Here is a 115343-nt window from a genome sequence, read left to right on the forward strand (position 1 = left end):
GCAAACATGAAATTAAACGCATTAATAGTTTGGTTCTTCCGCCAGCTTGGGAAAACGTTCGCATAACAGATGTAAAAAATGGACATTTACAAGCAGTAGGAACCGATCTTAAAAATAGAAAACAGTACCGCTATCATCCGAGATGGAATTTGATTCGCAATCAAACCAAGTTTTATAAAATTGCTTCGTTTGGTGAGAAGCTTCCATTAATTAGAAAACAAGTCGATCTTGATTTAGAAAAGAAAGAATGGTCTAGAGAAAAAGTAATTGCTTTGGTGATTCGATTAATGGAAGAAACGCATATTAGAATCGGAAATGAGAAATATGCCAAAGACAACAAATCATACGGACTTTCGACTCTGAGAAAACGCCATATTAATATCAATAAGAATTCGCTTCGATTTGAATTTATTGGCAAAAAAGGAAAACAGCATACCATTACGACACGAAACAAGCAATTGATAAAACTGGTGAGCCGTTGCGAAGAAATTCCAGGTTGGGAAGTTTTTAAATATTACGATAAAAATGGCGAAAAGAAGGTGCTCGACAGCCATATGGTAAATGAGTATTTGCATAATATTTCAGGTGAATATTTCAGTGCAAAAGATTTTAGAACCTGGGCAGCCTCGATTATTTTTTTCGAAAGTTTAATGGAGCTCGGAACTACAGATGACGAAAGAGAAAGCAAACAGAACATTATAACAGCTTTTGATTTAACCGCCGAAGCACTAGGAAATACAAGAAAAGTATGCAAAGATTATTACGTTCATCCGCTTTTGATTTCGACTTATGAAGACGGCTCGATTCAGAAATATTTTGATATGGCGAAGAAAAGTCGAAGCACCCGAAAATATTTTACAAAAACAGAAATAGCATTTTCAGAATTGATTCAGAATTACGAAATCAATTTAGAAACGCCTTGTTCATAAAAGAGTTAGGGCATCTCTCCAAAAGCTTAAAAGTTTGAAATACAAACAAAATCATTATTAACTAAAAACTATTATTATGTTACGTTGGACAGTCACTTTTATTATTCTAGCCATAGTGGCGGGAATATTTGGTTTCGGTGGAATTGCCGCTGGAGCCGCTAGTATAGCTAAAATTTTATTCTTTATATTTTTAGTTCTTTTCGTTATTTCTTTAATAACTGGAAGATCCACAAGAGTATAGAAGAAGTATCATTAATACAAGATAAATCAAAACGACACATTTAAAAATTGAAATGTGTCGTTTGTGGTTTCATTAAAAAAAGCAAATCATGGGAACAAAAAGCGGTGCTTATCAAGACGTTTATATTAAAAGAGAAGATGAAATGGTAAGTTTGAAAAATGACGTCACAGATTTTTGTGAAAAATATATAAAGCCTGTTCATGCAAAAAATTGGGACTGGTCGGTACGTGATTTTGAAAATCCTAAAAACGATCCCACAATTGCCGAAGCAAGAGCTATTGCCAATGTAATTTTTAAGGATTTGAACGATGCAAAACATACAGATGTAGATCTTTCAACCATGAACAATGTGCATGCGATAAAAGCTTATCTAGATCCAAAGAGCAAACACGAAGCTTTTAATATGGAAGAATTTGCTTTTGCATTAAAAGTAGAATTGGAGCATGGAAGAGTAAAAGATGTAAATGTTACCAATAACCATCCGTTTTTAACCGCTATGATTGCGCTTGCACACATGACTGAAAGTCTGACGTATTATAAAAGACTGAAAGTAATGGAGGCGGAGGGTGAGATTTATGAAATTATCAGAAAAATAGAGTCATCGCCAGTCGGTAAAGAAAAATGGTACAAAGAATTAGGAAAAGCTGAACAAGAGCTCAATGAAGCAAGATCAGGATTGATCGAGCGTTTGGCGCGTATGGACGATATTCCAGTATTGGAAATTATTGGAGATTAGTGTTAAATTTTAAACTCGAAAAAACCGTCTCGTTATTTAACGAGACGGTTTTTTATTTTTTTTTAGAATAAGAAATATTAGAATCGGCGAGGATCATTTTCCGGATACCTTTCATCATCTTTATCTTCCTGGACATCATCTTCGATATAATCAGTGTCATCGTCCTCATCGATATCTTCTTCTATGTATTCGTCTTCATCATCTTCATCTTCATCATCATCAAGATCTTCCAAGACATCTTCAGTTTCATTAAAATCATATTCTTCTTCGGTTAAATCTGAAGGATTGTCAAATTCGTCATTTTCGTCGAAATCATCTTCCAATTCGACTTCATAAATATCATCGTTGTTATCTTCCAAATCTCTGTCTTTATGAAAATCGTCATTTAAATCGTCCAAATCATCATCAGCAAAATCTTCCTGATCTGGATTAGGTCGGTTCGGATTGTAACCATTTCTTACCGTATATCCTCGTTCTGCAATTTCACGATTATCGGTGTCAGGTTTTCTAATATCGTTTTTAAGATCTTCTGCTAGATTTCGGTCATCTGAGAAATGTTCTCTAAAATCTTTATTCGTGCCGTTGTTTTTATCTATAGTACTCATGATCGCTGTTTTTTATAGTTATATATACAAAGCTAGCACGAAGCTGACAGAATATATTATAAGATTTTAAAGTGTAATTCTATAATTAACAGATGTTTAGGATGGGATTTTAATTTGAAGTCATATAACCCGTCTGATAGTAAAGGAAGTAATTTTATCATCGTAATTATTACAAAAAAATAACCACAAAGAACAAAAGATAAATTTCTTTGCATTCTTTGTGGTTTAAAAAACTTTCCAGTTAGAAAAAACTACAATTTTAAGCTTCCTTCAATTCCGTCATCCATTGTTTTTCCTGTAATAAACGCAGCTGTCATTTTTGCAATGGCAACCATTTTTCCGTTTTTGTTATTCCAATAATAGCCATCTTCAGGAACAAATTTTATGACACTCAGATTTGGGTCATCTACGCCTCCTGGCATCCAGATTTTTATTGCAGGATCCCATAATTTTTCGATAGTTTCTCTGTCGTATGAAATGCTCGCTGTTCCATGAAGCGTCAAGAATTTGTCATGAGGTTCTGCAAAGAAAATTTCAACCATTGGATTTAAGGTAATTTCTGCATTCTGGCCACTGTTTCTATCTGATAAAAACCAAAGGTTTCCTAAATCATCAATTTTCTGAACAGACATAGGTCGAGATTGTATTCTGTATTCGTTATATGTACAAAACATACACGTTTTAATATGTGCAGCCAGATCTTTTATTTTGTCTACTGCAAATTCATCTGTAAGGTTCTTATGATCGCCCATAACGTTATATTTTAAGTTCTTTTTATATTAATTATTTGATAAACAAATAGTAAAAGTAAAGTTGGTGCTTTTTAGCCTTTTACAGATTATATAATTAAACTTATAAATTGTGATATTTCAATTTAGTTTGTAAGAAATTGATTCCTACTTTCTGCTTGTTACATAAAATTGCATTATATTTGGGAATATTAAAATTCTAAGCCAAAAATACAATGACAGATTTCACCATATTCTATACCGATGACGACGAAGACGATTTATGTATTTTTGCTGATGCCGTAGAATCTATACCCCACAATATCAAACTTCAAACGTATTCTGGGAGTCAGAATTTTTTAAATGCCATTTCTGATTCATCTGTTATTCCATCCGTGATTTTCTTGGATTTAAATATGCCGGGAAAAAATGGATTTGATGTTTTGGAAGAACTTAGAAATTGCGATGATAAAAAAGATATTCCAGTAGTTATTTATTCCACTTCGAGCGAACCAGGCAACATTGAAAAATGTCTTAAACTGGGAGCTAATTGCTTTATTACCAAACCTGTTTTAATGAGTGATATTATAAAAGCAATAGAACATGCAATGAAGATTGATTGGGAAAAGTTTATCCCAACCCAATCTAATTTTGTGTTTAAATACTAATTTCTGATAAATCTAGAATATAAATAGTAAAGACTGAATCTTTTCCTTTGTGTTTGGTGTTTAAACGCTGGAAAGTTTCAGTTTTTTTGCAAGCTTAAGTAGTGTGCAAACTCTGCATCCATAATTCTAATGGATAAACAGCCGTTTTGCTCCAATCTTTAGCACGGTTAAGTTGTCCCATTTCTTCTCTATTTGCCAAAAAAAATAGTTTTTACTCCTTTAAAACCGATTTTTGAATGAGGCAACATTAAAATCAATTGAGTTAATTTTATCTCGTTTCTATGCAGAAATTTGATAAACAGATAAACTGAAAAGATATGAAACGAGAAGATTCAAAACATGAAACCGATAATATCAAAAGGTATCAAGAAGAGGGATACACTGCAAATTATATATTCGAAAATGATCGTTTAGTAGATACAGAAACTAAAGAAATCTATAATCCTGAAGATATATTTATTGTAGCACATCATCGATACGAAGGAATGAGTGATCCTGATGATATGTCGATTTTGTATGTTATCGAAACAAAAGATAAAAGAAAAGGAACACATTTATTAGGATATGGTCCAATGGCCGATTTGGAAGAAGCCGAATTTTTTAAAGATATTCCGAAAGCCAATTATTCTAAAAATGCCGATATAAACGAATTGACTTAAAAAAATAAAAATAGATTGGTATTTTTATTTTGCTGATGAGCAGTTGTTTCAAATTTATTTGAGGCAGCTGCTTTTTTTTTTTTTTTGAGTTGCTAAGATGCTAAGGTTCTAAGGGACTAAGTTTTTTTGTGCTATGAGTCTTAGCATCTTAGCACCTCAGAACCTTAGAAAATAATAATTATGAAATATCTCCCTAAAATTCTATAAGGATTTGACTTACAATATAAACGAAATTTGGATTATAGAAATGATGTAAAAACCAAGGTTAGTTTTTATACGTAAAATAATTACTAGCCACTTTATAACCAAACCGTATTATATTATGAAAAAACTTTACTTAAATACTGGAAGCTTTGATGCTGTTTTTAATAATTTAAAAGAGAATTTTGGCGGGCATTTATTGAGCAACGCTAACGAATATAGATTGACAATTAAGTCAAAATGGGCAACGGGAAGCATTTCTGGAGTACGTTTTGAAAAAGAAATGTCATATCTCAATTTCGATTTGACTTTCAATCAGGATGTTAATTTAAGTATCGAATCTAATTCATTAGCGCCTGTTTTCTTCGCTTATTGCGGAAAAGGAAACGTATTGCATCGTTTTGGAGCAAATGGTGCTCTTAAAGGCCTAAAAGAGCAGCAATCGGGTATTATGAGTAATTCATCTGCAATTAATAGCGTTTTGTATTTTGAAAGCCATAAACAGATCCAGTTTTCATTGATCGCAATACCAACAAATCTGAATGCCATAGAAAATGCTGATTTTGCTTTTCAGGTTAAAAAAAGATTTACCAACGAATCTGGAAATTATTTATACATCGGAGCCGAGAATCCAAAAATAGGAGAGAAGTTTCAGGAACTTAAAGCATTACCAAAGCAGGGAAGAGTTCGTTATTTGCTGATGAGAAACATTTTGCGTGAAATTTTAGAGCTGGAGATAGCGCAGCATAGTTACAATTACCTAACTCCGTTTGGACCTATTCTGAATTTTGCCGCTAAAAAGATGACTGAAGTTAAAAAACTTTCAGAAATCAATTTTGGACATATTGTAGCGCAGTGCTATCTTTTAAAAGAAATTTACAGTCAAGAATTCTAAAAGAAAAATATTTAGAATTAGAACCTTACAACCAAAAATTAGCTAGCTAGTAAGCATTATTATATCCTTCACTTTTCAAAAAAAAAACAGCTTCGATCGAGCTGTTTTTTTTCTTTTTTACTCTTTTTCAAAATATAGAATAAAATAAACCATAGTAAGATTTAAAATCAATGAAATACTGTTTGTGATAATAATAGGCAGATCATTTTTCAAAATGCCATAAACTATCCATACCGCAATTCCGAAAGTAAGCGTACCAAACATTTTAAGCGAAATCTGTTTCACTTTTTTGGTTTTCCAAACCTTCAGAATTTGCGGAATCGTAGATATCGTCACACACGCCCCAGCAAAAAGTCCTATTACATCAATAAAGTTCATTTTTTTATTTTTTTAAGGTTCTGAGCTTCTAAGATGCTAAGGGGTCTAAGGTATTTGTTGTTTATCTCATTAAGTAGATTTCAAAAAGAAAAAACTTAGAACCTTAGCATCTCAGTACTTTAGAAACTTTTTTAACCTACCAATTCACCGCCATTTATATGAATAAACTGCCCAGTAATATAACTGCTGTCCTCACATGCTAGAAATACATACGCAGGCGCAACTTCAGATGGTTGTCCGGCTCGTTCCATAGGATTATCTTTTCCGAAATCAGACAATTTATCAAAACTGGCCACGATCAAAGGCGTCCAGATTGGCCCTGGAGCAACGCCGTTTACACGAATTTTCTTTTGGGCTAACATAGTCGAAAGCGAACGCGTGAAACTTACAATAGCGCCTTTTGTACTCGCATAATCCGCTAAGTGTTCGCTTCCGCGAAAAGCCGTTACAGAAGTGGTATTGATAATAGTGTCGCCCTCTTTTAAGAAAGCTAGAGCAGCTTTTGTGATGTAAAAGAAAGGATAAATATTGGTTTCAAAGGTTTTATGAAGCTGAGTAGCAGTTATTTTTTCTAACTCGCTTTGCGGAAATTGAGTTGCCGCATTATTTACAATGATATTAAGACTTTTAAAAATGGTGTGACACTTTTTAATGGCATTTTTGCAAAACTTTTCATCTTTAAGATCACCGCTTATCAAAAGGCATTGCTGGCCTTCTTTCTCTATCATTGCTTTTGTTTCGAGCGCATCTTTATCTTCTTTCAAATAAACGATTGCAATGTTAGCGCCTTCTCTAGCAAAATGCACCGCAACACTTCGGCCAATACCGCTGTCACCGCCTGTAATAAAAGCTGTTTTTCCTAATAATTTACCGCTGCCAACATAATTTTCTCGTATAATCTCAGGCTCTGGATTCATCATGTGCTCATTGCCGGGAAGATTTTGCTTTTGTTCGGGAAATGTTTGTTTCTTTTTCATGATTTCTCTTTTTAAGCTTTTAATGTCATTTAAAATTAGACGATAACAGCAATTCTGCTTGTCTTAAAAGATATTTTGTTTGCCCCAAAAAAATTAAAAAGAAAGATATTGTATGAAAATACTTCGAATATCAAAAAAGCCAAAATAATAAGAAATTTCTAATAAGTTAGCAATCATACGATAGATATAAAATGAAGGCGAAAGATGGGAATTTTGTAACTATTTTCTATTTAAATAAAAAACCTGCCCGTTAAATTTTTTATACATTTGAGAATTTCCATATAATTTTTAAGAGTTACTTCGGCAATTCTTTAAAAAAATAAGAAAATTTTTAAATTTCACTTTAAATTCAAGAGTTTTGATTTACAACAGATTTAGCTCCCACACGGCATGGTATTAATTGTAGACGATATAAGGGCAAATATTATAGCCTTAAAGAAAACATTAGAGCTGCATAATATCGATGTTGATAGTGCCGAATCTGGAGAAGAAGCTTTAAAAAAAATCCTAAAAATAGATTACTGCCTGATTATTATGGATGTTCAAATGCCGGGACTTGATGGTTTTGAAGTGGTAAAAATCCTTTCAGGCAATCAACGCACAAAAGATATTCCAGTTATTTTTCTTTCAGCTATCAATACAGAAAAAAAATACATCTTTAAAGGATATGAAACTGGGGCTGTTGAATACATTACAAAACCCGTAGATAGCGATTTGCTGATTCTAAAAGTAAAAACCTTTATTAAAATCTACGAACAGCAAAATGAACTTAAAGCAATGAAAGACCTGCTTTCTAAAGAAATCAAAATTCGAAAAGAAGCGCAGGATAATCTGGAAATCAAAATTGCGGAAAGGACAAAAGAACTGGTTCAGAAAAATGAAGAACTGGAACTTAGAAATCATGAATTGCAACAGTTTTCTTGGGTTGTTTCACACGATTTGAATGAACCTATCCGCAAAATCCAAATTTTCATTAAAATAATAAAAGATCTTTACTTAAAAGCAGATGACAAGGCTCTAGATTATGTTGACCGGACAATAAAATCGGCAGAAAGAATGCAGACTTTAATCACCGATCTTTTGGCTTATTCTAGGCTTTCAGCACAGGTTAAACCTGAAAAAACAGATTTAAATGTGGTTTTGCAGGAAGTGCTAGGAGATTTTGATTATCTAATAGAACGTAAAAATGCAATTATAAAAACCAACGAACTTCCAACAGTTGATAGCATTCCCAGTCAGATGCGACAGGTTTTTCAAAATCTGATAGGGAATGCTTTAAAATTTTCTGGAAATGAAGAAAAACCGGTAATCGAAATTACTTCAGAAACCATTTTAGAGAAATCAATTGATAGTCCGACTTCTCCTGAAGGAAAATTTTGCAGAATTACAGTAAAAGACAACGGAATTGGTTTTGATGAAATTTATCTGGATCGAATTTTTATTATTTTCCAAAGCTTAAATGACCGCCAAACCTACGAAGGAACGGGAATTGGTTTGGCAATTGCTAAAAAAATCATAGAAAAACACAATGGATTAATCACGGCAAAAAGCAAATTTGGAGAAGGCGCAAGTTTCATCATTGTGCTTCCCTTAAAATATGAATAAAAATAATTTAGAAATATATGAACGGTAATTTTAAAAGAAACTTATTAATCAGTTCGCTAGTTTCCCTTCTTGTACTTACGGTTAGTTCTGTTGCTTCTTTCATTAGCATCAAAAGTTTATTAGAGAGTAATTTTTGGGTCAATCATACTCAGGATGTAATCTACAACTTAAATGAAGGTTCTGCAATTATTACAGAAGCGCAGACAAGCATGAGAGGCTATCTGCTTACAGGAGACGAACAGTTTGTGGACCGATTTAATGAAGCTGAAGCCAAGTCAAACAGTTATTTCGAAAAATTGGATGAGCTTACAGTTGATAATCCCGCACAGAGAAAATTACTGGAAGAATTACGCGATAAACGTTCAGGTTTCTTTAAATATTTAAACAATCAGATTGTAAAAAAGCGTTTAAGCAAAGAAACGCTGATTTTTGATTTGAATGAAGGCAGAAACATGATGAATGACATGAGAGCAATCATCAGGAAAGTTGAAAATACAGAACAAAAACTTTTAGATGAGCGCAACTTAAATTCAGAACGATACGGAAATTACAGTTTGATTTTAATCGTTATTGCCTTTTTTATTGCTTTTCTTATTTCGATCGTTTTTATGATCAGAATTCTAAAAGATTATAACGAAAGATCGTTGTTGCAGCGCGAGCTGGAGAAAAAAGATAAAGAAACTGCTGAAAGGCTGAAAGTAATAAGCGGTATTGCCACACAAATTTCTAAAGGAAATTATGATGTTCAGATCGATGATAGAAAAGCTGATACCTTAGGGGCTTTAGGAACATCAATTCATAATATGAAAGATTCATTAAAGGATTCTTTCGAATTACTATCTCAAAAAGAATGGCTTCAATCGGGTGTTGCAACTTTGAACGATAAAATGCTTGGGGAAAAAACAATTCAGAAATTATCTAAAGATGTGATCGAATTTTTATGCCAATATACCAACAGCAGCGCCGGAGTTTTGTATGTTGTAGATGGAGAAGAATTGACTGTTACGGGAGGTTACAGCTATATACCGAGTAAAAACAGAGAACGAATTAAGAAAGGCGAGGGGCTGATTGGACAATCTATTGTTTCTGGAAAAATGTTGGAGCTAAAAACACTTTCTCCTGAAGATATTCAGATCAATTATGCATTAGGAGAAATAAAACCAACTCATATCGTGGCATTACCTTTAATGGATTTCAAGATTGAGGGAGCGGTAGAGCTGGCAAGCATATACGGATTTTCGATGTTGCAGCTTGAGTTTTTGAATATTGTAGCCAATAATATCGGAATTGCTTTAAAGGCAACTCAAAACCGTAAAAGGGTAATGGAACTTCTGGAAGAAACGAAATCGCAAGCAGAAGAACTTCAGATTCAGCATAGTGAATTGGAAGCGATAAATGCAGAATTAGAGGCGCAGACCGAAAAATTGCAGGCTTCAGAAGAAGAACTTCGCGTACAGCAAGAAGAATTGGAACAAACCAATGAAGAATTGTCTGAAAGAAGTGTTTTATTGGAAGAAAAAAATACCGAAATCCAGAAAAAATCAGAAGCTTTGGAGTTGACAACTCGTTACAAATCTGAGTTTTTGGCAAATATGTCGCACGAATTGAGAACGCCATTGAACTCGATTTTACTGTTGAGCCGTCTGCTGTCTGAAAATAACAATCAGACAATGAACAATGAAGAAATCGAATTTGCAAAAGTGATTCAGAGTTCAGGAAACAGTTTGTTAGGATTAATTGATGAAATTCTGGATCTGTCTAAGATTGAAGCTGGTAAAATGGAATTGGAATTCTTGGATGTTTCAACTAAAGAAATTACAGATAACCTTCATAATCTGTTTTATATGGTGGCAAAAGAGAAGGGGATTAATTTTGAAATTATTGCCAAAGAAGCGCCAATTGTTATTAAAACAGATAAAATGCGTTTGGAGCAGATTCTAAAAAACCTGATTTCAAATGCCATTAAATTTACTGAAAAAGGAACTGTTTCACTTGAAATTAAAGTCGATACAGACGATGATAAGATAATCTGCTTTATTGTAAAAGATACTGGAATCGGGATTCCGGTAGAGAAACAGCCTTTAATTTTTGAAGCTTTCCAGCAAGCTGACGGTTCTACCAAACGCAAATATGGCGGAACAGGTTTAGGATTGTCAATCAGTCGTGAATTGGCTAAGTTATTGCGAGGAGAAATCATTCTGCATAGTAAAGTAAACGAAGGAAGTACATTTACTTTATGCCTGCCAGTTTTGGGATTTGCAATCAATAAAGTGTCAATCAATAAAATTCCAGAAGCAGAAGAAATCGAAGTTCAATCTGAAAATGAAGAAGAAAAACCAAGATATATCAGCGATATTATTCCAGAAGAAATTGAAGATGACAGGCATTCAATTACAGAAGGCGATAAAGTAATCCTGATTGTAGAAGATGACATTAGCTTTGCTAAATCATTATTGGCTTTTACTAAGAAAAAAGGCTATAAAGGTATCGTTGCTGTTAGAGGAGATTATGCTTTGAATTTTGCTTTAATCTACAAACCAATCGGAATTTTATTGGATATCGAACTTCCAATTAAGAGCGGCTGGGAGGTTTTGGAAGAATTAAAAAATCATTCCCAAACCAAACATATTTCAGTACACATAATGTCTTCGCATAAATTGAAACAGGAAAGTTTGCTAAAAGGAGCTGTAGATTTCTTAGATAAGCCAGTTGCTTTTGACAAGATTCCAGAGGTTTTTATGCGTATTGAGCACATTATAAACAAAGAATCTCAGAAAGTTTTAATTATTGAAGATAACCCAAAACATGCTAAAGCATTGGCTTATTTCTTAGAAACTTATAATATCAATTCTGAAATTAAAAGCGAAGTGTCAGCAGGTTTATCGGCTTTAACCAAAAAAGACATTGATTGTGTAATTTTAGATATGGGAATTCCAGACAAACAGGCTTATGAAATTCTGGATGGAGTAAAGAAAAGCCCAGGATTAGAAAATCTGCCAGTAATTGTCTTTACAGGAAAAAGCTTGTCTATAAAAGAAGAATTGAAGATTAGAAAATATGCTGATTCTATTATTGTAAAAACGGCACATTCTTACCAGAGAATGCTCGATGAGGTTTCGCTTTTCCTTCATTTGGTAGAAGAAAAAAAGAATGGAGACAATAAAAAAGAAAGTCATAAGAAACTGAATTCGCTTAACAACATTTTGTTTGAGAAAAAAGTACTAATCGTAGATGATGATGTACGAAATATATATTCGCTATCAAAAGCTTTAGAAGCATTTAAAATGAATGTCATTACGGCTTTTGATGGAAAAGAGGCGATTAAAATTTTGGATGAAAACCCAGATACAGATGTGGTATTGCTAGACATGATGATGCCCAATATGGACGGCTACGAAACTGCCGAAAAGATAAGAAGTAATCCTAAATTCCTTAACTTAGCTGTAATCGCTGTAACAGCTAAAGCAATGACTGGCGACAGAGAGAAATGTATTAAGGCAGGAGCTTCAGATTATATTACAAAACCTGTAGATGTAGACCAGCTGTTATCGTTGCTGAGAGTTTGGCTGTACGATAAAATCTAATCTTTAAAATGCTGCAAATGGGAAAAAAACGAGTGTTGATTGTAGATGATGATTCTAGAAATATTTTTGCTATGGTAAATACCTTAAAAGCAAAATCTTATGACTGTGTATCTTGTCTAAGTGCCGAAGAAGCTTTAAAAATATTGCGCCAAGACGCATCTATCGATGTAGTTTTACTAGATATGATGATGCCAGAAATGGATGGTTACGACGCAATTCCGCTTATAAAAGCAATTCCGTCTCAGGAATCTACATTAATAATTGCTGTAACGGCACAGGCAATGGCAGGAGATAAAGAAAAATGTTTGCAAGCTGGAGCAGATGCTTACATCTCAAAACCTGTAGATGTTGACAAATTACTTCAGATCTTGGGAGGAAATTAAAGTGAATTATGATTGAAGATATTGAACTAGAAACCCTTATAAATGATGTTTACGAATATTATGGTTTTGATTTTGGAAGTTATTCAAGAGCCTCACTTAAAAGACGAGTAAGCAGGGTATTTGCTCTGGAAGGATTTAAACATTTTCATGATTTTTTGTCTAAAGTCCGCACAGACCCCGAGTATTATAAAAGAATGATTGACGAAATTACGGTTAACGTAACCGAGATGTTTCGCGATCCGTCATTTTATCTTACACTTAGAAAAGAAGTTCTTCCGTTGTTAGGAACAAAACCTTTTATTCGCATTTGGCACGCAGGATGCTCTACAGGAGAAGAAGTCTATTCGATGGCCATTATGCTCAAAGAAGAAGGTTTATTGCACAAATCGATATTGTATGCAACAGACATAAACGCTTCGGTACTAGAAACAGCCAAAAGTGGTATTTTTCCGTTGCGAATGATAAAAGATTATGCTGATAATTATCGCGATGCTGGCGGACAGCAGGATTTTTCAGATTATTACATTGCCAATTACGGATTTGCAAAGTTTAACGAAAATCTTTCTGAAAAAATGGTCTTCTCACAGCATAATTTGGTTTCAGACACCTCATTTAATGAGTTCGATCTCATATTGTGTCGCAATGTTTTAATTTATTTTGATAATAATCTGCAGAAAAGAGTCGTAAACTTATTTGACGACAGTTTGGCTGTGCTAGGCTTCTTAGCACTTGGAACAAAAGAAACGATAAAATATTCTATATCTCAAACCAAATACAAACAATTTGCTAAAGAGAAAATATGGAGGAAAATAAAAGAATAACAAATTGTAGAGTAGTTATAATTGGCGGTTCGGCGGGAAGTTTACAGGCATTATTGCAGATTTTGCCTTTTGTAGAAAATCCGATCTCTTTTGCCATTGTCATCGTTGTTCATAGAAAAAACTCAGACGAACAAACTCTAGAAGACTTAATTGCTTTAAAATCAAAAATAAAAGTAAAAGAAGTAGAAGATAAAGTAAAACTCCAATCGGGATTTATTTACATTGCTCCATCCAATTATCATTTGTTATTTGAGAAAAACGAAACGCTTTCATTAGATACTTCAGAAAAAATAAACTACAGTAGACCAAGCATAGATGTCTCTTTTGAGTCTGCTGCGGAAGTATATAGAGAACATTTGATAGGAATATTACTTTCGGGTTCCAATTCGGATGGAACAGCTGGATTAAGAGCAATACAGGCAGCGGGCGGAATAAGTGTAGTTCAGAATCCGCTTTCTGCAGATATGCCTTTTATGCCCAATAATGCAATTCTGCACACAGTTCCAGATTTTGTTCTAAATATCGAAGAGATTCTTGAGTTTATAAAAGAAATAAATCGGGAATAGGAAGTTGATTGAAATGAAGTGTCGCCCCTCTTAGGCTTCTCGGATACGGATAAAATTATTGCTATAAATATTCAGCTTCTCCGAAGCTTTTTAAAAGCGCAAAGCTTGGAATTCACATATTAAAATGTAAAACAATCAAGAATTAGTCCCAGAGGGACGAAATATTTATAGCAAATAATAATAGACACAGACTGATAAAGAGCTCCAGAGGAGCGAAATATATTTTCGGTGCAAAAAAAAACACCTATTTTTTCTCATCTTCTGGAAGAACCACTTTGTTGAGTTCAGCCTCTTTTTGAGCTCTTTTTTGCGCAGCTTTACCTTTCCCAATTGGCAATCCCGCAGTAACATACAAAGATCTGTTGAATTGATTGTTTGGACCATCTCCTTTCATCACAGTAACGAGTCCCAAGTAATATTGAACTGTAATATTTAAACCATGACCAACATTCATATGATAACCCGTACCAAAGGCAAGCCCAGCATCTATAACATGAATTTGATCTCTAATGTTTTTCTTGTAGACTACATCATCGTTATTGATTTCGTTTTTAAACTCATCAAAAGCTTTGGCTAACAAACCAAATTGCGGACCTGCTTTAAGGTAGATATTATTTTTGAATTGGTATTTAATTAATATCGGAACATTAAAATAACGAATTTCACGATTTACGTGACCGCCCGCAAAAGTATTGTCCAAATTTTCATCATTCAAAGAATATACAGGAATATCTTTGGCTCCCATAGGCGATTTTACAATTACACCAGTATTAATCATCCAAGCTGGATTTTTCTTAGATCTGAAGTCAAAGTAAAAACCAAGATTAAAACCTGGATTTAGGGCAGAAGATCCCATATTTGAAATGGTAGAAAAATTAGCACCACCTTCAAGACCAAATTCTAAAAACTCCGAATTGAGCTTATCTCCAAATATCAAGGAAATTAAGACTTGAGACTGGGCAGAATTAATACAAAAGAAAGTAAAAACGATTAATAAAATCTTTTTCATATAAATGGATAATTACAGTCCAAAACGGTATTGTAAACTTCCTAATACTTGAGTACGACTTCCTAAGAAACCGCATTCTGCGCGAAACATAACGTGTCGGCTGAATTGATACTGTGATCCAATGATGAAGTTCCACATATCTTTAGGTCTTTTTTGAAGCGAGTATTGAACAGAAGAGCTTTCGGCTGTACTCAATGCTCCGTCCAGAGTGGCAAGAATTGTTCCCGCTCTATCTAAAGCTCTATCTGCCGTGTTGTGTTTGGCAATATTGACTGGATTTTTTTGCTCAGCCGGAGTCAAGCCATCCCACCATGTGTCTACTTTTGCTTGATTGTCAGACACCTTTTGAAGACCGCTATCCACTTTAGCCTGTGCATTGGTTAAATCAATAAAATCAGATAGAGGCAAGTCTCCATTAGTATCTCCAGAGATATGAACCCTAAAACCTCCAACCCAAACCGCTATATTTGTGTCTGGTTTGTTGAATTTGAACGTTTTTCCGAATCTCGGACCAAAAATATAAGAAAAAGCAGGTTTGTCAAGTGAGCTGATATCAGTCCAAGCCATGTTCATATCAAGAGCAAACCAGCCTCCGCCAATACCTATTGTTGGAGTCATACCAAGACCAAAAGTAGTGGCATTAAAATTGGCTTTAGTGCTAAAATTGGCTATTTCAGACCAGTTGTTATTGGCATCAGGAACCCAGATACCTGCGTTAATTTTTGTTGACGTATTGGCTTTTCCAAAAATTCCGTAAATATTTAAAAACGGAAGAAGCCAGATATCAGGACGAATTGTTAAAGCACTTGCTTCTACTGTCGATTTATTAAATCGTACAATTTCATCTAGATTATATTGTGGGCCATGATTAAAACCAATTTGCAGATTATTAATTACAATTTCTGATTCCTGCCAGAACCAGTTTACAGATACTCCGGCAGAATAGGGAAGTTTATAGCCTTTTTGAGCTACTTTTTCTCCCCAGATTGGTAGCGCGTACGGGTATTTTTCGACTTTAAGACTATCTTTTAAATCTTCATTTTTTTTACCTACAATTTTATCGGTATAAACCTGTCCAAAAATTTGCATGCTAAATAATAATAAAAAGGCTGATATTAGTGTGTTACATTTCATTGATTAGAGTGTTTTAATGTTAATTAATTAAACTGCGAAAAATAAATATGTACTAATGCTATTGTGGGAATCTTTTTATTGGTATGCTAAAAGGTTTTATTATGAATTAAATATTAAGGCTTAAGAATGTGTTAATTAGTGTTAAAGTTAACGAAATTTTCTTACCGCCAGCAAAAATTAAATGAGAAAATGATAAAAGCTTTAAAAATAATTTTAGGATATTTTTAAGTATTTTTCTTTTAGGAAATATTGCCATCAATTACCAATTAAAAAAATAATTGTATTTTTACAGCTGTGAAATGGATAACAGTCATATTATCAATTTACCTGCTGGCATTGTCTAATATGCCATGCGCAGATATGGAAGTAAACAGTGCAATGCATAAAACAGCTCAGTTTGCTTCAGAAGACAATCATTCTCATGATAAAACAAATGATTTATGTTCTCCGTTTTGTGCCTGCAATTGCTGTGGCGCACAGGTTTTAAGTTACCATTCTGCTGTAAGTTTTGAGTTTCCTAAAACTTACAATCAAATTTCAATTTCTTTACCAAGTTACAATTCTGTTTTTATTTCCAATTTCTACGGAAGTATTTGGCAGCCCCCTCAGATAGCATAATGATTGTGCCTGTTCGATAAAAATCGGAAACGGGCGAGAGAGTTGTGGACTTTCCACACATTTACAGACAATTTAATTGTCTAATTTCTCACGTCATTATATATTCAAATGTTAGATAAAATTATCAAGTTTAGTATACGAAACAAATTCGTAATACTATTATTTACCCTTGCGCTCATTGCTTGGGGAAGCTATTCGCTTAAAAAATTACCGCTCGATGCCTTGCCAGATGTAACCAACAATCAGGTTCAGATTATTACAACTGCACCAACACTGGCAAGTCAGGAAATCGAACAATTAATTACGTATCCCTTAGAAAGAGCTGTAAAAACAGTTCCAAATGTTATAGAACTCCGCAGTATTTCTCGTTTCGGATTATCGGTTGTAACCGTAGTTTTCGAAGATGATGTAGATATTTATTGGGCGCGTGAGCAGATTTTTCAGCGTTTAAAACAAGCAGAAGAAAATATCCCCGATTATGTAGATTCTCCAGAATTAGCGCCAATTTCTACAGGTTTAGGAGAAATTTACCAGTACGATGTTTATGCCAAAAAAGGCTATGAAAACAAATATAGTGCAATTGAACTGAGAACAATTCAGGATTGGATTATTATTCCGCAATTGCAAGGAATTAAAGGAGTTGCCGAAGTAAGCTCTTGGGGAGGAAAACTAAAACAGTTTGAAATTGCCGTAAACCCAAATATGCTGAATAGTTTAGGCGTAACGATTACTGAAATTTTTGATGCTTTAGAAAAAAATAATCAAAATACAGGAGGAGCTTATATTGAAAAAGACCAGTATACTTATTTTATTCGTGGTGTTGGAATGGCAAAAGGCATAAAAGATCTTGAAAATGTGGTAGTAAAAAACCGAAACGGCTCGCCAGTTTTGGTTCGAAATGTCGCACAGGTTCGAGAAGGTATTGCACTACGCTACGGGGCATCAACAAAAGACGGAAAAGGAGAAATTGTTTCTGGAATGGTTTTGATGTTAAAAGGAGAAAACTCAAGTGCAGTTGTTAATCGTGTGCACGAAAAAATGGCTCAGATTAATAAAAGCCTTCCAGAAGGAGTTGTTGCAGAAGCCTTTATTGATAGAGGAAAACTCGTTGACAATTCCATTAAAACTATTACAAAGAATTTATTAGAAGGAGCATTAATCGTAATTTTTGTCTTGATATTATTCTTAGGAAATCTTCGCGCAGGGTTAATTGTCGCTTCTGTGATTCCGTTGGCGATGCTGTTTGCCGTTATTTTAATGAATGCCTTTGGCGTAAGCGGAAACTTAATGAGTTTAGGCGCCATAGATTTCGGAATTATAGTGGATGGTGCCGTAATCATTGTCGAAGCCACAATGCATCATCTCCAGAAATTCAAAAACAAAAAAGAATTGACGCAGGAAGAAATGGACGATGAGGTTTACAATTCGGCTTCAAAAATTAGAAATAGTGCGGCTTTTGGTGAAATTATCATTTTGATCGTATATCTGCCAATTCTAGCTTTGATTGGAACAGAAGGAAAAATGTTTAAGCCAATGGCCATGACAGTTGGTTTTGCCATTATTGGAGCTTTTATCCTTTCGCTAACTTATATTCCGATGATGAGCGCTTTGTTTCTTTCTAAAAAAACAGAGCACAAAGAAAATTTCAGCGACCGCATGATTGCTTGGTTAGAAAACCGTTATATGCCTTTATTAAATAAAGCTTTAGAGTTTAAAAAAGTGGTGCTTTCTGTTGCGATTGGGTTATTCGCATTTGCTTTTATTGTTTTTCAAAATATGGGAGGCGAATTTATTCCGACAATCGAAGAAGGCGATTTAGCAATAAATGCAAGCATTATGACGGGAAGTTCGCTTACGCAGATGGTTGAAACGGCTACGAAGTACGAACAGATTCTGAAAGCAAAATTCCCTGAAATTAAAACCATTGTAACCAAAATCGGAAGCGGTGAAATTCCGACCGATCCAATGCCGATTGAAAGCGGTGATTTGATTATTGTTTTAAAAGACAAAAAAGAGTGGAGAAGCAAGTATAATAATTGGGAAGAATTGGCTAATGCAATGAAAGAAGAAATGGAAATTATTCCAGGAGCGAATATCGAAATTTCGCAGCCAATCCAAATGCGTTTTAACGAATTAATGACAGGAAGCCGATCTGATATTGCCATCAAAATTTTTGGTGACGATTTGGAAATTCTGGATGCCAAAGCGACAGAATTGATTTCGAAAATAAAAGGAATTGAAGGAATCGGAGATTTAAAAGCTGATAAGGTAACAGGATTGCCGCAGATTACCATTAAATATGATTATGATAAAATCGCTCTTTATGGGCTAAATATTTCAGATATCAACCAGATTATCCGCTCGTCTTTTGCTGGTGAAGTTGCAGGAAAGATTTACGATGAAAGCAAAAGGTTTGATGTTGTGGTGAGAATGGACGAAAACAATCGTGGCGATATTACAGATGTGAGCAATTTGTTTATTCCGCTTCCGAACGGACAGCAAGTACCGCTTTCTCAGGTGGCTTCTGTTGAATACGAACAAGGGCCTGTGCAAGTCATCCGCGAAGACGGAAAAAGAAGAATCACCGTTGGATTAAATGTTCGCGGAAGAGATATTAAAAGTGTTGTAGAAGAAATTCAGGCAAAATTGGATAAAAATTTCAAACTTCCTTCAGGCTATTATGTGACTTATGGCGGACAGTTCGAAAATCTGATTGAAGCTTCAAAAAGACTTTCTGTAGCCTTACCAATTGCTTTAGGGCTGATTTTGGTCTTGTTATATTTTACTTTCAAAAGTGCCAAACAAGCACTGCTGATTTTTAGTGCGATTCCGTTGTCGGCCATTGGAGGTGTTTTTGCGCTTTCGCTAAGAGGGATGCCATTTAGCATTTCTGCCGGAATTGGTTTTATTGCCTTATTCGGAATTGCGGTTTTAAACGGAATTGTATTGATTTCGTATTTCAATCAATTAAAAACAGAAGGTATTTCAGATCCGTTTCAGAGAATCCTTATCGGAACCAAAACGCGTTTACGTCCTGTTTTAATGACCGCAGCCGTAGCTTCATTAGGATTTCTGCCAATGGCAATATCGACAAGTGGTGGGGCAGAAGTACAAAAACCTCTTGCAACTGTAGTAATCGGCGGATTAATCTCAGCAACTTTATTGACCTTAATCGTTTTACCGATTTTGTATTTATTGTTGGAACGTGGATTTAAACGCAAGGATAATTCGTAAATGAGAAAATTTGATAATTAGATAATTTACTGCTGAATGTAACAAAGATTTTTCACGCAGATTCTAGCAGATTAAAGCAGATTTAATTTTGATTTTAATTGATAATAATCTGCGTCTATCAGCTTAAATCTTTTTTAAATCTGCGTGAAACAAAAATTATAAAAATGAAAAAATCAATATATAAAATGCAAACCAAAACCTTTGCGAACTTTGCGAAAAAAACCTTGCGAACTCTGCGGTTAAGCACATTTCTATTGGCAAGCACAGCAACATTTGCCCAGCAAACTATCAGTTTAGAAAAAGCAATAGAACTCGCTAAATCAAACAACATCGATTTAAAAATTGCCGATAAAGAAATAGAAAAGCAAACCGTTCTTAAAAAAGCAACTTTTCAGCCAGATCCGCTTCAAGTACAGTATCAGGGTGGCCAGTTCAATAGTGCCGATTACGATCATAACGTTTCTGTACAGCAGTTTTTTCCGTTAGGAAATATTACTAAAGCGAACAGACAATTGCAGGAAGAATTGGCAAAATTGGCCGAAAAGCAAAAAGCCCTGTCTTCGTATGAAATCGAAAAAGCGGTTACATTGGCGTATTATCAATATTTATATGGCGTTTCAATTCAGAAACTCAATTCAGAATTGAATGATATTTATACCAAATTTCTAAAGAACGCCGAATTGCGTTTTAAAACAGGAGAAAGCGGAAACATCGAAGTAATTAGCGCTAAAGCAAAAGTAAAGGAAATTGAAACTCAGAAAGCGCAGTTAGAGTATGATCTGGCAATCTATCAGAAACAATTGCAGTTTTTTATTCAGACAAATGAAAATATTGTTCCTGACCAAAATACGGCTTTGCAATATACTTTTATAGAAAATCAAGAAAACACAAAAGCTGAAGCTTTGATGACCGATTTTTATGAGCAGCAGATTTCGGTTTATCAGAAAGAAGCTGGAACATTTAAAGCTTTACGTACACCAAAAGTAGGTTTAGGATATTTTGCTCAGACGATAAATAAAGAATCGCTGTTTCAAGGTTTTACAGCCGGATTGCAGATTCCGTTGTTTGGAGGAGTTAATACAACCAAAGCAAAAGCAGCAGAAATTAGCATTTCGCAGTCGCAAATGGCTTTGGATAAAAACAAAATGATGCTGAATCTGCAACAAGAAGAATTGAAAAATAACTTCGAAAAGCAGCAGAAAAACTTAGCCTATTTTCAGAATGAAGGTCAGCAATATGCCAATCAGATTATAGAAACTGCCCAGAAAAGTTATGCCAATGGTGATATGAGTTATTGGTCGTATATCAGCTTTCTGAATCAGGCGATCGATATTAAAAAGCAGTTTGCAGAAGCGACGCACAGCTACAATCAAAGCGCTATCGAACTTCAATTTCCAACCATCAAAAACAATTAAAAATGAAAAATATACTTAGAAATTTAACCGCAAAGTTCGCAAAGATTTTCACGCAAAGTTCGCAAAGATGGATTGCTTATAGCTTACTGCTTATTGCCTATAGCGGAATGTTAAATTCTTGCAATGAAAAGAAAACCGAAGAACCTCAGGAAGAAGAAAAGTCAACTACAGAAGTAGCTTTAACGGAATCTCAATACAAAACTGTCGGAATTGAAACTGGTTCTGTAGAAGATAGAAACCTTAACAAGGTTATCAAAGCCAATGGTTACACGACAGTTCCACCGCAAAATTCAGCTGAAGTTTCGACTTTAATTGGCGGAACAGTAAAGGATATTTTTGTTTTGGAAGGAACGTATGTAAACAAAGGAAAAGTTCTAGCAACGATTCAGAATCTTGAAGTTATTGGCATGCAGGAAGATTATCAGTCGGCTGTTGCCAATGTAGAATACCTGCAGTTAGAATATAACCGTCAGAAAACATTAAGCGACGAAAATGTCAATCCGAGAAAAACTTTTCAGGAAGTAAAAGCCAAACTTGCAGCTGAAAGAGCTCGTGCACAAGCAGCAAAAAATAAACTCGATGCTTTACATGTTAATACAAAAGGAACAACATCGGTAGTGCCAATTGTTTCGCCAATAAATGGTTTTGTTGGAAAAATCAATATTGCTAAAGGAGCTTTTGCCAACACAGGAGTTTCGCTTTTTGAAGTGGTTGACAACAGTCAGATGCATTTGGATTTGAATGTATATGAAAAAGATTTAGGTTCAATTTCTATTGGTCAGGTAATTGACTTTGTTTTGACCAATCAGTCGAATAAATCGATAAAAGGAAAGATATTCGGAATCAATAAATCTTTCTCTAACGAAAGTAAAACTGTTGCTGTACATGCCAAAATTGACCCCGCTGATGCCAAAGGACTGATTCCGGGAATGTATGTTTCGGCGAATATTAATATTACGAATGCAACAGTTCCAGCACTTCCAAAAGATGCAGTGGTCAAAAATGCAGACAAGTACTTTGTTTTTATTGAAGAAGAAGGTAATGCAGAAGAAAAACACGAGCACAAAGAAGGTGAAAAGGAAGAAGCTCACGAAAAAGAAATTCATTTTAAAGCCATAGAAGTTATGCCAGGAACAACCGATTTAGGTTTTACTGAAGTGAAGTTCGTAAATGATATTCCAGTTAACGCCAAAATTGTAACGAAAGGCGCATTTTATCTGCTTTCAGCAATGAAGGGCGGAGGAGAGCATACGCACTAGTTTTTTTAAAGATGCTAAGATACAAAGGTGCTGAGATGCTGAGTTTTTCTCATTTTATGTCATTTCGACGAAGGAGAAATCTTCGCGAGAAGCTCGACAAAGATTAGGTTTTCGGTACGGAGTTACTTGTGGAGATTTCTCCTTCGTCGAAATGACAAATTGAACGTTTAATTCTCATTCAGTAAAAAACTTAGCACCTTTGTGGCAATAAACTTTACCACAAAATGCTTAAATTTAGGACATTATTTAAACAGAGTTTCAGAACAGCAAAAACATGAAACCTGAAACATGAAACAAAAAAAATGATACATCAAGATAAAGAAGTAAAAAGTACAAAAAATAAAGCCAAACCTTCCTGCTGCTGTTCTCATGATGAACCTGTGCATTCTGAGAATGATGGGCACGATCACGAAGGTCATGATCATGAACACAATACAGAAGGAAGTTGGTTTAAATTGTTCTTGCCATCTATTATATCTTTTGTTTTACTTATTATTGGAATTGGTTTTGATAACTATTTTCCGCAAGATTGGTTTACAGGATATGTTAGAATTGCGTGGTATGCTATTGCATATCTTCCAGTTGGATTTCCAGTTATAAGAGAAGCTTATGAAAGCATAGTAAAAGGAGATATTTTTTCTGAGTTTTTCCTCATGTGCATTGCCACAATTGGAGCTTTTGCCATTGGAGAATATCCAGAAGGTGTTGCTGTTATGCTGTTTTATACAATTGGAGAAACCTTTCAGGGAATGGCAGTTAACCGCGCAAAATCAAGTATTAAGAGCCTTTTGGATCAGCGCCCCGATGAGGTTCATATATTAGAAAACAATATTGCAGTAAAAGTCAAAGCCAAAGATGTTCAGATAGGAGCTATTATTCAGCTTAAAGCAGGAGAAAAACTAGGATTGGATGGCGAATTATTATCAGATTCCGCTTCATTTAATACTGCAGCTTTAACGGGAGAAAGCAAACCTGATACCAAGAAGAAAGGCGAAACTGTTTTAGCAGGAATGATAAACGGCAACACAATTGTCGAAGTAAAAGTAACAACTGCTTATAGTGATAGTAAACTGTCTAAAATTTTGGAATTGGTGCAGAACGCCACAACCAAAAAAGCGCCTGCGGAATTGTTCATTAGAAAATTTGCTAAAATATATACGCCAATTGTGGTATTTCTTGCAATTGCAATTTGTATAATTCCAATGCTTTTCGTCGATAATTATGTTTTTACAGATTGGCTTTACAGATCACTAGTTTTCCTTGTGATTTCCTGTCCATGTGCTTTGGTTATCAGTATTCCACTAGGTTATTTTGGCGGAATCGGTGCTGCGAGTAGAAACGGAATCCTGTTTAAAGGCAGTAATTTCCTTGACAGTATTTCGACAATCCAGAATGTGGTAGTAGACAAAACGGGAACTATGACCGAAGGTGTTTTTAAAGTTCAAGAAGTCATTATAAAACCCGAATTTGATAAAAACGAAATCTTAAAACTAGTCAATGCTCTTGAAAACAGAAGCACGCATCCTGTAGCCACAGCAATCCATAATCATGTTGGCCCAATTGATTCTTCGGTTGAATTAAAAGATATCGAAGAAATTTCAGGCCACGGACTAAAAGCGACAAACAATGGAAAAGAATTATTTGTTGGAAATTTTAAACTTTTGGACAAATACTCGATTTCGTATGATATTGATCCATCTTCAATCGTTTATACCACAATTGCAATTGCTTACGAAGGTAAATTTGCAGGTTATTTGACTATTGCCGATGAAATTAAGGAAGATGCCAAAGAAACCGTTTCTAAACTAAAATCTTTAGGCGTAAAACTAACCATGCTGAGTGGAGATAAAGCGAATGTGGTTCAGTTTGTAGCTGATAAATTGGGAATAACTAAAGCTTTTGGCGATTTGCTTCCAGAAGATAAAGTGGATAAAGTCAACGAAATTAAATCTAAAAACGAAACAATTGCCTTTGTGGGCGATGGTGTAAATGATGCGCCTGTAATTGCTTTAAGTACCGTTGGAATTGCAATGGGAGGTTTAGGAAGCGATGCAGCTATAGAAACTGCTGATATTGTGATTCAGGATGATAAACCAAGCAAAATTGCAATGGCAATTAATATCGGAAAACAAACCAAAAAGATTGTCTGGCAGAATATTACACTCGCTTTTGCTGTAAAAGCTTTTGTCTTAATTCTAGGCGCTGGCGGACTTGCAACAATGTGGGAAGCTGTTTTTGCTGATGTTGGAGTGGCACTTTTAGCAATTTTGAATGCCGTGAGGATTCAGAGAATGAAGTTTTAGTTTGATGAAATTCTGTCTTATTTTGATATAATTATAGCTAATATAGGTTGTTCTAATTGTTTTATATAGAGATATTTGTCACTAAAAACACATTTAATCAGATATGAATTGGGATAATTATTTGTTAGAAGAAAAAGCTCCTTGTGGATCAATTGCTCATTTAGGTATTCTAGAGGGAACTGTCTCGGGAATCTATGATTTATCTGAAATAAATGATGATGCGAAAGTTTTATACTTATCAACACCAGTTAAAAAATCAAAAAAAAATTACACAAACTTTTCTTCGCTAATAGGGAAGAATAATATTGAGGCGATTAGTATAGATTACCTTGATGAAGAACGCATCTCAGTTTTTTCAACATTACCAAATTTAAAATATCTGCAAGTAAGTTCCAATAAACAAGATGAAATTCCTGATTTAGGTTCTTTAGAATCTGTAGAAATTTTGGTACTTGCAAATATAACAAGAATTCAGAGTATAGATTTTGTAAAAAACATGAATAATCTGAAAACACTTTATATTTATGGAATAAATAATTTATATGATTTAACTCCTATTTCTCAACTAACTAATCTAGAAGAATTAGATATTGAACATGGAAAGATGAGTGGCACAGGAAAATCTATCAAAAGTATTAATCCATTAGAATCATTACGACAATTAAAATATCTACGTTTAGCATTAAGAATAGAAGATGATAGTGTTAATTTAAAATCACTATACAGATTACAAAAATTGCAAAAAATTATTTTACTTCCTCGTTATATGAAAAATAAATTTTGGGAAGGTTTGATTAAGGAATTGCCTCAATTAATTTAGTTTAAAGAAAGTAATTCATTGGTCCAATTGTAAATTTTTGCAAACAGTTCATAAGCTTCAAAGTTTTGAGCGGTAGTGATTCTGTTCAAAAACAAAGCGCTTTAAAACTTCAATTCAATTATGTTTTCATTATTCTCTAAAGTAATTTTCACCGGATTACTTTCAGAAGGAATTTGAGTTGGATACCAATTTCTAGTAGGTTGCACCAGAATCAATAAGCCTTCATGATCGCCAATTGCAGCAAATTTATCGGTATTGGTATTTTGAGAAAAGAAATGAAGTCCGTGTTCTTCTATTAATTGATTTCCTAATTGTAATGGACTTTCCGTAACAATTCCGATTTCGCTAATGCTTAAAATAGAAGCGGAGTTGAATTCGCCAATTTGTTCGTTATTGAGATCATGTCGCGCAATGAATTCAAGTAAATTTCTGTTGTGATCAAAGAAATAAATAGAATGTGCATTCCAATTTTCAAAATTTGTAACTACACTTTTATCTTCAAGAACAATTAAATCCACTTTGTCCTTGCACCACTGAATCGCTTCGTCAAGCTGATTTTCGGGAATATTAAAAGCAAAATGATATATGGAATTAAACTCTTTATCTTCCACAAATTTTAAAATAGAAGTTCCAGCCTGAAACGTTATCGATTTTTGGTCATTTTCAAGAATGAAAAGCCCAAAAATGTTCTGATAAAATGCTTTCGTTTTTTGAATATCGTTTGTTTTAATTTGTATTTGATCTATTCTCATGACAATAATTTTTTATAAAAGAAAAAAGCTTCTTTTGAATGATAAACAAATTTAAAAAATGCCAATGGTATCAAGTATGAAGCGCTATTTTATGCTTCAATGAAAGGATAGTAAATAAGTATTGATTGAAGTTAAATTGCATTTTTAAATGTTTTATTAAAGTTACAAAAAGACAAACTGACATTGTTGTAAGATTATCGAAAAAACTTCCATCTTGCAATCTCTAGATTTAAATAAAAACAGACAGTCTTAAAATAACTTCTCTTTTTTTTGTAAGCTTCAGAGAAGCGAAATATTTATAGCAAAAAACAAATGTTTACAGCATAAAGCTCCGGAGGAGTGACATATTTTTTTATGTAATATAAATAGATGTCACTCCTTCGGAGCTTTTTTTATTTTTCTTGTTGTAATTCTATACATATTTTATCCCGCTGGGATTTTACGGATAAAATATATTTTATAAATATTTGTCCAGCAAAAATGATATCCTTTTGAGATAATCTGTTTTTTGTTTTTAATATGTAGCAGGTTTTCTAACATTTTTCCCCACTTTGTTATTCAAATCATCGCCAAGATCTTCTCTTGCAGTATCGGCAATTTTCTGGATTTCGGCTACTATTTCGGGATATAATTGCTGCACATCACGAACTTCTCCCGGATCATGTGCTAAATCATAAAGCGCCATCGGAAATTCTGCGGAAGCGCCTTCACCACGATAACCGTCTTTTCCTTGTAATTTTTTGTTGTAGGTTGTGCTTTTGTGTGGGAAAACGAGTTTCCAATGTTTGTATCGAATAGCTTCTAAGTTGTTGCTTCCAACTCCGAAATAATAATAAAAAACTTCTCTTGGGCCAGAAGCCGTTTTTCCAGTCAGAACAGGAAGAAAATTCAAACCATCAATTTGGTTTTTGGGTAAAGAAGAACCTGTTATTGAAGCAATTGTAGGCAGTAAATCCATATTGGTCATAAGAGAACTGTTTACAGAGCCGCTTTTTATTTTACCTGGCCAACGTATTAAAAACGGAACTCTCGTACCACCTTCCCAAGTAGTTGATTTCCCTTCTCTAAAACCGCCCGAAGAGCCTGCATTGTCGCCAAAAACAAGCCAAGGACCATTATCACTCGTTATAATTAGTACAGTATTTTGGGCAATTTTTTCAGTGTCTAATGTTTTTATGATTTCTCCAATTGACCAATCCAGTTCCATTATTACATCTCCAAAAAGACCTAAATCGCTTTTTCCTTTAAATTTATCTGAAACCGCTAAAGGCGCGTGTGGCAGAGGATGTGTGAGATATAAAAAGAACGGATCTTTTTTGTTTTTCTTGATAAAACCTATTGCTTTTTCGGTGAAAAGTGTAGTTAGTTTTGAAGCATCTTTGATATTTTCAATCGTATCAATAATGGTTGTATTGCTGATTAATGGAAGCGGAGGGAAGCTCGAACGCATATCTTTAGCATCCGTCACTTTTGAGTAACCGTCATAATCAATTGGCCATACATCGTGTGAATACGGAATCCCGAAAAACTCATCAAAACCGTAATTTGTCGGCCAATATGGAAGTTGATTTCCTAAATGCCATTTTCCGTAATTAGCCGTTTTGTATCCATTTTTCTTTAAAAGTGACGCAATAGTTTCTTCATTCGGATTTAAAGCGTGTTTGGCTCCAGGAAGCAATACGCCCGACATTCCGATTCTGTTTGGATAACAGCCTGTTAATAAAGCCGCCCTGGATGCTGTACAAATGGCTTGTCCTGCATTGAAATTGGTTAAACGCATTCCTTCTTCGGCAACTTGATTAAAATGGGGAGTATTTACTCCTGTCATTCCATACGGTTCAGTGTCGCCATAACCCATATCATCCATATTGATGATAATGATGTTGGGTTTAGAATTTGAGTTTTTACTTTGAGCAATGCCTAAAGAGGTAATTGCAGAGAGAAAGAGCAAGAAGAAACTTCTTTTCATGATTTGCGGTTTTTGAAATAATTAATAATGGCATGGCGTTTAAGTTTGGTTGACCACAAATATATTCAAAAGATGAAATTTAGAAGTAAAAAAAAGCCCATTTTATGGAGAAAAGGGCTTAGAGGATTTTGAGATTTATTACCCTTAATTAAGCCATAAAGAATGCAAAGTTTTCTTGACAAAGCTTTGCGTTCTTTGCGCATTTAAAAAATTACATGAAATGACCTTGCGTCCTTTGCGGTTAAAACATCAAAGATTGCTATACAATAATTGTAGTGTATGAAAATCAGAAGAACCGTCAAAATGTTTGTGAAGCACTTCCTGAAAAATTGGTTCGGTATTTTGAACACTGGCAAACAATGTCATACAAGATTGAAGATTTTCTACATCAATGCTTTCAAAAATATCAGAAACATTTTCTTCCTTTTTAATTAGTTCAGAAGTGATTTCTACAAGATGTTTTCCTAAAATTGGATGTTCTAGAAAAGCAATTGCTTCATCGGCATTTTTGATTTCGTAAAATTTGGAAGTATCACTAGAACCCATTCCTTTTATCTGCGGAAATATAAACCACATCCAAGGAGATTCTTTTTTACCATTCTTGATTTCGTCCAGAGCTGTCAAATACAATTTATTCTGAGCATCTAAGAAACGAAGCAGTCCATTATTGTTGTAGGCCATTACTTACTGATATTTATTTGGGGTATCAGGCCATAAATCTAGTCAAAATATGTTTACTTGTATAACCTCCAATTCATTTTTTAGAGTCATTTTTTAACATTTTAAATCGAATAATTTAGAAATGCGATTATATGTAAAATTTGATAAGCTGATTTTATATTAACAGATAAAATCGTACTAACAAATAGTTTTATTGTTATAAAATGAAGTTTTAGTTGGTGATTCTGTTATGAATTCTCTATTTTTATGAACAGGCGGTTTCTAAAACGGCCTGAATTCTTTAAAATTAGAATTGATATTGACTTCTTAAATATCAATATTTTCAACCGGGCATCTTCGCCCATAAAAAATTAAATGCTTATGAAAATAGGATTAATCGGATTCGGAAAAACTGGAAAATCAGTAGCTTCAATATTATTAGAAAATAAAAAATTCTGCTTAGAATGGGTTTTACGTCAAAGTACGGTTTTAGAACACAGATCGGTTCCAGAATTTTTTGGAGTGCAGTCAAAAGAACCCGGCTTAATCTATTCTAGTTCTAAAACTTCTATTGAAGAATTATTGGAAAAGCATCCTGTTGATGTAATTATCGATTTCTCGTCGCATCAAGGAATTTATACGTATGGAGAAGTGGCGGCAAAGAAGAATATAAAAATCATTTCTGCTATTTCGCATTATAAAGATAAAGAACTGGAGTTTTTAAAGAAACTGGCAAAAAAGACCACAGTATTCTGGTCGCCAAATATTACTTTGGGTGTAAACTATTTGTTGTTTGCAGCAAAATTTTTAAAGAAAATTGCACCGTGGGTTGATATTGAAGTAAATGAAGAACATTTTAAAACCAAACAGGGAACATCTGGAACAGCCGTAAAAATTGCAGAAGCACTAGATGTGGATAAAGAGAATATCAATTCGGTTAGGGCAGGAGGAATCGTTGGAAAACACGAAGTTATTTTTGGTTTTCCTTTTCAAACCGTGCGTTTAATTCATGAATCGATTTCGAGAGAGGCATTCGGAAACGGAGTTATTTTTGTGGCCGAAAATCTAAAAGAGAAAGAAAAAGGATTGTATAATTTTGAAGATATTCTGACGCCTTATTTTACTGTATAAGTTTTTTTAGTCTCACAAAGTCGCGGAGTCGTAAAGTTTTTTTTGAAAAATGGCTAGTGCTGTTTGTCTTCCTGAGCGAAGTCGAAGGATAAGCACAAAGTATTAAAAATATATTTAATCTCGCAAAGACATGAGTCTTTTTGAAAATTAGCTCCAGAGGAGCTAAACATTTATAGAAAATTCTCGTTTATATGATAAGAGCCCCAGCGGGGTGAAATATTAGAATGAGAATAAAATATTACATGTCGCTCCTCTGGAGCTATATAACATGATTGCTGTTATTCTATAAATATTTTGCTCCTCTGGAGCTTGGTTTATTTTGTAAATTATTTTCTCAGCAAAACAGCTTTCATATATTCTAAATTCATTTTAGCAATAGAAAGCACTGAAATTCCCTGCGGACATTCGATTTCGCAAGCTCTTGTATCAGAGCACACTCCAAAACCTTCTTCATCCATTTGTTTTACCATCGAAACCGCACGTGTTTGGGCTTCTAATTTTCCTTGCGGTAAAAGCGCTAAATGCGTTATTTTGGCACCAACAAACAAAGCGGCGCTGGCATTTTTGCATGAAGCCACACAAGCTCCACATCCAATACAGGCAGCAGCATCAAAAGCGGCTTCTGCAGTTTCGTATGAAATCGGAATACTGTTTGCTTCTGGCGCCTGACCCGTAGCCGCGCCAATAAAACCTCCTGATGCAATAATAGAATCGAATGCTTTGCGGTCAATTTTTAAATCTCGTAAAACAGGAAAAGCTTTAGCACGAAAAGGCTCAATATAAATAGTGTCTCCATCTTTAAAACTTCTCATATGAAGCTGACAGGTTGTAGTATTTTTTAAAGGCCCATGAGCGCGTCCGTTTATCATAACACCGCATTGACCGCAGATTCCTTCGCGACAGTCATGGTCAAATTCGATTACGCGTTCTCCATTTTGAATAAGAGATTCGTTCAAAAGATCCAACATTTCCAAAAACGACATATGTTCTGATACTCCATCAATTTCATAATCTGTCATTTCTCCTTTAGTTGAAGAATTAAACTGGCGCCATATTTTAAGATAAAGTTTCATAGATAATTATGAGTTATGAGTTATGAATTTTGAGTTGTTAATTAATAATTTACAATTAACAATTCACCATTATTTATAGCTTCTTACCGCAAGTTCAACCGATTCAAAGGTTAAAGGTTCTTTGTGAAGTTCAGGTTTGTTATTTAAACCTTTCCATTCCCAAGCCGAAACATAACAGAATTCATCGTCGTTGCGAACAGCTTCTCCATCGGCGGTTTGGTATTCTTCCCTAAAATGTGCACCGCAGGATTCTTCGCGTTGTAAAGCATCATAGCACATTAATTCAGCCAATTCGATATAATCGGCAATTCGACCGGCTTTTTCAAGTTCACTGTTTAAAGTATTATCGCCCGTAATTCTGAGATCTTTTTCAAATGAAACTTTTAGTTCGCGGATTTCAATTAGAGCTTCCTCTAGTTTTTGTCTGCTTCGCGAAAGACCGCATTTTTCATATAAAAGACGTCCGATTTTTTTATGAAAATAATCTGCAGAAAGTGTTCCGTTCGTATGTAAAAAGCGATCCAGTTGTCTTCTCACTGTTTTCTCAGCTTCTTCAAATGCAGGATGTGAAATATCAGATTTCGGTAAATTCAATTCGCCTGCCAAATAATTAGGGATCGTATAAGGCGCAATAAAGTAACCGTCAACACAAGCCTGAAGCAGCGAATTGGCACCAAGACGATTAGCACCATGATCGGCAAAATTGGCTTCGCCTAAAGCAAATAAACCTGGAATTGTTGTCATAAGCTCATAATCAACCCAAAGTCCTCCCATAGTAAAATGCGCTGAAGGTGAAATCAGCATGGGTTCTTTATAAGCATTTATGCCTGTAATCTTTTCATACATCGCAAAAAGATTGCTGTATTTGGCTTCGATTTTATCTTTTCCCTGCGCTTTAATGGCATCCGAGAAATCGAGGTAAATAGCATTTTTCATTGGCCCCACGCCATGACCAGCATCAATCCTTTCTTTTGCTGCTCTTGACGAAATATCTCTTGGTGCGAGATTTCCAAAAGATGGATATCGGCGTTCCAAGTAATAATCGCGTTCTTCTTCGGGAATGGCGTTTGCATTTCGATCATCTTCTGCTTTTTTCGGAACCCAAATTCTTCCGTCATTTCGAAGTGATTCCGACATTAAAGTCAGTTTTGACTGATTTTCGCCATGCTGTGGGAGCGAAGTAGGGTGAAACTGAATCCAGCTTACGCCTGCCATATAAGCACCTTTTTTATGTGCTCTCCAAATTGCCGAGCTGTTACAGCCCATAGCAAGTGTAGACAAATAATATACTTTCCCATAACCGCCAGAAGCCAGTACAACGGCATCTGCCGCGTGGCGTTCTAAAATTCCAGTTTCGAGATTTCTTGCAATTATTCCTTTGGCTTTGCCATTAATAACAACGAGTTCAAGCATTTCGTGACGCGTATACAAATCAACTTTTCCTAGAGATGCCTGACGTTCTAAGGCTTGATAAGCACCCAATAAAAGCTGCTGTCCGGTTTGACCTCTCGCATAAAAAGTTCTGGAAACCTGAACACCTCCAAAAGATCTGTTGTTTAAATATCCCGCATATTCCCTAGCAAAAGGAACACCTTGAGCAACCGCGTGGTCTATAAGATGTGCAGAACATTCGGCTAAACGATAAACATTGGCTTCACGGGATCTGAAATCGCCACCTTTTATAGTGTCGTAAAACATTCTATACGTGCTGTCGCCATCATTTTTGTAGTTTTTGGCAGCGTTTACTCCGCCTTGAGCGGCAACAGAATGCGCGCGTCTTGGAGAATCCTGAAAGCAGAAAGACTTTATGTTATAGCCTTGTTCAGCTAGAGAAGCCGCACATGAAGCACCCGCTAAACCCGTTCCGACTATTATTATATTTAGTTTTTTTCGATTTGCGGGATTGACCAATTTGGCTTTAGACTTGTAAAGACTCCATTTATCAGCAAGAGGACCTTCGGGTATTTTTGATTCCATCATTTTTAGTGGTTTAAAATGAATTGATACAAAAGCTTTAATAGAAAACTAAATTTAGTATAAAATATTGATATTTAGTAGTTTTTTGTATGAATTTATTTAAACAAAAATAGACTTTAAGTATATTAATTAGCTGTATGTTAAAGTTAAACCCGACAGGTTTTTAAAACCTGTCGGGTTTAGTTGATAGAGACAAAAAAATCTGTTGAATCTGCTGAATCTGTGAGCAAAAATTACTCCCGCAGATTTAGCAGATTCAGCAGATTTATAAAATTGAATTGAAATGTTTTTGAAAAATTATTTCTCGATTATCATGGTAACTCCTTGCCCGCCAGCAGCACAAATAGAAATCAATCCTTTTCCAGAACCTTTTTCGTTGAGCAGTTTTGCCATTACACCAATAATTCTTCCTCCAGTGGCAGCAAAAGGATGAGCGGCCGCCAAACTGCTTCCCTTTACATTCAGTTTATTTCGATCTATTGCACCTAATGGTTTCTTTAAGCCAATTTCGGCACTTAGTTCAGGACTTTCCCAGATTTTTAAAGTGGCCAAAGTTTGTGCAGCAAAAGCTTCGTGAATTTCATAATAATCAAAATCCTGAAGATTTAATTCGGCTTTTTCCAACATTCTTGAAGCAGCAAATAAAGGGGCTAACAAAAGATTCTGTTGATTTTTAACATACTCAATTGCAGCAATTTCTGCGAAAGTAATGTACGCTAAAATAGGAAGTCCTTGTTCTTTTGCCCATTCTTCACTAGCTAAAAGAATACATGATGCGCCGTCTGTTAATGGCGTTGAATTTCCTGCAGTCAAAGTTCCGTTTACTTTATCAAATGCAGGATTTAGTTTGGCTAATTTTTCAATTGTGCTGTCTCTTCTAAGATTATTATCTTTTTCTAAGCCATTGAAAGGAGTAATCATATCATCAAAAAAGCCTTCATCATAAGCTTTGGCCATATTCAAATGACTTCTTAAAGCAAACTCATCTTGGTCTTCACGCGAAATTTTATAATATTTTGCTGTAATTTCAGTATGTCCGCCCATAGAAAGTCCTGTTTGCGATTCCTCATTTCTAGGCACTAACGGACTAAGATCTTTTGGACGAAGTTTTAGGAATGTTTTAATTTTCTCGCCTAATGATTTTGCTTTTCGTGCATCAAGCAATATTTTTCGAAGTTTTTCGCTAACAGCAATTGGCATATCACTTATCGAATCTACGCCACCAGCAATTCCAGAATCTATTTGTCCGAGAGCAATTTTGTTGGCAATATAAATAGCACTTTCAATTCCGGTATCACACGCTTGCTGCAAGTCACATGCTGGTGTTGCAGGATCTAGGCTTGTTTGCATGACGCATTCGCGAATTAAATTGTTGTCGTAAGTATGTTTGATTACGGCACCTCCAGCAACTTCACCCAATAACTTTCCTTTCAGATTGTATTTGTCAGTAAGACCATTAAGTGATGCGGTCATCATTTCTTTGTTTCCTACATTAGAATAAGCCGTATTGGCTCTCGCAAAAGGAATTCTATTATAGCCCACAATGGCCACTTTTCTTATTGTATTTGATTTCATATCAGGAAGTTATTCGTTTATGTTTTTTGATATTTAGGAATATAAAGATAGAAATAGATTTCGGTTTGATACTTAATCTAGATTAATATTATCAGGAAATAACTTAAAAATGGAAGTGCTAAGAGGTATTCTTACTGATTTAGTATAATTTTCTGTATTTATTTAGAATGAATTAAAATAATTTGGAAAAGTTAAGATTAGCATATACTTTTGTCGCTCAATTTAAAATCAAAACCAAATGAAAATAATTTTTAATGCCAAAGTTTATCTTTTTATGCTGTTTTTGGGCTCATTAAATATGATGGCTCAACAGCTTGGAACTGTAAACGGGAAAGTTTCTTTGAGTGGTAATAAACCAGCAGAAAATATTGCTGTGGCGCTAAAAGGAACGAAATATTCAGATATTACAACTGTTTCAGGACATTACGAAATTAAAAATGTAAAACCAGGAACATATACTATTGTATTAAATGGAGTTGGAATTCAGTCTGTTGAGGATAAAATTGTAGTCAATTCAAAACAAATAATAACTAAGAATTTTTCTCTTTCAGAAAGTCAGGAAGATCTTGAAGAAGTGGTAATTAAAAAGAACAAATACAAGCAAGACAAGCCTTCATTGTCATTACGTCTTCAGACTCCAGTTTTAGAAATTCCTCAAAATATACAAATTGTAAGTAGCCAGACTTTAAAAGATCAGCAGATTACAAGTATGAGCGATGGTGTAATTCGTAACGTGAGTGGTGCTGTACGTTTAGAACATTGGGGAGATTTGTATACGAATATTACAATGCGCGGTTCTCAAATTCAGGCTTTCAGAAATGGTTTTAATGTAGTTTCTTCTTTTTGGGGACCATTAACAGAAGATATGAGTTTTGTAGACCATATCGAATTTGTAAAAGGACCTGCTGGTTTCATGCTTTCAAGCGGTGATCCAAGCGGATTGTATAATGTTGTGACTAAAAAGCCAACAGGTGTAACCAAAGGTGAGGTTAGTGCTTTAGTAGGAAGTTATGATTTTTATAGAGTAAGTCTTGATCTTGACGGAAAATTGGATAAAAAAGGAAAATTACTATACAGATTTAACGGAGCAGCACAAAAAAAAGGTTCATTCCGTCCGTTTGAGCATAACGACCGTTACGTAATTGCTCCTGTGATTTCTTATCAGATAGATGATAAGACAAAAATTACTGCAGAATATAACTTTCAATATGCAAATATGACTGAAGTAGGTTCTTACTATGTTTTTGGACCACAATCAGGAGGTTATGCAACTTTACCTCGCAGTTTTACAATGACACAACCAGGATTGCCAGATACAAACATTCAAGATCATAGTGGTTATCTGCAGTTCGAACATAAGTTTGACGAAAATTGGAAACTTACAGTTCAAACTACTTACTTTAAATACATTCAGCAAGGATACAGTTCTTGGCCAGGTGTTGTTGGCCCTGGACCAGTTGATAGAAATTTTGATGGCGTTCCTGAAGGAAACCTTGCTGCTGGTGAGATTATTAGAAATGTTGGAATTTGGGATGCGGAAAGTAATATGTATTTAGGACAGATTTTCGTAAATGGAAAATTCAATACAGGAAATGTTTCTCATAAAGTATTAGGAGGAATAGATTTAGGAAGTAAAGATTATATGGCAGATTGGGGACAATCACATGATTTAGATACGGTTGATAATCCGTTTAATGTTTATAATCCAAATTACGGAACGCCTTCAAATGGTTTACCGCAATTTGATCATGATACACCTCTAAGCCAAAGAGCAGGCGGACTTTATGGTTCGAAGTATGCAGCGGGTTATGTTCAAGATGAGCTTGGGTTTTTAGAAAATAGATTAAGATTGACTCTTGCTGCAAGATATACTTGGATTAGCCAAACTAGCAGCTATGAGGCAGAACCAATTGAGGATAGTCATATTACACCTCGTGCTGGTTTAAGTTATTCTATTACTGATGATTTTGCGGTTTACGGTCTATATGATCAAGCTTTTACGCCTCAATCGGGTGTAGTGAGAAGTGGTGACGTGAAACCTCTTACAGGAAATAATGTTGAATTTGGACTTAAAAAAGATTGGTTTGACGGTTCTTGGAACACAAGTTTATCTGTTTACAATATCTTAAAGAAGAATGAGTTAACAGCAGATCCTAGTAATCAGCCAAACGAACAGTATAAAATAGTTCTAGGTGAAAAAAGAGCTCGTGGTGTTGAATTTGATGTTAGAGGAAAAATCTTTGACGGTCTAAACCTTATTGCAAATTATGCGTTTACAGAATCAACTGTAACTAAAGTTGATCCAGCTGTTTCTGCAGCTAATGGGATTAATGTAGGAGACGTTGTGCCTGGTTATGCTAAACATACTGCAAATGCATGGTTAAATTACACATTGCAGCATGGAAAATTAAAAGGTTTTGGAGCTTCTGTTGGAGGAACTTTCCTTGACGGACGCCAGACAGATACTTGGAGTCCAGGACTTGTTGGACTTCCAACGTATTTTAAACTAGATGGAGGATTGTCTTATGAAACTGGTAAAGTTAAAGTTACAGCAAACGTATTCAATATTTTAGATAGATACCTTTATAGCGGTTCGTACTACAGCTGGTTAAGTGCTTATTACTGGCAGGCTGAAGCGCCAAGAAATTTTAGAGTTGGTGTTAGTTATAAATTCTAAATCGATTTGTTTTAGTTGAAAAATTACAAATCATACAAAAAAGCATCTGACTTCATTGTTAGATGCTTTTTTTTTTGAGGTTCAAAGGGGCAAAGCTTCAAAGGGACAGAGGTTCTGAAATGTGTAGTTCTTTTGAGTTGCCTCCAGTTTTAACTGGAGGTTTGTAAATTGAAATTTAAAAGGCTTTAGCCAAACTTCATCTAGTTTGGCTAAAGCCTTTTTGATTTTTGCTATATTTTCCATCCAGCTAAAGCTGGACGCTATTCAATTAAAAAAAAATCCTTTTAATCTGTGTAATCTGTGGCAAAAAAACTATCCTTTCTTAATCAACGGAATCAATTTTGTCCCAATCAATTCAATCGCATTCATTAATTGTTTGTGCGTTAATCCAGCATTATCCATTTGGAAAGTAAATCGATCGACGCCACCAAGCGCTTCGCTATGGCGAAGAATTTTCTCTGCAGCTCTTTCCGGACCTCCGACAATTAAAACACCTAAATCATCAATTAAACCATCAAATTTGCCTTTTGTTACGGGTGGCCAGCCTCTTTCGTATCCTAATTTAGTCCATAATTCGGCATAACCAGGATAGTATTCTTCGATTGCTTTTTCTGTTGTTGAGCCAACATATCCAGGCGAATGCAATCCTACTTTTAATTCATTTGGTTTATAACCTGCAGCTTTTCCAGCTTCACGATACAAATCGACTAAAGGTTTAAAGCGATGTGTTTGTCCGCCAATAACAGCAACCATTAACGGAAGTCCTAACGAACCTGCTCTTATAAAAGATTCTGGCGTGCCTCCAACACCGAGCCATATTGGCATTTTTTCTTGTAAAGCTCTTGGATAAACAGGTAAATTATTTAAAGCAGGACGAAATTTTCCTTCCCAAGAAACAAATTCATTATCTCTAACTTGAAGAAGAAGTTCTAGTTTTTCTTTAAAAAGAGCATCATAATCTCTCAAATCATATCCAAAAAGGGGATAAGCTTCAATGGCAGACCCTCTTCCGACAACAATTTCAGTTCTTCCTTTCGAAATTAAATCTAAAGTTGCAAAACTCTGATAAACCCTCACAGGATCTGCAGCGCTTAAAACAGTTACAGCACTTGTCAGTCGGATATTTTTTGTCCTTGCCGCCGCGGCACTCAAAATAACAGCCGTAGCAGAATCTAAAAACTCTTTTTTATGATGTTCTCCAATTCCGAAAACATCAAGACCAGCCTGATCTGCAAATTCAATTCGCTGCAGTAGCTGTTCCATAGCATCAACACTGCTCAGAGTATTGTTATCGCCATACATTGCCGAAGCAAAACTGTCTATTCCTATTTCCATATTTTTTATTTTTTGCTTTAGACGATAAGCTTTAAGCTTTAAGCATTTCAAAGCTTACAGCCTACAGCTTATAGCTTACAGCCAATTAATGTGAGAAACCAAATGAAATACTAATAATGATAATCATGATTACAATCAACGTAATGCCAACATATAAGTAATCTTTTTCCAATAAAAATGAAAATAACGAAAGCAGCACACGTAAAACAGGTGTCATAAACAAGAAAATAATTCCTGTAAATATTAATGATTCTCCGTTTCCTTGAATTGCGCCGTTGTAGACAGCTGCAATTACTTCAAATATATTTCTATCATTTTCTTTAAAAACAGAATAATCTTCGATCTGGTTTCCGTTATGAATCAAATAAACAATCCCTCCGATAAAAGCTACTGATAAAGAAATCCAAACTCCGTAACGAAGCAAGTTTCCTATGATTGTCTGAAAATCTTTTTCTCCAAATTTTTCTTCCTGTACCATATTAGATTTTTCCATTTAGTCCGTTATAAATCATGTTTATTGCCAAAACAAAAATCAAGCAGGCAAAAAATATTCTCAATTTCTTCGGATTTGTTCGCACTAAGATTTTAGCTCCAGCCATCGCGCCAAACAAAACGCCAATTACAACAGGCATACAGATTCCTGGCTCGATATATCCTTTTTGAATATAAATTACAGAACTTGCCATTGCTGTAACTCCCATCATAAAATTACTGGTTGTGGTTGAAACTTTAAAAGGAACACGCATAATATTGTCCATTGCAATTACTTTAAAAGCACCAGAACCAATTCCGAGAAGACCAGACATCATTCCGGCAACTCCCATCATACTGAAACCGCCAAGTACATTTTTAGTTCCATATTTTACGACTTCGCCATCGTGAGTAGGATAAGTTCCGTCTAATTTTAATTTTTTAGCTAGCGGACTAGATTCTAAGACAATATGTTCTTCTTTTTTTCGAAGTGAATTGATAGCAGAGAAAATCAGTGTTAAACCAAACAGAACAGCTATAAAAGAAGTAGGGGCAATAGTAGAAAGCAATGCACCGCAAACCGCTCCAATAGTGGTGGCGATTTCGAGAAAAATTCCCATTCGCATGTTGGTAATTCCTTCTTTTACATAAGCAGCGGCAGAACCTGAAGAAGTGGCGATAACAGAGACTAAGGCAGCTCCAATAGCATAATGAATATCGACACCAAGAATGATTGTAAGAAGCGGAATGATGATAATTCCTCCGCCCAAGCCTGATAATGAACCTATAAATCCAGCCAAAAAGGCTCCTAGAATCATTATAAGCGTAAAGGTAAGTATTGTCATTTAAAATATGTTTTTGTAATTGCTAATTTACGAATACAAATTTGTTAGAAACAGCTTTATGACCTTAAATATACCTTAAAAATTTTTTAGTGTTCAGTGTTCAGTTTTTTAGTTTTCAGTCTTAGTCTCAGTTAGTTTTAGAGTCTAGAAGCTTTAGCAAAGTTTCAAACTTTGGCAAAGCTAACCCTTCTTACCGCAAAGACTGAATACTGCGACTGAATAGTGATCACTAAAAAACTGAACACTGAACACTAAAAAAAAAGGTATATTTGAGATGATAATGATTACTAAAAAAGCAGTCTTGAAGAATAAAATCCTCACTTATTCCTTAACACATCATAAGAGTTTGTTTTCTCATGCAGATCAGAAAGAGTATTTCTATATCCAGACAAGCGAGCATCCTTATATCAGCGAGTCTTATCGCGCGGAAAGTTATGCGATTGAGTTTCTAAGAAAAGGAAGCATAATTATGCAGACCGGACTTGAGAGGAAAGTAGTTCATGCTCCCGCTATTATTACTTTGGGGCCATCTATCATTAGGAGTTTTTCTAAAAGCGATGATGAAATTTTAATTGATATTATATTCTTTAAACCGAATTTCTTTCTCGAAAATCAGGCAAATGTATTTTTTCTTGCGCAATATGATTTCTTTGAAAATAGTCATAGTCATTTATCTCAACTTACAAATACAGATGAAGATAAATTTAAACGTATTTTTAATTTGATTAAAGAAGCATCAGCAGGTAAGTCTAAACATCAAGCTTCTATTTTGAGGAGTTATCTGTATATTTTGATTTACGAGATCGATGCCATTCAGAAAGAAGAAGCCTCTGCAGAAGTGCAGAATACTTTATTTGAAAAATTTAAAGAACTTCTTTTTAAAGATTTCTTGAATTTTAGATCAGTTCAGCATTATGCCGATGAACTGAATGTAAGTCGAAAATATTTGTCTGAAGTCATTAAAAAGTTTAGCGGTAAAACGGCAAGTGACTGGATTAACGAAATGGTAATTTTGGAAGCCAAAGTTTTATTGCAGAATAAAAATATGTCAATCAATCAGATAAGTGATATGCTCCATTTTTCTGATCAATCTGTTTTTGGACGATTTTTTAAAAACTACGAAGGAATTTCGCCTTTAGAATATCGAAAAAAATAAAACGATTAAAATCAACTTTCCGACATTTTGCACAATTTCGAAGCCTTATCGCTCTTTTTTAAGAACTATGATCGGTACAACTTTGCTCTTTTATTAAAAAGGAAAAGAAATGAGTAAAATAGCAAAATTTGTTGTCATAATTAATGATAATGTCTCTTGGATGGAAGACAAAGCTGTTCAGTTTTATATCAATTTGTTTAAGGAAAAAGATTTGGGAAAAAAATATGCAGAACAGCATCTTTCTCAAAAAGAATTGTTTCGGATTCAGAATGATTTTTCGATCGAAATTCTAATGGCATACCTTGGTGAAGCACCACAATCTTATTTAAAACTGGATTCGTCAAGAATATTAAACGAAAATCTAGGAGCATCAAAAGCAATTCATCTAAGTGAGGTTATTTATTTTGATGAAGAAGATTTAATAGCGCTTATTAAACGCGCAGAAGAAATTGCTCATCAGCGAAAACATGATTTAATTTGGGTGAAAGCTTTTGCTGCAGATACTGCTTTAATCGAAATATTACGATCATTAAATTACGAAGAATTTGATTTGGACGAAAGTAAACAAGATCAATTTCCGAAACGAATTTATTTCCGAAAAAAGATTTGAATTGATTTTTTTGGTTGATAATTGATAGTTTTTGGTTGTTAGTGAAAAGTTTTTACGCCATCAACTATCAACCAAAAACCAGCAACCTAAAAAACTATATGCGATTATCAACCGCAAAAGATGTTTTTCCAATATTAGCAAGGAGTAAAGCTGCCGCACAACTTGTCCAAACCGAATAATCAAGAGGCGCTTTTACAGAAACTGAAACTGACATGGCAAAAGCAAAAAAGAACATCAAAACGGTAGTTCCTAAAGCGGCAAGTCTGGTTTTGAAACCAAATAATAGTAGAAGACTCAGTAAAACTTCAAAGAAAGTAGCAATTCCTGCAAGAACTTCTGCTGTGGCTTTGTTGGCAAAAGAATTTAGGGTTTGTGTGTAGATAACAAAGTTTTCCCAATTTCCCCAGGCGACTGCGTTAGATCCCGGTGCGCCCCAAACTCCAAATCGGTCTGCTACGGCCGAAAGCATTGTAATTCCTAAAACTATTCTTAAAATTAAACCTGCTTCTAATATTGTGATGTTTTTCATTCTATAATTAATTTTTGATTTGAAGATGTTCTAGGTTCTTCTTAACCAAAGTTTTGTTTCCAACTACCTTAAAACCAAGTTTTAAATACAGTTTTTTAGCACTCGGATTGTCTTCTTCAACCAGCAGACCTAAAACCTCTTTATTTTTATGAACGTATTTATCAATCAAAAATTGCAATAATTGAGAACCAATTCCTTTTCCCTGATGTTTCGGATTCACACCTAAAGAGTCAATGTAATACTCTCCAGCGCGTGTTTCCAATTCTGGGTCGAATTCTGGATTATGATGTTTTCGAACATATTCGACTATCGGAGTGCGTAATTCTTCAATGTCTGCACCGTTATAAATATTTACTGCGCCAATGATTTCGTTGTTTTCCTCAGCCACAAAACAGTTTTGATAAGAATACTGATTGCTTTCACTTTCAACGAAATACTGCAGAAAGTCTTTCGCGGAAGCGTAATCTTCTTTTGCAATAAACTTGTAGATAATATCTTTCATTGCTAATAATAATATGGGAGCAATATATTTTGAGTCTGATTTTTCGGCTTTTCTGATATTCATAGTGTAGTGTTTTTAGCAAATTTAAGGCTTTATTTAAACACATAGAAACATAGTTTTTCTTTGTGCTGAAAGGCGTTTCACTTGTCTGAATGCACATAGCTTTGTGGATTAGACTTTGATAAAGTTTTAAACCAAGTATTTTTGGGAACTTAAGCATTACATAAAGTAACCACAATCATTGTCATTTCGACGAAGGAGAAATCTCCGTAAGAAACTCGACATAGATTGGCCTTTCTTTACGGAGCTACTTGTGGAGATTTCTCCTTCGTCGAAATGACAAAAATGCCCAAACTAACTTTATAATTTGTCTTTTGTGAATCTGCGTGAAACAAAAAACGCATTGTGCTTAATATGTACAAATATACGCTCAATATATACCAATCAAGAGATTTCAACTCGTCTTATATTTGTAGTATAGTTTTAATTTAAACATTAAAAAGAAATGAAAGCAATAGGATTTAAAACATCATTACCCATAGAAAACCCAGAAAGTTTTATCGAATTTGAAGCTGTAAAGCCAATTCCAGGGCCACACGATTTATTAGTTAAAATTGATGCGATTTCAGTAAATCCAGTCGATTTTAAAATTCGCCAGAATAGTGCGAAAGATACCGTTCTTGAAACTCCAAAAATTATAGGCTGGGATGCTGTCGGAATTGTTCAGGCTGTCGGAAAAGATGTTGCTTTGTTTGAAGTTGGAGATCCAGTTTATTATGCTGGAGATATTACCAAACAAGGAAGCAATGCCGAATATCAGATTATCGACGAAAGGATTGTGGGCAGAAAACCTAAATCATTAAGTGTAGAAGAAGCGGCTGTGATTCCGTTAACGGCTTTGACGGCTTGGGAAATTCTATTTGACAGAATCAGAATTACGGCAGATAAAGACAAAGGAAAATCGATTTTGATTATTGGCGGAGCAGGAGGAGTCGGTTCCATAGCTATTCAACTTGCTAAGAAAATAGCAGGTTTAACGGTTATTGCAACAGCGTCGCGTTCTGAAACAATTGCTTGGTGCAAACAACAGGGAGCAGATTTTGTAGTAGATTATAAAGATTTGATTGCGTCTGTTCGAGAAGCTGGTTTTGAGTATGTTGACTTTATTTTAGATTTCGTAGATACCAATGCTTATTGGGATACAATGGTTGAATTGATTAAACCACAAGGTCATATTGCCTCAATTACAGGAAGCAGCGACCTTGTTGCATTAACCAAACTGAAGAGCAAAAGTGTTTCTTTTTCTTGGGAATTAATGTACACCCGATCTATGTACCAAACAGAAGATATGGTAGAACAGCATAACATCTTGAATATTGTAGCAGATTTATTGGATGACGGTATCTTAAAGACAACTTTGAACACGACACTACACGGACTTACAACTGAAAACCTAAAGAAAGCACATGAACTTTTGGAGTCAGGAAAGACAATTGGAAAGATTGCCATTAAGTTGTAAAGCTTAAAATAGAGTTAGTAATGGTTGAAAAGACTATTTGGAATTGTTTTAAATAATATTGTTTTTAAATAAGAAAATTTTGTATTTTCGTCGGCTTACAAACCCAATTGAATATAAATTTTTAACCTAAACAAAATTATTTATGATTTCAAAAAACACAGACCTTGGATTATTGCTTTTGCGTTTAAGTACTGGTGGATTAATGCTTTTTCACGGTGTTTCTAAACTGATTCACGGAATTTCGTTCCTTGTAGAAAACATGGGCGCATTTGGATATGCAGTTTACATTGGCGAAGTTTTAGCTCCGATTGCCATTTTATTAGGATTCAGAACTAGAATTGCAGCAGTTCTTTTGGCAATAACTTGTGTGGTGGCAGTTGCGACGATGCACAGTCAGGAAATTTTCTCAATTAGTGAGCATGGCGGTTATGCTTTAGAATTATTAATGCTTTATCTTTTTGGTGCTCTTGCATTATTCTTTACAGGTGCTGGTAAATATGCTGTTTCCAAAAACAATCAGTGGGATTAATTTTCTATAAGTAAAAGGTTTACTTTATACAGAAAGCTCTAAATTTTTGATTTAGGGCTTTTTTTATGGATACTCTTTTTATTATGCTATTTTTGCGTCCAAAACACCCAAATTATTACCAAAATAGCAATGAAGTCCTTATTCCCGTTTATCCTTTTTATTTTTTCTCCAGTAATTAATGCACAATCTCTAAATGGCATTGTAAATGATTCTGATGGAAAAGCATCATCAGAAGTCTTAATTCGAAATTTAAATTCAAAATCACACGCACATACCGATGTAAATGGAAAATTTACCTTAGAAGGAGTGCAGATAAATGATAGTCTGGTTATTACCAAAAAAGGGTTTTCAACTCAAAGAGTAAAATTGGCTTCTTTAGATTTTCTTTCCATTCAATTAGAAGAAAAACCGTTTTTACTGGAAGAAGTTAAGATTGGTAATAATCTAAAATATCTGAATACCATTTCTAAAATCGATTTTGAAATTCAGCCTATCTCAAATTCTCAAGATTTATTGCGAAAAGTTCCAGGGCTTTTCATAGGTCAGCACGCTGGTGGAGGAAAAGCAGAACAAATCTTTTTAAGAGGTTTTGACTGCGATCACGGAACCGATATTAATATTACTGTTGATGGAATGCCAGTAAACATGGTATCTCACGCTCACGGGCAAGGTTATTCAGATCTACATTTTGTGATTCCAGAAACGGTAGATAATATTGATTTTGATAAAGGAGCCTATTTTGCGGATAAAGGAGATTTTACAACGGCTGGATATGTTGGTTTTAATACCAAAAATGCTTTGCAGAACAGTTCTATTTCTTTTGAAGGAGGGCAGTTTGACACTTTCCGTACTGTTGCCATGTTTAATTTATTGAATAAAGAAAACCAATCGGCTTATTTTGCTGGAGAATACATGATGACTGATGGCTATTTTGATGCTCCTCAAAACTTTAACCGAATTAATTTGTTTGGAAAGTACAATGCTAAAATGGAAAATGGAGACCGTTTGGCTATTTCGGTTTCACATTTTAAAAGCCAATGGGATGCAAGTGGACAAATTCCAGATCGCGCAGTAAATGACGGAACAATTTCGCATTACGGAGCAATCGATTCAAATGAAGGAGGAAATACTGATAGAACAAATTTCAATCTGCAATACGATGCAAAAATTGACGAAAATACACATGTCAAAAGCAGTGCTTATTTAAGCAAATATGATTTTGAACTGTATTCTAATTTTACTTTTTTCTTAAACGATCCTGTAAACGGCGATCAAATCAAACAGAAAGAGAATAGAACCATTGTTGGTTTTCAGTCTGAATACGATCAGAAATTAAGCGAAAAATGGCGTTTTAACTTGGGCGCTGGACTTCGAAACGATAATAATAAAGATGTAGAATTATCGCATACTTTAAACAGAAAAACAGTTTTAGATTATTTGAGTTTAGGAACTGTAAACCAAACCAATTTATTTACATATTCAAGTCTTGATTTTACATCGGGAAAATGGCTAGTAAATGGAGGTTTGCGTTTAGATTATTTTAAATTTGGTTACGAAGATCAATTGGCATCAACTTACGCCAATCAGACACAGACAAAAGCAATTGTGAGTCCGAAACTGAACTTTTTGTATACTCAAAATGATAAATTAAACTATTTCCTGAAATTAGGAAAAGGATTTCATAGCAATGATACTCGAGTTGTAGTGGCCCAAAAAGGGGAGAAAATCCTTCCTGAAACGTATGGTGCAGATTTAGGAATCAACTGGAAACCATTTCCACGCATGATTATTAATTCGGCAATCTGGTATTTGTATTTGGCACAGGAATTTGTCTATGTTGGAGACGAAGCGGTTGTTGAACCAAGCGGAAAAACAGAAAGAAAAGGTTTTGATTTTGGTTTCAGATATCAATTGACCAACTGGTTATTCTGGAATATCGATTACACATATACGCATGCAAGAGCAATAGATGAGCCTAAAGGAAATGATTATCTGCCATTGGCTCCAAAAAATACTTTAATGAACGGGATCTCGGTAAAAGACTTAAAAGGTTTCTCAGGAAGCATAAGAACTCGTTTTTTGGGAGATAGACCAGCAAATGAAGACAATTCGGTTGTGGCAAAAGGATATTGCATTACCGACTTCTCCGTAAATTATCAAATTAAGAAAGTTTCGATTGGTGTAAACATCGATAATATTTTCAATACAAAATGGAAAGAAACACAATTCTTAACCGAATCAAGATTAGCAAATGAAACTGATTCTGTAGAAGAAATTCATTTTACGGCAGGAACGCCATTTAATGCGCGACTGATATTGAAATATGCTTGGTAATGGGTTTTAACTCAATAAAAAGCGTCTCAGGATTTTCTGAGGCGCTTTTTTATTTAGAGTTAACTTTTAATTTACTGCTAATTTATTCGGTACTATAATGTTTAATGTTTTGCTTTATGTTATTTGTTTTAATTGTTTGATTTTTAGATTTTTATTTATTTTTTAACATGAATATTTTTTGATGCTGTAACAGCTTTAGAACTGCTTTCAGTTCATATAAAAAGTGTTTTTTGATAATGCATTATCCGCCAAAATCCAATCAAAAAAACTTTAAAAGTAGGAGAGAAGTGCTATGTAGTTTTTTTGTGTAAATTTTAGGTTGAAAAGTAAGGGTTGTTGAGTTGAAAATTAAGAATCGAGAAGCATTAAAATAAAGAAAATTTCGATCTCTTTTTTTAGGAAACAGAAAACTGTTTTTTACAATAAAATCGTTGTTTTTTGATGTGATTTCTGTTATAGAGGTTTTCTATAGTAAGATGTTAACTTTTTGATTTTTAGTTTTTAAATTGATTTAATTAAATAAAAAGTTTAATAATTAAAATAAAAAAGTATTTTGTTCTTTTAGGTTTGTTTTTTTGTCTTTATTTGTTGTTTTCAAGAGAAAGAAACCATTAAAAAATAGACTTCAAAAGAGAAGTTAATTTTGTTGGCTGATATGACATTTTTTTTGAAAATGGAGTTTATTACTTGTGAAAGCAACAATTGTAGATTTTCATAGTGAAGAAGGTTTTCGGATACACTTCTTGAGATTTCAGATTTAAAAAAAAAACACTTTACCCTTGAAGAAAGAAGACGCTTAATGGGAGAAAGTTTTTGGACGCCACAGATTGAAATACAACAATAAATTTCACATGATTTATACTGCTGAAGAGAATTACACTCAATGATAATTTACTTGAGCAATTTAAAAACGATTTTAAGGCTTAAATATTTAATTTGGAAGCAATGCTTGATTCTTTCTTTTTTATTGGTCAGGATAAAGAAAAACGCCTTTATCGCATGTGTTTGATTTGTTTTGATATTGGAAAAAATGCCAAATGGTCTAATCATTAACAAAAAAATGCTGTAATCAACGGAGTAGATAACGCAGATTAGTCCATAGTGAGTTAATCCATTTTTTAACATTTTAACCCGTTTTTAACACAGATTCAATTTTAATATTGTCTATTTCAGTTCAGATTCGTACATTGTTAAAAATTACAGATCATGACTAAAAAAATAGAAGATTTAATTCCGCATCGTGCCCCATTCCTTTTTGTGGATGAAATTATTTCTTATACGACAGAAACAATCATTGGTTTAAAGACGTTTACAGAAAAAGATGCTTGGCTTCAGGGCAGTTTTCCCGATTTTAATTTTGTTCCAGGAACTATTTTGATTGAAGCAATGGCGCAGTGTGGCGGTGCAGGTATAAAACTTTTAGGGATTGCAGATGGCGTTTTTGGCTTGGTTAGCTTAGACAAGGTGGAGTTTTTTGGAGGTGTTGAGTTCGATAAACTCGTTAAATTTGTTGTAAAAAACATTCGCACAAGCGAAAAAATCATAAAACAGTCGGGTGAAGCTTTTGATGAAGATAGGCTAATTATGAAAGGTGAGTGGATGTGTGTGAAGCTTCAGTGATATAGTAGAAGCAAGATAATAGAAGCAAGAAGCAAGACGAAAGATTTGATTGAGGCAGGAAGATGGATTTTGAGAGTCAAGAAAAAAGATATGGAGAAAAGAACAGTCTTAAAAAAATAACTCTTTTAGTAAGCTTCAGAGAAGCGAAATATTTATAGCAAAGAATAGCTTTTAGAACATAAAGCTCCGGAGGAGCGACATATTTAAACTTACAGAAAAATATGTCGCTCCTCCGGAGCTTTTTTAATAGGTCTTATTGTAATTCTATAAATATTTCACCCCGCTGGGGGTTTACAGAAGAATAAAATTTAAAAATATTCCATCCAGCAAAAAAGCTGTCCTTTTGAGACAGCTTTTCTTTTTACATTTTTGTAATGATGAATTCGCTTCGGCGATTGACTTGATGCTGTGCTTCGGTACACGGCACTCCGTTGGAGCAATTATTGATTAACTGTGTCTCTCCGTAGCCAATTGCGCTTTCTATTCTTTCGGGAGCAACTCCTTGAGAAATTAAATAATCTCTTGTAGCTTTTGCTCTTCGGTCTGACAGTTCGAGATTGTACTGATCATTGGCTCTTGAATCGGTATGTGACTCAATTTTGATCACAACAGTATTATACTGATGCATTAAGAGAACTACTTTATTTAGTTCTATTGCAGCATCATAGCGAATATCTGATTTATCTAAATCAAAGTAAATAATTCCGATTTTTATTTTTAAAAGACCATTTTCGCGAACGATTAAAGCAGGATCCAAACCAACAAGAGCTTCGGTTTTTCCTGAACTGTTTGCTGTTACAATTGCTTTAGTATTGTTGTTATAACTCTCTTTTGAGACTTCGATAGTATAAGGCGTATTGCAATTTACGTTGTTATTGAAATCGTATTTTCCATCAAGTTGAGAAACGGTTTCAGCTACTTTAATTCCGTTGGCATTTTTTAACGTTACCATAGCTCCAGCAATTCTGTTGTTTGAAATGGCATCAAATACAAAACCGCTTATGGCTTGATTGCATGATCTTTCAAAAGAGTAAATATCATCATCACCTTTTCCAGTTTTTCTATTCGAGCATACAAAACCTTTATTGGTTGCTTCATTAACGATATATCCAAAATCATCTCTATTGCTGTTTAATGGCGCACCGAGATTGGCTGGTGTGTCAAAAGCGCCATCATTTAATCGGCTTTCAAAAACATCCAAACCTCCTAAACCTAAAAATCCGTCAGAAGAAAAATATAGAGCCTGATCGGTGATATACGGAAACATTTCACGGCCAGTTGTATTTATTTTTTCGCCTAAATTTTTAGGTTCAGAGAATTGATTATTGCCTAAAATATCGACTACAAAAATATCTGTAGAACCAATAGTTCCTGGCATATCTGAAACGAAATAGAGCTTTTTGCCGTCTTTGCTTACTGAAGGATGTCCAACGGAATAGTTGTCACTGTTAAAAGGCAGTTCTTTAATATCTTTCCAGGAAACGGTGCCATTGTTGTTTTCTGTTGCTGTAGCAGAAAAGATTTTAAGATTATTAATGCCTTTGGAGTCACGTTTTAGTTTTCCGTTATAATTGTTTCTGGTAAAATAAATCGTTTTTTCATCTGGAGAAAAGGCGATACAGGCTTCGTGATATTTGGTTGTAATATCTTTTCCGAAGCGCTCTTTAAAAGTAACGTTCGATTGTGTTTCGCTTATTTTTCCTAACTGCATATTCAGATAAGGCTGATCGTTCCAACCGTATTTTTCAGTTTTAAAATATGAAGAATCAGCAGTAGTAGAATAAACTAAATTGCCTTTGTAATACATTGGTCCAAAATCTGAATTAGCAGTATTTATGTCTAAATTTTCTAGTAGAAAAGAAGGTTTTATATTTTCAATATCTTCTAAAGTGACATTTTTAAGAGAAAAATTCTTTGCCCTTGGATCTGTCGATTTTTGCTTTTCGGAGAAATTTTTCATCCATTTTTTTGCCAGTTCATAGTTCTGAATCCCTTGCAGAGACTGTGCGTAACGAAATAAATATTCGGCTGAAACTTCATTCGGATATTCAGCAATTAGCTTTCCGTACCATTTTGAAGCACTGGACATTTTTGTATTGAAATAATAAGCGTCTCCAAGTCGCTGAAGCGTTTCTTTGGAAGCATCTCCATTGTTGATGGAAAGTTCATACGATTTTGCGGCTTCAACATAATACATCTTATCAAAAAGAGCATCGGCAGTTTTGTTTTTGGTTTGCGAATAAATTAGCTGTATAACCAATAATGCGAGTATAGTAGTTGTTCTTTTCATAGACTATCCGTATTAAAAGAATCTTGGTGATTTTAGTCCTTTTTTGCGTGAAACCAGTTCAAAACGAAGCATAATTTCGTGCGTACCGCTGTTGTAATTCTGTAAAGCGGTTGTAGTGTAATCGTAAGCGTAACCAGCCATAAGCATTGGCGTAATTTGTATTCCCACAAGACCGCTCACAGAATCCGATGTACGATAAGAAACACCTAGCGTAAGAGCATTGTTGAACATGAAATTGGCAGATATATCGGCAATCATTGGAGCGCCAGCCACATATTTCAGAAAAAGAGCAGGTTTGAATTTGGTATGTGCCGAAAGGTCGAAAACATAACCTCCAATAAGATAAACGTGTATTCTCTGATTGACCAAATCTTCGCTAATATCATCATAAGTATAACGTTCGCGGGTCATAAAATTCGGAATAGAAAGTCCTATATAATCTCTTTCTCCGTGCCAATACAAACCAGCTCCAACAACAGGAAGGAATTTGTTGGTAATGTTTTCACGAAATTGTACATCGGGATCTTTATAGCTTCCTTTGGACCAGTCGATATTGATAACACGTCCACCGCCTTTTACTCCAAAAGAAAGCTTATGATTTTCTCCAGATTTAATGGTATAAGAGAAATTGGCATCTAAATATTGCTCGTCTGTTGGCCCGATTTCTTCGTTTACGATTGAAATTCCAAGCCCTACATTTTTTCCGACTGGTGTATCCAAAGAAAAACTTTGAGTGTCTGGAGCGCCTTCGATACCAACCCACTGCGTTCTTAAAAGACCTGTTACGGTTAAATGTCCAAGAGATCCGGCATAAGCTGAGTTTACGGTCATTGTATTGTACATATATTGCGTGTATTGCGGGTCCTGTTGTGCAAAGGCTCCATATACCGAGAATAGAGTAATTATCGCGAAAACCTTTTTTATATTTTTAATCATAGCCAATTCTATTTTGGTTAATCCTATTCTTAAACTTTTCATTTTCTGGATGGTTTTATTTTAGATAAACCCATCCAGAGGTTTTTTTAGATCCGTCTCCTAAATCAAGAATATAGAAATAGGTGCCTTCAGGAAGCGTTTTAGCAGAACCTTCTGCTTTTCCGTCCCAAGTGTTTTTATAGCCTTTTTGGTAGTAAACCAAATTACCCCAGCGGTTAAAGATTTGCAGCTGATTATTAGGATATCTTTCGATACAGTCAATATAGAAGTAATCGTTTTGGCCGTCATCATTTGGTGAAAACTCATTATAGATTTTTAGACAGTTTGGCGAAACGGTAGCGCTATCCTGATTGTTTGCCGAATTGGTGTCTATTTGATCTAGTTTAACCAAATGAGCATTATTCAAATAATCATTAAAATCAATAACTTTAACCGTTAGCGTTAATGTTTGAATAGTTCCTTTATTAATCGCTGGAATGCTCCAGATTCCTGTTTTCGAATCGTAAGTTCCAGAAGTTACTGCTGAGTTTACTAATGAATATCCTTTAGGCAATGCATCTTGAACTTCTACATTTGTTGCAGTTAAATTGCCTAAATTTTCTGCTGTTATGGTAAACGTTACCTGAGTATCCATAGGAACATCTGTTTTATCGACTTCTTTATTGATGGCTATATCTGTAGAAGGAACATTGATAAATTCAGAATCTTCATCATCTTCGCTTTGGTCTCCGTTATCATTATTTGGAGTTGAATCTGGGTCAAATTGATTACTGGCAGTTACTTGAGCAATATTGACATAATCTACACTTTCCAATCCAAGCGGTTTGGCTACAGTTGCCTCGTATGTTAGCGTTATGCCTCCTACAGGAACGGTTAAATTCACCCATTTAATGATATCCTTGCTGAAGATGCCACCATTATTGATATTCGAAATATTCTTGAATCCAAGCGGTATCAAGTCTTCAACAGCAACCCCGGTAGCGGTGCTTGGCCCATCATTATTAAGCTGAAGTGTGAATGTAACGACTTCGTTTACATTGGCGTTTTTGTTGCTGGCAGTTTTTTCTAAACTTAAATCGGCAACTGCAATTTTGATTTGTAAACTGTCATAATCATCTTCTGTTGTAACTCCGTTATTTGGAGTTGAATCAGGATCGGGCAGGTTACTGGCAATAACCTCGGTTATATTTGTGTATTCGCCTGCTGCGCCCGTTGGCTTATCCACTGTTGTATAAATATCTAGCGATTGATCTGTTCCGGTAGCAATATTTCCGACATTCCAAATACCTGTGATATAGTTGTATAAACCACTTGTAGGGCTACTTGTCTGATAAGTAAATCCAGGTGGCAACAAGTCTTTAACTCTTACGCCAGAAGCATCTGCCGGACCATCATTGGTAACAGTGACTGTGAAAATAACTGTTGAACCAACATCATGAACCGCATCCTGATTAAGTGCTGTTTTTTTAATAGACAAATCTGCCATCACAATTACTGGTGTAACTGAAATACTATCATAATCATCTTCAGTCGTAATTCCATTTCCTGGTGTACTGTCCGGATCATGCTGATCTGCAGTCATGATTTCAGCTATGTTTAAGTACTCGTCAGGAGTACCTGTCGGACTTTTTACAAAAACGTTTAAAATCAAAGTATGGCTATTCCCTGGCAGTATAATTCCAGGAGACCATTCACCAGTTGCAGGGTTATAAGCTCCCGAAGTTGAATTATAGAAAATATAATCATATCCAGAAGGCAATACATCTTTGATAGTTACGCCTGTAGCAATACTTGGCCCCGAATTGGTTACTGTAATCGAGAATGAGATCTGTGATCCCACCGCAGGGGTAAGTATATTATTAATTACTTTTTTCTCAAGAGATAAGTCAGCTACTGCTGGTACAGGAGTTAATAATATTGCCCCCATATCGTCTTCACTACTTACATTATTATTTGGTGTCGAATCTGGATCCAGTTCATTTGAAGCATAGACTTCAGTAATATTTTGGTAATTTCCAGTTGTATTAACTTTTGCTCCAATTAATAAAGATTCTGAAGCTCCGTTTGGAATGGTTCCAATGTCCCAAATTCCTGTAGTGTCGAAATATTGTCCAGCTGTAGAACTGTAAACCACATATTCGTAGCCACTTGGGAGCATGTCAATTACTTTTACTCCAGTAGCATTTTGCGGACCACTATTTGTTACTGTAATTTCAAATGTAATTGTTGCACCAAAAATTGGGCTCAAGTTTCCGCCAACAACAGTTTTAGTAAGAGATAAATCGGCCATAGGAACAACAGGAGCAGTTGCAGCACTTGCATAATCATCCTCGGTTGTGACTCCGTTGTTTGGAGTTGAATTAGGGTCAAGAAGACTACTTGCGGTAACCTCGGCTGTATTTAAATAATTGCCAGAAGCATTTACAATTGCTGTTAACTGAAGGGTTTGCGAATCTCCATTTATCAATGAACCAATAGTCCATTTTCCAGTTGTATTGTTATAAGTTCCTTTTGTTGCTGTAAAACTAGAGAATGTATATCCTGAAGGAAGCAAATCTGTTACTTCAACACCTGTTGTATTTTGCGGTCCTTGATTGGTTATAACTATTTCAAATGTAACTGGAGTTCCAATTAATGGCGTTGCATTATTTACTGTTTTGGTTAAAGATAAATCTGCCGCTTGCCCTAAAGGAGAAGTGGTAGCTGTACCGTAATCATTTTCAGTAGGAACGCCATTGCCTGGAGTTGAATTTGGATCTGGAAGACTGCTAGCTGTTACTTCAGCCACATTTGTATAATTTCCTGTAGCATTTACGCTAGCGGTTATGCGAAGTACTTGTGAATCTCCATTTAAGAATGAACCAATTATCCATTTTCCTGTTGTGGCATCATAAGTTCCTTTTGTAGCGCTGTAATTAGCGAAAGTATAGCCAGAAGGCAATAAATCGGTTACTTCGACTCCAGTAGTATTTTGAGGACCATTGTTTGTTGCAATTATTTCAAAAATAACAAGAGATCCTACTAATGGAGTAGTATTGTTTACTGTCTTGGTTAAAGATAAATCTGCAGCTTGAGCATTTGGAGTGACTGTTGCCGTTGCATAATCGTCTTCTGTAGCAACCCCATTGTTAGGAGTTGAGTCAGGATCTGGAAGCGCACTTGCAGTCACTTCCGCCACATTTACATGGTTTCCTACTGGATTTACTAGAGCTAAAATCTGTAAGGTTTCTGATTTTCCGTTAATCAAATTACCAACTGTCCATAATCCAGTTGTTGGATTATATGTTCCTGTAGAAATGGTAAAGTTAGAATATGTATAACCATTTGGAAGCAAATCTGTAACTGTTACCCCTGATGTGTCTTGAGGTCCATTATTGGTTACAATCACTTCAAAGGTTACTAAAGAGCCAACTAGCGGATTACTATTGCTTACTGTTTTGGTCAATGATAGATCTGCAGATTGTGCTATCGGAACAATAGTTGCTGTAGCATAATCATTTTCAGTAGGAACTCCATTATTTGGGGTAGAATTAGGATCTAGAAGATCGGCTGCAGTTACTTCGGCAATATTAACATAATCGCCAGAAGTATTTACTATGGCTGTAATTTGCAGTGTTTCAGATTCTCCATTAACTAAGTTGCCAACTGACCAAAGACCTGTTGTCGGATTATAGGTTCCTCTAGAAAGGGTGAAACCACTATATGTATATCCTGAAGGCAACAAGTCGGTTATTTGAACTCCTGAATTATCTTGCGGTCCGTTGTTCGTTACAACAATAGTGAACGTAACTGGCGAACCGGCTAGCGGTGTTGTATTGTTTACCGTTTTGGTCAGAGATAAGTCAGAAGATTGTAATACAGGAGTAACAGTTACCGTTGCATAATCGTCTTCTGTTATAACTCCATTGTTTGGCGTAGAGTCTGGATCAGGCTGGCTGCTTGCTGTAACTTCGGCAGTATTTGTATAATTGCCTGTAGGATTCACTATGGCTGTTATTTGTAAAGTGTGAGTTGCAGCAATTGACATACTTCCAACCGTCCACAAACCTGTTACTGGATTGTAACTTCCTGCTGTTGCAGTATATGATACATAAGTGTATCCAGAAGGCAGTAAATCGGTAACCGTTACACCATCTGTGGCTTGCGGACCGGCATTATTTAGCTGTAAGCTGAAAGTTACCTGAGAACCTACAAGTGGAGAAGTGTTATTGATTGTTTTGGTTAATGATAAATCTGCTGATGTTGGAACAGGAGCTGTAGTAGCTTCTGCATAATCATCTTCTGTGGTTACTCCGTTGTTTGGAGTAGAATCAGGATCAGGCTGACTGCTTGCTGTAATTTCTGCACTATTAGTATAATTTCCAGAAGCATTCACTGTAGCTGTTATTTGTAAAGTATAAGAATCTGAAATAGGCATATTTCCAACTGTCCAAAGACCTGTTAACGGATCATAGCTTCCTGTTGTCGCGCTATAGGATACATAAGTGTATCCAGAAGGCAGTAAATCGGTAACAGCAACCCCGTTAGCTTCCTGTGGACCTGAATTAGTCACCTCAATACTGAAAGTTACTTGCGAACCAACAAGTGGAGTAGCATTATTTACGGTTTTAGTTAAAGATAAATCTGCCGATGTAGGAATAGGTGCTGTTGTAACTTCTGCGTAATCATCTTCTGTTGTGATTCCATTGTTTGGAGTGGAGTCAGGATCAGGAAGATTAGCTGCGGTTACTTCGGCTTTATTCAAGTAATCTCCACTTGGATTAACTATTGCTACAATCTGCAGGGTTTCTGAATCACCAGTTACTAAATTGCCAACAGTCCATATTCCTGTGGCAGCATCATAAGTTCCTGTAGAAATGGTAGATCCTGCAAATGTATATCCAGAAGGAAGAACATCTGTCACCTGAATGCCAAAGTTGTCTTGAGGGCCATTATTTGTTACCACAATTTCAAAAGTAGCAAGCGACCCCACTAAAGACGTAGGATTATTTACTGTTTTGGTTAATGATAAATCAGAAGATTGCGGTACAGGACTAGTAGTAGCCGTTCCATAATCATCTTCTGTTGGCACTCCATTATTTGGTGTGGAGTCAGGATCTGGAGTGTCACTATTGGTAACTTCTGCTATATTGGTATAATCTCCTGTTGGATTAACTATAGCATTTATCTGTAATGTTTCAGATTCACTGCTTTCTAATATATCGAGTGTCCAAAGACCAGTTGTACTGTCGTATGTCCCGCTTGTTGCACTAAAAGTAGCAAAAGTATAACCAGAAGGCAGTAAATCAGTTACTTGAACTTGAGCAGCATCTTGTGGGCCACTGTTTGTAGTGATAATAGTAAATGTTACTAGAGAACCAACCAAAGGGGTAGCATTGCTTACTGTTTTTGTTAATGATAAATCTGCTGCTGGAGGTATAGGAGTTAAAACGACATTATCTTCATCATCTTCGCTCTGATCGCCATCATCATTATTTGGCGTACTGTCTGGATCAGGAAGGTTGCTTGCCGAAACTTGCGCTATATTTTTGTAATCTCCTGCTGGCAATACTTTTGCATCCAGAATAAGTGATTCTGTAACACCAACATCGACTGTACCGACATTCCAAATTCCAGTAGTACTGTTGTATGTTCCAGCAGACGAACTATAATTTACGTACTGAAAGCCAGAAGGCAATAAATCAGTTACCTGCACTCCAGTTGCATTATTTGGGCCGTCATTTGTTATTTTAAGTTCAAACGAAACTTGGCTTCCAACGACTGGACTTGTATTGCCTGTAACTACATTTTTGACTAAAGATAAGTCGGCAGAAGGGCCGATAAAAGTGATTTCAGCATCATCTTGATCATCTTCAGAAGCAATATTGTTATTAGGGACACTGTCAGGGTCTGGTAAATCGCTGGTTATAACTTGAGCGACATTCTGATAGCTTCCCAAAGGATTAACAAAAGCATTAAAAGTAAGATCAATATTTGAGTTTGCAGGCAATACTAGATTTCTCCATTCAAGTGTAGCAGTGGCTACTTGATAGGTGCCTCCAGCAGATACTGATCCCGGAATAAGTGTATAACCTACAGGGATAACATCTTTTACGCCGACTCCCGTTGCATTTCCTGGGCCATTGTTAACGACATTAATCGTGAAAGTAACCTGTTCGCCTGCTGCTGCTGAGGTTGGAGTTACAGATTTAGTAAGCTCCAAATCAGCTTGTTTTAAAGAAACAGAAGCTGTTGATATGTCATCTTCGGGCAGGCCATTTCCTGGCGTGCTATCTGGGTCGAACTGATGTGCGGTCTGAATTTCTGCCGTATTAAAATAATCATTCATTGATGTTACGACATTTACTTTAGCGGTAATCTGTAAAGAAAGTGTGTTTCCATTATTCAAATTGCCAACATCCCATATTCCTGTAAGGCTATTGTATTTTCCGGCTCCATTATCACTCACATAAGTGTATCCTGGAGGCAGTTTGTCTGAAACCGTTATTCCGCTCGCATTATTTGGTCCGCTATTCGTTACAGAAATTGTAAAAATAACATTGTCGTTTATACTTACAGTATTAGGAGAAACCGTTTTACGAAGAGATAAATCGGCTACATCTAGAAATACTGTAGCACTATCCTGATCATCTTCTGCTGGATTTTGATTGTTTGGCGTGCTATCAGGATCAAATTGGTCAGATGCGATAACCTCTGCTGTATTGACATAAGATCCTCCTGAGGGTAATATTGTAGCTTTGAATGATAAACTTAAAATGCTTCCGCTTGGAATTGTTATACCGCTCCAAGTAATTGTATTGTCTCCAACATTATAAACTCCTGCAGAAGTAACAGATCCAGCAACAAGCGCAAAACCAAGCGGAATAAAGTCGCGTATGGCAACATTGGTAGCAGTAGAAGATCCTCCCAATGCATTATTATTAAATACATTTATGTTAAAAGTTACCACATCGCCAGCACTACCAGTTGTTGGCGTTACAGTTTTAGTTAATTCAAGATCGGCTACGGCACGTATTGTAAGATTCATTGAATCTGATGAAACGGCACAATTTCCATTTGTTACATTCCACTGAAGTGTATAAATGCCAGGAATTGTTCCAGTTACAGCTGTAGTAGGGCTGGTAGGATCTGTAAAGCCTATTGTACTAGGACCTGCGGTTTGAATCCAGCTTCCGGTTCCAACTGTTGGAGCAACCGCATTCATATTAATAGATGAAAATTGAGGTCTAATTTGATCAGGCCCTGCATTGGCGGTTGAAGGTTGGTCATATATGGTCACCAAGACAGTATCTTCAGATATGCAACTCGTTGAAGCGGCTGTAGTGACTGTCCATTTAAATTCATAAGTACCCGGTATTAGACCAAGCATTAGAGAATTTTCATTGTTTGGGGATCCTATTCCAGCTGTATTTGGACCAGAAACCATAGTCCATTCTCCAACTCCTGATGTCACTGGGGCAGCATTCATGGTAGCAGTATTTACATCACAGAGCTCTTGATCTGGACCTGCATTAGCTACAGATGGTGGAACATCATTGAAAGTTATTTCTACTTGGTCTGAAGTAGGCTGGCATAATGAAGGATTAGTAAATGGTCCGTTGCTAACTGTCCATGTTAAGATGTAAGTGCCTAAAACGTTAATATTTGATAAAGTAGTAACAGGACTATTTGGATTGTCAATTACAGCATTTCCTCCAGGAGGCTGAGAGAAAAATGTCCATGTACCTATACCTACAGTTGGAGGAACCGCAGCAGTTTTATAAGTGGTTTGGCAGGCAACGGTATCGTCAGGGCCTGCATTTGCAGCGCTTGGCGGTGCATTCATTTCTATTCTGACAATATCAGAAAGAGTTCGGCAATTGTTGCTCATAAATACCCATTCCAGAATATAAAGACCAGGAACAGTTAAATTTGAAACGGTTGTTAAAGGCGCTGTGGGAGTGTCAATAACCGCAACGCTTCCTGCTGGCTGATAAACAAATCTCCATTGAAATGTTGTAACATCGGGCGGAGGAATATTTCCGCTCATTGTGGCGACACCGCCAACATCACTAATACATAATGTTTGGTCTGGCCCCGCATCTGGGTCAATACTGGCGCCATTAAAAATAGTAACATTTACAGAATCTGAAGTCCCATTACATGTACCGCCATTTGGAAATGTAGTGCTATTGGTAGTAAATGTAAAAATATAATCATTTCCAGGAACTACCGTTGCGTTAGCAATATAACTATTTGAAGGCGATTGTGTGATTATAACATCATTAGGATTTCCTGTTGTACTGGTTAGTGACCATATTCCTGTTGAATTCTCATTGGCAACAAGCTGCACACTGGTAACGTCACAATAAGTTTGGTCAACTCCTGCGTTTGCGGCAGGATCAACTACAACGACTACATCATCAAAACTGCCTTGGCATAAAAAGATACTTTTTGCAGTTATAGTCCATCTGAAAGTATATGTTCCTGCTATAAGCCCATTAATTGCAGTATTCGGATTTGAAGGGTCTACAATTGTAGGCTGATTAGGCGAACCTGTAAGTACAGACCATTGTCCAAGCTCAAAAAAACTGTCATAGGAGCTTCCTGCCATGGTTACAGTACTGTTGTTGCAAATATTTTGATCTGGCCCTGCATTGGCCTGATGAGGCGGAAGACCGATGGTCAGATTAATATCATCAAATGCCTGGCCGCAGATGCCAGCATCGACTGTCCATCTAAAGATGTAATATCCACTGTATGAAAAGGTAAAAACAGCATTTGGATCATGAATATCACTTATAGTATAATTTCCAACACCTGAAATTCTTGACCATGTACCTATTGATCCACCGCTTTGCGTAGCAGCCATAGTAATTGTAGTGCCACAAATTTCTTGGTCTGGACCAGCTGAGGCAACTGGTGGAGTTTCTGCAACTGTTACGGATACACTGCTTTGGCTAGGAATACAGGTTCTTAGTCTCGAACTAATGGACCATGTAAAAACATAAGTTCCGTTTCCTGGAACGGTTACCATCGTATTGGGATCTTCTACGTCATTAAAGACGACTCCAGCTGAGGGCTGCACTGACCAAATTCCATATTCCCCAAATGCTGGACTATTTCCGCTAAGGTTAAAAGTAGTTGTGCCAGAAGTATAGCAGGCATTTGGACCTGCATCTGATGTTGTAGGTGCTTGATTATTATTTGTACTAATAGTTACCGTGTCAGAAACTGCCGCACCACAGGACGGGCCAGGGTGCGAATAAGAAACTGTCCATTGCAATTCGTAAGAAGCATTCGCTGTCGCAAAACCAGATGCAATGGCATTCGGATCATTCACATCTGAAAATGTAACTGTATCGGGGCCTGAAACTTGACTCCAAGTTCCCATTTCACCATTTGCAGGCGGAACAGCCTCTAGTGGTACCTGAGAACTTGCGCAAACGACTTGATCGTTTCCAGCCTCTACATTACTTATTGTACTGTCTGAAACATAAACAGTAACTGTAGCTACAGAAAATCCACAGGTAGCACCGCCACCTTTTGTGATATATTGGAAAACATAAGTACCCGAAATAAGATTGCTAACTGGCGTATCTACAGCAAAATTGTCAGCAATTGTTGCAGTATTAGGACCGCTAAGCTGACTCCAAAAATGCAGACCGTCATCTGTACTGACACCAGAAAGAACAGTACTGGTATCTCCGCAAGGAAGACTGACATCGGTTCCCGCGTTAGATGGAGTAGGATCTCCAGAAACCAAAATACCAAGAGTGTCAAAGCCATAATCGCATTCAACAGTTAATGCACCAGTCTGTTTTCGAACAAATTCGACCGTATATTCTCCTGGAGCAGTAAGTGTTAAGGTTAATGAATTTCCAACATCAGTCATGGCAGTAGGAAATGGGGCCAAAGGAGAGAGTGGAGGCCCGCTAACAATGCGATATTGGTTAGAACCTGTTCCAGTTACAGCAAGCGGAATTGTAAATACAGTTGCATTACAGCTTCCTACGATATCTTTTCCATCATTTGCTAAAATAGTTCTGGTTGGACCATTATATTGTACGATATAATCTTTAGTAAAAACACAACCCGTATTGTTATTTGTAAGGGTGTAACGGAAACGGTATGGATCTCCTCCCTGAAAAATATTGGTTACCAATGTAGTTGGGTTCGTTGGCGAAACAATTACAGCGCCACTATCGCCAGAGACTTGTGACCAAGCCACAGTTTCGCCTGCATATAGAGGAGTTTGCGCAATCAGAGTAACCTGATTTATAGTATTGTCGCAGAAGAATATGTTTTCGTCTCCGCCAGGAAGCTGTGTTACATCTTGAGTTGCTGGAGGTACAGTAATTACAACGGTATCATTTCCAGAAGCACAAGGCCCCGTTACTGTCCATCGGAATGTGTAGGTTCCCTGAACCAAATTTGAAATTCCCGTATTATTAGCATTTGGATTGCTTATAACGGGTGTATTAGGACCGCTTACAAATGTCCACTGTCCGTTTTGTCCGTTAAGTCCGCAGCCGCCGTAAGTGGCATTTAAATTGGTTGATTGGGTTGTTGTATAACAATTGCTTAAAGTCTGATCTGGACCTGCTGAAACAGGTTTTACTCCTCCATAATTAGTTACCGTTATTTGAGAAGTGGTTCTGCAACGCTGTCCAGGTGCATATTCTGGTCCTTCAATAACCCATTGAAGTGTTGTAACACCACAGCTTGTTTCAGGGAGGCTAATTGTTGAGGTGGCTAAATTTGGAAAATTAATTACAACCCCAGCATTATTTGCGCCTACAATTTCCCAATGTCCTATCTCTCCTGTATTTTGGGGAGTGTTTGCAATAATAGCTAACGTTCCATTATTATTAGGACAGCTTGCAATATTGGCACCAGCATTGGCCATGGTTATAGGTTTAACATTAACCACTTTATCCTGATAAGATATAATACCATCACTGCAGGTTGCGCTATATCTAAAAATATAAGTATTTCCTCCTGTATAACCAGAAACGGTTGTGCTTGGACTTGTTGGTGAATTAATAGTTACTGCTGGACCAGAGATTTGAGTCCATTTGACTGTGCCAATAATCGGACTCGGGTTATTTCCAGTTAAAACCATTGCATCGGTTGCGCAAATAGTTGTATTCAATACTCCGGCGTTTACAGTACAGTTTTGTGCATTTGATTGAAAAGTAGTAAGAAAAATTACCAATGCAGCAAAAACTAGTTTTTTTGATAAAGTGCAAGTTCTCCAAGAAAAATAAAATTGTGCCATAAGCAATCAGGAATGAAAAGGCAGCACAGCAAATTTATAACTACCTTAAATTAATAAATTGATTTTGAGCATTAATCGTAGTTAAGATTTTGAATATTTTTGGGGATACTCAAATTTAAAGAAAGATAAGTTTATATTGTTTTTTTCTATGTTGCAGATTATAAAATGAAACAAAAAAAACAGGTTTTGAAACAACAAAATGCTATATAATACAATCAGAAGGCTTTTGTTGCAACAGAGAATTTAGGCTTATTTTTATAAAAAAGTTATAGTGGAGTAAAATTTTTATAATAAATCTAATTTTAAAAGTAGCAGAAAACGTCCAGATTTTGAAGTGGAATGCAGATGATAAGAAAATAACAAAAGGCTGTCTTTTTTGACAGCCTTTATTATTAAATCTTTTCCTCTAAAAATTAAAAAGCCTCCCCAATTCTAAAATAAACTCCCCAATCTCCTTTACCAACTGCACCGTCTAAACCAACATTAAATTTTGATTTTTTGAATGGATTGTATCGATAGCCAACGCCACCTCCAGGGTACATTTTCCAATCAAAGCTTGGAGTGTCAGAACCGTAAATTGTTGCAATACCAAAAAAGCCTACCAAACCCATTTTTTTTCCAAAGTTATAGCGGTATTCGCCTTGAATATCCATTAATCCGGCACCTCTATATTTTCCTTCAGAATAACCGCGAATATCTGTTCCACCAATAGTACTCTGCTGTTCAAATGCCACATTTCCAAGGCCAAATTTTCCAAAGATTCGAGCTGCAATAACATCTTTATTGTCTCTAGTAGGAATATATCTATTGGCCTGAAAGGATATTCGGTTAGAGGCCAATTCATTATCTAAAAAATCAGGATAGGTAGACCAGTCCAATTTAATTTTGTATCCCTTTGTCGGATAATAAACAGCATCTCTTGTGTCGTAGAGTAAATTTACCACTAGAGCATTACTATGCGATACAGAGGAAGGAGAGATGTTATCTTCATAAACCGTATTATAATGCGCATAGGTATATGACAAACCGCCATAAAATTTTCCAACAATTTTGCGCTGGCCTCCAAAACTCAATACAGTTGTTTTGGTTCCATAATCGTAGAAATCAGGTTGGTCAATATCGTCAACATAAAACTGCGAATTCTGATTTCCGGTAAGAAAGAAGAACTTCACTCGCCATTTATCTTCATTCAAATACCATCTGTTAAAGAGAGCCAAGATATAAGATTTGTTGGTTGTGTATATAGCTGTCATTCCAGACAATGATTTAGGCGAAATAGTATCGGCATGATTCAATTTATACATTGCCATCGGAATTGCGCCAAACATAAAATCAAGGTTTCGATTATAACTCAAATAAGGCATTACTCGCAGTTCAATTTTTTTCTCTTTTTTCGGAATAGAATCGACGTTTTTTTGTCCGAAAGTAGAATGTATAAAGACAGTAAAAAGGAAAAAGAATAGAAAATGCCTCATGGAATAAATTTATTTGGTGAAACTTATATTGGCGCAGAAAAATGTTTTTTGGGTATTTGTAAATTTAAATAAATAATATAAGTAATTGAAATAAAATTAATTAAGGTTAAGTTGTTTTATCAAATATAGAAAGTAATTTTTCTAAAGCATTTTCAGAATGCAGCTGTTCAGCGTTTTTTAAAGTATTTTCTAAGGCTATTTCAGCTCTCACCAACATGCACTTTTCAAAATAAGAAATGGCAGTTTTCATATCAGAAAATTGATTATTTGTTAAACAATTAGCCAATTCAAAAGCATCGAGCAAAGCCAAATTAGCGCCTTTTCCAGCAAAAGGTGGCATTCTATGGGCTGCATCGCCAATCATGGTTAAGTTTTCCAGTGTTTCCCAAGATTGATTAAACGGAAAATAATATTGCGGACGCGGAATAAAGTATAATTCTTTACTCTTAAACAACTCATCCCATTCAGAACCCCAATCTTTATAGACCTGTTTAAACCAATCGAAAATCTGTTTATTGTTTTTAAAATCCAAATGGTTTTCTGCAATCCAATTTTCAGGAATTTTACTGCTGAGTAAAAACATCAGAGAGCCGTCTCCTTTTGTGCCATACATGATGGTTTGTTCTTTTCCAAAAGCAAGAACTTTTCCGCCTTTCGAAAATTCAAACAGATTTGGAGCATTTTCTTTGGCATTATAAATTGTACCTTCAATCATAGTAATTCCAGAGTAAATTGGTTTTTCTGTGCTTATATAAGGGCGTACTTTAGAATTTGCGCCATCTGAAGCAATTACAAAATCTGCATAAACATTCGTTCCGTTCTTAAAATGTATTCGCCAGCCGTTATTTTCTTTTTCCATAGAAGTAAACTGACTGTTCCAGACAATCGAATTTACAGAAAGAGAATTCAATAAAATATTTCGAAGAACCGAACGATCTATTTCTGGACGAGGTTTTGAAATGTCTTGAAGAGAATCCTGATGGTTTTCTGAATTCGTTTTAGAAACACCTTTTTGGATAGCATGTTCATCAAATTTCAGTTCAAAGTTTTGATTAACAATCCGAGCTTTGCTGGCATTTGATCTGACATTTTTATAAAATTCATCTAATAAATCAGCTTGTTTCATAGCTATCAAACCCGAATCTTCATGCAAATCTAATGGAGATCCTTGCACGCGAACTTCTGAGTTGAGGTCTCTTTCATAAACTTTTACATTAATATTTTGTATTTGTAAAAGACGGGCTAGCATCAAACCGCCCATTCCGCCGCCAATAATGGCAACTTGTTTATTTTCTAGTAACATAGTTTTGTATTTAAAATCTATGTTGCAAAATTATTGTGATGAAAGAGCAGATAATAGTATAAATCGGTCGTTTTTGTTTTGAAAAAGTTCTTTCGGAAGTGAACCCGAAATTTTCTTAACCTCTTTAATAAAATGAGTCTGATCAGAAAAATCCTCTTCTGGAAACAATTTTCCTTTTGCAATATGTTCCAATGAAGCACGAAAGCGGAGAATCGAGCAATATTCCTTTAATGAAATTCCGAAATACTGATTAAAATACCTGTTGATTTGGCGGCTGCTCCAATTCGCTTTTTCGGATAGCTCTTTTACGGTCATTGTTCCTTTGGTTTCATAGATAAGGCTGAACAGCTTTTGTTTTCTGTGGTCTACTTCCTTTAATAATAAGGAATGAATTTTTGCTGAAGCTTTTTTGCAGAACAATTCAAAATTTTCTAGATCATTTTCATTAAAATCCCAAAAATCTAAGTTCAGTATTTTTCCAGAATTCAAAAGATCTGCAATGCTTTCATGAAAAATATATTCAGCAGCAAGAAGTTTAAAACTGATAACAAAGGTTAGGCTGTTTGCTGGAATTTTTCCTTTTTCATATTGCTGAGTGCCTAAACCTAAAAGCCTAATTTGAAAAGAAGTTTCAGGAGTTTTTATGAGCGATAAATCAATTCGTCCATCAGGAAGACCGATTGTTTCTAAAGTTTGATCAGATTTGTTCTCCATACACCAAAAACTATCTACAAAATCTGAGAGATTTTTGCTGGGTTTAATGGATTGATATGATAAATCGTGATGCATTTTATCAAATTTTAAAGTGAAATTAAACAAAATGTATCTTATTTCTACGAAAAGAATCACTTATAGAAAGCTTATAAAAGACTTTCGAATTCGATAAAAAGCGTGATAAAAAACTTAACATTGGGTAAGTTGTTGTTTTTTAGTATCTTAGTTATTGTTTTTTCTTGTGATGAAAAACTTAACATTGGGGAATGTCTTTTTCAATCTATCTTTGTTTATTATTTTTTGATGTTAATTTAATGATTTAATAACATTAAAAATTAGTTTAATTCAAAATAAATTTAATCAATTTCTTAAAATTAACAGAATAATGACAAAAGAAGTACTTGCGAATGAAATCGATCAGGAAGTAGAAGTTGTTCCAGTTATCTCAAACGAAGAAAACGAACAGCAAGAGACTACGATTTCAGAAACAGAATCAACTGTTGAAATATCAAAACCAAAACCTAAAAGGGCTCCCAAAAAAACAGCTGAAAAAGAAACGGCAACTGAAGAAATAGCAATAGAAACTGAAGTTGAAGGAACGGTGTCTGAGGCAGAAACATCAGAAGAAAACGGAGACCAGCCAAAATCTAAAAAAAATAAAAAGATGAAAGACAAAGAAAAGGAGAAAAAAGAGAAAAAGAAAAAAGTTGCTGCAAAGAAAAAAGAAAAAGCAAAAGACAAGAAGAAAGAGAAGGCTAAAAAAGCAAAATTAAAAGCTAAAGCGAAAAAGAAAGCCAAAGCGAAAAAAGCCAAAGAAAAAGCAAAAGCTAAAAAGATTGCTAAAAACAAAGCAAAAAGATCTAAAGCAAAGAAGAATAAGAAAAAATAATACTAATTGTGAATGGTGAATGGTTAATTGTGAATTTTCCAAAGCAATCATAATAATAGAATTATAAAGCCACAGATTATAGGATTAACACAGATTTTCAAAAATCATTTTAATCCTATAATCTGTGGCTTTTTTATTTAAGTCTTGCCTTTCACAATTCACAACTCACATTTCACTAATCTTTGCTTTTTTCTTTAGCGCGAGTTTATCAATTTTTTGAAGAAATTCTGGGTCAAATTCAGAATAGGCTCTTAATCTGTATTTTTCGTCCCTGATTTTCATGACCAAGCGAATTTTTTGAACCATAAGCCAGATGGGTTCGTATCTTTTATGTCCTAATAAATATTGAATTTTGAGTATAGATAATTTTCTATGCGAAAGCGTCATTAATTCAATGCAGATCATCCAGTATCGAATAGGAAGATTGGAGTTTTCCATTACTGTTCCTGAGCGGAGACTTATTCGGTTGCCACATTTACGACACTGAAATTTTAAATCATTCTGACGGAAAGAATGCACATTATGTCCGCATTTCCTGCACAAAATTCCGTTTTCTAAACGCTTGTTTTTGAGCTCTTCAATGCAAGTTGTTTCATCAGAATATTTTTCAAAATAGGCGCGTAGCTCCATCTGTACAAATCCATATTTACGTTTCGAAATATAAAATATTTTAAAAGAAACGAATAACAATTTGTATAAAAATCGAAAGTTTTTTTGTGATTTCTAAATGGGTATTGTTTGTGCCGTTATATTTCGCCCCGCTGGGGCTCCTTTATGATTGGGGGTTTTTCTCTACAAATATTTAGCCTCTCTGAGGCTCTCCTAAAATTATCGATATTTTTTTTCTACCAAACATTATGCTCAGCTGGAGCTCTTTTGTGTTAAATAGAATCTTTTCAATCAACATTTAGTCCTTCTGCGGACTTTGAGCTATAAAGTGCAGCTCCAGCGGAGCTCAATATTTATAGAAAGAAAAAACGTAAAGGACGTAAAGCTCCAGTGGAGCGACATAGTTAGCGGTATGGCTGAAAAAATAAAAAGGAATATTCGTTCATGAATATTCCTTTTTACGAAGGGTAAAATTGTGTTATAATTTAGCTACGATTTCTTTTTTGTACTTATTAAGGATAGATTTTGTCATACCTAAATTAGCTTTTGTAGAATCTACAGCCAGGTAAATAAAATACTCCTGATTGTCAGATACATCGATGATGTGAATTTGAGAACTTAACGTAATCATAATGTTATCAATTACCTGTTCTTTTAATCCTAAAGCTTTAATAGCATTCATTTTTGCTTTTACCACTTCCAGATTATAAGCTGATGCTAATTCAGGGTCAAAATCTGCCACTACAGATTGAGAATAGTATGACATGCCGCTTGCAATTTCAGCTACAGAAACTGCGATGAACCCAGGGACGTTCTTTTTTAGGTCTTCCCCAAATTGAGTTAAAAAATCAGACATAATGTTAGAATTTTAGTTGTTGTAAATAAGATTGAATTGTTTTGGATAAAAGCAAAATTAGGGATACAATATTATTTAATTATCCGTAATGCGTACCTTTTTTTATACAATAATTAAAAAATAACATAAGTCTGATAAAATTAACTTTTTGTTCTTTTAGCTAAATTTTGTTTTAGTTTGAAAATGAAATGATTAAACTAAAAAAATGCTTCTAAAAAGCGCTTGTGCACCTTTTAAAAGCATTTTCATTTAAGCAAAAATTAATTTTTTACTTGATTTCTGTTATAAATTCTTCTTGAGCAGTTCTCACTTTTTTCAAATTTACCAACCAGTCGTTTGCATCATCTCTATAACCAAGAGGTAGAACCAAAACGCTATTTAAGCCAAGTTCGTTTAAACCTAAAAGTTTATCTACTTCAGCAGGAATAAAACCTTCCATTGGAGTTGCGTCTACTTGCTGTTCAGCTGCAGCAGCGATTGCGATACCAAAAGAAATATAAGCTTGTTTTGCCGCGTGGTTAGCGTGCCATTCTTGACCAAGAGGCTCGTACATTCCCCAAAGTCTTTGTTTGTACTCGTCCATTGCATCAGCAGGAATTCCTCTTTCTGCAATAGTTTTATCAAAAACAGCAGAAATTTTCTCTAAGCTATAACCATCCCAAGCAGCCCAAACCAAAACATGAGAAGCGTCTGTAACTTGACTTTGGTCAAAACTAGCAGCTCTAAGTTTTTCTTTTACATCTTTGTTTGTAATAACAAAGATTTTATAAGGCTGTAAACCAGAAGAAGAAGGAGCTAGTTTTGCAGCTTCAAGAATATAATCTACTTTTTCTTGCGGAACCGCTTGTCCGTTCATTTTTTTTGTAGCGTAACGCCACTTTAATGCATCTATTAAGGCCATCTTTTTTAATTGATTAAAATTGTATTCAAATGTAAAAACTTTAAGTGTATTTTTGTCATCTGATTACCAAAAGTAACTGTAACATTGAGGTAACCTACTAATAGAACATGATAAAAGAACCCATACACGATAAAAAATCGTGCAATCAGCATATTATGGCAGTGCATGACGCCATGTATATTTTAAACGGAAGATGGAAAATTTCGATCATAGCATCATTATGCTTCAATACATTGAGATTTACCGACTTATTACGGGAAGTTGAAGGCATTTCTGGAAAAATGCTGAGCAGGGAATTAAAAAACCTCGAAGAAAATCAATTAGTGACCCGCACTGTTCTCAATACACAGCCTGTTACGGTTGAGTATGAATTAACAGAATACGGACATACCTTAAAAGAGGTCATTGATTCTCTTGCAAAATGGGGACATAACCACAGAAAGAAAATTACAGGCAAAGATTAGCCTTTGCTTTTTATGTCAATAGCTCTTTGCAAAAAACCTTGACGAGTTAGATTCTGTTCTGCTTCTTCAATTGCTCGTAGAAGATTGTTTTGCGTATTAGTAATTTCGTTCAGCGTTATTGTCATAATGCTCCAAACAGGTTGCATTTTAGAAACCAGTTCTTTCCCTTTTGCTGTTAAGATAATGAGTCTTTTACGTTCGTCTTGTTTGTCTTTTTTAGAACTGATAATTTTTTCTTTCTCCAATTCCTTCAATAAACTGATGGTCGACGGATGGCTATAGCCAATTTCATTTGCAATTTCAACAACGCTCAGCATTTCTTTTACATGCAGAGTGTAAATCACTGGAAACCACTTTGGCTCAAAATCAATATTAAAATAACTATAAATCTGTGCTCCGTCTTTGCGTAATTGCTCACTCAGACGCTGCAAACGTGTTGATATGGCTAAGATGCCAATTTCGTCAATTATATTCATTGCTATGGATTTAAGTTTAAGTGACAAAAAACATTGTCAGGTTTCATTAACGGAAAATCAGCAGGAAGCGTTTCTTTTGGTATCGTTACAAAACTATTCTTTTCATAAAAACGCAAGGCAGCCTGCAATAAAGTAACCGTTCCTAAATATAGGTTTTTAATTCCGTTTTCTTTGCTGTACTTAATTAATTGTTCCAATAATTGCTGGGCAATTTGAAATTCTTTTCCTCTGAATTCTTTCTTGACGAACATTTTTCTGATAGCCGCAGCTTCTGAATTAAATTTTACCAAAGCTATTGTACCAACCAGTTTCCCATCGATAAAAGCGCCTAAAAAAGTACCGCCCGATTTGAAATAGAAGTTTTGGATATCCAGTAAATCTGGCTGATCTTCTAGAGTTATAGGAACATTAAATTCTTTTTGCTGAATGTTTAATATGAGATCGACGATTTCATTTTCGTACTCATTTTGTATAGGTTTAATCTGCATGGCATTTCAAAATTAAAGATGAGTACAAAACTATGTAGTTAACTACATATATACAAACAAAAAACTGCCGAAGTCAGCAGTTTTAAGTGTTTTTTATGATTTCTATATAAAAAACTATAGTTTTTTTTAACACATAGAAACATAAGTTTGTTTTACTTTTTAAAAGAGATTTAAATAAATGACAAATCATTTACACATAGACTATGTTTATTAATGAAAGTGAAACGCCTTTTTTAGCGAAACAATAATCTATGTTTCTATGTGTTAAGATTAAGGTTTTATTCTTTAACTAATACAATAACTGCTTTATAGCCTGTACCAACATTCCATTCGCTTGACGAAATAACCTGGCCTTTATCGTCATAAACCTTAAATTCGGCTGTGTTTGGAGAAGCAAAACCTTCGTTCAAAGCTTCAATGTCTATTTTATTGATTCCTTTTTCCAAGTTTATTTTGACGCTTTTAAAATCGCCGTTCAAAAAAACTTCAGGTTCAATAACTTTATCATTCAAATATACTTTTACTTTATCGCCGTCTACAAATGCTGCGTCTCGGTACATTATAGTAGAAGTAACAGCAGTAGTGTTGAAATTGCCTAAAAACTGATTTCTTCTATAAAATATTCCCTCAACATTCGCTTCTGGCTTATATAGATTAGTGTTTTTAAATAACTCGTCTGGATTAACCTGAAGTGGTGCTGGTTTCTCAATAGGCGCCGGAGGGTTTTCTTTAGGAGCGGCTTCTGCGGGTGGAATTACTTCTTTTACAGGAGATTTTTTTGCGGGAATCGATTTAAATTTATTGTCCAATTCCTGAGCAAAACTGTGCAGTGAGAAAGAAGCAAAGGCAATTATCAAAAATATTTTTTTCATGTTTTTAAACTATTAATCTTGTGTGGTATTGATTTTAAAAAAATTAGATGCATCATAATCTTTTATATATAAACATTTTATAAAACCAAATATTGCATCGTTAAGGTTTTTTTGTCGAAAAATTAACGTCTTTATACGTGAAATTCGAAGGTTTTCTGCTGAAACTGACTTATCTTTATGTTCTCTTGAAATTTTGAAGATCTTATCTTTTAAAATGGTTTTTCTTCAAATAAAAAATGAAATAGTATGGAATGGAAAAATGTTCTTACCGATTTATTTAAAACTGATTATCCGATTATACAAGCACCCATGCTTGGTGTTACAACTCCAGAAATGGTTGCAGCTGCAAGCAATGCTGGAGCTTTAGGATCGTTGGCATTAGGAGATCTTCCTGCCGAAAAATGTATCGAATTAATTAGAGCGACAAGAAAATTGACTGATAAACCTTTTGCAGTAAATATTTTTGTACATAAAATAGATCTGATTACTCCAAATTTGGAAGCTGATTATGCTAAAACGAAAAAACATTTGCAGAAACTTACTGAGAAATTGGGCATTGAAGCCGATTTTCCTGGTATAAAGGAAATCAAACTTACAGATTATCACGATCAGATTGAAGCTATTTTATTGGAAAACTGCAATATTGTGAGTTTTACTTTTGGAAATTTAGATCAGGAAAGTATTGCAACTTTCAAAGAAAATAAAGTGATTCTTATTGGAACCTGTACTTCTGTTCAGGAAGCTATTGTACTGGAAAATAGTGGTATTGATATTGTTTGTGTCCAAGGTATTGAAGCTGGAGGACATAGAGGAAGTTTTTTAGAAGAAACAATTCCGCAGATTGGCGGATTATCATTGCTTTCTCAAGTGACCGAAGCTGTAAATATTCCTGTAATTTATGGAGGCGGAATTTATAATGCCAAAACCTTACTCGCTTCAAAAACTTTGGGGGCAGATGGTTTTCAGATTGGAAGTTTGTTTTTAGGAAGTGTTGAAAGTGCTTTACAGGATTTTGAAAAGCACCGTCTTAGAAATATAAAAGAAAATGAAATTGTTTTAACTAAAAGTTTTACAGGAAGATACGCGCGCGGAATTAAAAATACTTTCATAAAAGAAATTGAAAATTCTGAATTTGTGTTACCGTATCCGTATCAAAATAAGCTGACTGCGGAGTTGAGAAAAACAGCAAAACTGGAGCAAAACGCAGATTTTGTAAGCATTTGGATGGGACAATCTATTACTAGTTTTAGTGATGTTTCAACTGAAATTATCATTAGAAATTTAATAGAAGAAACCGAAAACTTCGTTTGAATTTAATTATTTTATTTTTTTTACTGTAATATGTTGATTGTTAGTATTTTGTATATTTGTTATTCAATTTGATAACTTCAAGTATGAATAAGTTTAATTTCATCTTTTTTCTTTTTGCATTCGCCAGTTTTGCTCAAGGAAGTAAAATCGATTCGGTTATTAAAAAACAAATTGAAGATTATAATACTTCATTTTCTAATGCTCTCGTAAAAGGAAGTCAGGGCGATTTAGTAAAAGCCTATACAGATCAAACCATATTTATGCCAGAACACAGCAGAGAGCGTGTGGGCAGCAAAGTGATTCGAGACTTTTATAAGCAATGGCTGGCTCAGGCAAAAATTACTTCTTATGAAAGAAAAATTCTGGACTTGCAGGATTTTGGAAACTATATTTTAGAAATCGGAACTTTTGATGAAAACTTAAATCTAAATGAACAGAATGCATTTTTGTACGCAGGCAAATATGCGGTTTTATGGAAAAAGTCTTCAAATAGGAGCTTGCCTCCAACAATTGCTGCTGAAATATGGGGATCTTCAAGTTCTTTTGATGATAAAAATATTCCTAATATCGATGATTCTTCTGTTCCCAAAATGGAAGAATATAGTGTGTCTGACAAATTAGCATCAGAGATTAAAGAACGAAATAATGCCATTAAAGATTTTGTTAAAAATAGACAAGGAGCAGAGCATGCCAAGATGTTTATGACAGACGCCATGTATTTGACCTATTACACGCCAATTCTTTCTGGTGAAAAAGAAATTACAGACTATTTTACAGAACATGAAAAGCCAGGAACTTTAAGTATTGATAAAATCTCAATTCTGACTTCCGGAATTATTTATGCTAGAACAGCGATTATAGAATTTGGATTTTACAGTGTAGATTGGCATGACGGCGAAAATCATGGAAATGTAAAAGGAAAAAGCATCAATGTTTGGAAAAAAGATAATAGTGGAGCATTACTGCTTTTTCGTCAAATGGTAAATCATGATTAACTTTTGAGTTTATTTAGAATAATGTTTATTTTATGTGTTTGTTGTTAATTGCTGATAATTTTCTATAATTTTGACCCCATCTTTATCATTTTTACACACGATGGGTCGATTACTTTGCATATTTTTTATTCTTACCACTTTTTATATTTATCCACAATCTTCAACAAAAGAATGGATTGATAGTTTGAATACTATTGATAATCATGAAAAAAAAGTAGATTTAGCTCTCAAAATTGCTTCCAAACTTCAGGATTCTGATTGGGAAAGAGCGGTAAAATATATCGAACTTGCAGAAGCAGAAGCAAAAAAAACAGAGAAAACCGGTTTATCTCTAGCTAAAGTTTATGTGGCAGCAGCACAAATCTATGATGCAAAAGATGTTATCGATATTACTTTGCAATATTATCTAAAAGCTTATGACATTTACAAAAGCAACAATAATGTAGACGAAATTGCTCGAGTAGAAAATAATCTAGCCATTATTTATGCTAAAAGCAATAACGAAGAAAAAGCGCTTAAATATTTCCTGAAAGTATATCGTTATCAAAAATCTAAGAATGAATCTGATAAGTTGGTAAAAATCTTGAACAACATTGGTACAACTTATCTTGGCAAAAGTTTAGATTCTTCGCTTTATTATTATCAGAAAGCCGATGCGATTGCAAGAACATTAAATGATAGTACTTTAAAAGTTTATGTTTATACTAATTTGGCACGAGCTTATGGTTTAAAAAAAGATCATAAAAATGCCGATTTTTATTTTCAAAAAGCTTTTTCATTAATTGATACTCCAATAGATAATTCCTTAAAAGCGTTTGCTTATGAGTCACTTTCTGCTTATAATCTGGAAGAAAAAAAACTAGATGAAGCAATTTTAAATGCAAAGAAAGCTTTAGAATTGGATAAAGACAAAGCTTTTGGTTTTGCAAGCATGCGACTTAATAAAATGCTTTATGAGGCTTATTTGAGCAAACAGGATTATAAAAATGCGGTGTATTATTTTCAACAATACAATAAAATAAGCGACAGCATTAATATTGAACAGAAAGCGGTAAATCTAGAAAGAATAAGACTCGAGCAAGATTATAAAGTACGAAGCCAGATTAGAACTTTGGTTGAAGAGAAAACAAGGTTTAAATATTATGTAGTTGGATTAATATTGGTTATCGGAATTTTGACTTTGATTCTTTTGCTGATCCGTTATCGAAACCGAAATATTACCAATCAGCTAGAAAAAGAAAAGCTAAAAGCAAAAGAGCAGGAATTGAAACAAAGTCTTGAGGCTAAGAATATGGTTTTGGTTGGCAAAGCGATGTCAGAAATACATAGAACCGATAATATCAATGAAATCCTGACGGATCTTAAAAAAATCAAACTCAAAACACCGAATAAAGAATTACAGCAGGCGATTGATATTGTATTAAAGCGTTTGGAAAAAGATTTGAATACCGATATTTGGCAAGAATTTGAAATTAGTTTTGAGCAAGTTCATAAATCATTTTTCGACAAATTGACTATCGATTATCCTTTACTTACTCCAAAAGAGCGTCGACTTTGTGCGCTGCTATATTTAGATTTAACAACAAAAGAAATTTCTCAAATTACAGGACAATCCTTTAAATCGATAGAAAATGCGAGAACCAGATTGCGTAAAAAGTTCGATTTGACCAACGAAAAAGTAAATCTTTCCACTTATCTAAATTCTTTTAAACCAGAAAACATGTAAATTAAATTTTAAGATAACGTTTTGATTTTGTTAAGTTTAAAATAAAATGAGTGTTTTTTTGGTGATGCATTTTTGCCTACGAGTGTTTTTGCATTAGTCCTTTTTTTTCGAACCCTAAAGAAGCGGTCTACTTTTACCAAACGATTGTAATAAATACGTTTGATGAATACCACAAAAAAAGAAGAACCAACTAAAAGCCTTGAAGAACTTTTAGAAGAAACAAAAACAAAAAAGAGTGCGCTCTTAAAAATTCTACAAAAAATAACGAAAGCAAGTTCTAAGAATCAACCGCCGAATTGATTCTAAGGACTTGCTTTTGTGGTTTTCTGCGAACCGTTTTTACTATTAACTCGCAGCCTTAATACTAATTTTAAATTTTAAAAAATGAACCAAATTTACTTTAAACCCAGGTATTTGTTTCTTTTGTTAGGTTTCTTAATCTGTTCCGTCGGAATGGCTCAGTCTCCTTTACCAAAAAACAACACAGCAAATGCGCAGACGGCTATACAATCGCCAAATGCGACTCAGAAAAAGGATCAGGTTTCTCAGAAAACTACTGATCAAATCAGCAATCAGGATGATGATTCTGGTGCGTTTTTAACTCAAAAGAGTATAAAAGGAACAACACTTTCACAACAAGAAAGTGATGACGTAAACAAACGATTGCAAGCAAGCCAAAAACTTTTTGATAAAAGTTCAAGTACTTCGACGGCTAAAAATGTTCAAAGTGCAGACAGTACAAAAGTGAGATCTTTTGCAAAATCGTCAAATTTGACTGTTAGAAATGTATTCGAAGTTAAAAAAGCAGATTTCGATTTGTCTACTGCAGACAAAATGCAACTAAAATCGGTTTCAGACAAGCACGGCAGAAGTTTAGCTACTTATCAGCAATTTCATAATGCTGTTCCTGTTGAAGGTGCAATTTATAAGGTTAGAGAGAATAAGAATAAAATTGATGCTTTTGGGCATATCAGTAAAAAACTGCCTGCAAGCAGTAATTATAAAGTAAATGCATCGGCTGCTTTACAAAATGCTCTAAATACAGTAAATGCTAAAGAATATGTTTGGCAGAGCAAGAAATTATCGTCTTTAGTTCATAAAAAAATCAGTACAAAACCTCAAGGAGAACTAGTATATGTGGGGCCAAATTTTTCGTCTGAATTGACAGAATATCATTTGGCTTGGAAATATGATATTTTCGCAACAAATCCACAATCAAGCCAGACTATTTATGTTGATGCTAATACTGGAAAAATCATTTTAAAAATTGATTTAAGCAGAGATCTTCGTTCCGTTGCTGATGCTGACGGAAGACCAGCTACCGGTAAAGGAAAAGCAAGATTTGCAGGCGATGTAACTTTCGGCACTACACAATATGCAGATGGTTATAGATTGGAAAGCTTAGTTGGGAAATTCAAAGTACCAATGTACACTTTAAATATGAATCATGCTGAGCACGCATCAGACGATGTGCTTACAGAATATATCGATGAAGATAACAACTGGAATGATTTGTACAATAAAGACCATGATGAAGCAGCAATTGATATTCATTGGGGAATGCAAACAACGTTGAACTATTATGAAGAAAAATTTAATCGTAATAGTGTTGATGATAAAGGAATGACCATTTTTGCACTGGCACATTTAGGAACCAATGTTCAAAATGCTTCTTGGACAGGAGGATGGGCGCAATTTGGAGATGGTATTGACCAGCCTTTTGTAAGTTTGGGAATTACTGGACACGAAATGACGCATGCTATAACACAGTTCTCTGCTGGATTAATTTATCAGGGAGAATCTGGGGCGATGAACGAATCGTTCAGTGATATTTTTGGAATCTCGATTGAGCTTTATGCTGGAAAAGATTCAAAAAATGACATTTGGATGCTGGGTGATGAACTATACAAACACGGAAGTTTAAGAAGCATGGCCGATCCAAAAGCGGCGGGACAACCTGATACTTACGGAGGAGAATATTGGGCAGATCCAGCAGCTAGTTCTGACAATGGCGGTGTGCACCAAAACAGCGGCATTACCAATTACTGGTATTATCTTTTAGTTGAAGGAGGAAAAGGGGTAAATGACCTTAACAATAGTTATGATATTAAAGGAATTGGTTTAGAAAAAGCGGAGAAAATCGCTTATTTAACGCTTACAGAGTATTTATCGCCTTCTTCAAACTTTAGAGATATGCGTAATGCTTCTTTAATGGCGACAGAAGATTTATATGGTCTTGCATCTGAAGAGTACAAACAAGTTACAAATGCTTGGTATGCAATTGGTGTGGGTGCTCCTTATTCAGATAAGCAGTTAGCAATTGTTTCGGTTCAAAATCCATCTTTGCCATGTGGACAATTAAAAGGCGACGAACCTTTTTATATCACTTTTGAAAATACTGGCGTTACTCCAATTAAAGCGTATGAAGCTTTAAATTACAAATTGAGAGCGATGGCTAGTGCTTTAGGCAGACTTATTGTTTTTTATTCTAATGATGGTAAAATCTATTTTCCTAAAGATTTAGCTCCTGGCGAAAAAGCGACTTTAGAACTTAGAGACAAAATACCGTATCAGACTGGAGGTGCTGTAAATTATCTAGAAGTAAAATTAGATCTTAATCCAATTACTGATTTTGGTCAAAAAGATGGTTATACTTTTACTTCGCAAATCGTTGTTCCTATAGCTCAAAAAGATTTTGATATTAAAGTAACAAATCTTGAAATTCCAGATTATAATGGAGGAGTGCAACCTGCAAATCATACTTTAGCAATTTCGCTTTATAACTTAGGTTGTCAGGACATTCCAGCGGGAACTAAATTAAAAATTGGATATGCAGATACAACTCCAGGCAGTGTTACAGTTTGGAAAGACATTACTTTAGAAACTGCTTTTAAAGGAAAATCAGAAATCAAAATTCCTTTTGATGGAACTGTAGATTTATCTGGACTAGGTTTGCATACCTATGAAGCTTATGTGACTTATGACAAAGATCCGGTTACAACAAACAACAGTATTTTGAATGCTGCTTACAGCGGTATTATATCTCAATTTCCATATGTTCAAGGTTTTGAAAGAACGCCGGGAGGATGGAATACAAAATCATTAAACACAACAAATCAAAAGTTTTTATTTCAAAATTATCCAGCAGCATTTAGAACTGTTAAATCGCAATATATGTGGGGTATGGTAGATTTAAAATCTAATGACAGACCGGCTCTTAATTCAGATTTTGTATTAGAATCGCCAATCTTTGACTTTACAAATGTTGTTTCTCCTTATGCGGAATTCGATTTATATTATTTATTCCACAAAGGATATGACGGACTTATAGTTGAATATTCTGAGGATAAAGGGAAAAGCTGGAAAAAAGTCGAAGACGTAAATTATCCTGAAACAGTGCATTATGATTCGTACGAATCATTTGGAGGTCCATGGTTTACAGGAGTAAATACGGTTCTTAAAAAAGATCCTTACCAAATACGCTTAAATGCTCTTGCAGGAAAAAAAGTAGCACTTCGTTTTCGCGTTAAAACAGACGATTATAATGATGGTTTCTTAGGCGGATTTTTAGACAACATTCTTGTGGGTGATGCTCCTTACGATTTAGAAGTACTTTCTGTGAAATTAGATGCTGGAAAATGTACAATTGACAACACTAATGTTACATTGAATGCTAAAATTACCAATAATTTTGCGACAGCAAGTCAAGTGGTAAATGTCACTACTAAAGTTTTAGATGCTGCAAAAAATGTGGTTTTTTCTCAAGTAGAGAAAAGAACTTTGACTTTTGCTAAATTCAAAGACACTATTTCAATCAGTGTTCCAAATATCAATTTTAAAACTGCAGGAGAACATATGATAACACTTTCTGTTTTCCCAGAAGATATGTTGCAAGATGTTAAGCAAGCCAATAATTCTTATGTGCTTACATACGACAATTGGAACAATGACGATATGAAAGTATCTGTACTTCCGTACAAAATGGATTTTGAAGATGCATCTAAATACAAAGGCTGGAGAACTTCAGAAAATAAAGGTTCAGCAGGATGGAAACAAGGACTGAATACGGATTTAGGTTCGCCTGGTTGGCCAATTCTTACTGATCATACCAAATTTATGGCGAGTAATGATGACAAATGTAACTGTGACGAAGCAAATGACATGCTAGTTTCGCCAGTATTTGATTTGACAAATTACAAAGAAGCACATTTATCATTTGAAGGTCTTGGTGATAGCCAACATCTTTCTGACGGATCTGTAAAAGTAAGTACAGACGGTGGTGAGACTTGGAAAGAAGTATTTCATATGCCATATTATGGATCTTGGTGGGAATATGGTGTAGATTTAAGCGAATATGCAGGAAAATCGTGCGTAATGATAGCATTCGTACACAATGATAACGGATTATTTGCGAACGGTTTCGCAGTAGATAATATCGAAATTAAAGGAACTAAAACGAATTTGAGACCTTCTAATTTAGTTGTTCCAGAAACGGTTTATGAGGATGTACCTTCGCATGAGTTTAATGTAAACTTTAGAAATTCAGCTTACAAGACATTAGATAAATTTACAATTGAGTATCAAATTTCTCAAAACGGAACTGCTGTTGGAAGTCCTATTTTAATTGAAAAAGCAGAAGAAATATTAGTAGGACAAACTATTACTTATAAAATCGATAATTTACCACAGTTGGCTGCAGGTAAATATGATATTGCGGTAAAAGCCTATACAGCTACTGAACCTAAAGATCAGGCTCAGGTAATAAAAGGATCTTTTGAAGTTATTGCAAAAGCGCCAGATTTTAATGGAGAAACTTTCTCAACTATTCCAAGTGGTTCATTATTTGGTCAAAAAGGATTTGTTTCGAGCTTAAGCGATGATAATTATCCTTGGAGAGTTGTAGCTACTGCGGACAACGTTAACTTGACACTTCCTAAAAAAGATCATACAGGCGGCACTAATCCAAATATGCTTTATAGTCAGTTAGAGAATTTATCATACTATAGTGAGTTAATTACTCCAATGTATAAATTGGGAGATAACGCAAGCGCTCTGGAGTTTTACTACGCTATGCAAAGTAATGTTAATGATATTCTTCTTGTAGATATTAAAACTGCTGGAGGTGCTTGGACAGAATTATGGAGAGCAAACAAAGAAGGCTCTTTCATTGATACTGAATGGAAGAAAGTTGATTTGAATATTATGAAATACAAAGGTAAATCAGTAATGTTCCGTTTTAGACACTCTAAAGCCGCAGGGTACTCTTATATGGTTATGGATGATTTAAAAATCTATAATGAAGCCGTTACAGATATCTCTATGCAAATTTTGTCACCAAAAGATGTTTGCGGAAGCGAAGAATACAAAGTAAGATTGACAAATGAAGGTCAAATCGCGATTAAAGAAAATTCGATTCAGGTAAATGTAGAGTATAAAAACACTTCGGAGAAAATCTCAGAAACTGTTGCTGCAGGAATTCCTGTTGGAGAAAGTATCGAATATACTTTTAAAACAACGCCTAAATTAGTTGATGGAGATTCTCATGTATTTAATTTTAGCGCAATTGTAGCAAACGACATCATTGTTCAGAATAACACAATCGAAGATTACATTTATCAAGGAGTAGCTGGAGATTTTAAATTATTTGACAACGAAGCAATTCACGGTTATGCAGGCAAAGGTGTTTATTTGAATGCTCAATCTAATTTGTTAAGTAAAGAAGTTGATGCAGATTCGTTTATCTGGAATACTGGCGAAACTACAAATGCTATTGAAGTAACGAAACCTGGAGATTATATTGTAACAGCAGTTTTGAAAAATGGTTGTTCAATTACAGGAAAAGTAAAAGTTACATTTGACACTTTTGAATCTGAGTTAGTAAGCGGCAATGTTTGTGGACCAGAAGTAATTTTGAATCCAGGAAATTACAAAGCTTACGAATGGTTTGACGGATCAACAAATCCGACTTTTACCACAACAGAAAGCGGTGAATATTACGTAACGGTTTACAACGAGCACGGATTAGGTAAAATTTTCATTACAACGATCAATGTTCTTGAGAATAAAGTTCCAGAAATTCAGGCATTAGAAGGAAATAAAATAACAGCTTCTGCCGATGCAGCGGGTTATCAGTGGTATTTGAACGGAAGACCTTTGCCAAATGCAACCGAAAAAATGGTTTCTACAATTTGGGAAGGAAGCTATAGTCTTCAAGTAACTAATGCACACGGTTGTACAAGTATGTCGGCTCCAATTGATTCTAAAGGTCTTCTTATTGGAAAACTGACAAACTCTTTCAGAGTGTTTCCAAATCCAGCGGCAGACAATGTAAACATCTTCTTGGCTGAAAAAGCAGAAGGTCAAGCAGAAATGAAAATTTATTCTATGGAAGGTAATGCAGTTTGGAGTAAAACCTATTTTGCTGTTCCGTCAAGCGTAAATGTAAGTCAGCTTACAACTGGAGTTTATATTCTAGATTGTACAGTACAAGGTAAAAAGTACACAGCTAAGATTATTAAAAAGTAACAAATTTACAGATAGAAAAGGCAGTTCTCATGCAGAACTGCCCTTCTTAAAAACAAAAAAATACGATGAAAAAATCAAAGCTAATAATCTGTGCACTGTTAATGTGTGCAAGTGCAATGGCTCAAACCGAAAAGGTAAAACTGGGTGTAAAAGCAGGTTTAAATATTTCGAGCCTAACATTTGATGAAAATGAATTGAACTCCTCTGCAAAAACAGGATTTACCGCCGGTTTAATGGCTGAAATTCCTTTGGCAAAAAACTTTTCTGTGCAGCCAGAATTATTGTACAGCCAGCAGGGAATGAAATTGTCTTATTCAGATCCAGAAGTCCAGAATTCAAATTACAAAAGCACTATTGCCTTAAACTATTTAAATATTCCTGTAATGTTGAAATATTATGTAGTGAAAGGTTTAAGCGTTCAGGCAGGACCACAAGTTGGAATTTTGCTTAAAGCAAACAACAAATACCAAGACAACTTTTTAGGTTACGATAACCATGAAGAAATGGATTTGAAAGATTATTCAAATGGAGTAGACGCTTCTGTAAATTTTGGATTGGGTTATCAGTTTAAAGATAAGTTTTATGCAGATGCAAGATATAATTTATCTTATACCAATGTGTTTAAAGATGTTACAGCAAACACAAATTATATTATTAACAGCGATATGAAGAATAAAGTTTTTCAAATAACGATCGGTTATTTTTTTAAATAGAGTTAGTAACAACTTCATAACTGTTTTAAAACCACTCTTTTTTAAGAGTGGTTTTTTATTGCTTTTTTCATAAAATCAAATTCTTATTTGCAGACACCATACCTGCGTCATATATTTGCGCCAGATTTTGGTCTGCTTTTTTAAATCTGAAATAAGCAGTTAAAAGGGAATCAGGTGCAAATCCTGAACAGACCCGCTACTGTAAGTTCTACACAAAGTCTTTAAACATACTAATGCCATTGTCCGCCACGGTGGGTGAGAAGGCCGTTTAAAGATAGAATAAGTCAGGAGACCTGCCACGATCACATAGTTTAAAACTTTCGTGGTATGAAGTTGATGACAAGAGAATAACCTGCTATTGAATAGCGGGATTACTACTGTTATATAATTACTGCATCACGCAAAGTTTATTTAATTAAATCGTGATGTATAATTGTAAAAAAACGCTTTTAGCAACTTTTATTTTATTGATTCCTTTTTTGCTTCATTCCCAAGCAGTAACAGATAGTTCTCGGGTTTTAAAAGAAGTTATTTTAAAAGGAAAACCTTATCAGGAAGTTATTCCCGTGCAAAGCCTTTCAGGTGTTTTGCTCGAAAATCTTTCCAGTCATAATGTTGCCGATGCACTTCGTTATTTTGCGGGAACTCAAATCAAAGATTATGGCGGAGTCGGCGGACTCAAAACAGTTGATGTTCGAAACATGGGAACGCATCATGTTGGTGTTTTTTACGACGGAATTCAGCTTGGGAATGCCCAAAACGGCGTAACCGATTTAGGAAAATATTCGCTTGACGACATGGAATCGCTTACCATGTACAATGGCCAGAAAAGCGAAATTTTCCAGCCAGCAAAAGACTTCGCGGCTGCTTCTACGATTTATTTGCGAACCAAACGTCCTGTTTTTGTTGGTAGTAAAAAAACAAATCTACTGGTTCGTTACAAAACAATGTCTATCAATTATCACGATCCTTCTTTTAGATGGGAGCAAAAGCTGAGCGATAAAGTCAGCATGAGTGTAAGTTCTGAATACATCAAATCAAACGGACAGTATAAATTTAGATACAAACGAAAAAACCAAGACGGAAGCATTGCCTACGATACCACAGCTACACGATGGAACAGCGATATAGAAGCATTCCGATTTGAATCTGGTTTGTATGGAAAAATAAATAAAGGAACTTGGGATGCTAAAGTATATTATTATGATTCTGAACGCGGTGCGCCGGGAGCAATTGTAGAAAATAAGTTTAAAGACGGATTCAGGCAATTCGATAAGAATTTTTTCGGACAGTCTTCTTTAACTAAAGATGTTTCAGAAAAATATAAATTCCAACTCAAAGGAAAATTTGCTTACGATTATACCCATTATATTGCACGAGATACGACAAACGTTTTAGGCGAAACCGTGACCGAAGGCGCACAATCTGATGATAGTTATTACCAGCAGGAAGCTTATTTCTCAGCCGTTAATATGTACAGTATTTTACCCACTTGGGATGTTTCGCTGTCAACCGATTTTCAATACAATAAATTAAATGCCACAAGAAGAGGAATCCAAACACAATTTTCTTTTCCACAACGTTATACAGCGCTTGTTTCTCTAGCAACTTCGTATCGATATGAAAGTTTTAAAGTTTTAGGAAATGTACTCGCAACCCGCGTTATCGAAGAGGTAAAATACAATGCCAAAGCTCCGAATAAAACAGAATTTACTCCTGCTATATTTTTGGGTTACACGCCTTTTAAAAAATACGATTTCAATTTAAGAGCATTTGCTAAACGTATTTTCAGAATGCCAACTTTCAACGATTTGTATTATACCATGATTGGTTCGAGCACTTTGAGGCCAGAATATATGAATCAGTACGATGTTGGTTTTACGTATAATTTTCCCATAAGGGAAAGCTTTTTCGATAAATTTTCTTTTCAAGCAGATGCTTATTATACCAATACAAAAGACAAAATTGTTGCTGCGCCGACAGGAAATTTATTCCGCTGGATGATGACCAATATCGGACAAGTAAAAGGAAAAGGAATCGAAACGGTTCTGAATATGGCAACTCATTTTAATAAGCTAAAACTAGATGCCAATTTAACCTATACGTATTCTCAAAGTCAGGATTTTACAAAGTTTGTCGGTTTAGAAATGTCATCATACGGAGATCAGATTCCGTACACGCCTTGGCATAGCGGATCTGGAATTTTAAATGCCAATTATGAATCCTGGAACTTCAATTACAGCTTCATTTATGTCGGAAAGCGTTACAACGGAAATGTCAATAATATCAAAGTTAATGAAGTGCAGCCTTGGTACACGCACGATTTGGCGGTTCAGAAATCTTTCGCATTTAAAAATTACAAATTAAACGGAACGATTGAAGTCAACAACGCTTTTAATCAGCAATATGAAGTGATTTACAATTATCCGATGCCAGGACGAACATTCAAATTTATAATCAGTTTTGAGTTATGAAAAAGAGCATTTTAAAAATAGTATTTGTTTCAGCCGTAACAGTTTTGATGATTTCTTGTCGTGAAGATGAAACCGTATTTCTTTCTTCAGATACTGCTGTTGCCGCACCAAGAAGCGATGGAAATATTGAAGGTTTTTATCTTTTAAACGAGGGAAATATGGGAATGAATCGTGCGAGTTTGGATGTTTTTAATTACAGAACAGGAAATTACACTACAGATGTTTATTCTGAACGAAATCCTTCGGTTGTAAAAGAATTGGGAGATGTTGGAAATGATATTAAGATCTACGGAAATAAGGTTTATGCGGTCATTAACTGCTCCAACAAAGTTGAGGTTTTAGAAAAATGGACGGCAAAACGCATCAAAAAAATTGACATTCCCAATTGTCGTTATGTGGCTTTTTATAAAGACAAAGCCTATGTGAGTTCTTATTCGGGACCAGTTGCTATTAATCCGAATGCGGAAATCGGTTTTGTCGCCGAAATTGATACCACTTCATTAGAAATAAAAAGAAAAGTAACTGTTGGTTATCAGCCGGAACAAATGGTTATTCATAACGGGAAATTATATGTGGCAAATTCGGGTGGTTATAGAGTTCCAAATTACGATAGAACCGTTTCGGTTATTGATCTGGCAACTTTCACAGAAATCAAAAAAATAGACGTTGGCATTAATTTATACAGCATGCAGATTGACAGTCGCGGTGATATTTATGTGAGCTCACGAGGCGATTACTACAACACACCATCTAATCTTTTTGTGATTGATACACAGACAGACGAAAAGAAAATGCAACTCGATATTCCTGTTTCTGGAACTTGTTTAGTTGATGATTTACTGTATTACTACAGCGTTTCTTGGAGTTACTTATCAGGCAGTAATAAAGTGAGTTACGGAATTTTAGATACTAAAACTAAAAAAGTAATCACGAACCAGATTATCACGGACGGAACCGACAAAAAAATAATGATTCCGTACGGACTTCAAGTTAATCCTGAAACCAAAGAAATCTACATTACCGATGCTCAAAACTATGTCGTAACGGGCTACATCTACTGTTTTACGCCAGATGGAAAACTAAAATGGAAAACAACCGCAGGGAATATTCCTGCTCATATTGCTTTTATAACTAAAAAATAACCTCTAAAATGATGACTAAAAATCTTTTTAAAATCGCTTTGTTTTCAATTCTCTTTTTGGGATTTGTGTCTTGCGATAAAGACAATGAAGAAAATCTGCTCCCCGCAGAAGTTCTGAAAGAATCCTATACAATTGACCGTTTTAAGGTTCTGAATATTGCAACAAATCTTCCGAGCACAGCAAAATTGATCTGGAGTGTTAAAGATTCGATAATTTCAGAAAATGCTGATTTAGATTTTATAAGTCCGTTTCAAAAAAGCTATCCACTGACTTTAAAAGTTGAAATAAATGGAGAAACCAAGATTTATAATTCATCGATTAATGTCACAAAAGAAACCGGAACATACAGTAAATATATTTCTAATGTATTTGATTTTCGTCCTGCAGTCGGACAGTTTACAAACGAAATTCCACAATATACCGTAGGAAATACAGAAACCAATATGATTTCTGCTGCAAAGAAGGCAATTGCGGGTTCAAATACAACGATGATTTCATTAGGCGGTTTTGGCGGTTATGTGGTTTTTGGTTTCGATCACACGATTCCGAATATGAACGGACGAGATTTTAAAGTTTTAGGAAATGCTTTTTGGGGAAATGAAGCCAATGAAGCGCGTGCAGGATCTTGCGAACCTGGAATTATATTGGTCGCTTATGACAAGAATAAAAACGGAAAACCAGACGAAGACGAATGGTTCGAAATTGCTGGAAGCGAATACTTTAAAAACACGACTACAAAAAACTATGAGATAACTTATTTCAAACCAGATCCAAACAAATTGCCAGTTGCAGGAAATGAATTTTGGCAGGTTAATACCGAATACATTAAATGGCAGGACAACGCTGGAAAATCAGGATATAAATCACAAAATGTTTTTCATGAACAAAATTATTATCCGCTTTGGATTGCCGATGCTTCTTACACTTTAAAAGGAACGCGAATAGCAGATAACTTCTACGATCAAAGCGGTGAAGGCTCATATTGGGTTGGTAAATCGTTTGAATTTGGTTATGCTGATAATGCCCCAAATAATGATGAGGCTTCGAATATTGATATTTCTTGGGCAGTCGATAAAAACGGAAAATACGTAAAACTTCCTGGAATAGATTTCGTAAAAATATACACCGCAATCAATCAGGAAGCGGGCTGGCTTGGAGAAGTTTCTACAGAAGTTTCAGGCGCTTACGATTTACATTTTAATTAACACAACATTTTAAAACCAAACCATTATGAGAAAAAACTACTTTATAGTAATAATGCTATTTTTTGCATTTCTAACCCATGCACAGATAAAAGTGCAAGGCGTTCCTAGAAATGACATTAAGTTAAAAACGGCTACACAGAAATTATCAACAGCAAAAAACGCCAATGCAACTACTTTTGATGATATTAAGTTTTGGGTTGGCACAGGTGCCAACAAAGCAGCATTTGCTGTGCAATGGAACGATGGGAAAAATGCAGATGCTTTAATCTGGGGATTTAAATGGGATGGAAGTGCAACTGGCGAAGATATGATGAAAGCCATTGCAAAAGCTGATCCTCGTTTTTATACTCTTTTGCTGCAAGGAACACAATTTGGAACTGCAATTGGAGGATTCGGTTTCGATTTGAATGGAGCCAACACAATTGGATTGTACAAAAGCGGAAACCTAACGTATCCTTATTATCCTGTAAGTGGTATCGTAAATACAGCGGTTTATGATTTTGACGAATATACACCAATTGATGCATCAGATCATTGGCAGTCTGGCTGGACAGCTAATGGATACTGGTCGTATTGGGTAAGAGATGATGCTAATAATAATTTTGATTATTCTGGATTAGGGGCATCGAGTCGAGTTTTGCAAAATGGTTCATGGGATGTATGGAATTTTAATGTTTCGTTTGTAGAAGAACCCATTGCAGCATTTACTCCTGTAACGCCTTATTCAAGTGCCATAGATTTTACAAAAGGGTATTTCATGGTAAACGAAGAGTGGTTTGGGCACACTAATGGATCTGTAAATTTTGTTAGCAATGACGGGAAAATTAATTATAGAATTTATAGCGATGTAAACGAAAATAAAGCTTTTGGCGCGACAACGCAATACGGAACTATTTATGGAGATAAATTTTATTTTGTTTCTAAACAAGCTAAAGATGGAGGTGATACACAATACACTCCAGGCGGAAGGCTAGTTGTTGCAGATGCTTTAACGATGAAAACCCTTGCAGAATTTGATAATGTAGGAGGTGGGGATGGACGCTCTTTTGTTGGAGTTGATGAAAAAACGGGATATATAGGCGCTTCAAACGGAGTTTTTATTTTTGATATTGCCAATATGAAAGTTGGAACTGTCATTGCAGGAACAGGAGGCGGAAGCCAGTATGCAGGGCAGATAGGAAACATGATTCGTACTTCTCAATATGTATTTGTAGTAAAACAAAATGGTGGGATTTTGGTTATTGATCCTAAAACAAATAGTGTTGTAAAAACCATTACAGGCGCGTTTCATTCAGTTACACAATCTAAAGATGGAAGCATTTGGGGAATTCAAAATAAGAAAATAATCAATATTAATCCCTTAACTTTTGCAACTATTGAATATGCCATTCCAACCACTCAATATTTAGGCTCTTGGGGAGCATGGAACGCGGGAAGTTTTACTTACAGCAATAAAGAAAATGCTTTGTATTGGATGAATTCTGTCAACGCATTTACTTCGGGAGTTCAAATTATAAAATTTGACGTGGCAACTAAAAAATTCAACGAAAGTTTTGCAACACTTCCGGGACAAACAGGAACTTTTAAACAAATTCCTTATGGAGCAGCATTGAGAATTGATCCTGTTTCAGATCAGATTATTGTAAACACAACCGAAAGCGGTTTTGGAGCACATTACCAAAAAAACTGGATTCATACTTTTGACAATACAGGAAAATTGATCGATACAAAAACGTTAAATGATTATTACTGGTTTCCTGCTATGACAGTATTTCCAGATAATGCAGCTCCAGTTGTAAATGCAATTTTGCCTTCAGAAGTTTCAACAGGAAATCCAACAATTATTGATCTAAAAACAGTGGTTTCAGATGAAGATAATTTGTCTGGTGCGATTGTAAAAACGATAAAATCAAACACTGATGAAACTATTGTTTCGGCAGTAATTAACACTAATGAAGAACTGGTAATCACTCCAAAAACAGGAGGAAAAGCAACAATTATAATTAGTTTTAATTCTAATGGAAAAATAGTCGAAAAATCGATTTTGGTTGATACAGCGGTTTTAGGCAGAGACGAATTCACGAAAGTGCAATTATCAATTTATCCAAATCCAGTTTCAGATTATCTGAATATCAGTACTGAAGACGAAATTACAGATGTTGTGATTTATGATGTTAATGGAAGAACCATAAATACGAGACTAAATAACAATCAAATTGATGTAAGTAATTTTGCCAAAGGTTTTTATATTATCAATATTATAACTGACAAAGCGAAGTATACGCAGAAATTTATTAAAAGATAAAATTCTAAAATTAAATAACTTAAGGCTGTCACTTTGGAGACAGCCTTTTTTTTGGGGAATAAAATGCTTCGGAGAAGCAAAATATTTATAGCAAATAAAATAACGAGAAAAAGCTCCAGAGGAGCGACATATTGGTAGACGTTTTTTTCAATAAAAAGATCATTATATTTACGATACAAAATTCCGAACATTATGAAAGGATTGGTAATTGGAGCCACAGGCGCAACAGGAAAAGAGCTGGTTGATCTTCTTTTAAAAGATAATAATTATACAGCAGTTTCAATTTTTGTGAGACGCTCAACAGGAAAATCACATCCAAAATTGACAGAGCATATTGTTGATTTTTCTAATATAAATTCCTTCCAAGAGATAATTACCGGAGACGTTCTTTTTTCTTGTTTGGGAACTACGCTTAAAGATGCAGGTTCAAAAGAAAAACAGTGGAAAATCGATTATGATATTCCTGCAGAATTCGCAACTGCTGCAAAACAAAACAATGTAAAAACTTTGGTTTTGGTTTCTTCTTACGGAGCATCAGCCAAAAGCAGTGTATATTATTCTATGATGAAAGGAAAATTAGAAGACTATCTCCAAGAGCTTCATTTTCCGCAATATATTATTTTCAGACCTGGACCATTAATTCGAGAAAATACAGATCGTTTGGGCGAAAAGATTTCAGTAAAAGTTATAAAATTCTTTAATGCAATTGGACTTTTCAAAAATCTGAAACCAATCACAACCGCATTTTTAGCCGAAAAATTAGTAAAATCGCCAAAAAAGTCTCCTGAAGGAACGACGATTTTGGAATTGGATCGCATTATTGCCCTTTGAGTTCCTGCTTCTTCCTACTATTATTCTTTGTTGAGCGAAAGATAATCGAGATTACAAAAGGAAAAGTATAAATATGCAGAAAGTTTTCAGATGCTATTTTTATTAATAGATTGAAAGTAACTCAAATTTCATCGACGGTCCAATGAAATAGAGGTTGCAGTAATGGTAAATTTTTCCAAGGCAATGGTTTAGAATAAATAATGGTTTTTAAATCAGTAGACTGCAATTTTAAGATTTTAGTTTTTATTGAATAATTGTATAGTAGAATAGTTTTATTTCCATCATAATCGGTCAAGGTTATTTTTTTTAAAGACGGATTTAGTTCTAGGTAAAAATCTTCTGTAGAATCATCTTCATATTGAAAAATGAAATAGTTCTGCCGATGAATAAAAAAACGTTTGATTTTTAAATTACTAGAATTTGTGTTTTCCGTTTTTATAATCTCATAAGCGCCATGTAAAGCAGGACGAGCAGTATTATCATCGTTAAATTCTGCTTTCTGCAAGTATGGATATAGTGTTTCAATAAAGAAAAAAAATAAGATTACCGTCTTAAAAATCAATTTAGTTATTTTGGAAGAGAAGATTTGATTTCCATTAAAAGGAGTCAAAATGGTATGTTTATTCAAAACAAAAAAATCAAAAAGTCTTTTAAAATTAGGAGTTAAAATTAAAAGGCATAAAAAGAATAAAAACGAAGAATACAGTTTTACCGAAATATCAAAGCTGATATTGATAAAGATGATATTTAATAAAATGCCAGAAAGTATAAAAAGTCCTAAAGTTCGAGTTTTGTTATATAAAAGCATTAAAGCAGGAATTACTTCGGCAAAACCCATAAAGATGTTGTAAGAGTAAGAAGTTCCCATTATGCTCCAAAAGGCGATATCTTTATCAAGCATGCCTAAAGGAGTGTATAATGTATTAGGCTCGGGAAGATAAAATTGTACTTTAAATATTTTATCAAAACCATATTTAAACATTATAATGGCTAGATAATAATTTAAAATTAGCTGAATTATTTTAAAAATATTGTCTTGTTGTTTTTTCCAAAGATTAATAAAAGACAATGAGATTACGGCTATAAAAGCAAAAATGAAAAGAACTAAAAATAGTATATAAAGTGTTGTCGAATCTGATGAAATTTCAGGATTTACAATACTAAAAACATTAAAATTAGAAGAAATAAAAAAGATTAAATCTTCAAAAATGAATTTTGTTATTTTGGTTTGAAGGAAAAAAAAACTAAAAGTAAATGGAACAAAAAACACTCCTAAAAATGCAAATAGTAGGAATGTTTGATAAAGAAATGCTCCAATTTTTTTCATGTTATAGTTCTACTGTTTGAAACCGATAAAAATAACTTCATCAATGGGGTTATCATATTTATAATAATATTTCTGCTTAAATAATAGTTTTATCTTTTTTTGAGAATTTTTTATATTGAAGACCGAATCATTTATTAAAGTATCGGTTCTGCTTTCAAACTGTATATTGCTACAAGCTTTGTAATTTTCTGGGTCAGGATATCTTTTTTTTGAAGTTCTGATTTTTAAAATGGTGCGAGTTTTGTTTATTGCAATAACGCTATCTAAAATAAGAACATGACCCCATCCTGTACCAAAATTAGAATCGTTTATATCAAACAAATTTTTCTTGTAAGCTTTTGAAAAAGAATTTTTAGAACCGCTATGGCTTTTATGTGCAATTACTTTTGTTTGCCCATAACTCAAAATTGAAGTAAAGAATATCAGAAACAAAATTTTTGGTTTCATTTTTTTTAGGTTAAATTATGACTTTTTTATATTTAAATAAATGACAGATTATTTTGAAATAGTCGAGCAAAGATAATTTTTTTTAAGAATATTCTTATTTTTATTTTAAAAAAAATCTGAAGTGCCAATTCTAAATGAGTTTTAGATGAAATTGTTTTAAATTTACTCACTTTACCACGCCAAGAAATGAACAAGAATTACCCCATTCCAGAAAACGAGCTACAGCGTTTAGCAGCCCTAAAACGTTATAATATACTTGACACACTTCCCGATGATGCTTTTGACGATGCCACAAGGCTTGTTTCTTATATCTGCGGAGTGCCAATTGCCCATATTTCTTTTATTGATGAGGATAGGCAATGGTTTAAATCGGAGATTGGAGTAGGAGTTTCTGAAGTGCCACGTGAAATCTCATTTTGTAATTACACCATCTTGGATACTGAAATTGTAGAAATCAACGATACTCATGTCAACGAAAGATTTAAAGATGATCCAAATGTTACCGGTGGGTTCAATGTAAGATTCTATGCAGGAGTACCGCTTACAACACCAGATGGCTATAATATTGGAACTTTGTGTGCGGTTGATCATGTTGTAAAAGAATTAAATGACAATCAGCGTAATGCACTTTCGATAATAGCAAAACACGTTATAGCGCAGTTAGAATTAGGCACAAAGAACAATCAATTATATACACAGAGAAAAATTGCCGAACGTGCTGTTTTGGCGAGAGACAGTTTTTTGGCCAATATGAGCCACGAAATCAGGACTCCATTAAATGCTATTATTGGTTTTACCGATTTGCTGGCACAGACAGAACTCGATGATACACAGCGAGATTATATTGGAAGTGTTCAGATCGCAGGTGAAAATTTACTTTTGATTGTAAATGATATTCTAGATCTTTCAAAAATTGAATCTGGAAATTTAACAATCGAAACGGAATCTTTTAATTTGAAGAAAACCCTCAAGCACGTTTATAGTTTGTTGAAAGTAAAAGTGCAGAAAGAGGTTGAGTTTAATCTTTTTCTTGATGCCGAATTGCCAGATATGGTTATTGGAGACCAAGGAAGACTTAATCAGATACTCGTAAACCTTATTGGGAATGCGCTTAAGTTTACAAATGAAGGAGAAGTAACGGTTTCAGTGAAGAAAATTGAGGAAACAGAAGACAGTTATTCGTTTAAATTTTCTATAAAAGACACTGGAATAGGAATTCCGAAAGATAAGCTTGAAACTATTTTTGAACGTTTTACGCAAGGCGAGGAAAGTACCACGCGAACATTTGGAGGTACAGGGCTTGGGCTTAATATTGTAAAACAATTAGTAGAACTTCAGAAAGGAGAAGTTCATGTAAAAAGTACCTTAAATCGCGGTTCAGAGTTTTTCTTTACCCTTTCGTACAAAAAGTCAGATACTGAAGAAACAGAAGTGAAAACTGTTTCTAAAAATGATTTAGGACATCTTAAAATATTGCTTTGCGAAGACAACGTTTTAAACCAAAAGTTAGCAAAAAGCGTAATTAATAATTTTGGTTTTGATCTGGATATCGCACAAAATGGAGAGGAAGGAATTGAACTTTTATCTCAAAAGAAGTATGATTTGGTTTTAATGGATTTGCAGATGCCTGTAAAAGATGGCTATCAAACCACAGAATATATTCGAAATGAGATGAATTCCAACATTCCGATTATTGCCATGACGGCACATTCTCTAGTAGGAGAGCAGGAGCGTTGTTACAAAGTAGGAATGAATGCTTATGTGCCAAAGCCTTTTAAACAGGCCATTCTTTTAAAAGCTATAAAAACGGTAATGTCACTAGATAACGACACGCATCATAAGAGAATTATTGATATGTCTTTTTTGGATGAAATGTCTGGCGGTGATCCCCAATTTAAGAAAGAGATGATAGGTCTTTTTATTGATAAAATTCCGAATCAAGTGACGCAGTTAGAAGAAGCATTTAAGAAGACAGATTATGACAACGTAAAAAAATTGGCGCATAATATGAAATCGAGCATGGACATTTTTATGCTGCAAGATTTAAGCAATTGTCTGTCGATTATCGAAGAAGAAGCGTCATCTGGCGAATTTACTGCTGAAACATTAGATAAAGTAAATATTTTCAGCTGCGGAATCGAAGAAGTCGTTAAAATTTTAAAAGAGCTATGATATAAGCGAAATATACAGTAGCTTTATAGTAATGATGATATAAATAAGTTTGTCCCAAAGAGAAAAAATTAAAAAATGAGAATTATTGTAGCCGAAGATAATGATATCCTACGCAAATCGTTGTCTTTTTTCTTAGAGTCTAAAGGATTTAGTATTGATCAGTTTTCTGATGGTAAAGAGGCGCTAGAAGCGATCGAAAAAGAAAACTATGACTTGATATTGACCGATATAAACATGCCAGGTGTTAGCGGAATGGAAATTACCCAACACGTTAGAGAGAATCTTAAATCTGATATTCCCGTTATTATATTAACTTCTTCGGGAGTTGAACAGACCGAGCTTGACTCTTTTGATATTGGAGCAAACGAATTTATTGCCAAGCCAGTAAGTCCGGCTGTACTTTTAGTGAGAATTAATAAATTACTAAAAACCCGAATCTGATGAAGTTTGTATATTATTCTATTTTCCTGCTTTTTATTTCTACAATTGCAATTGGACAAGAAATCAATATAGATGAGGCTTTGGCCAATGTAAAACGTGAAGTCGAAAAAGAAAATTACGATAAAGCATTATCGATAATTGAGCCTCTTCGCGCCAAATATCCTGAAAATGAAGATATACAAACTTACGCAGGACGCATTTACAGCTGGAAAAAAGACTATAAAACTGCGATAAAGATTTTGTCTCCAATGGCAGACAGAAACAATCCGAATCCTGAGGCTTTGCAAGCGCTTGTAAATGTGTATTTCTGGACAGAAGATTACGAAAAATGTATTTCGTATTGTGATAAATATCTTGCCATTGATCCAAAATCGGTTGAGGTTTTGAAGATTAAAGCTACTTGTCTAGAGAAATTAAACCGAGATCAAGAAGCATTAGATTTAATAGAAAAGGCCTCTTATATTGATAATAGCACTCAGGCCTTTAGTGGAATACGTACGCTTATTGGACGTAAAGCAAAAAATACAGTTTCGGCTTCTTATCTAAATATTTCGACTTCCGATCCAGGACAGCAACCATTTCATTATGGATATGTTGAATACTCGCATAAGTTTAGTAAATCGGCAATTGTAGGAAGAGCAAATATTGGAAATATCGGCAGCGAAACCCAAATGTTGTTTGAAACAGATTTTTATCAGACCTTTTCAAACAAAAGCTATTTGTATGCAAATGCTGGAGTATCAACGGGCGAAACCATTTTTCCTGTAGCCAAAGCAGGTTTAGAATATTATTTTAAGCCACAGAAACATTTTGATTTTTCGCTTGGAGGACGATTCATGCATTTTGATACAGACGATATTACGCTACTAACGGGACAAGTTGCCTACAATGCAGGAGTTTATAGTTTTGCTTATAGACCTTATTATGATATTTCGAACGAACTTTTTTCTCATGTTTTGAGTGTTCAGCGTGTAAATGAAGAAAAAGAACGCCTTATTAGATTGGAATTGCAATACGGAAACGTTCCATATCTCTATTTGTACAATAATTTTACACAACCTCTAAAAGCGTATCGTGTTGGAATTCAGTATCAGCATCGTTTTGGCGATTCGTTTTTTGTGCGTCCAATCTTTCTTTACGAATATGAAGAGTATATTCCTAGTGAATACAGAAACAAGTTTAATGTACAGCTAATTGTAACAAAACGTTTTTAAGATGACAGAATTCTGGGAACTATATAAATATGGCCAGTGGGAAGTACCTTTTCTTACTTTCTCCATTTATCTGTTCGTAGCGGCTTCAGTTATTCTATATCTTATTATTGTTGCCAGCAGAAACGGTAAAATCAAAAGAGAACGTCTTAGCAAAGAATACAGTTCTATAATAGATAAAATAATGTCAGCTGTTATTTTTCAAGATATTTCTTTTTCCGAAGTAAAAAAAGACAAAAATTTTTTAGTCCTTTTTGATACTTCTTTCTTTAGAGAAGTTTTGACCGAATCACTTATCAATCTGCACAAAAATTATGAAGGTGTTTATGCTCAAAAACTAGAGCAGTTTTATAAAGATTCTGGATTGATAAAAGATTCATTTAAAAAACTCAAAAGCCTAAAATGGGAAGTAAAGTGTAAAGGAATTACCGAATTGGCAGAATTTAATATTAAAGAAGCATTCGATCAGATTATTGTTTATTCTAAAGCCAGAAAAAAAACATTAAAGATTGTAGCCTTAAATGCGGCTATTAAACTTGAAGGAACGGAGAGTGTAAACTATTTGGTTGAACATTCAGATCCTATTGATGATTGGATGCAGCTGAATATTATTGGCGCTTTCAAAAAACATGATATTGGCGATACAGTTGGAATTGAACATTTATTAGAATCGCAAAATACGACAGTAGTGGCACTTGGTTTAAAATTGATAAAAGAACTTAAACTAACACAGAAGCTTCCTCATGTTGTTCATTTGGCAGAGAATACTTCGAACACTGTAATTAAATACAAAGCACAGAGTCTTTTGCAGGCATTAACAGTATAATTGAACAAGAAATGACTTTTTTTAATACTGAAATAACGTGGTTTTTGGATGTATATATACTCCTTATTCTTGGTTACGCCATACTAATCATGTCTTCTTATTTAGCATTGGCTTATATTTCTACAAAAGAGCTTAGAAGATATCTGAAAAGAAACAGTTTTGTCGATTACTATGTGCTGTTGACTAGCGAGTTTGCTCCAAAACTTTCGCTTATTGCGCCCGCATATAATGAAGGCCTTACGATTGAAGAAAATGTAAAATCATTGCTTTCGCTGAATTACAACAATTATCAGGTTATTGTAGTCAATGACGGAAGCAAAGACAATTCGATGGAAATCTTAACCAAAACCTACGATTTGGTTTTGACCGATTTGGAATTCCATCCAAAAATTGAAACCAAAAAAATTAGAGGAATTTACACTTCAAGAAATGCAGCTTTTAAAAAACTGATTGTAGTCGACAAAGAAAATGGAGGAAAAGCAGATGCCTTAAATGTCGGACTCAATATTGCCCAAAATCCGTATGTGGTTTGCATTGATGTCGATTGTATCTTAGATAAAGATTCGCTTTTAAAGCTCGCAAAACCATTTTTAGAATCGTACGGAAAACGTATTATTGCAACTGGTGGAGTAGTGCGAATTGCGAACCAATGTATAATAAAAAACGGACGTTTGGTCGAAGTAAATGTTCCAGATGTGATGCTATCGAGAATTCAGGTTTTAGAATATCTAAGAGCCTTTCTTTTAGGTCGAATGGCTTGGGGAAAACTGGACGGATTATTGCTTATTAGCGGTGCTTTTGGTGCTTTTGACAAAGAAATTGCCATACTTTCTGGAGGTTACAGCACCAAAACGGTTGGAGAAGATATGGAACTTATTGTAAGGATGCGCCGTTATATGCTGGATAATAAACTACCATATTCGGTAAGTTATATTCCAGATCCGCTTTGCTGGACAGAAGCGCCTGAAGATTTTAAAATATTCAAAAAACAGCGTTCCCGCTGGATGAGAGGAACAATAGAAACTTTAAGCATTCACCGCAGAATGTTTTTAAACCCGAAATATAAATTACTCGGTATGCTAAGCGTTCCATATTGGACTTTGTTTGAATTCTTGGCTCCTGGAATAGAATTTATTGGTCTAATAATAACTGCTGTATTTATACTATTTGGTCTGCTAAACTGGCATTTTTTCTTTTTACTGCTGCTTTTTGTGTATACCTTTGCAGTGTTCTTTTCGGTAATTGCTTTGTACAGCGAAGAAAAAACGTACCATAAATATCCCAAACAAGCCGATTTTTTCAAATTGCTGATGGCTGCTTTTATAGAACCATTTTACTTTCATCCGCTTACGGTTTATGCGGCGTTAGTTGGTTATAAAGAAAAAATTATGGGAACTAAAGGTTGGGGCGAAATGACCAGAAAAGGATTTACCAAGAAATAATGAAGATGACAAAGAAGATTTTAATAGTAGATGATCATTTGGTAGTGCGAAATGGAGTTGCCATGATTTTGGAACGGCAGTTTGATGATGTTGCCATTTCGAATGCCGAAAATTTCTTTGAAGCCATTACACTTTTAAAAAATCTTCCTTTTGACTTAGTGATTTTAGATATTAATATTCCAGGCGGGAAAAATACCGATATGATAACCGATATCAGAGCGATTCAACCCGATGTCAAAATATTGGTTTTCTCTGCTCATGAAGAAGAACAATTTGCTTTAAAATATCTTTCGTCTGGCGCTAATGGGTATGTCGACAAACTCTGCAGCGAAGAAAAAATCATGTTTGCCATTACTTCAATTTTTGAGTCAGGAACCTATATTTCTTCTGAACTGGTGAGTAAATTGGTGAATATTCAGACCGGCAAAAAAACTTTAAATCCGTTGGAAGGCTTATCCAAAAGAGAACTTCAGATTACAGATTTATTGGTGCAGGGAAATGGTAATTTAGAAATTTCAAACCAGCTCAACATTCATGTATCTACCGTGAGTACGTATAAAGCAAGAGTCTTTGAAAAACTAAAAGTCAACAATTTGGTAGAACTTATCAATTTGTACAAAACTTTTAAAAGCTAGTTGTACTCAACCATAATTTCTATTGTAGTTCCTTTATCAATATCGCTAATAATGTTGATGTTTCCTTCAATTAGAATAAGAAGTTCAATAATCATGTGAAGTCCGAGATGATAATTTTTTGAAATCGGATTTTTATAAAAATTGTGATAATAATCAATGAGTTCTTTGCTCATTCCTTTGCCATTATCAATAATTTTTAAGGTTAGAATGTTATTTTGAGTAGTGCATAATAATGCAATTCTTCCATTTTTGGTGTTTTTTATAGCATTATCAATCAGATTATGAATAATGATCGAAAGCGCTTTCTTGTTTGTTTTTACAAATAAAGCCTTCGGTACATTATTGATAATGGTATTGTTTTCTGCTTCTGCAATTTTTTCAAAAATCTGAATACTTTCTTCGATTAGTTTATGTAAAGAATAGCATTCATCTTCCAGTTTTTTTCCTTCAATAAAAATAGAGGAGTATTTGATAAGATTTTCAACATACTCATACAGTTGAGAAGTTGATGTTTGTAAAGTTCCCAATTGCTGTTTGAGTTTTGGGTCTTCCTGTATAGTGCTGTTTTCAAAAAGATGTTTTATAGAAGAAGACAAGAATTTCAGCGGACTTTTTATATCATGGCTCATGCTTTTAACCAACATTTCGTGCTGTTTAATTTCTTGTTTTAAATTGTTTTCTGCCTTTTCAAGTTTTTTTACTGTAGAAGCTAATTTTTTTGTCTTTTTTGCAATGACTTCTTCCAGTTGCATTCTTTTCATTCTTTGATAATACAATCGTATGTACCAAAGTGAAATTACAAAACCAGCCGTAAGAAAACAGCAAAGAATGGCAAACCAAATGGTCTGGTAGAATTTTGCTGGGACAACAAGAACTACAGTTTTGTAGGCATAATTGGCATCAAAACCAGTAAGGCTCCTAAAGGTGAGGTTGTAAGTTCCTGGTGGCAACGTAGTAAAAGATATCGATTTATCGGCTCTTAATCTTTCCCAATGGTCACTGCCAATTTTGTCCATTTTTGCTTCAATAGTTAGGTTTTTAGGATTGCCATAATAAGGATAAGAAACCAAAAAACTGACTCTTTGAAAGTTGTTTTCTAAGACAATAGTATCTTTTGGGGCAATTGTTTTTTGGTCTAAAATTACTTTGTCAATAAAAAGATCTTTGCTGGGCAATAAAGGAGAGACTTTATCTGGATTAAAAAATACAATGCCATTCATGGACGGAAAAGCAATATTGTTATTTTTAAGAAGATTACCGCAAGGCTGGCATCCGCCATTAAATTCGTTGATCAGGAAACCATTTGATTTATTGTATTGATGATAGTATATAACCGTATTTTTATTTTTAGAATACTTAATAAGCACCTTTCTTGAAACCTGAAAAAGCCCTTTGTTGGTTGATATCCAGAAAAAGCCATTTTTGTCCTCTATGATACAGTGCGCAGCATTAAGAGAATACTCGTCATCTGTTGGGAAAGAATGCAAGACATGATCAGAGTACAGATAAAAACCTTTTTCGTACGTGGTCAGCCACACTTTTTGCTGGCTGTCGATAAAAATACTTCTAATATTTAGGTTTTCAGTATTTTTTTCAAAATGTATTTTTTGAGTCTTTAAATCATATTGAAATAAGCCTTGATCTCCTCCCAAATAAAGAGTATTTTTAAGCTGAACAATATAATTAATGTTCTTTTTGAAGACAGCTTTTAGTGTTACCGTTCCGTTTTTTATAACGTACAATTTGGGTTTGTGAAATTCATCTGTCCCCATAGAAACCCAGATAGTATTGCTATTATCTTTGAATATTGTTTTCGGATTTTGATTAAAATGATAAGTGAGATGTTTTTTGTAGCCCGATTTTTTTAGATAGCAAAGCACATTTAGGTTTCGGCTGATCCAGATATTTTTGTCATCATCAAGAGCAATATTTAGCTTTTCTTCCAAAAAAACACTTTTAGGAAAAGGAATACTGTCAATAACCTTTTTGTCATTAATAATCAACCCTTCAGAAGTAATAATTGTACTGTCGCTGAAAGCTTGTGCGGCATAATAGACTTCGGCTCCTTTTGTGTTTTTGGTTATAGATGTAAAAGCAGGAAAGGAAATAATGCATAATCCATTTGTACTGCTTCCTAAATACAGCTTTTTATTTTTCTGATCGAAATAAACCGAAATAATATTGCTGGTTTCAAAATCGCTGTATTCTACAATTAATTCGGCTCTTAATTCGCCATTTTGATTTTTTAACTGATATATTTTATTTTTTGCAGATAGAAAAATCTGCTCAGTAGTAATATTCCAAAACAGCTTACGATTATTTATTGATGCTGATATATTCAGCTTTCCCGACGATTTACCTTTTTGTGAAAAACAATGATATTCACCATTGTCAGCGAGGTAAAAGAGAGAATCATTCAGCGCAAAGAAATTAAAAACATTATCGTTTTTAAAAGCTGTTTTAAAAATGCTTTTTAGTTTCGAATCGCATAATTCAACCTTCTCATTGTCTACAAAAAATATATTTCCAGTAGATAATTTAATGTGATAAGGTTCATGCTTATCTATTGTTTTGTTTGAAGGAAGTCCATCGTGGAAAAAGTAACGTCTTCCGTTTCGTTCTAAACTGGTTTTTGGAGCATTTTTTTTGAGTATCTGAACTTTAGCATTTCTAATAAAGACAAGTTCTTTTTTGCTTTCATTATAACTTGTAAGGCTATCTTTTTCTATACTTCCGAAAATATCAGTAAAACGATTATGTTCAAGTGAAGTGTTTGAAGAATTGAAAACAAGAAAATTGTTTCCGTCATAACGCACAATTCCATTTTCAGTCGTCATCCATATAAAGTGGTGTTTTCCCTGAACGATTGCCTTTATGCTATTCTGCTGTAGCTCGTTATTATCCGCAGTATACCATCTGGCCTTGTAGTTTTGTTGGCAGACCATTTTGGTTGTCATGAGCAACAGCAAAAAACAACAATAACTAAAAGAAACAAAAGCCGTCATTTTAGACATCTGACCAATTTTATACTGCAAACTTATAAAACATAAATCAGAAATTGCCGTTTGTAGTTTTAAATCTACAACGTTGTAGATGTATTGGTACATCTAGAATAGGCTCTGTAAGGGTTTGTAGCGCTATATTTGTTTAAAAGGTAAACAACAAAGTTCAAAACAGATGAGGATAGGAGTAATTGGTTTATGCGGTTTTACAATGGATTTTGTGAATAAGGCAGTTGACGCTGGACATCAGGTATTATTAAGTTCTACACGCGAAAATCGCCAGTTTCAAGATTTGGAAATGAAATTGGGGGAAAACGTGAAATTGGTAACCAGAAGAGAAGCTGCAGAAGCCAATATTTTGATACTTTTTATTCCGCGTGAAGATGTCGGTATGTTCTTAACAGATTTGCCAGACATGGACGAAAAAATATTGATTCATGCTAGCAATCCTATTTTTAGTTTAGAATGCTTAAGACCAAATTCAAAAGCATCTTGTGAAATCATTGCTTCGCTTTTGCCAGAAGCCCATATGATAAAGGTGCTAAATATTGTTAACCCAAACGTGCTTACATTATTAAACCAAAAGCATAAGGAAAAAGAAGTATTTTATGTGGGAGGTAATGAACAGGCAAAAAATAAAGCAAAGGCATTTTTTAAAAGTTTAAATCTTGATGGAGTAGATTTTGAAGAATTGTACCAACTTCCAGTGCATTCTTGTTTCATGAATTAGAAAATATATTACGAAACCAGCTTTGAATAATTAGAATTGTTCAATTCTAAATGTTCCCAGAAAAGCTAACTTTCTGGGACATTTTTTTTGTTTAAATTGCACAATAGATGGCTTTGCGTTAATTTAGTAATATGAAAATCGAACTGAAACAATCTTCTTTTCTTGGAAAGGAAATCAACGAACCGTATTACAACATTCTGATGTTTGATGGAGAAGCTTCATTTTCTGTCGATTTAACCGATTACGAATGCAAAGGAAAAAGTCTTTTGTTTTTAACACCATATCAGTTATTGCAATGGAAAAGTTCAACAGCATCTTTCATAAATAGTATTAGTTTTCACGGAGATTTTTACTGCATCGAATACCATAAAAAAGAAGTGGCTTGCAACGGAATTTTATTCAATGATATCTATAGCGAACCTTTTGTAACGGTTTCCGATTTTATTTACGAGGAAATCACGAGCATTATGGAAAGAATGAAAAAGGTGGAAGACTCTGAGCTGGATTATGATAATTCAATTCTAAAATCCTATTTGCAAGTTATTCTCGCCTTGAGCAGTAAAGAAAAACAGCTCAAAATGTCACCACAGATTCAGGAATCTATTGGAAATGCTGATATTTTGAAGTTTCAGCATTTGTTGGATTCTCATTTTTTAGAGGCAAAAGAAGTCGCTTTTTATGCCTCAAAATACAACTTGAGTGTGAATACTTTCAGTAAAAGAATCAAAAAACATTTCGGAAAATCGCCTTCTCAGCTTATTCAAGATCGTATTGTTTTGGAAGCTAAGAAATTGCTGCATTTGACAACCAAAACCATAAAAGAAATCGCAGACGATCTTAATTTTGAAGATGAATTTTATTTCAGTCGCTATTTCAAGAAAAGCGTAGGTATTTCGCCAAAAGAATTCCGAAAAGAAGTTGGTATTTCTATCGTGGCAAAATAGTCCATGAAAACTCCTTTACGTCCATTTTTATCCAGATAAGCATAAAGTAATTTTGGTATGTATTTAAAACATAATCAAAATGGAAAAATTTATACGATTTATTGCGGGTGGACAAAGCAACTTTATTCACTTTTTAAGAATAGCCATATTTATTGTAATGGCGTGGATTGGCGGATTAAAAGCCTTTAAATATGAAGCTGATGGAATTGTTCCGCTGGTTGCGAATAGTTCGTTTATGAGTTTCTTTTATAAAGATGCTAATAAACAAGTCGTAAATGATGAAGGTAAAACAGTAAAAGCTTACACGCTTTACAAAAATGTTGAAGGCAAAACTGTTGAGAAAAACATCAAATGGCACGAAGCCAACGGAACTTATATTTTTTCTTACGGATTAGGAACTGTTATTGTGACAATTGGTTTGTTGGTTCTTTTGGGAATTTGGTTTCCTAAAATCGGTTTTTTGGGTGGACTTCTAACGTTCGGAATGGCGTTTGTAACCTTATCATTTTTAATCACAACGCCAGAAGTTTACGTTCCGAATTTGGGCGGAGATTTTCCAACACCAGAATTTGGGTTTCCGTATCTTTCTGTTGGAGGCCGTTTGGTCCTCAAAGACATCATCATGATGAGCGGCGGATTGATCGTAGCTTCATACAATGCCAAGGAAATTTTAAAAAGATTTTATGCTTAATCAAAATAAAAAAAAGCTGCGCAAGGGCTCAGACTTGCACAGCTTTTTACAAAAACTCAAAACTAACTTATTCGTATTTTAAATATTTTAAGACATCTACTTTGGTCATTTGATAAGCTTTTGCCAAAACAATTGCCAGAGTTAGAAATAACAGTGACACAAAGGCAATTACGAAAGGTAAAATTGTCATATCAATTCTGAAAGCAAAATTTTCAAGCCATTTTTGCAATAATAAATATGCGGGAACTATTGCGATTAAAGAACCGATTATACAATAAACGACATATTGTTTTGATAGTTCTTTTAGTAATGCATTGGTTTCTGCGCCCAGTGTTTTTCGGATTGCAATTTCTTTTAGTCTTCTTTGAATAGAATAAGATGCTAATGCAAACAAGCCAAACAATGCAATAAGAACTACAATAATGTTCAATATCGAAAATAGATTTTTTTGCTTAACGTACGATTCATAGGTTCGGGCATATTCCTTATCGACAAAATCATATTTAAATGGATATTCTGTGTCGATTTTTGACCATAATTTTTCAATGCTCGCAATTGTATTTTCTGAGTCATCCATTTTTAATTTTATGAAAACTTTGTTGATGTTTTGTGCCATTCCTAAAGTTTTTAAGTGAAAGAAAGAGATAGGAGGCACTTGCATTTCTGGACTTAATAAATTAAAATCCTTTACAATACCGATGATTCGTAATTTTTGCTGTCGTATTATAAGTTCTTTACCAATAGGATTCTTAATATTCATCTGTTTTAAAGCACTTTCATTTATAATGACAGAATTTATAGTGTCAGAAGCTAGTTTTCTATCAAAATTTCTTCCTTTTACAATTTTAATATTTAGCATTTCAAGCATGCCATAGTCTAATGCGATTGTTCGTTCTTTAAAAAGTTCATCATTATAAAGAACTGGATTGATAAAATTATCAGAACCATCAAAAGCAATAAGACCTGTCGAAATTTCTTCAACACCTTTTATTTTTCTGAGCTGTTGTTTTATAACATTGTATTTGTTGTAAATGTTCTTTTCCACATTTTTATCTTCATATTCAGCTGCTGGAAAATTCAATGCTACAGAAATTACCTGATCTCCTTTAAAACCAAGGTCTTTATTTTGTAAATATCTAATTTGCTCATAAACAATATAAGAACCAATTATAAAAAAGGCAGCAATAGCAAATTGAAAAATCAGCATTCCGTTGCGCAACCAAATGCCATTTTTGCTTCTTCCAAAATTTCCTTTCAGAACTTTCAAAGTTTCAAAATTGGCTACATAAATAGATGGAAGTAAGCCAGCTGTAAATACTGTAATTATAAAAATTAGAATCAATTGCCAGTAAAATTGATTACCAAGCAGGATGAGATTTTTGTTTAAGAAATTGTTGTAAAAAGGCAAGGCTATTTCTACAATAACTAAAGCTAATAAAGTTGAAAATAAAGTTATTAAAATGGTTTCAAAAATGAATTGGCAGATAATATTCGTTTTGGAAGCACCTGTAATTTTTCTCACGCCAACTTCTTTAGCTCGTTTTACGGCATTTGCTGTAGCGAGATTGATATAATTAACAATTGACAAAATTAGAATCAAAATGGATAGCCCCATCATGATTACTAAAAATTGATAATTGCCTCTGCCTTCAGGATAACCGTCTGTTATAGAATGCAATCTGGCTTTAGAAAGAGGTTCAATTGCGACATTAAAATAACCTACTTTCTTTCCCATGTCTTCAAACGTAAACCCTTCTTGTTTTGCTAAACGTTTAATGAAATCGTAGTTGTAGACTCGTTCTATTTTTTTTCTTGTAATTTCAATCTTTGCAGGATCTTTAACTTTTAGCAATAATTTAAAAACAAATGGATTTATTACAGAGTAATCCATCTCTTTTTCAATTGTATTGATTATCACATTTGGTGCGATGGATGAGTTTCCTGGAATTCGATAAACTGCCCGAACTGAAAAAACTTGATTAAGACATTTAATTTGTTTCCCAATTGGATTCTCGTTGCCAAATATTCTTTTTGCAATATTATCTGAAATCGCAATGCTAGAATCGTCTTTAATTGATGAAATAGTATTTCCTTTTATGATTTCAAAAGGGAAAAAGGAAAAAAAGCTGCGTTGTACATTTATAATCTTATCTACAAATTCCTTCTTTCCTTTGTAAACAATTTTGTCTTTTTGATACCAATCATCTCCATACATTACGGTTTCGATATTTGGATCTGCATCCAAAGCTGGTTTTAAAAACAAAGCACATTCTGACCAAGATGTCATGCCACTTAATTGCACTAAAACCTGATAGACATTATCTTTTTGAGGGTTCCAAGAATCATAACTTTGTTCGTCATTCCAGTACAGAAGCGCGAAAATCAAGCCTGAAATTCCTATTGATAATCCGAGAATATTGAGAGCAGTAAAAAGCTTACTGTGTTTGATTTGATAGATAAATATATTGATCCAGTTTTTTAGCATTTTTGTTGGTGTTTTTTGGTTTTGGAGTTAGTTTACTCGTATTTTAAATATTTTAAAACATCTACTTTGGTCACTTGATAGGCTTTTGCCAAAACAATAGTCAGCGTTAAAAATAAAAGCGAAACAAAAGCAGCTAAAAAAGGTAGAAACGGAATATCAATTCGAGAAGCAAAGTTCTCTAGCCATTTCTGCATTAATAAATAAGCAGGAACAATTCCGATTAAGAAACCAATTACGCAGAAAAGGACATACTGTTTAGATAATTCTTTTAGCAAAATATTGGTTTCCGCTCCAAGCGTTTTTCTGATAGCGATTTCACGCAATCTTCTTTCCATAGAAAAAGAGGCCAAAGCAAATAATCCGAAAATGGCAATTAATATTACTACAACATTCAACAAAGCAAACAAGTTTCTTTGATCCTGATATTTTTTGTAAGTTCTGGCAAAGTTTTTATCTACGAAATCATATTCAAACGGATATTCTTGGTCGACTTTAGATTTCCAGAATTTATTAATTGCTCCGATTGTTTCAGGCATTTGATCTGGCGATATTTTAACAGAAATATAGTGCATATCATTTGTCATCCAGTCAAAAGCATTGATGTGGAAGAAAATCATTGGAGCGACATTATATTCCATTCCGATATAATGGAAGTTTTTGACAATACCTACAACTTTAAATTTCTTTCCGCCAAAAGTGATATCCTGATTTACAGGATCTTTTACCTGTAGCGTTTTTGCAGCAGTTTCATTCAATAAAGCGCTAGAGATGCTGTCTGTTGCCAATTCAGGATTCAAATCTCGACCTTTTAATATTTTTATGCCCAAAAGGTTCAGTTGTCCAAAATCTATAGGTAATTGCTGCGTAATTACTTCTTTGTTTGACTTATAGTGAAGTCCTTGCCAAGAATTGTCATTGCTTCCAATAGAAAACATTCCTGCAGAAACCGCTTCAACACCTTTAATTTTTGCGAGTTCCTGTTTGATGGTTTTATATCTTTCGTATTGATTTTTTCCTTTTTGTGGTCTAAAAGAAATATCCATAACCTGAGCTCCATTAAAGCCTAAATCCTTCGCCATCATAAAATTTACCTGCTTGTAGACAATAAATGATCCGATAATAAAAAGAGTCGCAATAGAAAACTGCAAAACAAGCATTCCGTTACGGATCCAGACACCATTCTTACTTCTTGAAAAATTGCCTTTTAAGACTTTCAGTGTTTCAAAATTTGCAATGTAAACAGCAGGAAAAACGCCAGAAACAATAATTACAAAGAAGAAAATTAAAATTAACTGCAGGTAAAATTGAGTTCCAATTAGCATTAAGTCTTTGTTTAAAAAAGCATTATAAAAAGGAAGCGAAAGTTCTACGATTACCATTGCCAGTAGAACCGAAAACAAAGTAATAAGTGTAGTTTCAAAAACAAACTGTGTAACAATTTGCGATTTAGTAGCACCCACGATCTTGCGAACTCCAACTTCTTTTGCTCGCTTTACCGCATTTGCAGTAGCCATATTAATGTAGTTTACAACCGAAAGTATTAAAATTAAGATGGATAACCCCATTATAATTTTTAGAAATTGCAAATTGGCATTCTGTTCAGGAAAGGCATAATTTCCTTGACGAAGCCTTGCTTTTGTAAACGGAAGAAGCCTTGTTTTTATAGGTTCGCCGTATTGCTTAATAAATTGTTCAATTGATAAGCCTTCAGCTTTTGCCTGTTTTTTGTAGTTGTCTTCAAGAAATATTTTGTCTAAATTTTGAATAACTGCTGTGGTGTCGCTGGGCTTTTTTAGCTTTAGCATTAATCCGTAACTAAAACCCCAGTTATCTTTGTTTTGTTCTAATTCCTCTTCTACAACAGGAGTAATTACCGAAGGCATTACTGACGATTTTTCAGGCATTTTATATACACCGCGAACAACAAAAATTCGATCCGCGTATTTGACCTGTTTTCCCATTGGGTTTTCATTCTTAAAAATGTGCGCAGCGGTTTCTTTAGAAAGCACCATACTGTTGCGATCGCTAAAAGCTGTCTTAGCATTACCTTGAATAAATTCAAAAGGGAAGAAAGAAAAGAAACTCCTTTCGGCTGAAAAGATTTTGTCAACCAATTCGATTTTTCCGTTATACTGAATAGTTTCCGTGGTATAATTTACTCTGAAATAACAGTATTTATCCAAATATGAAGTAGTTGCATTAAGCATTCTACCTGGAATTGGAGAATTTGTTGTCCAAATATTTCCACCGCCAAAATCGTTCATTGCAATGAAAATTTTATCTTTCTCAGGATTCCATTGATCGTAAGAATGTTCGTCGTTCCAGTATAGAATTGCAAAGATTAAACCTGCAATTCCTATACTCAAGCCCAATATATTTAGGGCTGTAAAGAATTTGTTGTTCTTTATATGATAAACAAATATGTTTGTCCAATTCTTCAACATGATCTTAGTAGTTTGAATTTACCAAAACATCTACATTTCTATGATTCACTTTTTCAGAAAGGATTTCACCATCTTTCATTAAAATAGTTCTTTGTGAGAAAGAAGCATCGTAATCTGAGTGTGTTACCATCAAAATTGTTGATCCGCTGGCATGAAGATCGGTCAACAATTCCATCACTTCGTTTCCATTTCGGCTGTCCAAGTTTCCTGTTGGCTCATCGGCCAAAATAATTTTAGGATCATTGATTAAAGCTCTTGCCACGGCTACACGCTGCTGTTGTCCGCCTGAAAGCTGTTGCGGAAAATGCTTCAATCTATGTGCGATTCCCAAAATTTTTGCCATTTCGTTTACTCGTGATTTTCTTTCGGCAGAAGGAACATTGCTGTAAATTAAAGGTAATTCGATGTTGTCAAAAACAGATAATTCATCAATTAAGTTGAAGTTTTGGAAGATGAATCCAATGCTTTCTTTTCTGGCTTGCGATTTTTGTTTTTCCTTTAAACCCACCATTTCCTGATCTAGAAGCTGGTAGCTTCCGCTTGAAGCGCTGTCTAGAAGTCCAATAATGTTCAACAAAGTCGATTTTCCGCTTCCAGACGGTCCCATAATAGATACAAAATCGCCTTGATTGATAGTTAACGAAATTTCACTTAATGCTTTGGTTTCTAATTCCTCAGTTCTAAATACTTTTGAAAGTTTTGTAATGGTAATCATGATTTGACTGTTTTTGATTTTTGATTGATTTCTTTTAAAATTTTTATGCCCTTTGGAAATGACAGAAACAAGTCTGAAAATTAAGATAAATTATTTTTAATTTATCGCTATTTATTTTGTTATTTGTACTTCCGAAAGAGGTTAATTATTAATGATTTACAAGTTCTAATGTGATTTTCGTGCCAGTAAATTAAACATTGTAAACGCCTTGTTTTTAAGGGATTATTTTTCTGAATAAATTTAAACTGTCCATAAGTGGACACCTTTCGTCCAAAACTGAACAATAATGAAAAAGACCAACGCATCTATTTTAATCATCGACGATCAGGAAGACATTCTTTTTGCATCAAAAGTCTATCTGAAAAAGTATTTTGAAAACATTTATACGCTCAATAATCCGAAAAACATTGTCGAATTATTGGCAAAAAACGCCATTGATGTCGTCCTTTTGGATATGAATTACAGATTAGGATTTGAAGATGGGAGAGAAGGTTTGTATTTATTGAAAGAAATAAAAACACTTTCGCCAAAAACGGTGGTAATTCTAATGACCGCTTTCGGAAAAGTAGAAACCGCTGTTGAAGGTTTAAAATCGGGTGCTTTTGATTATATTCTGAAACCTTGGGAAAATAAAAAGCTTTTAGAATCGGTAAAACAAGCAGTCAATAAAGCTCGTAAAGAACAGAAAAAGACTAAAGATGTTGAGATAAAAGAGGACTTTTTTGTTGGCAGTTCTGAGATTATAAAAAAGGCATATTCTCTAGCAGATAAAGTCGCCAAAACCGATGCAAATGTTTTGATTTTGGGTGAAAACGGAACAGGAAAATTTGTTCTCGCACATCATATTCATTCGCAATCAGAAAGAAAAAATCAGCCATTTATTGCAGTCGATTTGGGTTCTTTAAATTCGAACATTTTTGAAAGCGAATTGTTTGGTTATGCCAAAGGCGCTTTTACTGATGCTAAAACCGATACAGCTGGACGTTTTGAAATGGCACAGAACGGAACCATTTTTTTGGATGAAATAGGAAATGTTCCGCTTCATCTGCAATCAAAACTGCTTCAAGTAATTCAAACAAAAACCGTAACGAGATTAGGAGAAACGAAAGCAAGACCTTTGAATGTTCGCATTATTACGGCAACCAATTTGAATTTAAAACTGGAAGTTGCCGATAAAAACTTCCGTGAAGATTTGTATTATCGCATCAATACAATGGAAATTGTTTTGCCTCCGTTAAGAGAACGACACGAAGATAAGATTCCGCTTGCTGAATATCTTTTGGATAAAATGATCAAAAAATACGGCAGGGATGAAATTGCTTTTGATAAAAAAGTCTTAGAACAGATTGAGAAACACGCTTGGAACGGAAACATTCGTGAAATGGAGAATAAGATTGAACGTGCAGTAATTCTTTGCGAAAACAACACCATAACCGTTTCTGATCTGGATTTAGAAACGATAACGCCTTACGAGGAAAACTCAGATGACATTCAGCTTTCTTCGGTTGAAAAGGCTGCGGTTGAAAAAGCACTTCTCAAAAACAATAATAATATCAGCAAAACTGCCGAAGAACTTGGTTTGTCAAGAGGTGCGCTTTACCGACGTTTGGAGAAATTTAATATCAATATCGATTAACTATGTTGCGGACTTTACAAACTTACAAACTCCTTTTTCTGCGATTAATTTTTATTGTAATCGGAATCGAATTGTCGCTGTATTTCTTTAGAATTGGTTTGCTTTTTACTGGAATTTTTGGTCTCTGCATGGTTTTTCTGCTTGGAAGGGAAATGTATTTTTATGTTAGAAATATGGTTCTGATTTACAATAAAACCATTTCTTCAATATTGCAGGATGATTTTAGTTCCGATTTCTCAAAACATAAATTCAATAGTACATATAACGAGCTTTTTACCTTGTATGAAACTTTAAAAAGTAAACAAAATGAGCAAGTTACGAGAGATATTATTTACCGTTCGATTTTAAACAATATAGAATCGGGTGTTATTATTTTGCAGAAACAAGAAAGCGATTGGAGTATTTTTTTGATGAACGATTATTTTTCGAGCCATTTTAATGTTCCGAAAGTTTCAAAATGGAAATATCTTAAAAATCAGTTGCCGTCTTTATGTGAAATTATCGAAGAAGATGATTTTCATGAAATTAAAACTTCAATTGAGCTCAGTATAAATGAACAAAGCAAACAGACATTTGTTTTGCAGGCTTCACGAACTGAAATTTTCGGTCAGGATTATTTTATTGTTCTATTAGATTCCATTCAAAATGTAGTAGAAAAGAAAGAAAAAGATGCGTGGATTAATTTGATGAAAGTGATTTCGCATGAATTGCTAAATTCTATAACGCCAATTCGTTCGATTTGCCAAAACTTGGAAGATTTAGTAGAACAAGATTCGCTTTCGACAGAAGACTTAGAAGATATCAAACATAGCGTTCATACAATGCTGAGACGAAGCGATCATTTGCAGAAATTTGTTGAAGGATATCGAAAACTGGCTATGCTTCCTTCGCCTAAAAAAGAAAAAACTTCACTGCAACACATAACTGAAAACTGTATTCAGGTTATGAATCCGTTATTTAGGCAAAGTAATATTGAAGTGATCAATGCTGTTACCCAAAACTATCTGATAAATATCGATTCGCAGCAGATAGAGCAGGTATTGATTAACTTATTGACGAATTCGATTAATGCTTTAGAAAACAGTAATCTGAAACAAATTTCGATTTCGGCGGAAGCCAAAAACAATCGCATTTTTATAAAAGTTACGGATTCTGGAAAAGGAATTGAAAAAGAAATTGAGGACAAAATATTTCTTCCGTTTTTCACCACCCGAACTGAAGGCGCGGGAATTGGATTGACTTTATCTAAAAATATTATTGAAGCACACGGCGGTTATATTTCGCATAAAACCGAAAATGGAAAAACGATTTTTGAGATTTCTTTGATTGAGGATTGATTAGCCTAAAAAAAGGTTTAAATTTTTTCACGCAGATTCAGCAGATTTTTGCAGATTTTAAAAGATTTATTAAAATAAAAATCTGCGTTGATCTGCTTAAATCTTTTTAAATCTGCGTGAAATATTTTAAAATATTAGTTTTTTCTAATCAACAGCTTTAATTTTTCGCTTTTAAAATTGACTTCAGAAATAATTGTAGCAGAAAAAATCAACGTTCCGCCTAAAAGTAAACGCCATGATAAGTTTTCTCCCAAAATAAAAAAAGCTCCAATTGCGCCAAAAACAGGCTCAAACAAATAAATTACCGCTACGCGTTCTGCCGATAAATAACGCTGCGATATATTTGAAACCGTATACATAAAAGCCGTAGAAAACAAAGCACAGTAAATTACGCCCGTCCAAAACGTATTATTTTGAGGTAACCATTCTGATCTACTGTCTGTTAACGCTATAAAAAATGTAAAAAGCGCACAAAACGCAAACATTGGCACAATCGAATACAAAAGGTTTTTGGTCGCCGAATGCTTTTCAACAGCAATCAAATAAACTGCAAAAGCAAAGGCTCCCGCAATGGTAAATAAGTCTCCAAAGTTTATGATAAACTTATCCTGAATGGCAATAATAAATAACCCAGTTAAAGCCGTCAAAGCGGCAATCCAGATTTTTAGTGAAGCGTTGGTTTTATAAATCGCTAGTTTTAATAACGGAATAATAATTACGGTTAATCCAGCAATAAAAGAGCATTGAGAAGCGTCTGTATATTTAAGTCCAACAGTTTGAAGCTGAATGCCTAGAAACATTGGTACGGCAAGCAAAAATCCTGTTTTAATGGCTACTCGATTAATATCTTTGACATATTTCCAAAAAATAATACTCAATACCACAACAGCCAGAAGGAAACGATAAAATAAAAATACATTTAGCGAATAGTGGCCAATTGCCATTTTCGTAACAGAGTAAGATACTCCCCAAAAGGCAGTGCCAAGAATTAATAAAAACAATAAAAGCTGTCTTCTTTCCATTTTAAATCAATACTTTTTTCATCATTAAATCGGTTTGCTCGTCG

General features: G+C 34.6%; 84 protein-coding genes, 1 pseudogene and 1 riboswitch (2 of these 86 running past the window's edge). Of the genes and pseudogenes, 48 read left to right on the plus strand and 37 right to left on the minus strand.

Translation table 11 applies throughout. The features are described from left to right. The 3 genes from DMA14_RS04605 to DMA14_RS04615 form a co-directional block, all read left to right on the plus strand. Positions 1-929 carry the 3' portion of a DNA topoisomerase IB gene (locus DMA14_RS04605; protein ID WP_111423500.1) on the plus strand. 166 nt of this gene lie to the left of the window's left edge, so only the last 929 of its 1095 coding nucleotides appear in the window; its start codon lies off the left edge, out of view; the stop codon is at positions 927-929. A 76-nt stretch (positions 930-1005) separates the two neighbouring features. Further along, positions 1006-1170 carry a DUF1328 domain-containing protein gene (locus tag DMA14_RS04610; RefSeq protein WP_111423502.1) on the plus strand — a complete coding sequence of 55 codons (165 nt, stop codon included), beginning with the start codon at positions 1006-1008 and terminating at the stop codon, positions 1168-1170. 88 nt (positions 1171-1258) lie between these two features. Continuing rightward, positions 1259-1906, plus strand: coding sequence for a DUF5661 family protein (locus tag DMA14_RS04615; RefSeq protein WP_111423503.1), 648 nt, complete (start codon positions 1259-1261; stop codon positions 1904-1906). Positions 1907-1983: 77 nt separating this feature from the next. Here the strand turns inward: DMA14_RS04615 and DMA14_RS04620 are convergent, their stop codons facing one another. Both DMA14_RS04620 and DMA14_RS04625 read right to left on the minus strand, forming a co-directional pair. Beyond that, on the minus strand, positions 1984-2511 hold the full coding sequence (locus DMA14_RS04620) for a hypothetical protein (RefSeq protein WP_111423505.1): 528 nt from the start codon (positions 2509-2511) through the stop codon (positions 1984-1986). A 251-nt stretch (positions 2512-2762) separates the two neighbouring features. Further along, a complete protein-coding gene (locus DMA14_RS04625) occupies positions 2763-3263 on the minus strand; it encodes a pyridoxamine 5'-phosphate oxidase family protein (RefSeq protein ID WP_111423506.1) in 501 nt (166 codons plus the stop codon). Positions 3264-3475: 212 nt separating this feature from the next. Here DMA14_RS04625 and DMA14_RS04630 point away from each other — a divergent pair, with 212 nt between their 5' ends. The 3 genes from DMA14_RS04630 (at position 3476) to DMA14_RS04640 (ending at position 5662) form a co-directional block, all read left to right on the plus strand. Beyond that, positions 3476-3907: a response regulator gene (locus DMA14_RS04630; protein ID WP_111423508.1), complete on the plus strand. Its 432-nt coding sequence runs from the start codon at positions 3476-3478 to the stop codon at positions 3905-3907. Positions 3908-4224: 317 nt separating this feature from the next. Continuing rightward, positions 4225-4566, plus strand: a complete 342-nt coding sequence (locus tag DMA14_RS04635; protein WP_111423510.1) for a hypothetical protein — start codon at positions 4225-4227, stop codon at positions 4564-4566. Between the two features lie 322 nt (positions 4567-4888). Next, a complete protein-coding gene (locus DMA14_RS04640; RefSeq protein ID WP_111423511.1) occupies positions 4889-5662 on the plus strand; it encodes a hypothetical protein in 774 nt (257 codons plus the stop codon). Between the two features lie 117 nt (positions 5663-5779). Here DMA14_RS04640 and DMA14_RS04645 read toward each other — a convergent pair whose 3' ends face one another. Both DMA14_RS04645 and DMA14_RS04650 read right to left on the minus strand, forming a co-directional pair. After that, complete coding sequence (locus tag DMA14_RS04645) at positions 5780-6040, minus strand: SemiSWEET family sugar transporter (RefSeq protein ID WP_111423513.1); 261 nt, start codon at positions 6038-6040, stop codon at positions 5780-5782. Positions 6041-6171: 131 nt separating this feature from the next. Continuing rightward, a complete protein-coding gene (locus tag DMA14_RS04650; RefSeq protein ID WP_111423514.1) occupies positions 6172-7017 on the minus strand; it encodes an SDR family oxidoreductase in 846 nt (281 codons plus the stop codon). A gap of 390 nt (positions 7018-7407) precedes the next feature. On the opposite strand from DMA14_RS04650, the gene DMA14_RS04655 reads away from it, so the two are divergent. From DMA14_RS04655 to DMA14_RS04675, 5 genes are read left to right on the plus strand one after another with little or no spacing between them, the layout of a single operon-like run. Continuing rightward, on the plus strand, positions 7408-8622 hold the full coding sequence (locus DMA14_RS04655; RefSeq protein ID WP_111423516.1) for a hybrid sensor histidine kinase/response regulator: 1215 nt from the start codon (positions 7408-7410) through the stop codon (positions 8620-8622). Positions 8623-8639: 17 nt separating this feature from the next. Then, on the plus strand, positions 8640-12206 hold the full coding sequence (locus DMA14_RS04660) for a response regulator (protein WP_111423518.1): 3567 nt from the start codon (positions 8640-8642) through the stop codon (positions 12204-12206). A 17-nt stretch (positions 12207-12223) separates the two neighbouring features. Further along, positions 12224-12589 (plus strand): response regulator, encoded by a 366-nt coding sequence (locus tag DMA14_RS04665; RefSeq protein ID WP_111423666.1) that lies wholly within the window; start codon positions 12224-12226, stop codon positions 12587-12589. Between the two features lie 8 nt (positions 12590-12597). Next, on the plus strand, positions 12598-13410 hold the full coding sequence (locus DMA14_RS04670) for a CheR family methyltransferase (protein WP_111376920.1): 813 nt from the start codon (positions 12598-12600) through the stop codon (positions 13408-13410). Beyond that, positions 13389-13976 carry a chemotaxis protein CheB gene (locus DMA14_RS04675; protein WP_111423520.1) on the plus strand — a complete coding sequence of 196 codons (588 nt, stop codon included), beginning with the start codon at positions 13389-13391 and terminating at the stop codon, positions 13974-13976. The genes DMA14_RS04670 and DMA14_RS04675 overlap by 22 nt, the downstream gene beginning before the upstream one ends. Before the next feature lie 244 nt (positions 13977-14220). On the opposite strand, the gene DMA14_RS04680 is transcribed toward DMA14_RS04675, so the two are convergent. Beyond that, positions 14221-14985, minus strand: coding sequence for a porin family protein (locus DMA14_RS04680; RefSeq protein ID WP_111423522.1), 765 nt, complete (start codon positions 14983-14985; stop codon positions 14221-14223). 12 nt (positions 14986-14997) lie between these two features. Further along, complete coding sequence (locus DMA14_RS04685; RefSeq protein ID WP_111423524.1) at positions 14998-16119, minus strand: hypothetical protein; 1122 nt, start codon at positions 16117-16119, stop codon at positions 14998-15000. Between the two features lie 294 nt (positions 16120-16413). Here DMA14_RS04685 and DMA14_RS04690 point away from each other — a divergent pair, with 294 nt between their 5' ends. From DMA14_RS04690 to DMA14_RS04715, 6 genes are all read left to right on the plus strand, one after another. Continuing rightward, entirely contained in the window at positions 16414-16737 is a 324-nt protein-coding gene (locus DMA14_RS04690; protein WP_317047243.1) for a DUF6660 family protein, read from the plus strand. A 108-nt stretch (positions 16738-16845) separates the two neighbouring features. Continuing rightward, positions 16846-19971 (plus strand): efflux RND transporter permease subunit, encoded by a 3126-nt coding sequence (locus tag DMA14_RS04695; protein WP_111423528.1) that lies wholly within the window; start codon positions 16846-16848, stop codon positions 19969-19971. A gap of 164 nt (positions 19972-20135) precedes the next feature. After that, the gene (locus tag DMA14_RS04700) at positions 20136-21386 is read left to right on the plus strand and encodes a TolC family protein (RefSeq protein ID WP_111423530.1); all 1251 of its coding nucleotides are present in this window, start codon (positions 20136-20138) and stop codon (positions 21384-21386) included. Between the two features lie 2 nt (positions 21387-21388). Next, positions 21389-22645: an efflux RND transporter periplasmic adaptor subunit gene (locus DMA14_RS04705; RefSeq protein ID WP_111423532.1), complete on the plus strand. Its 1257-nt coding sequence runs from the start codon at positions 21389-21391 to the stop codon at positions 22643-22645. Positions 22646-22947: 302 nt separating this feature from the next. Further along, positions 22948-24948, plus strand: coding sequence for a heavy metal translocating P-type ATPase (locus tag DMA14_RS04710; RefSeq protein WP_203418257.1), 2001 nt, complete (start codon positions 22948-22950; stop codon positions 24946-24948). A gap of 103 nt (positions 24949-25051) precedes the next feature. Next, on the plus strand, positions 25052-25768 hold the full coding sequence (locus DMA14_RS04715) for a leucine-rich repeat domain-containing protein (RefSeq protein ID WP_111423536.1): 717 nt from the start codon (positions 25052-25054) through the stop codon (positions 25766-25768). Between the two features lie 101 nt (positions 25769-25869). Here DMA14_RS04715 and DMA14_RS04720 read toward each other — a convergent pair whose 3' ends face one another. The 3 genes from DMA14_RS04720 to DMA14_RS04730 all read right to left on the minus strand — a co-directional run bounded on the left by DMA14_RS04720 (position 25870) and on the right by DMA14_RS04730 (position 29170). Further along, entirely contained in the window at positions 25870-26520 is a 651-nt protein-coding gene (locus tag DMA14_RS04720; RefSeq protein WP_111423538.1) for a VOC family protein, read from the minus strand. 514 nt (positions 26521-27034) lie between these two features. Continuing rightward, positions 27035-28489, minus strand: a complete 1455-nt coding sequence (locus DMA14_RS04725) for a sulfatase family protein (protein ID WP_111423540.1) — start codon at positions 28487-28489, stop codon at positions 27035-27037. 249 nt (positions 28490-28738) lie between these two features. Continuing rightward, complete coding sequence (locus tag DMA14_RS04730) at positions 28739-29170, minus strand: DUF1810 domain-containing protein (protein ID WP_111369614.1); 432 nt, start codon at positions 29168-29170, stop codon at positions 28739-28741. A 360-nt stretch (positions 29171-29530) separates the two neighbouring features. Between DMA14_RS04730 and DMA14_RS04735 the strand changes: the two genes are divergently transcribed. Next, on the plus strand, positions 29531-30280 hold the full coding sequence (locus DMA14_RS04735; RefSeq protein WP_111423668.1) for a 4-hydroxy-tetrahydrodipicolinate reductase: 750 nt from the start codon (positions 29531-29533) through the stop codon (positions 30278-30280). Positions 30281-30606: 326 nt separating this feature from the next. Here the strand turns inward: DMA14_RS04735 and DMA14_RS04740 are convergent, their stop codons facing one another. From DMA14_RS04740 to DMA14_RS04750, 3 genes are all read right to left on the minus strand, one after another. After that, positions 30607-31353 carry a succinate dehydrogenase/fumarate reductase iron-sulfur subunit gene (locus DMA14_RS04740; RefSeq protein WP_111423542.1) on the minus strand — a complete coding sequence of 249 codons (747 nt, stop codon included), beginning with the start codon at positions 31351-31353 and terminating at the stop codon, positions 30607-30609. A 69-nt stretch (positions 31354-31422) separates the two neighbouring features. Further along, a complete protein-coding gene (locus DMA14_RS04745) occupies positions 31423-33333 on the minus strand; it encodes a fumarate reductase/succinate dehydrogenase flavoprotein subunit (protein ID WP_111423544.1) in 1911 nt (636 codons plus the stop codon). Between the two features lie 294 nt (positions 33334-33627). Continuing rightward, complete coding sequence (locus DMA14_RS04750; protein ID WP_111423546.1) at positions 33628-34905, minus strand: acetyl-CoA C-acetyltransferase; 1278 nt, start codon at positions 34903-34905, stop codon at positions 33628-33630. A gap of 238 nt (positions 34906-35143) precedes the next feature. Between DMA14_RS04750 and DMA14_RS04755 the strand changes: the two genes are divergently transcribed. Beyond that, on the plus strand, positions 35144-37582 hold the full coding sequence (locus DMA14_RS04755) for a TonB-dependent receptor (protein ID WP_111423548.1): 2439 nt from the start codon (positions 35144-35146) through the stop codon (positions 37580-37582). A 312-nt stretch (positions 37583-37894) separates the two neighbouring features. Here the strand turns inward: DMA14_RS04755 and DMA14_RS04760 are convergent, their stop codons facing one another. The 3 genes from DMA14_RS04760 to DMA14_RS04770 all read right to left on the minus strand — a co-directional run bounded on the left by DMA14_RS04760 (position 37895) and on the right by DMA14_RS04770 (position 40233). Then, on the minus strand, positions 37895-38917 hold the full coding sequence (locus DMA14_RS04760; protein ID WP_111423550.1) for an LLM class flavin-dependent oxidoreductase: 1023 nt from the start codon (positions 38915-38917) through the stop codon (positions 37895-37897). 85 nt (positions 38918-39002) lie between these two features. Beyond that, complete coding sequence (locus tag DMA14_RS04765) at positions 39003-39410, minus strand: DUF1634 domain-containing protein (protein WP_111423552.1); 408 nt, start codon at positions 39408-39410, stop codon at positions 39003-39005. Next, positions 39397-40233: a sulfite exporter TauE/SafE family protein gene (locus DMA14_RS04770; protein WP_111423554.1), complete on the minus strand. Its 837-nt coding sequence runs from the start codon at positions 40231-40233 to the stop codon at positions 39397-39399. The genes DMA14_RS04765 and DMA14_RS04770 overlap by 14 nt, the downstream gene beginning before the upstream one ends. Positions 40234-40534: 301 nt before the next feature. On the opposite strand from DMA14_RS04770, the gene DMA14_RS04775 reads away from it, so the two are divergent. Beyond that, positions 40535-41389: a helix-turn-helix domain-containing protein gene (locus DMA14_RS04775; RefSeq protein WP_157957668.1), complete on the plus strand. Its 855-nt coding sequence runs from the start codon at positions 40535-40537 to the stop codon at positions 41387-41389. Between the two features lie 109 nt (positions 41390-41498). Further along, positions 41499-41999 carry a hypothetical protein gene (locus DMA14_RS04780; protein ID WP_111423558.1) on the plus strand — a complete coding sequence of 167 codons (501 nt, stop codon included), beginning with the start codon at positions 41499-41501 and terminating at the stop codon, positions 41997-41999. Positions 42000-42093: 94 nt separating this feature from the next. Here DMA14_RS04780 and DMA14_RS04785 read toward each other — a convergent pair whose 3' ends face one another. Together DMA14_RS04785 and DMA14_RS04790 are read right to left on the minus strand one after the other, a co-directional pair. Beyond that, positions 42094-42528, minus strand: a complete 435-nt coding sequence (locus tag DMA14_RS04785; protein WP_111423560.1) for a DoxX family membrane protein — start codon at positions 42526-42528, stop codon at positions 42094-42096. A 7-nt stretch (positions 42529-42535) separates the two neighbouring features. Next, positions 42536-43093, minus strand: a complete 558-nt coding sequence (locus tag DMA14_RS04790) for a GNAT family N-acetyltransferase (protein ID WP_111423562.1) — start codon at positions 43091-43093, stop codon at positions 42536-42538. 442 nt (positions 43094-43535) lie between these two features. Here DMA14_RS04790 and DMA14_RS04795 point away from each other — a divergent pair, with 442 nt between their 5' ends. From DMA14_RS04795 to DMA14_RS04810, 4 genes are all read left to right on the plus strand, one after another. Then, on the plus strand, positions 43536-44549 hold the full coding sequence (locus DMA14_RS04795) for a zinc-binding alcohol dehydrogenase family protein (RefSeq protein WP_111423563.1): 1014 nt from the start codon (positions 43536-43538) through the stop codon (positions 44547-44549). 142 nt (positions 44550-44691) lie between these two features. Beyond that, the gene (locus DMA14_RS04800; RefSeq protein WP_111423565.1) at positions 44692-45078 is read left to right on the plus strand and encodes a DoxX family protein; all 387 of its coding nucleotides are present in this window, start codon (positions 44692-44694) and stop codon (positions 45076-45078) included. Positions 45079-45207: 129 nt separating this feature from the next. Beyond that, positions 45208-47412 carry a TonB-dependent receptor gene (locus tag DMA14_RS04805; RefSeq protein ID WP_111423567.1) on the plus strand — a complete coding sequence of 735 codons (2205 nt, stop codon included), beginning with the start codon at positions 45208-45210 and terminating at the stop codon, positions 47410-47412. Between the two features lie 1206 nt (positions 47413-48618). Further along, complete coding sequence (locus DMA14_RS04810) at positions 48619-49032, plus strand: 3-hydroxyacyl-ACP dehydratase FabZ family protein (RefSeq protein ID WP_111376945.1); 414 nt, start codon at positions 48619-48621, stop codon at positions 49030-49032. Between the two features lie 361 nt (positions 49033-49393). On the opposite strand, the gene DMA14_RS04815 is transcribed toward DMA14_RS04810, so the two are convergent. The 6 genes from DMA14_RS04815 to DMA14_RS04840 all read right to left on the minus strand — a co-directional run bounded on the left by DMA14_RS04815 (position 49394) and on the right by DMA14_RS04840 (position 67085). Further along, on the minus strand, positions 49394-51322 hold the full coding sequence (locus DMA14_RS04815; protein WP_111423569.1) for an OmpA family protein: 1929 nt from the start codon (positions 51320-51322) through the stop codon (positions 49394-49396). A 12-nt stretch (positions 51323-51334) separates the two neighbouring features. Continuing rightward, the gene (locus DMA14_RS04820) at positions 51335-52300 is read right to left on the minus strand and encodes a PorP/SprF family type IX secretion system membrane protein (protein ID WP_111423570.1); all 966 of its coding nucleotides are present in this window, start codon (positions 52298-52300) and stop codon (positions 51335-51337) included. A 13-nt stretch (positions 52301-52313) separates the two neighbouring features. Continuing rightward, a complete protein-coding gene (locus DMA14_RS04825) occupies positions 52314-63518 on the minus strand; it encodes a PKD domain-containing protein (RefSeq protein WP_111423572.1) in 11205 nt (3734 codons plus the stop codon). Positions 63519-63931: 413 nt separating this feature from the next. Beyond that, positions 63932-64993 (minus strand): BamA/TamA family outer membrane protein, encoded by a 1062-nt coding sequence (locus DMA14_RS04830; protein WP_111423574.1) that lies wholly within the window; start codon positions 64991-64993, stop codon positions 63932-63934. Positions 64994-65099: 106 nt separating this feature from the next. Continuing rightward, positions 65100-66296, minus strand: coding sequence for an FAD-dependent oxidoreductase (locus tag DMA14_RS04835; RefSeq protein WP_111423575.1), 1197 nt, complete (start codon positions 66294-66296; stop codon positions 65100-65102). 30 nt (positions 66297-66326) lie between these two features. Further along, complete coding sequence (locus DMA14_RS04840) at positions 66327-67085, minus strand: helix-turn-helix domain-containing protein (RefSeq protein WP_111423577.1); 759 nt, start codon at positions 67083-67085, stop codon at positions 66327-66329. A gap of 310 nt (positions 67086-67395) precedes the next feature. On the opposite strand from DMA14_RS04840, the gene DMA14_RS22885 reads away from it, so the two are divergent. After that, a complete protein-coding gene (locus DMA14_RS22885; protein ID WP_203418260.1) occupies positions 67396-67899 on the plus strand; it encodes a hypothetical protein in 504 nt (167 codons plus the stop codon). A gap of 186 nt (positions 67900-68085) precedes the next feature. Here DMA14_RS22885 and DMA14_RS04850 read toward each other — a convergent pair. From DMA14_RS04850 to DMA14_RS04860, 3 genes and pseudogenes are all read right to left on the minus strand, one after another. After that, positions 68086-68529 (minus strand): annotated as a pseudogene (locus tag DMA14_RS04850) (transposase); the annotation flags it as partial. Between the two features lie 457 nt (positions 68530-68986). Next, positions 68987-69364, minus strand: a complete 378-nt coding sequence (locus DMA14_RS04855; RefSeq protein WP_111369581.1) for a hypothetical protein — start codon at positions 69362-69364, stop codon at positions 68987-68989. Between the two features lie 268 nt (positions 69365-69632). Continuing rightward, positions 69633-70265: a nitroreductase family protein gene (locus DMA14_RS04860; protein ID WP_111423580.1), complete on the minus strand. Its 633-nt coding sequence runs from the start codon at positions 70263-70265 to the stop codon at positions 69633-69635. A gap of 107 nt (positions 70266-70372) precedes the next feature. On the opposite strand from DMA14_RS04860, the gene DMA14_RS04865 reads away from it, so the two are divergent. Next, positions 70373-70729, plus strand: coding sequence for a winged helix-turn-helix transcriptional regulator (locus DMA14_RS04865; protein WP_035690806.1), 357 nt, complete (start codon positions 70373-70375; stop codon positions 70727-70729). Here the strand turns inward: DMA14_RS04865 and DMA14_RS04870 are convergent. The 3 genes from DMA14_RS04870 to DMA14_RS04880 form a co-directional block, all read right to left on the minus strand. After that, entirely contained in the window at positions 70726-71205 is a 480-nt protein-coding gene (locus DMA14_RS04870; RefSeq protein ID WP_111423582.1) for a MarR family winged helix-turn-helix transcriptional regulator, read from the minus strand. The two genes, DMA14_RS04865 and DMA14_RS04870, sit on opposite strands and share 4 nt — an antisense overlap. A 2-nt stretch (positions 71206-71207) precedes the next feature. After that, entirely contained in the window at positions 71208-71693 is a 486-nt protein-coding gene (locus tag DMA14_RS04875) for a GNAT family N-acetyltransferase (RefSeq protein ID WP_111423584.1), read from the minus strand. Positions 71694-71971: 278 nt separating this feature from the next. Then, complete coding sequence (locus DMA14_RS04880; protein WP_111423585.1) at positions 71972-72565, minus strand: hypothetical protein; 594 nt, start codon at positions 72563-72565, stop codon at positions 71972-71974. 246 nt (positions 72566-72811) lie between these two features. Here DMA14_RS04880 and DMA14_RS04885 point away from each other — a divergent pair, with 246 nt between their 5' ends. From DMA14_RS04885 to DMA14_RS04930, 10 genes are all read left to right on the plus strand, one after another. Further along, complete coding sequence (locus tag DMA14_RS04885) at positions 72812-73876, plus strand: NAD(P)H-dependent flavin oxidoreductase (RefSeq protein ID WP_111423587.1); 1065 nt, start codon at positions 72812-72814, stop codon at positions 73874-73876. 83 nt (positions 73877-73959) lie between these two features. Then, on the plus strand, positions 73960-74871 hold the full coding sequence (locus DMA14_RS04890) for a Cif family virulence factor (protein ID WP_111423589.1): 912 nt from the start codon (positions 73960-73962) through the stop codon (positions 74869-74871). Between the two features lie 100 nt (positions 74872-74971). Then, positions 74972-76597, plus strand: a complete 1626-nt coding sequence (locus DMA14_RS04895; RefSeq protein ID WP_111423591.1) for a tetratricopeptide repeat protein — start codon at positions 74972-74974, stop codon at positions 76595-76597. A gap of 384 nt (positions 76598-76981) precedes the next feature. Further along, positions 76982-83122 (plus strand): M4 family metallopeptidase, encoded by a 6141-nt coding sequence (locus tag DMA14_RS04900; RefSeq protein ID WP_111423593.1) that lies wholly within the window; start codon positions 76982-76984, stop codon positions 83120-83122. 65 nt (positions 83123-83187) lie between these two features. After that, positions 83188-83835 (plus strand): porin family protein, encoded by a 648-nt coding sequence (locus tag DMA14_RS04905; protein ID WP_111423595.1) that lies wholly within the window; start codon positions 83188-83190, stop codon positions 83833-83835. A gap of 111 nt (positions 83836-83946) precedes the next feature. Continuing rightward, a riboswitch (cobalamin riboswitch) is annotated at positions 83947-84150 on the plus strand. Between the two features lie 110 nt (positions 84151-84260). After that, positions 84261-86309: a TonB-dependent receptor gene (locus tag DMA14_RS04910; protein ID WP_111423597.1), complete on the plus strand. Its 2049-nt coding sequence runs from the start codon at positions 84261-84263 to the stop codon at positions 86307-86309. Beyond that, a complete protein-coding gene (locus DMA14_RS04915) occupies positions 86306-87451 on the plus strand; it encodes a DUF5074 domain-containing protein (RefSeq protein WP_111423598.1) in 1146 nt (381 codons plus the stop codon). Before DMA14_RS04910 ends, DMA14_RS04915 begins: the two co-directional genes overlap by 4 nt. Before the next feature lie 11 nt (positions 87452-87462). Continuing rightward, positions 87463-88656 (plus strand): cell surface protein, encoded by a 1194-nt coding sequence (locus DMA14_RS04920; RefSeq protein WP_394336007.1) that lies wholly within the window; start codon positions 87463-87465, stop codon positions 88654-88656. Positions 88657-88681: 25 nt separating this feature from the next. Then, positions 88682-90961, plus strand: a complete 2280-nt coding sequence (locus DMA14_RS04925) for a T9SS type A sorting domain-containing protein (protein ID WP_111423601.1) — start codon at positions 88682-88684, stop codon at positions 90959-90961. Positions 90962-91153: 192 nt separating this feature from the next. Beyond that, positions 91154-91792, plus strand: coding sequence for an NAD(P)H-binding protein (locus DMA14_RS04930; RefSeq protein WP_111423603.1), 639 nt, complete (start codon positions 91154-91156; stop codon positions 91790-91792). 121 nt (positions 91793-91913) lie between these two features. Here the strand turns inward: DMA14_RS04930 and DMA14_RS04935 are convergent, their stop codons facing one another. Both DMA14_RS04935 and DMA14_RS04940 read right to left on the minus strand, forming a co-directional pair. Further along, on the minus strand, positions 91914-93119 hold the full coding sequence (locus tag DMA14_RS04935; protein WP_111423605.1) for a hypothetical protein: 1206 nt from the start codon (positions 93117-93119) through the stop codon (positions 91914-91916). A gap of 9 nt (positions 93120-93128) precedes the next feature. Beyond that, complete coding sequence (locus DMA14_RS04940) at positions 93129-93566, minus strand: hypothetical protein (protein WP_111423606.1); 438 nt, start codon at positions 93564-93566, stop codon at positions 93129-93131. 186 nt (positions 93567-93752) lie between these two features. Here DMA14_RS04940 and DMA14_RS04945 point away from each other — a divergent pair, with 186 nt between their 5' ends. The 6 genes from DMA14_RS04945 (at position 93753) to DMA14_RS04970 (ending at position 100293) form a co-directional block, all read left to right on the plus strand. Next, the gene (locus tag DMA14_RS04945) at positions 93753-95738 is read left to right on the plus strand and encodes a GAF domain-containing hybrid sensor histidine kinase/response regulator (RefSeq protein ID WP_111423608.1); all 1986 of its coding nucleotides are present in this window, start codon (positions 93753-93755) and stop codon (positions 95736-95738) included. A 75-nt stretch (positions 95739-95813) separates the two neighbouring features. Continuing rightward, positions 95814-96179 (plus strand): response regulator transcription factor, encoded by a 366-nt coding sequence (locus DMA14_RS04950; protein ID WP_111423610.1) that lies wholly within the window; start codon positions 95814-95816, stop codon positions 96177-96179. Then, complete coding sequence (locus DMA14_RS04955; RefSeq protein WP_111423612.1) at positions 96179-97393, plus strand: YaiO family outer membrane beta-barrel protein; 1215 nt, start codon at positions 96179-96181, stop codon at positions 97391-97393. Before DMA14_RS04950 ends, DMA14_RS04955 begins: the two co-directional genes overlap by 1 nt. 1 nt (position 97394) lies before the next feature. Further along, a complete protein-coding gene (locus tag DMA14_RS04960) occupies positions 97395-98216 on the plus strand; it encodes a hypothetical protein (protein ID WP_111423614.1) in 822 nt (273 codons plus the stop codon). Between the two features lie 11 nt (positions 98217-98227). After that, a complete protein-coding gene (locus DMA14_RS04965; RefSeq protein ID WP_111423615.1) occupies positions 98228-99658 on the plus strand; it encodes a glycosyltransferase family 2 protein in 1431 nt (476 codons plus the stop codon). A 5-nt stretch (positions 99659-99663) separates the two neighbouring features. Then, positions 99664-100293 (plus strand): response regulator, encoded by a 630-nt coding sequence (locus tag DMA14_RS04970; RefSeq protein WP_111423672.1) that lies wholly within the window; start codon positions 99664-99666, stop codon positions 100291-100293. On the opposite strand, the gene DMA14_RS04975 is transcribed toward DMA14_RS04970, so the two are convergent. Further along, complete coding sequence (locus DMA14_RS04975; protein ID WP_111423617.1) at positions 100290-103400, minus strand: sensor histidine kinase; 3111 nt, start codon at positions 103398-103400, stop codon at positions 100290-100292. The genes DMA14_RS04970 and DMA14_RS04975 overlap by 4 nt on opposite strands. A 70-nt stretch (positions 103401-103470) precedes the next feature. On the opposite strand from DMA14_RS04975, the gene DMA14_RS04980 reads away from it, so the two are divergent. From DMA14_RS04980 to DMA14_RS04990, 3 genes are all read left to right on the plus strand, one after another. Next, the gene (locus DMA14_RS04980) at positions 103471-104025 is read left to right on the plus strand and encodes an NAD(P)-binding domain-containing protein (RefSeq protein ID WP_111423619.1); all 555 of its coding nucleotides are present in this window, start codon (positions 103471-103473) and stop codon (positions 104023-104025) included. Between the two features lie 131 nt (positions 104026-104156). Continuing rightward, entirely contained in the window at positions 104157-104969 is an 813-nt protein-coding gene (locus DMA14_RS04985) for an AraC family transcriptional regulator (protein WP_111423621.1), read from the plus strand. 79 nt (positions 104970-105048) lie between these two features. After that, on the plus strand, positions 105049-105660 hold the full coding sequence (locus tag DMA14_RS04990; RefSeq protein WP_111423625.1) for a DUF417 family protein: 612 nt from the start codon (positions 105049-105051) through the stop codon (positions 105658-105660). A gap of 67 nt (positions 105661-105727) precedes the next feature. Here DMA14_RS04990 and DMA14_RS04995 read toward each other — a convergent pair whose 3' ends face one another. From DMA14_RS04995 to DMA14_RS05005, 3 genes are read right to left on the minus strand one after another with little or no spacing between them, the layout of a single operon-like run. After that, entirely contained in the window at positions 105728-108145 is a 2418-nt protein-coding gene (locus tag DMA14_RS04995; RefSeq protein ID WP_111423627.1) for an ABC transporter permease, read from the minus strand. Between the two features lie 32 nt (positions 108146-108177). Beyond that, a complete protein-coding gene (locus DMA14_RS05000; protein WP_111423629.1) occupies positions 108178-110589 on the minus strand; it encodes an ABC transporter permease in 2412 nt (803 codons plus the stop codon). Between the two features lie 4 nt (positions 110590-110593). Further along, positions 110594-111304, minus strand: a complete 711-nt coding sequence (locus DMA14_RS05005) for an ABC transporter ATP-binding protein (protein ID WP_111423630.1) — start codon at positions 111302-111304, stop codon at positions 110594-110596. A 286-nt stretch (positions 111305-111590) separates the two neighbouring features. Between DMA14_RS05005 and DMA14_RS05010 the strand changes: the two genes are divergently transcribed. Further along, complete coding sequence (locus DMA14_RS05010) at positions 111591-112940, plus strand: sigma-54-dependent transcriptional regulator (RefSeq protein WP_111423632.1); 1350 nt, start codon at positions 111591-111593, stop codon at positions 112938-112940. 2 nt (positions 112941-112942) lie between these two features. Then, positions 112943-114277, plus strand: coding sequence for a sensor histidine kinase (locus DMA14_RS05015; RefSeq protein ID WP_111423634.1), 1335 nt, complete (start codon positions 112943-112945; stop codon positions 114275-114277). Between the two features lie 134 nt (positions 114278-114411). Here DMA14_RS05015 and DMA14_RS05020 read toward each other — a convergent pair whose 3' ends face one another. Then, positions 114412-115299, minus strand: a complete 888-nt coding sequence (locus DMA14_RS05020) for a DMT family transporter (RefSeq protein WP_111423636.1) — start codon at positions 115297-115299, stop codon at positions 114412-114414. 1 nt (position 115300) lies between these two features. Beyond that, positions 115301-115343, minus strand: the end of a protein-coding gene (locus tag DMA14_RS05025; protein ID WP_111423637.1) for a GNAT family N-acetyltransferase. Its footprint extends 479 nt past the window's final position; the window shows 43 of its 522 coding nt (coding positions 480-522); its start codon lies beyond the right edge, outside the window — the gene reads right to left on this strand; its stop codon occupies positions 115301-115303.

Origin of the sequence: Flavobacterium sharifuzzamanii (assembly GCF_003254585.1) — a bacterium.
GTDB classification, from domain to species: domain Bacteria; phylum Bacteroidota; class Bacteroidia; order Flavobacteriales; family Flavobacteriaceae; genus Flavobacterium; species Flavobacterium sharifuzzamanii.

Bases quoted from the DNA above. Each gene is read 5' to 3' on its own strand.
- DMA14_RS04730 (WP_111369614.1), bottom strand. From the start codon at position 29,170: ATGGCCTACAACAATAATGGACTGCTTCGTTTCTTAGATGCTCAGAAT.
- DMA14_RS04675 (WP_111423520.1), top strand. From the start codon at position 13,389: ATGGAGGAAAATAAAAGAATAACAAATTGTAGAGTAGTTATAATTGGC.
- DMA14_RS04695 (WP_111423528.1), top strand. From the start codon at position 16,846: ATGTTAGATAAAATTATCAAGTTTAGTATACGAAACAAATTCGTAATA.
- DMA14_RS04715 (WP_111423536.1), top strand. From the start codon at position 25,052: ATGAATTGGGATAATTATTTGTTAGAAGAAAAAGCTCCTTGTGGATCA.
- DMA14_RS04655 (WP_111423516.1), top strand. From the start codon at position 7,408: ATGGTATTAATTGTAGACGATATAAGGGCAAATATTATAGCCTTAAAG.
- DMA14_RS04830 (WP_111423574.1), bottom strand. From the start codon at position 64,993: ATGAGGCATTTTCTATTCTTTTTCCTTTTTACTGTCTTTATACATTCT.
- DMA14_RS04965 (WP_111423615.1), top strand. From the start codon at position 98,228: ATGACTTTTTTTAATACTGAAATAACGTGGTTTTTGGATGTATATATA.
- DMA14_RS04980 (WP_111423619.1), top strand. From the start codon at position 103,471: ATGAGGATAGGAGTAATTGGTTTATGCGGTTTTACAATGGATTTTGTG.
- DMA14_RS04760 (WP_111423550.1), bottom strand. From the start codon at position 38,917: ATGGAAATAGGAATAGACAGTTTTGCTTCGGCAATGTATGGCGATAAC.
- DMA14_RS04840 (WP_111423577.1), bottom strand. From the start codon at position 67,085: ATGCATCACGATTTATCATATCAATCCATTAAACCCAGCAAAAATCTC.
- DMA14_RS04905 (WP_111423595.1), top strand. From the start codon at position 83,188: ATGAAAAAATCAAAGCTAATAATCTGTGCACTGTTAATGTGTGCAAGT.
- DMA14_RS04705 (WP_111423532.1), top strand. From the start codon at position 21,389: ATGAAAAATATACTTAGAAATTTAACCGCAAAGTTCGCAAAGATTTTC.
- DMA14_RS05005 (WP_111423630.1), bottom strand. From the start codon at position 111,304: ATGATTACCATTACAAAACTTTCAAAAGTATTTAGAACTGAGGAATTA.
- DMA14_RS04620 (WP_111423505.1), bottom strand. From the start codon at position 2,511: ATGAGTACTATAGATAAAAACAACGGCACGAATAAAGATTTTAGAGAA.
- DMA14_RS04740 (WP_111423542.1), bottom strand. From the start codon at position 31,353: ATGAAACTTTATCTTAAAATATGGCGCCAGTTTAATTCTTCAACTAAA.
- DMA14_RS04700 (WP_111423530.1), top strand. From the start codon at position 20,136: ATGAAAAAATCAATATATAAAATGCAAACCAAAACCTTTGCGAACTTT.
- DMA14_RS04990 (WP_111423625.1), top strand. From the start codon at position 105,049: ATGGAAAAATTTATACGATTTATTGCGGGTGGACAAAGCAACTTTATT.
- DMA14_RS22885 (WP_203418260.1), top strand. From the start codon at position 67,396: ATGACAAAAGAAGTACTTGCGAATGAAATCGATCAGGAAGTAGAAGTT.
- DMA14_RS05015 (WP_111423634.1), top strand. From the start codon at position 112,943: ATGTTGCGGACTTTACAAACTTACAAACTCCTTTTTCTGCGATTAATT.
- DMA14_RS04640 (WP_111423511.1), top strand. From the start codon at position 4,889: ATGAAAAAACTTTACTTAAATACTGGAAGCTTTGATGCTGTTTTTAAT.
- DMA14_RS04785 (WP_111423560.1), bottom strand. From the start codon at position 42,528: ATGAAAAACATCACAATATTAGAAGCAGGTTTAATTTTAAGAATAGTT.
- DMA14_RS04885 (WP_111423587.1), top strand. From the start codon at position 72,812: ATGGAATGGAAAAATGTTCTTACCGATTTATTTAAAACTGATTATCCG.
- DMA14_RS04915 (WP_111423598.1), top strand. From the start codon at position 86,306: ATGAAAAAGAGCATTTTAAAAATAGTATTTGTTTCAGCCGTAACAGTT.
- DMA14_RS05010 (WP_111423632.1), top strand. From the start codon at position 111,591: ATGAAAAAGACCAACGCATCTATTTTAATCATCGACGATCAGGAAGAC.
- DMA14_RS04890 (WP_111423589.1), top strand. From the start codon at position 73,960: ATGAATAAGTTTAATTTCATCTTTTTTCTTTTTGCATTCGCCAGTTTT.
- DMA14_RS04975 (WP_111423617.1), bottom strand. From the start codon at position 103,400: ATGTACCAATACATCTACAACGTTGTAGATTTAAAACTACAAACGGCA.
- DMA14_RS04985 (WP_111423621.1), top strand. From the start codon at position 104,157: ATGAAAATCGAACTGAAACAATCTTCTTTTCTTGGAAAGGAAATCAAC.
- DMA14_RS04660 (WP_111423518.1), top strand. From the start codon at position 8,640: ATGAACGGTAATTTTAAAAGAAACTTATTAATCAGTTCGCTAGTTTCC.
- DMA14_RS04685 (WP_111423524.1), bottom strand. From the start codon at position 16,119: ATGAAATGTAACACACTAATATCAGCCTTTTTATTATTATTTAGCATG.
- DMA14_RS04725 (WP_111423540.1), bottom strand. From the start codon at position 28,489: ATGAAAAGAAGTTTCTTCTTGCTCTTTCTCTCTGCAATTACCTCTTTA.
- DMA14_RS04875 (WP_111423584.1), bottom strand. From the start codon at position 71,693: ATGCAGATTAAACCTATACAAAATGAGTACGAAAATGAAATCGTCGAT.
- DMA14_RS04645 (WP_111423513.1), bottom strand. From the start codon at position 6,040: ATGAACTTTATTGATGTAATAGGACTTTTTGCTGGGGCGTGTGTGACG.
- DMA14_RS04810 (WP_111376945.1), top strand. From the start codon at position 48,619: ATGACTAAAAAAATAGAAGATTTAATTCCGCATCGTGCCCCATTCCTT.
- DMA14_RS04900 (WP_111423593.1), top strand. From the start codon at position 76,982: ATGAACCAAATTTACTTTAAACCCAGGTATTTGTTTCTTTTGTTAGGT.
- DMA14_RS04615 (WP_111423503.1), top strand. From the start codon at position 1,259: ATGGGAACAAAAAGCGGTGCTTATCAAGACGTTTATATTAAAAGAGAA.
- DMA14_RS04630 (WP_111423508.1), top strand. From the start codon at position 3,476: ATGACAGATTTCACCATATTCTATACCGATGACGACGAAGACGATTTA.
- DMA14_RS04770 (WP_111423554.1), bottom strand. From the start codon at position 40,233: ATGACAATACTTACCTTTACGCTTATAATGATTCTAGGAGCCTTTTTG.
- DMA14_RS04935 (WP_111423605.1), bottom strand. From the start codon at position 93,119: ATGAAAAAAATTGGAGCATTTCTTTATCAAACATTCCTACTATTTGCA.
- DMA14_RS04665 (WP_111423666.1), top strand. From the start codon at position 12,224: ATGGGAAAAAAACGAGTGTTGATTGTAGATGATGATTCTAGAAATATT.
- DMA14_RS04920 (WP_394336007.1), top strand. From the start codon at position 87,463: ATGACTAAAAATCTTTTTAAAATCGCTTTGTTTTCAATTCTCTTTTTG.
- DMA14_RS04625 (WP_111423506.1), bottom strand. From the start codon at position 3,263: ATGGGCGATCATAAGAACCTTACAGATGAATTTGCAGTAGACAAAATA.
- DMA14_RS04610 (WP_111423502.1), top strand. From the start codon at position 1,006: ATGTTACGTTGGACAGTCACTTTTATTATTCTAGCCATAGTGGCGGGA.
- DMA14_RS04930 (WP_111423603.1), top strand. From the start codon at position 91,154: ATGAAAGGATTGGTAATTGGAGCCACAGGCGCAACAGGAAAAGAGCTG.
- DMA14_RS04835 (WP_111423575.1), bottom strand. From the start codon at position 66,296: ATGTTACTAGAAAATAAACAAGTTGCCATTATTGGCGGCGGAATGGGC.
- DMA14_RS04795 (WP_111423563.1), top strand. From the start codon at position 43,536: ATGAAAGCAATAGGATTTAAAACATCATTACCCATAGAAAACCCAGAA.
- DMA14_RS04865 (WP_035690806.1), top strand. From the start codon at position 70,373: ATGATAAAAGAACCCATACACGATAAAAAATCGTGCAATCAGCATATT.
- DMA14_RS04800 (WP_111423565.1), top strand. From the start codon at position 44,692: ATGATTTCAAAAAACACAGACCTTGGATTATTGCTTTTGCGTTTAAGT.
- DMA14_RS04680 (WP_111423522.1), bottom strand. From the start codon at position 14,985: ATGAAAAAGATTTTATTAATCGTTTTTACTTTCTTTTGTATTAATTCT.
- DMA14_RS04670 (WP_111376920.1), top strand. From the start codon at position 12,598: ATGATTGAAGATATTGAACTAGAAACCCTTATAAATGATGTTTACGAA.
- DMA14_RS04805 (WP_111423567.1), top strand. From the start codon at position 45,208: ATGAAGTCCTTATTCCCGTTTATCCTTTTTATTTTTTCTCCAGTAATT.
- DMA14_RS05000 (WP_111423629.1), bottom strand. From the start codon at position 110,589: ATGTTGAAGAATTGGACAAACATATTTGTTTATCATATAAAGAACAAC.
- DMA14_RS04765 (WP_111423552.1), bottom strand. From the start codon at position 39,410: ATGGAAAAATCTAATATGGTACAGGAAGAAAAATTTGGAGAAAAAGAT.
- DMA14_RS04790 (WP_111423562.1), bottom strand. From the start codon at position 43,093: ATGAATATCAGAAAAGCCGAAAAATCAGACTCAAAATATATTGCTCCC.
- DMA14_RS04650 (WP_111423514.1), bottom strand. From the start codon at position 7,017: ATGAAAAAGAAACAAACATTTCCCGAACAAAAGCAAAATCTTCCCGGC.
- DMA14_RS04950 (WP_111423610.1), top strand. From the start codon at position 95,814: ATGAGAATTATTGTAGCCGAAGATAATGATATCCTACGCAAATCGTTG.
- DMA14_RS04750 (WP_111423546.1), bottom strand. From the start codon at position 34,905: ATGAAATCAAATACAATAAGAAAAGTGGCCATTGTGGGCTATAATAGA.
- DMA14_RS04995 (WP_111423627.1), bottom strand. From the start codon at position 108,145: ATGCTAAAAAACTGGATCAATATATTTATCTATCAAATCAAACACAGT.
- DMA14_RS05020 (WP_111423636.1), bottom strand. From the start codon at position 115,299: ATGGAAAGAAGACAGCTTTTATTGTTTTTATTAATTCTTGGCACTGCC.
- DMA14_RS04820 (WP_111423570.1), bottom strand. From the start codon at position 52,300: ATGAAAAGTTTAAGAATAGGATTAACCAAAATAGAATTGGCTATGATT.
- DMA14_RS04735 (WP_111423668.1), top strand. From the start codon at position 29,531: ATGAAAATAGGATTAATCGGATTCGGAAAAACTGGAAAATCAGTAGCT.
- DMA14_RS04745 (WP_111423544.1), bottom strand. From the start codon at position 33,333: ATGATGGAATCAAAAATACCCGAAGGTCCTCTTGCTGATAAATGGAGT.
- DMA14_RS04815 (WP_111423569.1), bottom strand. From the start codon at position 51,322: ATGAAAAGAACAACTACTATACTCGCATTATTGGTTATACAGCTAATT.
- DMA14_RS04720 (WP_111423538.1), bottom strand. From the start codon at position 26,520: ATGAGAATAGATCAAATACAAATTAAAACAAACGATATTCAAAAAACG.
- DMA14_RS04780 (WP_111423558.1), top strand. From the start codon at position 41,499: ATGAGTAAAATAGCAAAATTTGTTGTCATAATTAATGATAATGTCTCT.
- DMA14_RS04880 (WP_111423585.1), bottom strand. From the start codon at position 72,565: ATGAAAAAAATATTTTTGATAATTGCCTTTGCTTCTTTCTCACTGCAC.
- DMA14_RS04970 (WP_111423672.1), top strand. From the start codon at position 99,664: ATGACAAAGAAGATTTTAATAGTAGATGATCATTTGGTAGTGCGAAAT.
- DMA14_RS04910 (WP_111423597.1), top strand. From the start codon at position 84,261: ATGTATAATTGTAAAAAAACGCTTTTAGCAACTTTTATTTTATTGATT.
- DMA14_RS04925 (WP_111423601.1), top strand. From the start codon at position 88,682: ATGAGAAAAAACTACTTTATAGTAATAATGCTATTTTTTGCATTTCTA.
- DMA14_RS04895 (WP_111423591.1), top strand. From the start codon at position 74,972: ATGGGTCGATTACTTTGCATATTTTTTATTCTTACCACTTTTTATATT.
- DMA14_RS04755 (WP_111423548.1), top strand. From the start codon at position 35,144: ATGAAAATAATTTTTAATGCCAAAGTTTATCTTTTTATGCTGTTTTTG.
- DMA14_RS04945 (WP_111423608.1), top strand. From the start codon at position 93,753: ATGAACAAGAATTACCCCATTCCAGAAAACGAGCTACAGCGTTTAGCA.
- DMA14_RS04855 (WP_111369581.1), bottom strand. From the start codon at position 69,364: ATGTCTGATTTTTTAACTCAATTTGGGGAAGACCTAAAAAAGAACGTC.
- DMA14_RS04710 (WP_203418257.1), top strand. From the start codon at position 22,948: ATGATACATCAAGATAAAGAAGTAAAAAGTACAAAAAATAAAGCCAAA.
- DMA14_RS04870 (WP_111423582.1), bottom strand. From the start codon at position 71,205: ATGAATATAATTGACGAAATTGGCATCTTAGCCATATCAACACGTTTG.
- DMA14_RS04635 (WP_111423510.1), top strand. From the start codon at position 4,225: ATGAAACGAGAAGATTCAAAACATGAAACCGATAATATCAAAAGGTAT.
- DMA14_RS04940 (WP_111423606.1), bottom strand. From the start codon at position 93,566: ATGAAACCAAAAATTTTGTTTCTGATATTCTTTACTTCAATTTTGAGT.
- DMA14_RS04955 (WP_111423612.1), top strand. From the start codon at position 96,179: ATGAAGTTTGTATATTATTCTATTTTCCTGCTTTTTATTTCTACAATT.
- DMA14_RS04860 (WP_111423580.1), bottom strand. From the start codon at position 70,265: ATGGCCTTAATAGATGCATTAAAGTGGCGTTACGCTACAAAAAAAATG.
- DMA14_RS04960 (WP_111423614.1), top strand. From the start codon at position 97,395: ATGACAGAATTCTGGGAACTATATAAATATGGCCAGTGGGAAGTACCT.
- DMA14_RS04825 (WP_111423572.1), bottom strand. From the start codon at position 63,518: ATGGCACAATTTTATTTTTCTTGGAGAACTTGCACTTTATCAAAAAAA.